The following is a 114251-nucleotide window of genomic DNA, read 5'->3' as shown; positions in this document are numbered from 1 at the left end:
GGACTTGTCGAGGCCGTTCTCCAGCAGCGCCGAGACCGCGCTGCGGCCCTTGGTGCCGTAGCCGCAGATGATGACGTGGTCCTTCACGCTCTTCCTCCACCGCGTCAGACGACGGCCGGTCCGGTACTGCTCGGTCAGGACTTCCAGGGTGGTGCCGACCAGGATGATCAGGAAGAGCACCCGGGCCGGGGTGACGAACAGGACGTTGACCAGCCGGGCGGACGGCGCCGCCGGCGTGATGTCGCCGTACCCGGTGGTGGAGAGGGAGACCACCGCGTAGTAGAAGCAGTCGAGGAGGGTGAGGCCGTCCTCGTTGACGTCGCGGTAGCCGTCGCGGTCGAGGTAGACCGCCGTGACGACGGCAAAGACCAGGCCGAGGGCGGCGGCCAGGCGCAGGCTCAGCGCGCTCAGCGGGCCCCGCCGCTGCGCGGGAAAGTGGATCACCGCGGGACCTGCTCCGCCTCCGTCGCCTGCACGTGCACAACATAGCCGGTGCGCGCCGGACCGGCCCGGCAGGCCGGGACGACGCCGGTGGTCGGGAGCCGGCCGCCGCGCCGGAAGTCGTCGGCACGGCCGCCGTCGGCACGGCCGGGGTCGGTGTGTCGCCCGCCGAACCGGCATGATGGGGGCAGGAGCACCCACCACGAGGAGGCCCGGATGTCGTTGCTGCGACGGGTGATCGGCGGCGTGCTGCGCCGGGTGCGGCAGCGCCAGGGCCGCACCCTGCGCGAGGTGGCCGAGGCGGCGGGGGTGTCCCTGCCCTACCTCTCCGAGGTCGAGCGCGGGCGCAAGGAGGCCAGCTCCGAGGTGCTGGCGGCGATCTGTCGCGCCCTCGGCATCGGCCTGTCCGACCTGCTGGAGGAGGCCCGCGACGACCTGCGCCGGGTCGAGCGGCGGGTGCCCGCCGCGCCCCGGGCGGCCCTGGCCCACCTGGACGCGGTGGTGCCGGCGGGCGGCCAGACCGGCCCACGGCTGCGCCTCGGCTTCCACGCCGACCCGGCCGGGCCGCCGCAGGGCGGGCCGAGGGTGGAGTGCCGGGTGCCGGTGGCCGCCGACCGGGTGTTCCGGCTCGGCGGGGTCACCCCGACCGCGGGCGGCCGGCTGCTGCACGTCGGCGGGGCGGGCCTCGGCACGTCCGTGGTGTCCGTCGGCGGGGCGGTGGCGCACCCCGGCCCGGCCGTGCACGTCCTGCCGATCCGGCTGTTCGCGTCCGCGCCGCTTGCGCGCCCCGCCGCGCGTACCGCGAGGGTGCTGGCCCGGCGGCGGGCCCGGGCGGGCCGGCGGCGGCTGACCGCCCGCTAGGCCCGGCCGGTTTCTGCCGTCGGCGGATCTGCCGGCGGCAGAAGCGCTGGGACCGCGCGCCCGGCGGGCGGACGCTGGGGGCACCGGTTCCCCTGGGCGGAGTCCGTCGCCCGCCGGCGGCGTGGAGGTCGATCGCGATGATCAGGTACGACGTGTGGATGCGGGACGGGGGTCAGCCGTCCTTCGGCGACCAGGTCTTCCAGCGGTTGCTGAAGGAGCGGATCATCTTCCTCGGCACGGAGGTCACCGACGAGTCGGCCAACCAGATCTGCGCGCAGCTCCTGCTGCTGGCGGCCGAGGACAGCGAGCGGGACATCTACCTCTACATCAACTCCCCGGGCGGCTCGGTCAGCGCCGGGATGGCCGTCTACGACACGATGCGGTACGTCCGCAACGACGTGGCCACCCTCGCGCTCGGCCTGGCCGGCTCGATGGGTCAGTTCCTGCTGTGCGCGGGCACCGCCGGCAAGCGGTACGCCCTGCCCCACTCGCGGATCATGATGCACCAGCCGTCGGGCGGGTTCGGCGGCACGGTCGCCGACATCACCATCCAGGCGGAGAACATGCTGCACGTCAAGCGGACGATTCAGGAGCTGATCGCCCGGCACAGCGGGCGCTCCGTGGAGCAGATCCAGCAGGACTCGGACCGGGACCGCTGGTTCACCGCCGAGCAGGCCCGGGAGTACGGCCTGATCGACCGGGTGCTCAGCCGGGTCGACCAGCTCGCGGCCTGACCCGGGCCGGGTGACCGCCGGCCCGGCGGCGGGTGCTGCGACGGCCCGGCGGCGGGTGCTGCGGCGGCCCGTTCGGGTGGGCGTCGGCGTGGTGCCGGCGGGACGGCGGCGGCCGGACACGCCCCCTCGAACCCGTGTCCGACCTCCGGCCCGGTGAAGCCTATGTCCGGAGTGCGCCCGGACGGGCGCTTCGGGGGCGCAGCGCTTTGCCGCCGATTCCCGTTACATCGGAATCCCACCGGGCGCGCCGCCCACCGCCGGGCGGCCACGGGCCGGGCGCTCAGCCGGCGGCGTCGTAGCGGGCGCGCGCGGCCTCGACCTCGCCGAGGTGCGTCGTCGCCCACGCCTCCAGCCCGCCCAGCAGGTCGAGCAGGCTGCGCCCGAGGTCGGTCAGCGCGTAGTCGACCCGGGGCGGGACGGTTGCGTACGCGGTGCGGGTGATCAGGCCGTCGCGTTCCAGGCCGCGCAGCGCCTGGGTGAGCATCTTCTGGCTCACCCCCTCGATGCGCCGGGCCAGCTCGCTGAAGCGCTTCCCGCCGTCGGCGAGGGTGAGGACGACGAGCACGCTCCACCGGTCGCCGATCCGGTCGAGGACCTGCCGGCTGCCGCAGTCGCGGGCGAAGGGAGTGGGTTCCACGCCTTCACTCTCCATGAGTTAGTGGCTTACTTCAAGGTGCCTACTCTCCAACGGGAAGTGGTGGCAGAAGCTTCCCGTTGCACCGGACGACGGATCGTCCGCCCCGGAGACCGCCCCCGGCCAGGGGACCGTCTCCGACACCGAGAGGGAGCACAGATGTCCATCGTCGTCACCGGAGCCACCGGCCACCTCGGCCAACTGATCGTCGCCGCCCTGCTGCGCCGGGGCGTGCCCGCCGGGGAGATCGTGGCGCTCGGCCGCGACGCCGGCAAGCTCGCCGACCTCGCCGGGCACGGCGTGAACACCCGGCAGGTCGACTACACCGACCCCGGCTCGCTGCGCACCGCGTTCGCCGGGGCCGACAGGCTGATGTTCGTCTCCGGCAGCGAGGTCGGGCAGCGGATCGCCCAGCACCACAACGTCGTCGCCGCCGCCCGCGAGGCCGGGGTCGGGCTGGTCGTCTACACCAGCATCGCCAACGCCGACCGCTCCGGCATGATCCTCGCCGGGGAGCACCTCGCCACCGAGCGGGAGATCACCGCGTCGGGCCTGCCGTACGTGATCCTGCGCAACAGCTGGTACCTGGAGAACTACACCGACCAGCTCGCGACGTACCTCCAGTTCGGGGTGACCGGCGCGGCGGGCGACGGGCGGGTCAGTGCCGCGACCCGCGCGGACTACGCCGAGGCCGCCGCCGCGGCGCTCACCGGGGCCGCGGAGACCAACCGGGTGTACGAGCTGGGCGGCGCGGCGTTCACCCTGACCGAGCTGGCCGAGGAGGTGTCCCGGCAGACCGGCCACGCCGTCGGCTACACCAACCTGCCGGCGGAGAAGCTGACCGAGGTGCTGGTTGCCGCCGGCCTGCCCGAGGGCTTCGCCGCCGTCCTCGCCGACAGCGACCTGGGCCTGGCCCGGGGCGAGCTGTACGTCGACGGCGACGACCTGGCGAAGCTGATCGGGCGCGAGCCGACCACCCTCGCCGAGGCTCTGCGCGCCGCACGCTGAGCCGCCGCACGCGGCGTCGCCGCCGCTGGCCGCCGCGTCTAGGCCCCGCCCGCCGTTCCTCGCGGGCGGGGCCGCGCGGCTCAGGCCGGGACCCGCTCCACCGGGATCCACAGCTCGGCGTCGGCCCGCGCGCCGTCGGAGGACACCCGGGCCCGGAGGATCTCCGGGCCCGGCCGGCTGCGGTACGGGTTCGACGGGAACCACTCCGTGAAGACGTCCCGCCAGATGCGCTGGAGGGCCTGCGGGAACTCGCCCGAGCTGGAGAAGACCGCCCAGGCGCCGGCGGGCACCGGCATGGCGTCCAGGTCCTGCGGCGGGGTGACGCCGGTGACCACGCCGTGCCAGTAGTCCAGCTCGGCGCCCTCCTCCCGGTTGTCCCCCAGCCTGTCGCTGACGTTGACGACGCCCCGGGGCTCCTGGTCGGAGAGGGCCGCGATCCGCTCGGTCGTCCCGGCGTCGATGCTCCTGACGAACGCCGCGATGGCCGGGTTCATCCCCTCGTGCACGAGCGGTACGCGGGCCTTCCGCCCGACCAGGTGGAAGGCGTCCTTCTCGGCGATGCGGTACACCATGCTGGAGCTCCCCTCGACGACGAGCCGGAAGGACATCCGGGGCTGCGACCGCAGGACGCCGCCGCCGCGCCGGGCCTCGCCGGGGCCGACCCCGTGCACGGCCTGGAACGCCCGGGCGAACGCCTCCCCCGACCCGTACCCGTACCGGACCGCGATGTCGAGCAGCGTCCGCTCCCCGGCGAGCACCTCGGCGGCGGCGACGGTGAGCCGCCGACGCCGCACGTACTCCGACAGCGGCATGCCGGCCAGCGCCGAGAACATCCGCCGGAAGTGGTACTCCGACGTGACCGCGATCCGCGCCAGCTCGCGCACCTCGATCCGCTGGTCGAGGTGCCGCTCGACGTACGCCATCGCCTCGTTCATCCGATCCAGCACCCGGATCTCCCCCTCCCTGCCGCCCACCAGGCCAGAAGCCACGGGACCGCCCGTACCCCGACATCCTGGGCCCGACCCGCCGAGCCGGCCGACCCGGCCCGGGCGATTCGTGCGAGATTCCCTCGCCGTCGCGGCTGCCGCCGCACCCGCGCCTGCTGGTACGGTCGCGAGGTGATCGTCGAGGAGCACTGGTGGAACGGGGACGCGACCAAACGAGGGCGTCGCGACGTCTACATCCGCACCGATGGTCAGCGCTGGGAGGTCCAGGCGCAGATCGGTGGTGAGCACGGCCGCTCGAAGGTGCTGGAATGCTCCAGCCACAGCTCCGCGAGCATCCTCGCGGGGGCGTGGCGCGGAGGCAGCTCGGGCTGGCGCGAACTGCGACGCTGAGCGTCGCCCCGGGCGGGGGTCGGGCGGCCGGGCCCGCGTGCCGGCCGCCGGCAGGCGTGCGCGGCGGCAGCGGCGAACGCCTATGCTCTGCTGGGGAGTCGGACGGCGTGACCGGGGAGCAGTGAGCGGACCGAGGGCGGACAAGCTGCCGCACGCGAGCAGCAAGGCCGCGGTGCTGGACGCCATCCGGGCAGCCGGCACGATCAGCCGGGTCGGCCTGATCAGCGTGACCGGCTTCACCGCGCCCACCATCTCCAACCTCGTCCGCAAGCTCATCGACGAGGGGCTGGTCGTCGAGACCGGCCACGCCGAGTCGACCGGCGGCAAGCGGCGGGTCCTGCTCCGGCTCAACCACACCTCCCGGTACGCCGTGGGCGTGTGCCTCGACCAGGGGGTCATGACGTACGTCCTGACCGACCTGACCGGCGTCGTGGTGGCCCGGATCTCCCGGCCGGGCGTCGGCACCGAGGCCCCGGCGGCGGTCGTCTCCCGGATCGCGGCCGAGATGTCGACCCTGGTCGACAGCGTCGGCGTGGACCGGGTGCGGCTCGTCGGGATGGGCCTGGTCTTCCCCGGCCCGCTCACCGGCCGGGGGGTCGCCGGCCTGAACCCCGAGCTGCGGCACTGGCGGGAGTTCCCCCTCGGCGCGGCCCTGGAGCAGGCGACCGACCTGCCGGTGGTGCTGGACAACGACGCCACCGCCGCCGCCCTGGGCGAGCACTGGGCGGGCGGGTTCGGCACGGCGAGCGCCGCCGCCGCCCTCTACATGGGCAGCGGCCTCGGCGCCGGGCTGGTCATCGACGGGATCACCTACCGTGGCCCGAGCGGCAACGCCGGCGAGCTGGGGCACGTCTGCGTGGACGCGGACGGCCCGCGCTGCTGGTGCGACGCCCGGGGGTGCGTGGAGGCGGTCGCCGGGCCCGCCGCCGTGGTCGCGGCGGGGCGGGCGGACCCGGGCCTGGCCGGGGCGCTCGGCCTCACGACCGGCACCGGCCCCGCGGCGGTGGCCCGCGACTTCGCCGCGATCGGCCGCGCGGCCCGGCGCGGGGAGCAGCGGGCGCTGGCGCTGTGCGAGAGGTCCGCGCGGTACGTGGCGGCAGCCGCCCGCACCCTGGCCAACGTGATGGACCTGGAGGTCATCGTGCTGACCGGGCCGGGCTTCGCCGTCGCCGGCTCGGTCTACCTGCCCGTGCTACGTCAGGAGCTGCACGCGGTGTTCTCCCGCTCCGCGCACCCCGTCGACGTACGGCTGTCCCGGTCCGCCGCCACCGCGTCCGCCGTCGGTGCCGCCGCCCTGGTCCTGGAGTCCGAGCTGGTGCCGTTCCACCGCGGGCTCCGGGTGTCGGAGAGCCTCGACGGGGAGTTCGCGCCGCTGACCGGGTCGGCCCGTTGACCCGCGACGGCGGCGCGACGAGCACGACGAGTGCGGTCGGCCTGGTGCTCGCCCGGCCGCCCCGCCTGCTCGGCGCCGAGCCGTTCTTCATGGAGTTCATCTCCGGCATCGAGGAACGCCTCGCCGAGCACAACCGGTCGGTGCTGCTGCACATCGTCGCCGACCACGCCGCCGAGATCGCCGCCTACCGGCGGTGGGCGCAGCTCCGGCTGGCCGAGGCCGTGGTGCTGGTGAACCCGACCGCCGAGGACCCCCGGCCGGCGGTGCTGCGCGAACTCGGCCTACCCGTCGTCGTGGCCGGCGAACCCGACGGCGACACCCCGGCCGTGAGGCGGGACGACGTCGGCTCGGTGCGGGCGGCGGTCGCGCACCTGGCCGGTCTCGGGCACCGCCGGATCGCGCGGATCAGCGGGCCGGACACGCTGCGGCACACCCGCACCCGTACCGCCGCGTTGCTGGCCGCCGCGGGCCCGGCCGGCATCGAGGCCGTGGTGCTGACCGGCGACTACTCGGAGGAGTCGGGCGCGGCGTCGACCGCCCGGCTGCTGAGCGACGGCGACCCGCCCAGCGCGATCATCTACGACAACGACCTGATGGCGGTCGGCGGCCTGGACGTGGCCCGGGGCCTGGGCCTGGCGGTCCCCCGCGACCTGAGCCTGCTCGCCTGGGACGACTCCAGCCTGTGCCGCCTGTCCACCCCGCAGCTCACCACGATGAGCCTCGACGTGCACGACTTCGGCGAGCTGGTGGCCGCCTCCGTGCTGGCGCTGCTCGACGGCGAGCCGGCCAGGGAACGGTGGTGCCCCACCGAGACGGTGATCGTCCGGCAGACCACCGGCCCCGCGCCGGCCGCCGGCTTGACTTAGTGAGGTAGATAAACAAAGCTCTTCGATGCGCTCCCATCGACGATCCCCTCTCGACCACGAGGAGATCAGATGAGACATCGCCATGCCCTGCTGGCCGTCGGCACCACCGCGACCCTGGTCGCCGCCGGCCTGACCGGGCTCACCTTACCCGCCTCGGCCGCGACCACCGGCTGCTCCGTGGCATACACCGTGCAGAGCCAGTGGACAGGCGGGTTCAGCGGGAACATCGCCATCATCAACCTCGGCTCCGCGGTCACCGGTTGGACGCTTACCTTCGACTTCCCGACCAGCGGCCAACAGGTCACCCAGGGATGGAGCGCCACCTGGTCGCAGTCCGGCACGCGCGTCTCGGCCGCCAGCCTGAGCTGGAACGGAGCGCTGGGCACGGGCGGATCGACCACGATCGGCTTCAACGGCTCCTGGAGCGGCAGCAACCCCGTGCCGACGTCGTTCGCGCTCAACGGCACGACCTGCACCGGCTCGGTGACCTCGCCGACCCCCGGGCCGACCACCACCCCGCCACCCACCACCCCACCGCCGACGACCCCGCCGCCCACCACTCCCCCACCCACGACGCCGCCGCCCACGACCCCGCCGCCGACCGGCGCCGCGCCCGCCCTGAAGGTCTCCGGCAACCGGCTGGTGACGGCGAGCGGGGCGACCTACCGGCTGCTCGGGGTCAACCGGGCCAGCGGCGAGTTCGCCTGCGTGCAGGGCAAGGGCATGTGGGACAGCGGCCCGGTGGACCAGGCATCGGTCAACGCGATGAAGGCGTGGAACATCCGCGCCGTGCGGATACCGCTCAACGAGGACTGCTGGCTCGGCCTCTCCGGCTCGCCGAGCGGCGCGACCTACCAGCAGGCCGTCAAGGACTACGTGAACCTGCTCGTGGCCAACGGGATCAACCCGATCCTCGACCTGCACTGGACGCACGGGCAGTACACCGGCAACATCTCCGCCTGCGCCGACGTCAACGCCACCTGCCAGAAGCCGATGCCCAGCATGCAGCACACGCCGCAGTTCTGGACCGGCGTGGCCAACGCCTTCAAGGGCAACAACGCCGTGGTGTTCGACCTGTTCAACGAGCCCTACCCGGACGCGGCCAACAACTGGTCGGACATGGCTGCCGCGTGGCGCTGCCTGCGCGACGGCGGCACCTGCACCGGCATCGCCTACGAGGTCGCCGGCATGCAGGACCTGGTCGACGCCGTACGGGCCACCGGCGCCGGCAACGTCCTGCTGGTCGCCGGCCTGACCTGGACCAACGACCTGAGCCAGTGGCTCAACTACAAGCCGAACGACCCGCTCGACAACATCGTGGCGTCGTGGCACTCGTACAACTTCAACGCCTGCGTCACCGTCACCTGCTGGGACAGCCAGATCGGCGCCGTCGCCGCCCAGGTGCCGGTGCACGTCGGCGAGATCGGCCAGGACACCTGCGCCCACGACTACATCGACCAGGTGATGACCTGGCTGGACTCCAAGCGCATCGGGTACACGGCGTGGACCTGGAACCCGTGGGGATGCAGCGGTGGCAACGTCCTCATCCAGGACTACAACGGCACCCCGACCAGCACCTACGGTGAGGGCTACAAGGCCCACCTGCTCTCCGTGACCCCGTAACGGCGACAGCACCCCCGCCGGCCGGCGCGCCCTGCGAGTGGGGGCGTACCGGCCGGCGGGGGTGCGTGGGCAGCGGGCCGTGCCGGCGGTTCACCACACCGCCCCGACCGAGACCCGCCACCCGGCCGTAGTCGTTGACTACGGCGACAAAGCGGCCACAGGCGCCCGCGGCTACCTGAGCCGTTTCTCTACCCGACCTCACTTCACCCCTCTTGACCGCCGGCGTTGGTCGCCCGGTCGAGCAGGGTGCGCAGGTGTGCTTCGCCGAGGCCGTCGGGGCGGAACAGGATGCGGTACATGATCGGCGCGACCAGTTGGTCCATGACCGCCTCCAGGGGAGGTGTCGGTTCCTGCCGTTCGGTGGCGCGGGCAAGGATGATGTTGATCTGCTCGGCGGCGTAGGCGGAGCACTGCCCGGCGTTGGTGCCGTCGGGATCGCCGAGCAGTGCGTCCCGGATGTAGGCCTTCCCCGGCGGTGAGGACATCTCGTCGAGGAAGGACTCGGCCCAGGCGGCGAGATCTTCCGTGAAGGAGCCGTGGTCCTCGGGCGCCGCCTCGGGCCGCAGCCGTTCGACGGCCACGTCCGACAGCAGTTCCTGCAGGTCACCCCAGCGCCGGTAGATGGTCGAGGGGGTGACACCGGCCCGAGCGGCGATCATCGGGACGGTCAGGTTGTCGCGGTCGGTCTCGGCCAGCAGGGCGCGCACCGCGTCGTGTACCGACCTCTGGACGCGGGTGCTGCGGCCACCGGGACGTGCCATGGGCTTGCGGCTCATGGTCACCAGCCTAAGGCAAACGTTTCGCTTTAATCGGTGGCCTCCTCGTGGGCCAGACCGACGCGCAGCAGGACGTCCTCGGTGAAGGGCGCTCCGATCAGCTGCAGGCCAATCGGCAGGGCGTCCTCGTCGAGGCCAACCGGAACGGTCAGAGCCGGAAAACCGGTCAGGTTCGCGGGAGCACAGAGCCGCACGTACGCGTCCGTCACGCTCTCCACCTCCCCGTTCGGCCAGACGATGCGCTCCTGCCCGATCGGAACCGCGGTGACCGGCACGGTCGGAGCGGCGAGGACGTCGACCTCGGTGAACAGCCCTGACCATGCCTCCCGGACCAGGGTGCGGGCACGCTGGCCGCGCAGGTATTCGCCGGCGCCCAGCAGCCCGCCGGCTTCGAGCAGGCCGCGGACGTCCTCGCCGTACAGGTCGGCGGCGGCGCGCAGGGTGTGCTCGTGGTAGGCGCTCGCCTCGGCGAGCATGATCACTGACTGCGCAGGGACGAGGTAGCGCGTCATCGGGACGTCCACGTCGACGAGGGTGGCGCCCAGCGCGGCGAGCTTGTCGACGGCGGCGAGCACCGCCCTCTCGACCTGCGGGTCGAGCCGGTCGAAGTAGTAGTTGCGCGGCACGCCCACGCGAACTCCGCGCAGATCGGTGTGCAGCGCGGCGCGGCGCCCGGTGAGGGCGGAGAGGGCGAGAGCGGCGTCGGCGACCGTACGCGTGATCGGTCCGACGTGGTCCAGGGACCACGACAGTGACGTGACGCCCTGGCGGGGCACGAGGTCGTACGTGGGCTTGAGGCCCACCACGCCGTTGAGGGCGGCCGGGACGCGGATCGAGCCGCCGGTGTCGGTGCCGAGGGCGAAGGTGGCGCTGCCCGCGGCCACGGCTGCCGCGGATCCTCCGCTGGATCCGCCGGCCACCCTGTCGCCGTTGACGGCGTTGCGCGTCTGCGGCGTGATCAGGCCGTAGGCGAACTCGTGGGTGTGGGTCTTGCCGAGCATGATCGCCCCAGCGTCGCGCAGGCTCGACACCACCGCGCTGTCCTTCTCGGCGCGGTGGCCGTCGCGCACCCCGGAGCCCGCACCGGTGGGTCTGCCCTCGATGTCGATGAGGTCCTTGATGCCCACCGGGATGCCGGCGAGCGGGCCAGCGTCCCGGCCGGCGGCCAGCGCGCGTTCGGCGGCCTGCGCCGCCTCGCGCGCTCCGTCGGCGTCGATCGCGGAGTACGCGTTGAGCTGGGGTTCCGTGCGCTCGGCGCGCTCCAGCACGGCGTCGACCACCTCGACGGGCGAAAGTTCGCGAGCCTGGATCGCCGCGGCGAGTTCGGTAAGCGACAGGTCAGGCAACTGCATGATCATCCTTCTGTCGACGCGTGCCGGCCTCGTACACGAAGGCCGGTGGCGTGTCTTCGAAGTCGAGCTCCCGCAGGACGTTGACGGCGTCGTGAATGTGGTTGATTGCCGCCGCGAGCCCGGCGTGCCGGGCTTCCTCGACCAACAGCCCGGCACGGGCGGCGAGAGCGGCCGTCTCCGGGGGCGTGAGGGGGGTGGTCACGCATCCTCCACTTAAAGCTAACGGTTTGCGTTAGTGAACCATACGGGCTACGGTCCACTAACGCAAACGGATAGCTTTAAGTGGAGGTGTCATGCCAGCGGGACTGTCTCCCCGGTACGCGGCGGTGCTCATCGCACTGCTGGCCGCCTCCAGCGCGCCGACCCCGCTCTACCCGCTCTACCAGCAGCAATGGAAACTCTCGGAACTCACGATCAGCGTCGTCTTCGCCGTCTACCCCGTGGGGTTGCTGCTGGCGCTGCTGCTCGCCGGCACCCTGTCCGATTGCTACGGCCGTAAACCGGTCACCGTGATCGCTCTGATCGTCCAGGCGGTCGCGATGCTGCTGCTGGCTGCTGCCGCCGGGCCTGGCCTGCTGATCGCCGCACGGGCCGTGCAGGGAATCGCCACCGGCGTGGCCATCGGGGCGGTCGGCGCCGCCCTGCTGGACCTCGAAGCCCCCGGTCGCCCGGGACGCGGTGCGCTGGCCAACAGCGTCGCACCCCCCGCAGGGATGGCGCTCGGCGTCGTAGCCGCGACCGTGCTCGTCCACCTCCGCCCTGAGAACACAGTGATGATCTACCTCGCGCTGGCGGTCCTGTTCGTCGCCGGGGCAGCGATGCTCCTCACCGGGCCGGAGCCGCGACTTCGACCGCCCGGCTCCATGCGGCCGGCCACCCCCGCCACGGCGACGGCGACAACCGGCGCGACGCACACCAGCTCGGCCCCACCGCGCCGTCGGCTCCGGGTGCCCGCGACGGCTCGCCGCGAACTGCGGATCCTGGCCGCGGCGATGGTGGCGGTCTGGGCGCTCGGCGGCTTCTACTCCTCGCTCGGCCCGTCCCTGCTGCTGCACATCGCCCCGGACCTGCCCCTCGCGGCAGGCGGCCTGATCTTCCTCGCTGTGACGGCCACCGCCGTACCGGCTGTGCTGCTCACCCGAGCGGCACCCCGCGCGGCAGTTCGGGTCGGCAGCCTGGCCGTACCCCTCGCCGCGGCACTGACCGTGGCCGCTCTGCACGGCGGCGGAACGCCCGCGCTGCTCGGCGGAGCGGTGCTGGCCGGCGCCACGTTCGGCATGGTCAACCAGGGCAGCGTACGCATCATCACCGCACCAGTCGGCGAGCGCCACCGAGCCGCGGTCGTCGCCGTGTGCTCCGTCGTCAACTACCTGGCGATGAGCCTGCCCGCCGTCGCGGTGGGCGCCGTCGCCCGCACGTCCGGTCTCGCCACCGCCACGCACGTCTACGCCGTGGGCACCGTCCTGCTCGGACTCGCCGCCTCGGTGGTGCTCGCCCTGGCTCCCCGTTCGATCCCCAACACCGAAGGACACTGAAGCGCCATGACCGCCACCTGGACCGTAGGCTCCATCACCATCCACCGTATCGACGAACTGCTGCTCGCCCCACAGACCGGGCAGTGGCTGCTGCCGGACGCGACCCCCGAGCTGGTCGCCCGGCAGGACTGGCTACGCCCCGACTTCGCCAGCCCCGACGCCGAACTGCGCCTGCACAGCCACAGCTTCGCCGTCGAGACCGAAGGACTGCGGGTGCTCGTCGACACCGGCATCGGCAACGGCAAGAGCCGCGCCAACCCGGCCTGGCACAACCTCGACACCACCTACCGGGACAACCTGCGTAGCGTCGGGTTCACGCCGGACTCCGTCGACCTGGTCGTGCTGACCCACCTGCACACCGACCACGTCGGCTGGAACACCCACGAGGTCAACGGAACCTGGGTTCCCACCTTCGGCAACGCCCGCCACATCACCTCCCGCGTGGAGCGCGACTTCTGGGCCGGGTACGCAATGGACGCGCCGCGCCGGCAGATGTTCGAGGACTCGGTGCTCCCGGTGGAACAGGCCGGCCTGCTCGATCCCGTCGAGGTCCCCGGCGACGGGATCGAGATCGCCCCGGGGCTGCGGCTGCTACCCACCCCCGGCCACACCCCCGGCCACATCTCCGTCCACCTCAGCAGTGCGGGAGAGACAGCACTGATCTCGGGCGACGCCGTCCACCACCCCGTCCAGTTGGCCCATCCCTCGCTGAGCTCCTGCGTCGACATCGACGCAACCCAGGCCGAGGCCACCCGCCGACGGCTGCTCGCCTCGCTCGCCGGCACCGGCACCCTCCTACTGGGCAGCCACTTCCCCGCTCCGACCGGCGGACACGTGCTGCCTGAGGGCGACGCCTACCGCCTCGGGCATCAGGCGACTGCGGCAGTCCCGGCATCGATTTGACCCACCGGCCGATCGGGCTCGGCTGTGCGTGCAGGACATTCGCGGCTACCGACTCGGCGACGCCGAGGGCGAGGGTGGCGCGCACCGTCGCCTCGGCGTCGTGGCACTCCATGAGAACGGCTCGGTGGCGTGCAGTCGAGCCGACTGCCCGGGAACTGACGCCGGCGGTAGAGCTTGTTGCCGACCCACCCATGCAACAGCTCGATAAGCATCCACGGCTGTCCACGCCGTGTCGTAATGACGCAGCCACCGATGCACCGGAGCGACACCTGCCGCAGGCTGCTCGTACACACGCGTTACCGAGGGGCTTTCGGAGGAAGGTTCGGAATTAGACCGATGAGCGTCGATTATGTGGCCGCGTTCTGGCTGCTCAGGGCATTACGTTGTGCCCCCGGCAGGATTCGAACCTGCGACACACGGTTTAGGAAACCGATACTCGCCAGAGCGCCTGCGGCCCGCCGGCCTGCACCGGCGGGCCAGCCTCAAGGCCACCTGGTCAAGATCAGTCCGTGCATGGTCCGTGGATCGATGTGTGCGCTGCGGCCCGCCCGAGGACGGCCGGAGGCCGCCCGCAGGGTGGGCCCGCAAGCGCAGAGACGGCGGCCGAAGGCTAGAGGCAACGCGGCGGGCCGGTAGGCTCGTCCCAGGTTCGGCGGCGCGCAGCTTGCGAAGCGGGCCGCCTTGAAGAGGTATAGGAAGTGCTCACCGAACCTGTGTATCGGAGGCATCCTGCCTCCTCCGGAAGAGCGGCACGATCACGCGCCATGTTATTGAGGCAAGTATCGGGGCAACAGTTGCCGCTAACCCAAGGTACGCGCCAACCAGGAAGATAGCATTCTGGCTTCGTTCCTCCTTCACCGTGTCAACAACCGACCCGGTTGGCGCAATATAGGAATTGTCGACACCCGTCCAGGCCAGGGCTCCAGAGATTTCGAGATCCGGATTTACACTTTCCATGCGGTCTCTTGGAGACAGATCCTTATAGATGACCGTGACGTCTAGTTCCTTCGGCACGAAGCGCTTCCGCTCACCAGGCTTGCCAAAAGTCATTTTTTCGCGATAATCTTTCGGCAAGTAGGAGGTCCCGACCTTTGGCAGGGTGAAGTAGGTTCGCTTTCCACCTTCCTCCACGTAATCCGTATCCGAGTGCAGCCAAATTTCCGCCGCCAATAACCCATCACTGCGTCGCATGACGCCCTCTACAACCTGCGACGGAGCCCATGCCTCAGGAAGAGAATAGCCGGGGCTCGTCGGCAAATCCGCCTTGTAGCAATTGGGCTTCAAACCGAGAAAGGGCACGATGCTGTCCCAGCACCCATTGGCTTGCTTTCGTGCGGAGCCGCTGGGATACCTCTCACTCGCTCTGGCGTCGCCCGTGGCTACTAGCATGAATCCTAGTTCGTCGCCCCGATAGTCCGGTGAGACCCTAATGAAGTACCTGGAATTGGTGTAGTCTTCCCCAATTGGCTCAACGCGCACCTCCAGACTGGCTTTGACGTTGACTTCGTCGAGGTATAGAAGCACACTGCCAGCTTCCCGTCGCGGCTCCGGAACTGCCGTTGCATTTCGATAACTCTTGTAAGCGAACGTCACGCTACCGGCGAACAGTAGCCAGCAGGCGAGGCAGGCCAACAGTTTAACTAGTAGGTAGATCTTATTTGAGTCGGCCCGATCTCTGTTCTGGCCTTGTGCTGATTGGGCCTCGGGTTCGTGCTGTCTAGGCGGTGGCAAACTTCCCGCCAATGGCACTCCTTGATGCGGTTTTGCGGGAGGCTTCGAAAAGGCGGGGATTCTCTCCCAAATCAGTCCGATGACCGCTCCCACCGCTAGACCCGCCAGAACCGAAATAATTTCCCCCGGAAGGCGCTGCCGCTCACCTGGCACTTACTCAGTATTCCAGGCTTCCTTCAGTACGCAGAGCTTCCGGTGAAGTAGGAGCGCTCTACCAGATAGGTCAGTTACCACCCTATTGTGATCAATAAGGGGCATAGTCGGCCATAGTCGACGCAGGCCGTAGTGCTGGGCCTCGTCGACGGACCAACCGGGATGTCGCGATTGAACCAGTGACCTCTTCGGTGTGAACGCCGACAGGGCACACCATCGGCTGCAAGTCGTTGCCGTCTGGTGCTGCTCAGGTGGCCATGGTGCATGGCCAGCCTCGGACACCGTCAACGGCTGGCAACCGTTTCGCTGCCTCTATGCTGCCCGGATCACCCCCGCACGCGCGGGGAACAGCTGGCCGCGAAGCAGTACGTCCAGAACGGCGAGGGATCACCCCCGCATGCGCGGGGAACAGGTCCACGACTGGTCACCCTTGGCGTACGCCGTGGGATCACCCCCGCATGCGCGGGGAACAGGCCTTGTCCGCCCCGGCCGCGGACACGTTGGCCGGATCACCCCCGCATGCGCGGGGAACAGCCGGCGAGAAACGTGCGTTCCCGGCCGCGCTTCGGATCACCCCCGCATGCGCGGGGAACAGTGGGTTTCCCACCCCGGCTTGGGGCCGAAGTCCGGATCACCCCCGCATGCGCGGGGAACAGGAGGTGCGGACGGAGCACACCCGGTCGTGGGTGGGATCACCCCCGCATGCGCGGGGAACAGTTCAGGCACCCGCGTCCCGGGATGCCGCCGCTGGGATCACCCCCGCATGCGCGGGGAACAGCATGGCCAGGGCCAGCACTACGGTTCCCCTCACGGATCACCCCCGCATGCGCGGGGAACAGCAACGATGACCACCGGCCCCACCGATTGGGGGAGGATCACCCCCGCATGCGCGGGGAACAGCAGCGTCGGGTCGATGCCCGGCCGGTCGACGCGGGATCACCCCCGCATGCGCGGGGAACAGTTGGCAACCCCGATCGTGTACTGCGTATTTGCCGGATCACCCCCGCATGCGCGGGGAACAGAGACGCAGCATCGACGGATCGAGCGGCAACGGCGGATCACCCCCGCATGCGCGGGGAACAGACTTCTTGACCTGGGCCGCTAGAGATCAACAGCGCCGGTTTCATTCACTTGCCCGACCAAGATCCTCCCCGCCCGTGCCGCCCTGGTTGCTGGTGACAAGGTACCGCTGACTCGCCGCGCTTGGCGCGCACCGCGCCCCCGCTGTTGCCATCCCGATGCTCCTATGGAGGTCAAGTGGTCAGGGCTGCGAAGTCTGCGCGAAGGGCGGTGTAGACGTCCCGGACGATGTAGCGCTTGAGGCAGCGCAGGATCTCTTGCTTGCTGAGGCCTTCGGTGATGCGTCGTTGCTGGTAGGCGCGGGTGCGTGGGTCGTAGCGGAGGCGGCAGAGGGCGATGGTGTGTAGGGCGTGGTTGGCGCTGCGGTCGCCTCCTCGGTGGAGGCGGTGGCGGCGCACCCGTCCGGAGCTGGCGGGGATGGGTGCTGCTCCGCAGAGGTGGGCAAGGGCGGCCTCGGAGTGGAGCCGGTCGGGGTTGTCGCCGGCAGTGGTCAGGAGTTGGGCGGCGACGTCGGTGCCGACGCCGAACAGGGCGCTGGTGCGTGGTGCGGTTCGGCGGACCAGCGGTGCCAATTGCCGGTCAAGGGCGTTGATCTCCTCGGTCAGGGCGAGGGCTCGTCGGGCGAGGCCGGCCAGTGCCGCAGCGGTGGCCTGCTGCGGGTCGTGGAGCCGGCTCAGGTCGGCGGTGAGGGTGGCGCAGCGGTTGACCAGGACGGCGGCGCTGAGCTTGGTCAGGTCGGCTCGGAGGGTTTCCGGGGCAGCGGCGACCAGGCCCCGCATCTGGTTGATCGCGGCGGTGCGGGCCTTGACCGCGCCTTGGCGGGCGACCCGTAGGGCACGGATGGCCTCGACCGGGCCGGTGCGGGTCTTCGGGATTCCTGTGGCGGTGCCGGCGAGGGTGGCCCTGGCTGCGGCGATGGCGTCGATGGGGTCGGACTTTCCCTTGGTCCGGCGGGTCCTGCGGTCCGGGCGGTCGACCTCGACAACGGGGATCTTGCGGCTGCCGAGGTGGCGGGTGAGGCCAGCGCCGTAGCTGCCGGTGCCCTCTACTCCGACGGCGACCAGACCGCCGAAGGAGGACAGCCAGGCCAGGAGATCGTCATAGCCGGCACGGGTAGCGGGGAACCCGGCGTCGCCGAGGAGGCCGCCGGTGCTGTCGATGACCGCTGCGTGGTGGGTGTCTCGGTGGGTGTCGACACCACCGATGACCGATCGCTTCTTCGCTGCCATGCTGGTGAGGTCCGCCCTTCTCGGTCGTGTCGAGAACACGTGGACACGTCACCGGTCAGCCGATCGGACAACACAGTGGTGGGCGCCTCTCGCACAGGCTCCTATCAAGTCACGACGCCTGACCGGTGACATGCAATAGCGGGGCCACCGAGCCGGCCGACGAATCGGGATCAGGACAGCAACCGTCGGTCTGCCGGTGAGTCAGACCAACCCGGCGACCCACCCCACCATCCTCACTGTCCGCCGCCGACCCACACCGTGGAGCGGGCCAGGGCCAGGGTGACAAGGTGGAGCGCCCTACCGGACGAACGACCTTGTCGCCCTGGCCCTGGTCTGCTCGGCTCTGCCTGGGTCGGCGGTGGACGGGATGGCATCCCCACCCCAACCACCCACGACCGCAGCCGTTCGGCAACTCCATCCCGGAGTCGTTGGCCCCCGCCGGAGGCAGCCCTAACCCCAACCCTGCTCCTCACCCGCCGCCCCCTTCACCCACCTTCACTCCTTCCCCACACCGGACCCGGGAGCGGCCAACGGTTCCGTTCGGCAACTCGACCGGCCGATCGTCGACCGGTCCGCAGTGAGGTGTTCCGAGGATGGGAGAGACCGGCGGGTGTGCTGTCGCATGGGTTCCCGGTCAGTCCGGGACTCGTCACCGGTTCCTCACGGAACCAGGGGTGACGCGCGGGGCGGGGCGTGGTTTGCGGGCCGGCTGACTTTCCGCCCCGGCGCCGTAGGCGGCCGGGGCGGCGGCTCCGTCAGGAGCCGGTTGCCGCGCCCCGGCCCGCGCCGCGCGGAGCGCCTTGATCCCTACTGAGATTGTTTCGGCAACGTGGTACTCAGCGGTGCCCCGGCCCCTACGTGTGGATGTCGATCGTCCGCCAGAGGCGTTCCACTGCTGCATAGATCGACTGCTCTGGGCCTGGCCGGCTGGGACGCCACTCCACGACGACCGGGCGGACGGCATCCGCCAGGCTGGCTACGGCTTCCACGGTTGCCGGCTCAGGTAGCTCGCTGAGGACACCGATCGCGCCAACGGTTGTCTCGTAGCGGTGGCTGTTGGTTGGGGTGTTGCGCCAGTTCGGGTTGTCGCGCCATGCCTGCACGCGGTCGCGCACCTCGGCGGCAGCGGCACGGATCAGGTCGGCGTGCTGCTGGGGTGTGAGTGTTGCGGGGGGCGGTCGGTCGTCGGTGGGTTCTTGCGGCGGCGTGTCGGCGTCGCGCATGGCGGCGATCGTACCGGCGCTTCGTCGGACAGCTCCGCGGCCCGGACGTCACGTCAGCCGGCGGCGGGGGTCCACTCCTGGGCGAGGATGGAGTAGAGCAGGGAGTCGCGCCATCCGCCGTTGGTGTGGACGTGATCGCGTAGCCGGCCTTCGTACTGCATGCCGAGTCTTTCGGCAACGGCGATGGAGGCGGCGTTGTCAGGGCCGATGGCGGCGGTGATGCGGTGAAGCTTCAGCGTCTGGAAGCCGTAGTCGACGATGGTGCTGGCGGCATCGGTGGCGTAGCCGTGGCCCCAGTGGTCGGCGCTGATGGCGTACCCGAGTTTGGCGGCCTGGTGGCCGGTGAGGCCGAGTCGCGCGAAGCCGATCATGCGGTCTGTGGCGTCGGTGACGGCTAGGTAGTACTCGGTGCGCGGGGTCTGCTGGGCGCGTTGGATGGTGCCTTCGACCATGGCGACGGCGGCGGCCTGGTCCCGGCTGTCGAAGGAGAGCCATTGGGTGACGCGGTCGTCTCCGACGATGGCCCAAGCGTCGGCCGCGTCATCGGAGCGCATGTCGCGCAGGGTGATGACGCGGCCGGGGATGGTGATCGGGTCCATGGTTCCGATCGTGCCCTATCGAGGCAGGGCGTTGGCCGGGGTGTGGGTGAAGTGCTCGATGCCGTCGATGAGGTCACGGGCGTCGCCTGCGTGGCCGGCGCGGGTGATGGCCTGATGGACGCGGCGCACGGAGTGGATGATGCCGTTGATGCGCTGGTCGGCGGGCAGGTCGAGCACGGGGGCCAGGGCGTCGGCGGCGGCGTCCAGGTCGCCGCTGGCCACGCGGGCAATGGCGAGGTTGGCGTGTGAGCCGGCCTGGTCGCCAAACGCCCATGCCGGGTCGTTGGGGTCGGCGTACGCCTGGGTGGCGCGCAGGGCGTATCGCTCGGTGGCGGTGGCTTCGCCGGGGAGCCAGGCGAGGGCGTCGCTGGCGTAGTAGAGGGTGCGGGGCTGGTTGAAGGTGCAGATGCCGCCCATCTCGTCCATCTCGTCGGGGCGTACGCGGGACCAGGCGTCCTCGGCCTCGGTGATGGCGGCCTTGGCCTGTTCGGCGTTGCCGAGGGCGGCGTAGGCACGGGCGGCGCTGGCGGGCAGCCACACGGCGGAGGTGCCGCCGGCCTGGGTGGCGTACTCGCGGCCGGCTTCGGCGTAGCGGACCGCCTCGGCGTAGCGGCCTGCCCAGTAGGCCACGAGGGATTGCAGGCCGCGCAGCCAAGCCTGTAGCCCGGGGTGTCCGGCCTGCTCGGCGCAGAGCACGGCGGTGCGGGCCTGGAGCATGGCGGAGTGGGGGTCGGCCATGTCGTGGGAGACCTTGGCGAGCAGGCCGCTGGTGATACCGGCGAGGAAGTGCAGGTCTCTGGACTGGTTCGGGGCCTGGCGGCGCTCCAGGAGGGTGAACAGGGTGTCCTGTGTCTCGACCAGGTCGGGCAGCACGTGGCTGACGGGGCGCTGCGGGTAGGCCAGGGCGAGGCGCTGCACGTCCTCGGCGAGCTGTTCGATGGCGGCGGGGCTGGTGGACTCGGCGGCGAGCATGGCGTACTGGCGGGCGCGTTGTGCGGCCATGGCGAGGAGGTTCCTTTCCGGGCCGGCGCCGGTGGGGTCGACAAGGTGTCGCTCCGGCGCAGGGGTCAACTGGTGGGGAGCCCAGGGGCGCTGTAGTTCGTCGATGGACTTGTTGAACATGGCCTGTAGTGCCCGCCGGGTGGCGGGGGTCGATGAGGCCAGGTCGCGTTCGCCGCGTGCCAGTCGCCCGAGGTGCCGGGCGCTGATCGCCGCCCGGGAGTCCATCCGGGAGAACTCGTCGGCCAGTTCCTCGTACGTGCGGTCGCTCTGCTGGATCAGGTACTCCAGCATCGTGCGAGGTTCGCGGCGTTCTCGTGCCATCCGTCTACGCCTTCCTGATGGGCTGTCTCCACGCTCGCCCGGGTGAGGTCCTTGCGGCAATGCAGGTCCTCGTGGTGTCCGCTCGATGTCCGCCAGAGGTGTACGTACGGGTCCTCGATCGGTCCCGTAGGTCCCGGGCAGTCTCTCCTACATGGACGGCTCACTTACCGCAATTGTGCATGTGCATCCCGGTGATGCACATGGGCAGCCGCCTCGGCGCGCACACCGGGAGGTGAGCTCAGCGAGGAGGGGCGCTGAGCAAACCGGGGTTCGCGTCGTGCGGTGCGTGGAGGGGCCGCGCCCACAGCGGGGGCCGCATCGGTCCTCGCCGTCCGCGCCGGCGGCGTGTCCCGCATGCGAGGGACGGGGCTGGAAGATGGCCAGCCCTCGGCGCTCGCTGCGGGCACCGGGTGACCCGAACCGGTTGCAGCGGCGCGACTGCCTCGACTGCGCAGGCACCGGCGCACAGGGGCAGTGGGCGGGGCTGGCGGTCGTCGCCTGACCGGTGACAACCGCCAGCCCTCCGAGATCACGCGGCGTTGCGCCGTGTCCTGAGTTGGCCCGGGGCGGGTGCTGGTGGAGGCGCGGTGTCGGCCGTAGCGGAAGCCCGCCCGCCTCGGTGCCCCAACCAATCCGAGACGGGAAGGCAGGCGGTCGTGGTTCCGAAGCCGGGAGACGTGCTGTACGTCAACCGGCACGCGTCGGTGCAGTTCGGCGGCGACCGGGCGTTGATCTTCCGGGTCATCAAGGTCCCCGACCAGCCCACCTACTACGGGTGGATCTGGCTGACCGGGTACGTCCTCGATCCCAAGGGCAACGCCCTGGACCGCCGGGAGATCTACGTCCAGAAGGCGGGCCTCCAGCGGGCCACCCCGCCGGCCGCTGCGGTCCGCCAACCCGACCGGAAACCAGCGGTACGTACGACGGCCAGGAACGCCGTGCGGAAGTGAGCACGGCCGGCGGCCCGATGGGAGGGTTCGATGGCGGTGGGAGTCTTCCGAGCAGCCTCACGGCTGGCTCCGATGGTCCCCGAGCAGGTGCGCCGGCTGCGATTCCGGCGCTCCGGGTTCGGACGGCGCGGCCTGGCCGAGGAACACGTCTACGCCTTCCTGCGCCGCGTCGTCGACGAGCTGATCGCCAGGGACGCCGCCGAGGCCAGCCTCCGGGAGGAGAACCTCCGGTTGAAAAACGCTCTCCGGGACTGGCAAAGCCAGTTCACGCCGAGGCCGGGTCGGGACGACGACAGCGCATGGACAGAAGATCAGCAGCGCAGATCGCGCTCTGCACGGACGGCTACAAACCGCAACTCAGGGTGACATCCGGCTGCAGGATGATCAATCGATGCGGGAACGTATCCGCTGTTCAGGTGGCTTTTCTGCTGATCTTCGAGGTGCCCCCGGCAGGATTCGAACCTGCGACACACGGTTTAGGAAACCGATGCTCTATCCCCTGAGCTACGGGGGCGCGAGGGCCTAGTCTAGCGACCTGCGGGTTCACCTGGGGTGGCAGGGAGCAGCCCACGGTCACCCACGTCGCCAGACCCCCTGTTCGCCCAGCCCAAGGCCACAGCGCGAGTCTCGATCAGCGGTCTACCGAATCTCACACACGATGAGGCGGCGGGTGGCATCTCCTACCGTCAGCCAAGCGATCTCGGCGAAACACGCTTCAGCCAACCCACTCCCGGCCCCGCAGGCACGGCAACCCCGAGCCTGCCGCCATGGTCGACCTGTGCCCCGGACACGATGTGTCGGGGCGGAGGAGCATCAGCGATCAGCAGGGACGAGCACAGTTGGCGCATCGGCGTCGCCACCGACGTGGGCTGGGTCGCCTGTCACACCGCTGGCGACGTCTCGATCACCGCCGGCGTCCCGCCGGCATTCGCGCCTACGCCCCTGCCGGGGTGTGGAGGTCCACCACGCGGGTGGCCCAGCGGGTGATCAGTGCCGGGTCGTGGGTGATGAGCAGGACTCCGGCGTTGTGGTGGCGTTGGTAGTCGGTGATGACTGCGGCGACGTGGGCCTGGGTGGAGGCGTCGAGCATGGCGGTGGCCTCGTCGCAGAGCAGGTAGTCGGGCCGGTGCACGAGGGCGCGGGCGAGGCAGGCGCGTTGCAGTTGCCCGTCGCTGACCGCGTGCGGGCGGCGGGCGAGCAGGTCGGGGGTGAGGCCGACCAGGTCGGCCAGTTCGGCGGTGCGGGCGGCTGTCTGGTCGCGGGGGGTGCCGGTGGCGCGCAGCGGTTCGGCGATGAGGTCGGCGAGGCTCAGCCGGGGGTCGGTGGCGGCGCGGGGGCTTTGGAACAGGATCGCGACGCGGGTCCGTAGGGCGGCGGGCAGCCGGTGCCGGACGCTGGCGACGGGCCGTCCGTCGAGTGTGACGCGACCGCTGTCGGGGGCGTGCAGGAGGGCGAGGACGCGGGCGAGGGTGGACTTGCCGCTGCCCGAGGGCCCGCGCAGTCCGACGGTCTCGCCGGGTGCGACGTGCAGGTCGACGTGGTCGAGGACGCGCTGCCGGCCGTAGGAGACGGTGATCTGGCGCGCGGCCAGGCCGGCGCACGAGTGACCGGCGGAGTCGACGGCGCCCGTCGTGTCGGCTGCAGCCGTCATGCCGGCGCTCCCCCGGTGAGCGGGTGGTGACAGGCGACCCGCCCCGCGCCGTCGGTGACCAGGCGCGGTGGGGTGCGGCAGGTGTCGGTGGCGCGGAGGCAGCGTGGGGTGAAGGCGCAGCCGTCGGGCAGGTCGGTGAGCATGGGCGGGTGGCCGGGTACGGGCGTGAAGGCCCGCTCGGGTAGGGCGTCGAGCAGTCCGGCGGTGTAGGGGTGGGCGGGGTTGTCGAACAGGGCCGTGGTGGGGCGGTGTTCGACGATGCGGCTGGCGTACATGACGGCGACGGTGTCGGCGACTCGGCGGGCGGCGGTGAGGTCGTGGGTGATGAGCAGGACGGCGGCGCCGGTGTCGCAGCGGCGGCGCAGCAGGTCGAGGGTGTGGTCGACCAAGGGCCGGTCGAGGCCGGTGGTGGGTTCGTCGGCGAGCAGCAGCGGCGGGTCGGGCGCGAGGGCGAGGGCGGTGGCCAGCCGTTGGGCCATGCCGCCGGACAGCTCGTGGGGGTAGCGGTCCAGGTCGCCGGGGTCGAGGCCGACGTCGGCGGCGATCCGGTCGGCGGCGGCGTGGGCGTCGCGGCGGGGGTGGCCGTGGGCGCGCAGGGTCTCCTCCAGCAGGTGCCGGCCGGTGCGGACCGGGGTGAGCGCGGTGGCGGGGCTCTGCGGGACGAGGCCGACCGCCCGGCCGCGTACGTGGCGGGCGAGGCGTCGCTCGCCGGTGGTGATCAGGTCGACCGGATGGCCGGCCGGCGGGTGCAGGTGGGCGTGTCCGGTGATGGTGGCGTTGCGTGGCAGCAGGCCGAGCAGGGCGTGGGCGAGGACGGACTTGCCGCAGCCGGATTCACCGACCACTGCGAGGAGTTCGCCGGGGTGCAGGGTGAGGCTCAGGTCGGTGACGGCGTGCACGACGGCGTCGCGGAGCTGGAAGCGTACGGTCAGCCCGTCGACCCGCAGCAGGGCTGGGGCGAGAGCGGTGTTGGCGGGGGCGGCGGTGGTGGTCACAGCTGGAGCTCCGCCCGGACGCGGGGGTCGAGGCGGTCGCGCCACCGGCCGGTGAGCACGGCGAGGGCGAGGGTGACCGCGACGAGGAGAAGGCCGGGGACGATGCTGGCCCACCAGGCGCCGGTGAGCAGGGAACCCCGCCCGTCGTTGATCATGTTGCCGATGGAGGCGAGGTGCGGGGGCAGGCCGAGGCCGAGGAAGGACAGGGCGGTCTCGTGCCAGACGGCGTGCGGCACCATCAGGGTGGTGGCCAGTGCCAGGCGCGGGAGCACGTGCGGCAGCAGGTGCCGGGTGAGCAGCCGGGTGCGGGAGGCGCCGCCGGAGATGGCGGCGTCGACGAACGGGCGGGTGCGCAGGCTGAGCAGTTCGGAGCGGACGATGCGGGCGGTGGACAGCCAGTGCGTCAGCCCGATCGAGGCGATGACCGCGCCGAGGCTGGGACGCAGCATCGCCACGACGAAGATGCCCAGCAGCAGGTGCGGCAGGGCGGCGATGGTGTCGACGACGCGCATGAGGGCCCGGTCGACCCGGCCGCCGATGGTGCCGGCGACCGCGCCGACGAGGCCGCCGATGACGGTGGCGACCAGGGCGGCGACCGCCCCGACGAGCAGCGAGACCCGCAGGCCGTAGAGGCTGCGCAGCGCCACGTCGCGGCCGAGGTCGTCGGTGCCGGCCAGGTGCGCCCAGGACGGCGCGAGGCGGGTACGGGTCAGGTCGACCGCGCTCTGGTCGAGTGGCCACAGCAGTGGCGCGAGCAGGCACGCGGCGACCGCGGCGGCGAGCAGGCCGGCGGCCACACCCGCGCCGAGGCGACCGCTGCGAAACCGGGTCGGCGGGCGGGTCCGGGCTGGTGTGGTGGTCGGTGGTGGGGCGAGGTCAGTCATCGAGGCGTACCCGGGGGTCGGCGGCGGCGTAGGCGAGGTCGGTGGCGAGGTTCGCGGCCAGGACCACGACGGTGGTGGCCAGGGTCGTGGCTGCCAGCAGCGGGAAGTCGCTGCCGAGCGCGGCCTGGACGGTGACCGCGCCGAGGCCGGGCAGGGAGAACACGGTCTCGACCAGGACCGCGCCGCCGACGAGTTCGGGCAGGTGCGTGCCGACCAGGGTGATGAACGGCAGCAGCGCGGTGCGCAGGGCGTGGCCGAACAGCACGGTGCGGCCGGACAGGCCGCGGGCGCGGGCGGCCAGGACGTGGTGGTCGCGCAGGCTCTCGGCGACCGCGTCGCGCACGAACAACACGAACCACGGGGCCTGGGAGATCGCGAGCACGGTCACCGGCAGCACCAGGTGCCGGGCCACGTCGGCGGGGTCGGTGCCGGTCGCGGTGATGTCGGTGAGCCCGCCGGCGGGCAGCCAGCCGAGGGTGAGGGCGAACAGGGCGATCGCGGCGAGGCCGATCCAGAACACCGGCATCGACTGCACCGCGTACGCGACGGCGCGCAGGGCCCGGTCGAACCAGCCGCCCCGCCGGTACGCGGCGAGGGTGCCCAGCAGCACGCTGGCCACCAGGACCAGGGCGAGGGCGGCGCCGACGAGCAGCAGGGTCCAGCCGGCGCGGGCGGCCAGCACCGAGGTGACCGGCTCGTGGCGGCTGGTCGACCAGCCCAGGTCACCGCGCAGCAGGTTGCCGACCCAGCGGGCGTACTGCACGGGCAGCGGGTCGTCGACGCCCCAGTTCGCGCGGATCTGCGCGAGGTTCTCCTCGCTGGTGGTGAACGCCGCCGCGCCCGCGTACTGCTGCGCGGGGTCGATCGGGGAGGCCGCGCCGAGGGCGAACATGCCCATGCTGGTCGCGGCCAGCACCGGGATGGCGACCAGCAGCCGCCGCCGGATCACGGCGCCGGCACCGGCCAGCCGCCGCCGGGTGGGAGCAGGCGGCGGGCCGGTCGGCGGCGGAGGGGCGGTCATGGCTTCTTCGACCAGGTGTCGATGTTCCACCAGAGGCTGTTGGCGACGTCGTGCTCGTGCGGCTCCACCCGCGGCGTCACCCCCGCCACCGCATCCTTCACGACGTAGGTGTGTTGGAGGTAGGTGAGGAACACCCACGGCACGTCGGCGGCGAGCTGCTTCTGGAACCTGCCGTAGGCGGCCTTGCGGACGGCCGGGTCGGCGCTGTCGCGGCCCTGCTGCAACGCGGCGTCGACGACGGCGGACCGGTAGGAGCCGGGGTTGAAGAAGCCCTGCTGCGCGAAGGCCGAACCGAACAGCTTGTAGGAGACGAAGTCCGGGTCGTACGGGGTGCCGTAGCCCATGACCACGGCGTCGGTCTTCATCCGTGGGGTGATCGCGTCCCAGGTCAACCCCTGCGGGGTGACCTTGATGCCGACCTTCTTCGCATCGGCGGTGACCGCGAGGGCCAGTTCCTTGCGCAGGCTGTCGGTGGCCGGGTACATCAGCGTAAACGCGGCCTGCCGGCCGGCCCTGACCCGGGTGCCGTCGGGGCCCGGCAGCCAGCCGGCGGCGTCCAGGGTCGCTGTCGCGGCGGCCGGGTCGGCGGCGGGCCTGCCAGCGATCGAGGGCTCGGCGAACGCCGAGGACGGCGGCACGGGCCCGAACGCGGGCTCCCCGGCCCCGCCGAGCACGCCGGTCACCATGGCCTGCCGGTCCACCGCCGCGTTGAGCGCCCTTCGGATCGCCAGGTCACCGGTGACCGGGTTACCCATCGGCAGCATGACGCCCCGGTAGTCCGCGGTCGGCACCCGCTGCACCCGGTAGCCGCGCTGCCCGTCGAAGCCGGCGGCCAGCTTCGGCGTCAGCTCGGCCGCGTCGAACTCCCCGGCCCGCATCCGCTGGGCGCGCACGTTGTCGTCTGCGACGAACGCCACCACGACACCGGAGTTCTTCGGCTTGCCGCCCCAGTAGGTCTCGTTGGCCGCGAGCACGAGCCGGTCCCCCGGCGTCCACGACGTCACCCGGTACGGGCCGGTGCCGACCGGTTTACGGTTGAACTCCGCCTTGTTGACGTCCTGCCCCGCGAACGCCTTCGCCGGAACGATGCCCAGCGCCAACCGCTGCGGGAACGGCGCGTACGCGTGCTTCAGCGCGAACACCACGGTGGCCGGGTCGGGAGCGGTCACGGAGGCGAGCATGTCCAGATCCGAGCGCAGCGTGGAGTCGACCTTCGGGTCCAGCACCGACTGGTAGGTGAACACGACGTCCTGGGCGGTCAACGGGCTGCCGTCGTGGAACCGCACCCCCTCGCGCAGCTTGGCCGTCACGGTCTTGCCGTCCACCGACACCGTGGGCAGCTCACGGGCCAGCGCCGGCACCAGCTCGTTGCGGGCGTCCCGGGCGACCAGCCCGTCGAAGATCAGCGACGCGCCGTCGGGGCCGTAGTTCAGCACCGGGTTGAGGGTGTCCGGCTCGCCCGCGGTGGCCACGACCACCGTCCCGGCGCCGCTCGCGTCACCGGTCGACGTCCCCGCCGACGAGCAACCGGCTACGGCGAGCAGGACGGCGGCGAGCACCGCCGTCACGCGTACGGGCAAGGGCTTGACCATGACCTACTCCTGGGGTTGTGCGCGTGCGGGCCCGGCGGCGTCGCCGGATCACCTCGCCCACGAGCGGGCGAGGGGCTCTCCGATCAGGACACGGGAGGCGCCGGAACCGGACCGGTCACGCCGGTCAGGGCTTCGGCGAGTGCGCGCGGGCGGCGTCGAAGCGGGCGGTCACGTCGGCCCAGTCGACCAGGTCCCACAGCCGGTCGACGTAGTCCGGGCGGACGTTGCGGTACTGCAGGTAGTAGGCGTGCTCCCAGGCGTCGAAGACCAGCAGCGGCGTCGAGCCCTGCCCGACGTTGCCGTGGTGGTCGTAGACCTGCTCGACGATCAGCCGCCGGCCCAGCGGCTCCCAGGCAAGGACGCCCCAGCCGGAGCCCTGCACGCTCTTCGTCGCCGCCGACAGTTGCCCGGCGAAGCCGTCGAAGGAGCCGAAGTGCTCGTCGATCGCCGCGGCCAGTTCCCCGTCGGGGCGGTCGCCGCCGTGCGGGGACAGGTTGTTCCAGAAGATCGAGTGCAGCACGTGCCCGGACAGGTTGAACGCGAACGTCTTCTCCAACCCGACCAGCGCCGCGAAGTCGCCCTTGTCGCGGGCCTCGGCGAGCTGCTCCAGGGCGTCGTTGCTGCCCTTCACGTACGCGGCGTGGTGCTTGCTGTGGTGCAGCTCCAGGATCTCACCGGACATCGCCGGCTCCAGCGCGCCGTAGTCGTACGGCATGTCGGGCAGAGAGTAGACGGCCACCAGCAACTCCTCACACATCCGTCGGCAACGTGAGCTGGGCGGGCACCCCGGCGAAGTTCAGATCATCGCGTTGCCGGCGCGCCCGCCCACTACTGCCAGCATTACGTAGTTGCCACATCTTAGCAATAAGCTCATGCCGCTTGCCCCGCCGACCGGCCAGCGCGCGCAGCGCCGCCTGACTCGCCCCGGGTGTGCGGCAGACGGCGGGCCAACTCGGACAGCAACAGCGTGCGCCCGCGCGACGCCCATCGGAGACCGTCGCCAGGTCTCGCCCAGTCCGGTCACGATCGGCGGGGGTCCGGCGGTGCAGCCTTCGGCACAGCACCGCCGGGTGGCCGTTCGGCGGCCACCCGGCGGGATCGATGCGCTGGCGGTCAGCGCCAGGCAGGACGGTAGGCGTCGTGGGTGGCGACCGGCGCGCCGCCGCCGAGGTTGCCTCCGCCGGGAGAGTAGATGGTGCCGCCGACGGCGACGGCTGCGGTGCCGTGGCGGGGAACGGGCATCGGGGCGAGGCGCTGCCAACGGTCTGTGCGGGTGTCGTATGCCTCGGTCTGACCGAAGACGGTGTTGACGCCGTCGACGACGTTGCCCTCGCCGCCGAAGGTGTAGATGCGGTCGCCGACCGCGGCGAAGGCGATGCCGCCCCGGGCGGTCGGCATGGGAGCCCGGTTGGTCCAGCCCCCCGCGAGGGCTTGCAGGTCCATGGCATAGACGGTGTCGCGGACGTTGGCCTGACCACGGTCACGGCCGCCGAGAACGTAGAAGGTGCCCTTGACGATGGCGCCGGCAACGTGGTCCCGTGCCTCGGGCAGGTCGGGCAGGGTGGTCCAGCGGCCGGTGGCGGCGTGGTACGCCGACACCGTGGCTACGGTGTCCTGAAGCCCGTCGGGGCCAGGGGTGAGAGTGCGCATGCCGCCGGCGAGGTAGATGGTGCCGCCGTGCACGCCCACGGCGGCGCTGCCGCGCTCGAGGCCGGCCGGCACCGGCGGCAGCGGCTGCCAGCGGTCAAGTCGTGGTTCGTAGACGAAGCTGTCGCGCAGCGCCTGCCAGGAGGCGCCCCCGGAGAGGCCGCCGAGCACGTAGATTCGGCCACCGGCGACTGCGACGTTCGGGTGGTTCATGGCGACCGGCAGTGGGGCGGCGTTGCGCCAGGTGCCGCGACGGGTGTCGTAGACCTCCACCCGGTCGGTGGTGACCACACCGCCGCTGGTGGCCGGGACGATGCCTCCGATGACGTAGACGTCACCGCCGATCGCGGCCACGCTGTGCTCCTGGCGAGGCCCGCCGGCGATGTCCAGCAGCGGCTTCCAGCCTGCACCGTAGACGGGGTCGGTGGTGGGAGCGGGCGTGACGGGCGGATGGTGGTGGCCGGGGTGGGCCTGGACGGGCGTCGCCAGCGAGAGGCCGAGTGCGCCGGAGAGCAGCAGGGTGATCGCAGCCCTGGCCGTTGTGGGTGGTTTCTTCATGACTCCTCGTTCAGAGCAGCTTGTCAAGGGTGATGGGGAGACTGCGGATCCGCTTGCCGGTGGCGTTGTAGATGGCGTTGCCGACGGCGGCTGCCGAGCCGACGGTGCCGAGTTCGCCGACACCGCGAGCGCCGAGGCTGTTGATGACGGGGTCGGGCCGGTCGAGGCAGTGGACGTCGAGGGCGGGAATGTCGGCGTTGACCGGGACCATGTAGTCGGCCATGTTGCCGGCGGCCAGTCGCCCGGTGTCGAGTTCGAGCGGGTCGTCCTCAAGCAGCGCGTGACCGATCCCGAAGATGACGCCTCCGGCGATCTGACTCCGGGCGGCCTGGGCGTTCACCACCCGGCCGATGTCCACGACAGTGGTGAAGCGGGTGACGCGGGGCTCCCCCGTGTAACGGTTGACCCTGACCTCGCAGAAGTGCGCGCCGAAGCTGTGGAACTTGTACTGGTTCGCTTCCGGGCCGGGCTGGGCCGTCGCGGTGGCCTCGACGTTTCGACGGCCGATCGTGGTGAGCAGGCGGCCGAAGGACATCGAGCGGCCCTTCCCCCGCAGTTGGCCCTTCTCGTACGTCAGTTCCTCGCTGTCCGCGCCGTGCCAGGGTGACCGCGGATCCGTGACAGCGAGCCGAGTCAGTTCGGCGACCACAGCGTGGACGGCGGCTTCGACCGCCGGCACGGTACTGGCGGTGGCCATGGAACCCACGGCCGGCGCGCCCTGGGGCAGGGCGGTGTCACCGAGTTCGGATCTGACCCGACGCAGCGGGACGCCCAGCTCGTGGGCTCCGGTGATCGCCAGCAGGGTCGTCGCGCCGGTGCCCAGGTCGGCGGTGGCGGAGGAGACCAGGGCGGTGTCGTCGTCGAGCAGCCGGACCCGGACCTGGACGGGGTCCGATATCCGGCGTCCCGGGTAGATGGCCGTGGCCATCCCCATCCCGACCAGCCACTGCCCGTCGACCCGGCTACGTGGCTCGGCGCGTCGGGCCGACCAGCCGAAGCGACGGGCGCCGATGCGGTAGCAGTCGTCGAGATGCTTGCTCGACCACCGCAGGTCCGTGCCGGGCGCGACGGTGGCGTAGTTGCGCAGCCGTAGCTCGACCGGGTCGATGCCGGTGGCGACGGCGAGTTCGTCCATCGCGGTCTCCAGCGCGAAGGCTCCCGGAGCCTCGTTGGGCCCCCGCATGGCGCAGGCGGGGGGCAGGTCGAGCATGACGTGCCGCTCGTCGAAGTGCAGGTTCGGGGTCTTGTACAGCACGGCTGAGGTGTCCACGGCCGGCCGCATGGGCCAGTAGCCGACGAACGGCATCGAGGCGTCGCTGACGTGGCTGACCGCGTGGAGGACGCCGGCCCGGGAGGCGCCCAGCCTGATGGTCTGGTCGACCATGCTGCGGTGGCCGACGACGGTGAAGACCTGTTCCCGCGCCAGCACCAACCGGACCGGACGGTGCAGCTGACGGGCCGCGGCGGCGGCCAGGGCGGCGTCGTACCACGGAATCACCCGGCTGCCGAAACCACCGCCGACGTACGGGGTGATCGCCCGCACCGCCGTCGGCGGGACGCCGAGCCGGATGGCTGCCCCCAAGGCGGTGATGTGGGGCAGCTGAGCGCCGCTGTACAGCGTCAGCTGGGTGTGGTCGCTGTTCCACTCGGCGAGGACGGCATGGGGCTCCATCGCGACGGCGTGCTGTATCGGCTGATGGAAGGTCGCCTCCACCACGACGTCGCTCGCGGCCAGCGCCGCCTCGATCGAGGCGACACCCGGGGCGAGGACGGTGGCGCTCGGCGGCGGATGGCCGGGCGGCCCGGCGGCCGGTACGCGAGGCTCGCCGGCGAACGACGTACGCGGCGGCAGCTCGTCGTAGGTCGTGGTGATCAGCTTTGCGGCCTCCCGCGCCTGCCTGGAGCTCTCGGCGACGACCATGGCGATGATCTGCCCCCGGAACCTGACCTGGGTGTCCTCCAGGGGCGCGTAGTTCTCCCCGGCGTCGGGCACCAGCCGCAGCCCGAGCTTGTTGAACGGGCTGTACACCCGGATGACGCCGGGCGCGTTCTGGGCCGCCATGGTGTCCATCGCGGAGATCGAACCCCGCGCGACGGTGCTGGTGACGAGGTGGGCGTACGCCACCTTCGAGGTCGGGTCCGAGGGCGGGTAGTCGGCCGAGTAGCGGGCGGTGCCGGTGACTTTCGCCCGGCCGTCGACGCGGTCGATGTCGCGGCCGAGTGGTGAGACGGTCATCGTGACTCCTAGCTGCGGGAAGAGGGCCGCGACCGGGTGATGCCGGCGCTGTGGTCGAGGTGCTTCGCCGTCCAGACCGATGGGAGGGCAGCCGACGACGGAGCGGCGCGGCGGTGGATGGGCACCCCCGTGCGCAGCGGCGCCCCGGTGCCGCCGAGCCGGTGCGCGACGACCTCCGCCGCGATCGACAGCGCCGTCTCCGCTGGGGTGCGGGCGCCGATGTCGAGCCCGATCGGCGAGTGCAGCCGGCCGAGTTCCCGATCGGTCAGGCCGGCCTCGCGCAGCCGCGTCAGGCGCTGCTCGTGGGTGCGCCGAGACCCCATCGCCCCCACGTAGCCGACCGGCAGTCGCAGGGCGGCGGTGAGCAGCGGTACGTCCACCTTGGGATCGTGGGTGAGCACACAGATCACGGTGTTGCCGTCGAGGCGCTGCGCCTCCAGATAGCGATGCGGCCAGTCGACGACGACCTCGTCGGCGTACGGGAATCTGTCCGGCGTGGCGAACGTGGCCCGCGCGTCGCAGACCGTCACCCGGTAGCCGAGGAAGGCGCCCATCCGGGCCAGTGCCGCGGCATGGTCGATCGCCCCGAAGATGAGCATCCGCGGCGCCGGGGTGTTGCACTCGACCAGCAGGGTCATCGGCTCCTGGCAGTAGCCGTCGGCCACGCCGATGTCCACCGTGCCACTCGTCCCGGCGTGCAGGAGGCCGGTCGCGCGTGCCGCAGCCACCTCGTCGAGCCGTCCGTCTCCGAGAGTTCCCTCGCGGCGTCGCCCGGGACGCACCACGATCATCCGTCCGACGTGGGCGTCCGGGCCGCACACGACGGTGGCGACGGCGACCGGCGCGTCCTGCGCGGCGTCGGTCAACGCCACTGCCAGGTCGGGTTCGACGCCCGGGTCGTGGTGGCGCAGAAGCAGCTCGATCGTCCCGCCACAGGTGAGGCCGACGCCGATGGCGTCGTCATCGGTGTATCCGAACCGCAGGACCTCCGGGCCGCGCTCTCCCAGCAGCATCTCCTGGCACGCCTGATAGACGGCGGAGTCGACGCAGCCTCCGGAGACGTTGCCCAGCACCGCACCGTCCGCGTCGACGACAAGCGACGCGCCGGGCTGGCGCGGGGCGCTCCCGTCCACCCGGGTGACGGTGGCGGTCACGAAGGGCGTCCGGCGGCGGACCCGTTCGAGGAGTTCGGTGGCGAGTTCAAGCATGGACGCCGCCGCTGCGGGCCGGCGAGGTCACAGTCGCGGGCTTGCCGCTCATCGGCTCTCCGCCAGCACGGTGAGGGCCCGGATGAGTGTCTGTCGCAGCAGCGCGGGCTTGAACGCGTTGTGCGACAGCGGCAGGGCGCCGTCTGCGGCGGTGCGGACCGCCTCCTCGAAGGTGTCGGCGGTGGCTGGCCGACCGGCCAGGGCCCGTTCGACCGCCGGCAGCCGCCAGGGTCTGGTGCCGACCCCACCGGCGGCGATTCGGGCCTGCCTGATCGTCCGGCCCCGCCACTCGACGGCGACAGCCGCCGAGGCGAGGGCGAACTCGTACGACTGCCGGTCGCGGATCTTGACGTAGATGGAATTCGCTGCCCACATCGAGCGGGGGACCGTGATGCCGGTGATGAGCTCGCCCGGACGCAGCACGTTCTCGACCTGGGGTGTGCTGCCGGGCAGGGCGTAGAACGTGTCGAGTGGCACCGTACGGGTGCCCTGGCCACCGACCAGATGCACGTCGGTGCCGAGCGCCACCAGGGCGACGGCCAGATCGCTGGGATGGGTCGCCACGCAGGCGTCGCTGGTGCCGAGGATCGCATGCGTACGGTTGATGCCGGTCAACGCCGAGCAACCGCTTCCGGGCTCCCGCTTGTTGCAGGCAGTGGTCACGTCCCGGAAGTAGCCGCACCGGGTGCGCTGCAACAGGTTCCCGCCGATGCTCGCCATGTTGCGGAGCTGAGCGGACGCGCTCAGCTCCAACGCCTGGGCGATCAGCGGATAGTCCCGCCGCACATTGTGGTCGGCGGCGACGTCGCTCATTCGTTCGAGCGCACCGACGTGCAGCCCGTCGCGGTCGAGCGTGATGCCGCGCAGCGGAAGCCGGTTGATGTCCACGACCCGAGCCGGCGTCATCACGTCGAGCTTCATCAGGTCCACGAGGGTCGTGCCGCCGGCGAGGAAGGCCGTGTCCGTGCCGGCGTGCGCGATGGCCTCGCGGACGACGCGCGGCTGGCTGAACGTGTAGGCCCGCATCAGCGCATCACCTTCTGCGCGTCGCGGATCGCTTCCACGATGAACGGGTAGCAACTGCAGCGACAGATGTTGCCCGACATTCGCTCGCGGATCTCGTCGTCGGTGCGCGCGTGGCCCTCCTGGACCATGCCGACCGCCGACATGATCTGCCCCGGCGTGCAGAAGCCGCACTGGAGACCGTCGCGCTCGATGAACGCCTGCTGCATCGGGTGCAGCCGATCGCCTCGGGCAAGGCCCTCGATCGTGGTGACCTCACGCTCGTCGACCGTGGCCGCAAGCGTCAGGCAGGACAGCACCCGCCGGCCGTCGACGTGCACGGTGCATGCTCCGCACTGGCCACGGTCACAGCCCTTCTTGGTGCCGGTGAGCTTCAACTCGTCCCGCAGCGTGTCGAGCAGCGTGACTCGCGGGTCCACCCGCACCGAGACCGGCTTGCCATTGACCTTGACCTTGACGGTCACCTGCTCGGCGCTCTCCGCCGCGGCCTCCGCCCTCCTCGGCAGGAGCGGTATCGCCAGCGCGGCTGCGGCACCGCCACCCAGAACACTGCGCCGGGACACACCCGGCCGGTCGTGGCCAGTATCGTGGCTTGGATTCATCGATTCTCCCCGGATGGACGTCGAACGGGGCTTGCTCGTCCACCCTGGCCCGGCGAGGTTGGCGGCTGCCAGGACCTGTCAATCCCAGGCTGAGACGACAGCCGCGCCCGCCGCGATCACCCTTCGTCGATGCCGTGACGATGGGGTCCACGTCCCCCGCTCACGGCAAGCGGGCTCGTGCCGCCTCACATCCGCGACCTCAGCACATCGAACTCACAGCCTGGCATGGACGGGTCGAAGCCGTGCTCGACCAGCCAGCGGACGGCGACCAAGCTGCGCCACGACCACCATCCGCGGATCACGTCGAGATCGACGTCGGCACCGTAGCCGGCGACCACGTCGTCAAGGTGCTCCTCGTGCCCGAGCGTCAGGACCGCGAGGTCGTACAGGGCATCGCCCGGGGCCGCCTCGGACCAGTCGAGCACGCCGGTGATCCTGTCGTCGTCGACGAACACGTGGGTGATCTGCAGGTCGCCGTGCGTGAACACCGGTTTCCACGGCCGCAGCGCGGCCTCGGCGACCTGCCGGTTGCGGGTGACCAGGTCGGCGGGAAGGACACCGTTGGTGACGAGCCATTCGCATTCGCCGTCGAGGCGGGATGCGATCTCGTCGAGGCGGCGACCTGGCCACGGCGGCAGGGGCGCGTCATGCAGCGTCCGCGCGGCGGCGCCCGCCGCGACCCACGCCAGCGACGACGCGGGCGAGGGCTCGCCGAGACAGCCGAGTGCCACGCCCGGCAGGGCGGCGAGCGCGAGCACGGGTGGCTTGCGCCACAGAACGGTCGGGGTCGGGATCGGCGCCAGAGCCATCGCTTCGACCTCGACATCGGTACGCCTCTGATCGGCGTCGATCTTCAGGAACACGTCGCCGACGCGCAGGGTCGCCCGCTCGCTATGGGCGACAACGACCTTGACCTCTCCCATGTCGGCCATTCTTGCGAAAGATCATCGATGCCACCGCAGTTTGTCGCGTACGAATCGAAACGCGTGCCGACACACCGGCAGGCGGCCCGGGCCGACTCGCAGAGATCGACATGACAGTGCATGTCGTGCCTCCGCGATGGCGTCGTACGGTTCGGTGGTGACCGTGATCCGGGCCGTTACGTCGCCTGTCCGAGGCCGTCGACGGCAGCGACCATGGGACGTCGACAGAAGTAGACCAGGGCAGGTGGCAGGTTGGCCCAGACGGTCCGGCTGACGACCACCTCCTCGAACCGCGAACGAAGGGATCGCAGCAGCCGCCGAGCCGGCGGGGCCCACCGGGCGTGGACGTAGGCGAACGTGGTGAAGACGCCGGTCGGCTGCATGACAGCGGCCACCTCGGAGAGGACGTCGAGCTGCAGTCTCTCGCCGAAGGCCGCCCACGGGAGGCCACTGACCACGACGTCGACCTGGCTCAGACCTCGCCGCGCGAGCACCTTCCGCAGCGATGCGGCGTCCCCGACCGCGACATCGACCGCCGGGTAACGCGTGGCCAGGCGCTCGGCGAACCGGGGGTTGAGTTCGACTGCGACGTGCCGGCCGGAGCCCGCCAGGCGCTGCTGGATGGGCGCGGTGAACGCGCCGGTTCCCGGCCCGAGCTCCAGGACGACCGGAGAGCCGGTGCTGGGCACCGCCGCCGTGGCGAGTTGCGCCAGCGCGGGGCCACTCGGCCGGATCGCGCCCACCTTCATGGGATCGCGCAGAAACTCGATGAGGAACGATACTGAACGAATCTCCTGGGGCGTGGCCATGGTCAGGTCGTGACGAATGCGGTCCCGACGAGCCGCTCGGAGAGTGCCCAGACCCGCACGGCGTCCTCCGGGCTGCGTAGCGGCGCGTACGTCTTGTGTTCGGCCGGCGCGCCGCTGAGGTTGCCCAGGCCGCTGGGCCCGTAGAGGACGCCGGCTTTGGCACCGGGGTCGGTGGCGGCCATCAGCGCCGGGAGCTTGGCCGTCTCCGCGGTACCGATCAGGATGCCGCGGGCCGAGAGCGCGCGGATCATCCGGATCTGGGGAGTGTCCTGGCTGCGGCCGAGTTCGGGCCGGGCGGCGAGCAGGCTGGTGGGAGCGATGCCGGGGTGGGCCAGGTTGCTGGTGATGCCCCACCCGTGGGCCCGGCTGCGCCGGTCAAGTTCCAGGCCGAACAACCCGAATGCGATCTTGGATTGCCGGTAGGCGCGCATGGCGTGGTAGGAGCGGTCCCAGTTCGGGTCGTCCCAGTTGATCGTGCCGCTGCGTGCGGCGACGCTGACCTGTGAGGTCACCCGGGCGTGGCCGGCTCGCAGGAGCGGGAGGAGGTGACCGACAAGCGCGAAGTGGCCCAGGTGGTTGGTGCCGAACTGCAGCTCGAACCCGTCGGCCGTGACCTGCCGGTTCGGCGGGCTCATCACCCCGGCGTTGTTGATCAGAAGGTGGATCGGACGGCCTTCCGCTCGGAGGGTGTCGCCCAGGGTCGCGACCGATTCCAGCGACGACAGGTCCAGGCTCCGCAGGGAGACCTTCGCCTCGGGGTGGCGCTGGCGGATCGTCGAGATGGCGGCCTGGCCCTTGCGGGGGTTCCGGACCGGCAGGATCACCTCGGCGCCGGCTGCGGCCAGTCGCGCGGCGATCCCCAGGCCCATCCCGTCGCTCGCGCCGGTCACGACGGCGAGCTTGCCGGACTGGTCGGGGACGGTGATGTCGATTGGTGTACGGGGCATTGACGTGCTCCCTGTCGTATAGGGGTGTTTTCCGGCGCTCGACCCGGTGCCCCGACAGGCCGTTTCGGACCTGCTCGGCGGGCAGCGCGTCGCGCAGGCGTCCGACCGTGAGCCGGGCCGGTGACGGACGACGCCTGGCACCGAGACTCCGGCACGGCGGAGGAGCCAACCAGGGCCTGTCGATCAGTGGCTCGCCCGTCCGCCCTCAGGAGGGCCGAGGGGCGACACCGACGCGGTGGGCTCCCGGTGCCCCGCCCCAAAGGGGGACCGCTGGTCCGTGGATGCCGTGGGGCGCCGGCGGTAGAAAGGAACGACATCGCGACGCTGGAGGAACCAGACATGATCGACCGAGCTGGGCTTGCCGAGTTCCTCCGCCGCCGGCGGGAGTCGCTGCAGCCGGAGGACGTCGGCATTCCGCGCGGCCAGCGACGCCGGACCGCCGGGCTCCGGCGGGAGGAGGTGGCCGCGCTGTGCCACATCTCCACCGACTACTACAGCCGGCTGGAGCAGGAGCGCGGGCCCTTCCCGTCCGAGCGCCTGATCGCCGCCATCGCGCAGGGCCTGCACCTCTCGCTCGACGAGCGCGACCACCTGTTCCGCCTCGCCGGGCACCAGCCCCCGCCGCGGGGCACGACCAGCGAGCACATCAGTCCCGGGCTGCTGCGCATCTTCGACCGGCTCACCGACAGCGCCGCCGAGATCGTCACGGAACTCAGCGAGACGCTGCGGCAGACCCCGTTGAGCGTCGCGCTCGTCGGCGACAACTCCCGATACTCCGGCCTCGACCGGAGCATGCCCTTCCGGTGGTTCACCGACCCGGCCACCCGAGCCCAGTACCACCCCGACGACCACGAGCGCATGTCCCGGGTCTTCGCCTCGGGGGCGCGCAACGTGGTCACCCTCCGAGGGCCCGGATCGAAGGCGGCACGCATGGCGGAGCTGCTGCTGGAGCGGAGCCCCGAGTTCGCCGACCTGTGGCACCGGCACGAGATCGGAGCGGGCTTCACCGACGTCAAACGCTTCGTGCACCCGGAGGTCGGCGTGGTGGAACTCGACTGTCAGGTGCTCCACGACCCGGCGCAGTCCCACCGGCTGCTGGTCTACACGGCCACCCCCGGCAGCGAGAGCTACCAGAAGCTGGAGCTGCTCTCGGTCATCGGTGCGCAACGCACGTTCGACGGCGTCGCGGCGGGAGACCGGTTCGCGAAGCCGGACGTGGCCTGACCCGGCCGACGGCCGATCGGCAGCCGCAGGTGAGCCGCCCCGGCGTGCCGGGTGGTCGGGTCGCGGGACTGATCCTCGCCGCCGGCGAAGGGCGCCGCTACGGCGGCCCGAAGGCGCCGGTCTTTCTCGGGCAGGCGATTCGCGTGCTTCGCGACGGCGGCTGCGACCCGATCATCGCAATCCTCGGGGCCGGATCGCGCCGGACCCGGGCGACCGTCGATCTGGCGGGCGTCGAGGTGGTGGACAACCCCGGCTGGGCCGAAGGGATGGCCTCGTCGTTACGGCTCGGGCTCACCACGGCCGCCCGCTCGCCTGAGGTGTCGGCCGTGTGCGTGCACCTGGTCGACATGCCCGGGGTTTCCGCGACGGCGGTGACGCGACTACTGGCCCGGGCACATGCCGGTGGCCTGATCCGCGCCTGCTACGACGGTGAGCCGGGCCATCCGGTGGTGCTGGGTCGTGACCACTGGGCCGAGATCGTCTCGACCGTACGGGGCGACCAGGGCGCCCGGGCGCACCTGCGCCGGCATGCCGCCCAGGTCGATCTCGTCGAGTGTGCCGACGTCGCCGCCGGGTACGACATCGACGAACGGTGACCCCTCGGCCGACGGCCACGGCCGGAGCGCGAAGACCGGGGCGGGCTTGGAGCAGTGGTTTCGACGCCTGGCACCGGCGCACAAGGCCGATGTGGAGTCCCGTCCGGCGGTCGGGTGTCGTGCGGCAACTGCCAGCGCAGCTCCCGCGTCGCGGGGCCTGGCCCGGGGCCCATCCGCCGGCATCGGCTGACTGGACAGCCAATCCATCGGCTGACCGGACAGTCAGCCGATTGATTGATTGAACAGTTGATGACGGGGCACCGCGACTTGATCTCCGAGTGGTAGAAAGCAGGCGAGTGCCCACCTCTCAGGTGATCATCATGAACTTCCCAGATGATCATCAGGACCTCTCTGGAGATCGCCATGTCGCGTAATCCCGTTTCCCGTCGATCGCTGCTCGCCACCGGTGGTGCCGCCGCCCTCGCCCTCGGCACGCTGGCGGCTGCCCGTCCCGCCCTGGCCGACACCACCGAGCCGCCCGCCGTCACCCCGACAGAGGCGTTGCGTCGGCTGCGCAACGGCAACCACCGTCTCGTCACCGGAAACAGCCGTCACCCCCACCAGAGCCTGGCGGTCCTGCACCGGCTGGCCGCCGGCCAGCACCCGTTCGCCATCATCGTGGGCTGCGCCGACTCCCGGGTGGCCCCGGAGGTGCTGTTCGACCAGGGTCTGGGCGACCTGTTCGACAACCGGGTCGCTGGCAACATCGTCGACGACCTGCTGCTGGGCAGCGTCGAGTTCGCCGTGGAGGAGTTCCACAGCCCGCTGATCGTCGTGCTCGGGCACGAGCGGTGCGGGGCGGTCAGCGCCACGATCAACGCCATCCGGAGCGGCGGTACCGCTCCCGGCCACATCGGCACGATCGTGGAGAGCCTCCGCCCGGTGGTGGAGCCGCTGCTCGACCAGCCGGGCGACGTGGTGGAGAACGGCGTCCAGGCCAACGTCCGGGCCCAGGTCGCGGGGCTGGTGCAGCGCAGCCACCTGATCGCCGAGCGGGTGGACGCCGGCACCCTCAAGGTGGTCGGGGCTCGGTACGACCTCGACACCGGCAAGGTCACGCTTCTCGACTGACGCCCGTCCGCTCGCCCGGTCACTCGCCCTGTGGAGCAGAAGGTCAGCGGTTCGAGTCCCTTCGGGCGTACAAGATCAAGAGGGGCCTGACTGCCCGGACCGGCAGTCAGGCCCCTCTGCCTTGCCGTCCCGTGTGGTCGGTCGGCACCGCGCCATCAGAACGGGGCGCTGCCGGCCACCCTGTGGAAGCGATTGCCGATAGTGTTCTCCACCACCCCGTCCGCGTGGCCTGAAGGGTTTTGCCATGAGCTTTGGTCGTCGGCGGCTGTCGCGAACTGTCGCTGCCGCGCTGCTCCTCCTCGCCGGGGTGGCTGTCCCCGCCGGTCCCGCCGAGGCGGCGAAGAGGGGCCCGGACCTCGCGGTCGACGCGTCCGGGACGAGGATCCCGCTGGGAGTGGAGAGGAAAGTCGTCTACCTGAAGATCAGCAACCTGGGGGACGAGACCCCGGGCGATGTCGTCGTCAGGGTCCGCCAGCCGCAGGAGGCCCCCGGCCCCCTGCCGGTCGCCCTGATCTGGCACTCAGGGGGTGGTGTGGGCGAGTGCGACGGTGATTTCGGCGGGTTCTACTGCCGACTGTTGCCGGAGCTGGTTCCGGGGCCGGGCGAGACCGTCGACGTTCCCATCGACGCGACCGTCTACGGGGCTGCGGGGCCCCACGAGGGCAGGTTCGAGGCTTCGGTCACCATCGGGCCGGACAAGGACGCGAATCCGGCCGACAACACCAGGTGGTTTCCGCTGGAGCTGGTCGACCAGCCCAGTGCCGACCTCTCGGTGGTCGCCCGGGACGTGAAGCAGTCGGTGCGGATCGGCGCCGACGGCACGCCCGAGCCCACCGGGACGCTGAAGCCGGGTGAGACGGGTGCGGTGTGGCACACCGTCGCCAACCAGGGCCGCAAGGCGGTCAGCGGAGTGCGGATCACGCTGCGCCTGCCCGCGGGTGTGACCTTCACCGGCCAGCCGGCCCAGTGTGTGCTCGCCGACGCCGGGCGCTCGGCCGTCTGCACCTACGACAGCCTCACACTCGTTCCGGCCGCCGAGGACACCGATCCGAACGACACGATCTACTCGGCGGTCGAGCTGTTCAACCTGGTGACGACTGCGGCATCCGCCACCGCGCCGGTGACGTTGCGGGGCGGAACCGTGCAGGTGGAGGGCCTCGCCGAGCGGCCGACGGACGACCGCTCCACGCCTGCGCGGACCAAGCTGCCCGCGAACGCTGTCGCCGTACGGGTGCCCGACGTGGACCACAGCGACAATCGGGACGGGTTCGCCGTGGTGCTGGCCGCGAAGCGCGGCGGCGACGATGGCGGCGTCGGCGGCGGTGACGGCGGGTTGCCGGTCACCGGACCGCAGGCCGGGCTGATCGGCGCGATCGGCGTCGCCGCGCTCGCGGCCGGAGGTGTGTTGTTCCTCGTCGCCCGGCGTCGCCGGATGATCCTGGTGATCCCCGGGGACGAGAGGCCAGCAGCCTGATCTGCCTCGTCGGCCGGTGCGGCTGGACCGGCCCCGCTCGGCACACGAGCGGGGCCGGTCGTCGATCGCTACCGCGTCACGCGGCGCGGCCGGGCCCGGTGGTGACGACCTCCCAGACCGGTCCGAGCGCGCCGGCCGCGATCGTCACGCAAGGGGCGTGAGGGTGAATCGCTGGTTGGTCTGCCCGTGGCAGTCGTAGAGCTGGATCTGCGCCCCGTTGGCCGTACTCCAGACGTCCAGGCAGCGACCGGACTGCACGCTGCTGATGGTGCCGTTGGAGTTGACGTTCCACTGCTGGTTGGTCTGGCTGTGGCAGCCGTAGATCTGGACCGCCGCGCCGTTGCCCGTGCCCGCCGCGTCGAGGCACATGTCGCCGTACACCCGTAGTTGCTTGGTCGAGGTGTACGTCCACGACTGGTTGGACTGCCGGTTGCAGTCGTAGAGCTGGACCCGGGTGCCGTTGGCGCGGGAGGCGTTGGGCACGTCGACGCACCGGCCCGACTGGGCGCCGACGATCTGGCTGGCGGCGCCGGGCGGGCTGGTGGGCGGAGGGGTGGTCGGGGTGGTGGTGGGGGTCGCCGTCGGGCTGGTCGGCGGGGTGGGCAGCAGCGGGCACGTGCTGCGGTAGGTGACCACGCCGCTGGTGTCCAGCAGCGGGCAGAGGAACTGGCTGTACCGGGCGTCGTTGTCGATGAAGATCTTGAGGAACGGCAGCATGGTCCGGATCAGCACCGGGTTCGACCGGCCGACCATGAACCCGTGGTCGGCGCCCGCGACCTCCAGGTAGGCGCTCTCCGTCGTGGTCGGGAGGCTGTTGTAGAGGCCGGTGGCGTAGGACGGGGTGACCACCGTGTCCGCCTGCCCGGAGAAGACCATCGTGGGCACCCGGTCGGTGGCCAGGTTCGACGACGGCGAGTACGGCGCGATGCCGACCGCCGCCTTCAGCGACGAGCGCCGCATGGCCGCGCTCAGCGCCCCACCGCCGCCCATGGAGTGCCCGGCGACGGCCAGCCGGCTGGCGTCGACCCGGTCGCGTACCGGGCTCTGCTGGGTCAGGTAGTCCAGCGCGGCGAGCAGCTGGGTGCCCCGGGCCGTGTCGAAGTCGTTGCGGCTGTTGGTCTCGATGCCGATCACGACGAAGCCGTGGGAGGCCAGCCACGGCCCCATCCAGGCCAGCTCGACGGAGAACAGCGCGGTGTAACCGGGCGAGATCGCGATGGCGCCGAAGGTGCCCTGGCTGGTGTCGGTCGGGTAGTAGATCCGGCCGCCGTTGAAGCCGTAGCCGGTCGGGACGGCGACCGACGTGTTGGCGAAGGGGCCGTTCTCGGACGCGACGCTGGCCCGGGTGGGGTCCGGGCCCCGCTGGTACGGGTTGTCGGCTGCCGACGCCGACCCGGTCGCCACCGCGATGGTGAACAGCCCGACGGCGGCTGCGATCCCGGCCGCGGCCAGCTTGGCCAGCCGTCCACCGAGGCCGGGGGACGGCCGGCCCGCGTTGGTGTTCCCCGGGGGCGGGGGGTGTGCGTGTCCTCGCACTGTCGGTACCTCCTGGTGGTGGGTGGGTGTGGTGGGTTCCGCCGGACCGGGCCTGCGTCAGGGTCCGCCCCGCAGGCGGGTCGGCCCGGGCCGCCTGGCCGCCGTCAGGGTCGGCAAGGCAGTGGTGACGTTCACACCGATCGATGGATCTCCAGGCTGACAGACAACCCCAGGCGTTTCAACCGGTACTTTCGAGCGTTCAACTCGAAAATTTCGAACGGCCGCCCGTCCTTGCGGTGCGGGAGACCGGCGAGTCAGGGTGCGGACCGTCCGGCGGGTCGGCGGGTCGGCCGACGGCTCGGGTTCGACGCACGGATCGCTCGCGTCGACGGTGAGAAGTTCCAGCGGAGCGCCGAGCGCCCGGCACGCGTCGGCGACCCGGGCGACGGTGTCGTACCGGGCCGGAGAGGCACCGGCGAGGGCCTGCCGCAGGACCCCGGCGCCGTCGGGTTGCCCGAACATCCGTACCGCCCGCGCGAGTTGCTCCTCGGGGCCGATCCGGGTGTCCGCCCGGCTGCGGGAGCGTGACCGGCTCTCGCTCGCTGCGCACCATGCTGATCCAACCGAAACTATCGCTTGATGAATCCGCAACTTTCTGAAAACATACGACCATCGATACGTGAGCGCTAACACACTTCCGGTACGCGGCACGGTCCGCGCCCCGAAACGGGGCGCCGGGCGTCACGGTCCGACGCCCCTCCGGCCGCACGGCCCTCCGGCCGGCGACACGACCCCACCACAGGACGACCGATGAAAGGAGCCAGGCAATGGTGAGGCAGTGGAAACACAGATACGTGCTCCCCTCCGTCGCAGCCGCAGCGGCGCTCGTCGTGGCCACCGCCGGCGGCGTGCTGACCGGCAGCCTCGGCCAGGCGGCGGAGGCCGCGACGAACGGCACGCTGGCGGCGACCGCCGGCTGCGGGAAGGCCCCCACGCTGACCAGCGGCACGCGCACAATCTCCAGCAGCGGGCAGAACCGCAGCTACATCCTGCGGATCCCCGACGGGTACGACAGGAACCGCCCCTACCGGCTGATCTTCGGCTTCCACTGGCTGAACGGCTCGGCCAACAACGTGGCCTCGGCCGGCTACTACGGGCTGCTGCCGCTGTCGAACAACAGCACGATCTTCGTCGCGCCGCAGGGCATCGACAACGGCTGGGCCAACACCAACGGCCGGGACCTGACCCTGTTCGACGACATCTCCCGCGTGGTCGAGAACGACCTCTGCGTCGACACGACGCAGCGGTTCGCGCTCGGCTGGAGCTACGGCGGGGCCATGAGCTACGCGGTGGCCTGCGCCCGGCCCACCGTCATCCGGGCGGTCGCCGTCCTGTCCGGGGCCAATCTCAGCGGCTGCAACCCGGGCACCCAACCGGTGCCGTACTTCGGCATCCACGGCATCTACGACAGCGTGCTGAACATCTCGATGGGCCGGTCGCTGCGCGACACGTTCGTCAGGAACAACGGCTGCACCGCGCAGAGCCCCCGCGAGCCGAGCCGGGGCAGCCTCACCCACATCACCACCGTCTACTCCGGCTGCCGCTCCGGCTACCCGGTGCAGTGGGCCGCCTTCGACGGTGACCACACCCCCAGCCCGGTGGACGGTTCCTCCAGCCCCAACGACTCCCGGACCTGGACCTCGGGCGAGATCTGGAGGTTCTTCAGCCAGTTCGCGTCGACCACGCCGCCGACCACCGCACCGCCGACGACCACGCCCCCGACCACCACGCCGCCGACCACCACGCCCCCGACCACGCCGCCGCCGACGACCCCGCCGCCGACCGGTGAGCCCGGCACCTGCACCGCCACGTACCGCGCGGTCAACAGCTGGCCCGGCGGTTTCCAGGGCGAGGTCACCGTGGCCAACAACACCACCGCCACGCTGAACGGCTGGACCGTACGCCTGACGCTGGGCAGCGGCCAGGCCATCAGCAGCGTCTGGAACGGCACCAACACGGGCACCACCGGCAACGTCACCGTCAAGAACGCCGCCTACAACGGCACGGTGGCCCCGAACGGCTCGACGACCTTCGGGTTCACCGCCACCGGCGACGGCCCCGCGCCCAGCAACGTCTCCTGCACCAGCCCCTGAGCACGGCACGATCAGGGCCCGGAGCCACCCGGCTCCGGGCCCGCCGGCTGTCAGCCCGCAGACTCGGGCCCGGACGGCACCGCCTCGTCCGGGCGCTGGGCGCCGCAGGGCTCGTAGTCGAACCAGTCGAAACGGACGCTGCCGGACCCGGCGTACATGCCGACGACCCGGCCGGTGAAGCCGCCGGCGACCTCGGTGGACAGGTAACGGCCGTCGAGCGTGCCCAGCACGTCGTACGTGCCGTCCGCCGCCTCGACGCCGAACCGGAGCACGTCGGGCTCCTTGGCCGGGTGCCAGTCGCCGGGCGACGGGGCGATCACGTCGACGCGCAGGCGCACCGGGCCGGCCTCGACGGGCCGGGTGGCCACCGTGGACAGCACCGATCCGATCCGTGCGAGCACCCGCACCTCGCCGTCGCCCGCCTCGATCTCGTAGTGGTGCCGCTCGTCGAGGCGTACGGCGAGCCCGCCGCGCCCACCGGTCGCGTCGACCAGCGTCCTCACCCGGCACGACAGGTGCTGCTGGCGGCGGCCGACGAACGTGACGTCGGGCTCGTCCAGCGACGCGCCGCGCGCCCGCAGCGTGAGCCAGCCCGGGCGCTCGGTCAGCGACCAGCTCCCCGCGGGCCGGGACCGCACCGACACCCAGCGCGGGTGCAGCCCGCCGGCGTCGAAGTCGTCCCGCACGGGCGACGCCGGCACCGGCCGCGCGGGCCACGGCGGCGCTTGCATGACCGGCTCGACGCCGCCCACCACCGGCCAGCCGTCGACCCAGGTCACCGGGGCCAGGAACGTCTCCCGCCCGAGCACGTGCCAGCCGGGGGTGCCGCCGCCGGGGCGTACGCCGAGCAGCACCATCCACCATGTCCCGTCGGCCGCCTGGACGAGGTCGGCGTGGCCGGTGTTCTGGATCGGCCGGTTGGTGCCCCGGTGGGTGAGGACGGGGTTGGCCGGGCAGGGCTCGTAGGGCCCGTCGGGCGCGAAGGCGCGGGCGATCGAGACGGCGTGCCCGCGTTCGGTGCCGCCCTCGGCGATCAGGAGATACCAGTAGCCGCCAATCCGGTACAGGTGCGGGGCCTCCGGCGCCTGCGCCCCGGGCGGGCCGGACCACAGGCGGCGGGGCGGGCCGAGCGTCCGCCCGGTGTGCGGGTCGATGCGCACCTGCTCGATGCCGGCGTAGGTGCACCAGCAGTTGCCGTCGTCGTCCCAGGCGAGGTCCGGGTCGATGCCGGCGACACCGGGCAGCCGGACGGGATCCGACCATGCGCCGGCGGGGTCGGTGGCGGTGCAGATCAGGTTGCCACCGCCGTCGGCGCAGTTGGTGACGATCAGCCAGAACCGCCCGTCGTGGTGGCGCAGCGTCGGCGCGTAGACGCCCGCGGACGACGGCATCGTCGCGGGCAGGACCAGTTGGCCCGGCCGGTCCAGCACGTTGCCGATCTGTTCCCAGTGCACGAGGTCGCGGCTGTGGAAGATGGGCACCCCGGGGAAGTATTCGAAGCTGGAGCAGGCCAGGTAGTAGTCGTCGCCGACCCGGCAGACGCTCGGGTCCGGGTGCAGGCCGGCGAGCACCGGGTTGGTGAACGTGCCGTCGCTCCAGCCGGCGGTGCCGGGAATCGTGTGGGCCTGGGTCGGAGTCATCTGCTGCCTCCCGGGGTCGAGGTGGCCCGCGCGGTGCGGGTCGTCCCGCAGTCTCCCCGGTGCCCGGATGCCGGGTCAGCCCCTCTCGCGCCGTCCCACGGCCGCACCTGAACGCCACGGAGAATGCGGCAACACATCGACACGGCTCATTCTGATTTCCATTGGCCGAGCGATTGCGAGCGGCTACCGCCGCCATTCCACGCGCCTTTCGACGAGGAGGCGTGTTAGCGCAAACATGCCTGTCCGCAATCCGGCACCTGAAGGGAAACGCCCCATAGGTCGCGCTCAGGCGCTTCGCCTGGGTACGGGGGTCTTGCACCTGATCGTAACGCGCCTGATCTGCCGCTACGGGAGCGCTTCCACGCCGCATCCCGACTGTTTCACGAAGATTTCCGGCAAGTCTCGGGAACGTCTTGACAGCGCATGTGAGCGATAACACTATGAACTTCCCGTTACGTTGGCGGCAGGAGTTCGCATGAAAGTAACCGTGGGTCGTGGTGCCTCCGGAGGGCTACGACGGGTCTCGCTGGCGGCCGTGGGGGCGCTCCTCCTGTGCGTCGGCGTCGTGACCACCGGCACGGCGGCGCAGGCGGCCGACCAGTGGTCCCCGGAGTCGTCGCACACGTCGACCGACCGGGGCGACGGCACGTACACCGTGCCGCTGCTGCGCTCCGACGTGCCGGACATCAGCGTCGAGCGGGTGCCGGCCGCCGAGAACGACGAGGGCCGCGACATCTACTACATGATCAGCACGACGATGCACCTGAGCCCGGGCGCGCCGATCATGAAGTCGTACGACCTCGTCAACTGGGAGACGGTCAACTACGTCTTCGACCGGGCGAGCATCGGCGACTCGTTCTCCCTGCGCAACGGCCAGAACTCGTACGGGCAGGGGCAGTGGGCGTCGTCGCTGCGCTACCACGACGGCATGTTCTACGTCGCGTTCAACACCAACAACCTCAACGGCGCGTACATCTACCGCACCGACGACATCGAGAACGGCGCGTGGCAGCGCACCGCCCTCGGCCGTGGCCTGCACGACCCGTCGCTCTTCTTCGACGTCGACGGCACGCCGTACATCTTCTACGGCTCCGGCGGCACCAGCGCCGTACGCCTCAACGCCGGCCTGACCGCGATCGAGCAGGACTACCCCAACATCTTCACCGCCGGCGACTACGCCGGCCAGCCGTTCATCGGCGGCCTCTTCGAGGGCGCGCAGTTCTACCACATCGACGGCTGGTACTACGCCGTCATCATCACCTGGCCCTCCGGCCAGGGGCGTCAGGTCGTCATGTTCCGCTCGAAGAACCTGCTCGGGCGGTACACCTCGGCCGGCGGCGGCAACACCTACGAGGCGCGCGGCGTGCTCAACTCCAACGGCTTCGCCCAGGGCAGCCTCGTGCCGGTCTCGCGCGCCGACGGCGGGACCGACTGGCACGGGATGTTCTTCCGCGACACGTTCCCAATCGGCCGCATCCCCGCCCTCATCCCCGCCACCTGGTCCGACGGGTGGCCGACGTTCGGCAACAACGGGGTCGTGCCGGTCGACGGCGCGTTCGCCAAGCCGATCCGGCTCAGCCCGGCCGAGGAGGCCCTCGAACGGCAGAAGAGCATCGTCGCCTCGGACGACTTCGCCAACGACGCGCCGCACAAGGCGTACCAGGACGAGGAGTGGACGATCCCGACGCCGCCCAACCTCGACGGGTCGCTCCTCGGCGTCGAGCTGCTCGGCAACGCCGGCTTCGAGTCCGGCAGCGTGTCGCCGTGGGCCGCGCAGTTCGGCGCCACGCTCGCCCTGGAGCCGGCCGACGCCGCCTCGGGCTCGGCGGCGCTGCGGGTCGGCAACCGCACGCTCAACGGCTCCAGCCCCCAGCAGTACCTCGCCGGCAAGCTCCAGCACGGCGTGACCTACACCGTGTCGGCGAAAATCAAGTACACCTCGGGCCCGGCCAGCGTCCGGTTCAACCTCGCCGCCGACTGGGGCTCCGGCGTCCAGGTGATGGCGTTCGGCACCGTGCCGGCCGGGCAGTGGACGACGGTCACCGGCCGCTACACGTTCCCGGCGACGGCGAACCTCGCCAACGTCAAGTTCGCGGTGGAGACGCCGTGGGGCAACCCGCAGCCGGCGTCGTCCAGCGTGGAATACCTGATCGACGACGTCTCGGTCGTCGGCCAGCCGGTGACCACCGAATACCCGACCGAGGCGGAGATCGCCCCGAACGGCTCCCAGCTGGACCTGGCCTGGGAGTGGAACCACGCCCCCGACAACCGGTACTGGTCGCTCACCGACCGGGCGGGCTGGCTGCGGCTGACCACCGGCAAGGTGGTCACCGGCCAGTACGTCTACACGAAGCTGTCGAACCGGGCGGAACTGGCCTGGTTCGAGGAGGCGCGCAACACCCTGTCGCAGCGCACCTTCGGCCCGCGCCAGTCGGCCGAGACCCGGATGGACATCTCCGGCATGCGCAACGGCGACGTCGCCGGCCTGGCCGCCTACAACCGGGGCTTCTCGTACGTGGCGGTCAAGCGCGTCGACGGCCAGAACACGCTGGGCGTGGTCAACCGGGGGCAGCCGTTCGCGGTCGACCTGGACCAGGCCGCGCTGGAGAGCTTCCTGCCGGGTACGACGGTGCCGCTGGGCGACGCGACCGTGGTGCACGTGAAGGCCGATCTCGACTTCGCCTCGCCGGTCGGGCAGCTCTGGACCACCTTCTACTACAGCCTCGACGGGCTCACCTGGACGCAGCTCGGCAACCGGGTCGGCCCGCAGACGCTCGACGGCAGCCTCGCGCACTTCATGGGCCACCGGATCGGCCTGTTCAACTACGCCACGCAGACGACGGGCGGGCGGGTCGACTTCGACCACTACCTGCTCAGCGACACGCTGACCGCGCAGGGCCGGCCGCTGGACACCGGCGCGCTCGACGCGGCCATCGCGCACGCCGAGACGCTCGACAGCCGCCACTACCCGGCGGACGCCTGGGCGGCCATGCGGGCCGCGCTCGCCACCGCCAAGGCGGCCCGGGCCGGCCGGTTCGGCACCCAGAACCAGATCGACGCGCCGCAGCGGTCGCTCAGCTTCCAGTTGGCGCGGCTCGGCGTGCTCCGGGCCGAGCCCAGCCTGCCGGTGACGGCGAGCGCGCAGGCGCGGTGCGTCGGCGGCCGGGCCTACGTCGCCGTGCAGGCCACCAACAACCACACCGCACCCGTCGACATCACCCTGGAAACGGCGTACGGCACCCGCACCGTCACCGGCGTCGCACCCGACGCCAACGCCTACCAGTCCTTCACCACCCGCGCCACCTCCGTGGCCGCCGGCACCGCCACCATCCGCGCCACCGGCACCGTCGACGGCACCACCGTCACCACCGTCGTCACCGCCACCCACCCAGCCCTCAGCTGCGGCGCATAGCCGACCGGCCCGAGACGGGGCCGGTGCACCACCACCAAGTGCACGTCCGAACGAAGGAGCACACCGAGTGAGACAACGCTTGCGAGGGGCCGCCCGGCGACGGGTGACCGCGATCGCGGCGGTCGGCGTCATGCTGGCCGCGGGGCTGGTCGCCGCGTCGACGCCGGCCCAGGCCGCCGAGGAGAACCTGATCGTCAACGGCGGGTTCGAGGCCGGCGTCGCCAACTGGTTCGTCAACAACGGGAACTCGACCGACGGCGCGACGCTGTCGTCGACGTCGGACGCCTACGCCGGGTCGGGCGCGGCGCTCGTCACCGGCCGGGCGACGACCGGCTCCGGGCCGATGCAGGATCTCAGCGGCAAGGTGCAGGCGGGGCAGACGTACGCCCTGACGGCCCGGATCAAGTACGAGAACGCCGCCGGGCCGGCGACGAAGCAGTTCTTCGCCACCATGCACTACGGCGGGTCCACCTACACCAACCTGGTGAGCGTGGTCGCGACGAAGGGGCAGTGGGCGCAGTTCAACGGGACGTTCACCATCCCGGCGACGCAGAACGTGTCGACGGCCCGGATCTTCTTCGAGACGCCGTGGACGAGCACCCCGTCCAGCGACCCGAACCTGCACCTCATGGACTTCAAGCTCGACGACGTGTCGGTGATCGGCGCGCCGCCGCCCCCGCCGCCGTCGAAGACCATCGAGGTCGTCGGCAAGCTGCCCGGCGAGCACAACCCGTTGATCGGGCACAAGTTCGGCGCCGACGGCTTCGGCTTCGTGCACAACGGCCGGGTCTACCTGTACATGACCAACGACACCCAGGGCTACGCGCCCGACCCGGTCACGGGCATCTCGCCGAGCATCAACTACGGCAACATCAACCAGATCACGCTGATCTCCTCCGAGGACCTCGTGAACTGGACGGACCACGGCGAGATCCAGGTCGCGGGCCCGAACGGCGTCGCGCCGTTCACCGGCAACTCGTGGGCGCCCGGCATGGCCAAGAAGACGGTGAACGGCAAGGAGAAGTTCTTCCTCTACTACGCCAACGGCGGCGGCTCCAGCAACGTGATCACGGGTGAGTCGCCGCTCGGCCCGTGGACCAGCGAGCGGACGAGCACGCTGATCAACGGCAGCACGCCCGGCGCCGAGGACGTCGCGTGGAAGTTCGACCCGGCCCCGCTGGTGGACGACGACGGCCAGGCCTACCTCTACTTCGGTGGCGGCCCCGCGTCGACGAGCATGCCGGCCGCCGAGCGCTTCAACAACCCGAAGAACATCCGGGCGATCAGGCTCGGCGACGACATGGTCTCGACCCAGGGGACGTCCGCGGTGGTCGACGCGCCGGTGGCCTTCGAGGCGGCCCAGGTCTTCAAGCGCCAGGGCAAGTACTACCTGTCGTACTCGTCGCACTTCGGCGGGGCGGACTTCGGCGGCAACCAGACCCCGCTGCCCGGCTACCCCGGCGGCGGCCAGATCGGCTACCTGATCTCGGACAACCCGATGTCCTGGCCGAAGGAGACCTACGCGGGCGTGCTGTTCCCGAACCAGTCGCAGTTCTTCGGCGCCGGCACGGGCGGCAACAACCACCAGTCGGTGTTCGAGTTCGGGGGCAAGTACTACTTCACCTACCACGCCCCGACGCTCAACAAGCGCATCAACGGCAACACCACGCAGGGCTACCGCAGCCCGCACATCCAGGAGCTGACGTTCAACCCGGACGGCACGATCAAGCAGGTCGTGGGCACCTACGCGGGCGTGGACCAGGTCCGGGACTTCAACCCGTACCGGCTGTTCGAGGCGGAGACCTTCGGCTGGAGCAAGGGCATCGCGACCGCGAAGGTCGACGGCGGCTCCGCCCAGTTCGGCACCTCCGCGCCGAACCTGGTGGTGCGTGACATCGACAACGGCGACTGGACGGCGCTGTCGTCCGTCGACTTCGGCACGGCCGGCGCGGCGAGCGTGACGGCGAAGGTGCGGGCGCTGGCCGCCGGCGGCCGGATCCAGGTGCGCCTGGACGACGTCGCGGGCCCCGTGGTCGGCACGGTCGAGGTCGGCACGCCCGTCGGCGAGTGGGCCGAGGTGACCGCCGCGCTCCAGGGCGTCAGCGGCGTGCACGACGTCTACTTCACCTACTCCGGCCCCGCCGGGGCGGACCTCTTCGAGCTCGACTCCTGGAAGTTCGCAGCCGCCACCGGTCAGCCCGAGCTGTCGGTGACGGCGAGCGCGCAGGCGCGGTGCGTCGGCGGCCGGGCCTACGTCGCCGTGCAGGCCACCAACAACCACACCGCACCCGTCGACATCACCCTCGAAACCGCCTACGGCACCCGCACCGTCACCGGCGTCGCACCCGACGCCAACGCCTACCAGTCCTTCACCACCCGCGCCACCTCCGTGGCCGCCGGCACCGCCACCATCCGCGCCACCGGCACCGTCGACGGCACCACCGTCACCACCGTCGTCACCGCCACCCACCCCGCCCTCAGCTGCGGCGGATGATCACCAAACCCACCAACCACGGACGTCAACGGAGATCGCATGAACACATGGAAGCGTAAGCGGCTGTACGCGGCGGGCGCCGCGGCCGCCATCCTGGCCGGAACGGCGGCGCTGCCGGCACCGGCGCTGGCCGAGGACGGCGCCGACGTCCGGGTGACGGTCGACATCGAGGAGATCCGCGAGCCGGGCGTGCTCGCCCTGTCGGTCGCGGGCGACTCGGTGGCGCTGTCCGAGGACGGCTCGACCCTGCTGGTGCGCCAGTTCGTCGGCACCCTGCCGACGGTGACGGTCACCGACACCCGCACCGCCGACGAGGTGCCGGCCGGCGCGGCCTGGGCCGTGGTCGGCAGCGCGAGCGACTTCGTCGGCAGCTCCGGGCAGGCCCCGATCAGCGCCGGTCACCTCGGCTGGAAGCCGCGGCTGATCGACGGCGGCGCCACCGGCTCGGTCACCGAGGGCGAGGAGGTCGTGACCGTCCTGGACGAGCCGACCCAGCCCGGCAACAATGTCGGCCTGGCCGACCAGGAGCTGCTGATGTCGACGTACGACTCGGGGGCGGTCGCCGGTGACTCGTACTCGGTCAACGCCGACCTGTACCTGCGCACCCCGGCGGACGTCGCCGCGGGCGCGTACACCTCGACGTTGACCCTGTCCCTGTTCGAATGATCACGCGCGGGGGTGGGGCCGGCAGCGGCCCCACCCCCGCACCCCGCCGGAGGACGCCCGATGAACCGTTCCGTGCCGCAGGCGCTGCCGAGGCTGCTCGCCGTGCTGGCGGCGGTGCTCGTCGCCGTGCCGGTCGCGCCCGCCGGCGCCGGCGCGGAACCCGCCGCGCCGAAGCTGACCTGGGCGGTGCAGCCGGCCGACCGGGACGGCCCGGACGGCCGGCGGTGGATCGAGCGCACCCTCGACCCCGGTCAGGTGGTGACGGAGCACCTGGCGGTGCGCAACTTCAGCGCCGCCGCCGCGGTCTTCCGCCTCCAGGCCGCCGACGGCTACCTCACCGACAAGGGCCGCTTCAACATGCTGCCCTCGACCGAGACGTCGAAGGACGGCGGCACCTGGATCTCGGTGCGCGACACGGTCACCGTCGGGGCGAATGAGACGAAGGTGGTGCCCTTCACGATCACCGTGCCCGCCGACGCCACGCCGGGCGACCACCCGGCGGGCATCGCGGCGTCGGTCACCAGCACCGGCGGCACGGTCGCCGTCGAGAGCCGGGTCGGCTTCCGGGTCATGCTGCGCGCCAGCGGCACGGCCACGGCGGCCCTGGGGGTCGATGACCTGACCGCGACGTACGCCCGGTCCTGGAACCCGTTCGCGCCGGGCACGCTCCGCCTGCGGTACGCGGTGACCAACGGCGGCAACGTCTGGGCCTCCGGCAGGGGCCGGGTGAGCGTCTCGGAGGCGTTCGGCCTCGCCGGGCGGGACACCACGGTCGAGGTGGAGGAGCTGCTGCCCGGCGGCAGCCGCGTGGCCGAGGCCAGCGTCGGCGGCGTCTGGGGGCTGGGCCCGTTGCGGACGACCGTGGCGGTGACCCCGGCGGCGCTCGGCGACGGGGCCGTCGCCGACGTCCGGCAGGCCACGGCCACCGTGACGGTCTGGGCGGTGCCGTGGCCGCAGCTCGGCCTGCTGGCCGTCCTCGCGGCGGTCGCCCTGGCGCTGCGGGTCGTCCGTCGGCGGCGGCAGCGGCGGCTCGCCCTGCTGCTCGACCGGGCCCGGCAGGAGGGCCGGGCGTCCGCGACCACGGCGGGGGCCTCGACGGACTGAGCGCCGCGACGCCCGGCGCGCGTGACCGGGCGGAGCGGCTGGCCGGCCCGCCACCTGTGGTATACATAGACATCGATTGATGTCCGCCCGGTGCCGCGCCCCGGCCCGCGCCCGCCACCGAGGAGGTCGGGATGACTCCGCGCCGCTCTCGCCCGCGCGCCTGGATCGCCGCGTTCCTCGCGCTGGTCGCCCTGCCGGCCACCCTGCTCGTGCCACCCGCGCCGGCATCGGCCGCGAACACGCTCACCATGCTGGGCGCGGACGTCTCCAGCGTGCAGCGCAGCCTGGACCTCGGCGCGCGATACTACGACGCCGCCGGCACGGCGCGGGACCCGCTCGACATCCTCAAGGGCCTCGGCGTCAACTACGTCCGGCTCCGGGTCTGGAACAACCCCGCCAGCGGCTGGAACAACAAGGCGCGGGTGCTGGCGTACGCGCGGACGGTCAAGGCCAAGGGCCTCAAGCTGATGATCGACTTCCACTACTCGGACACCTGGGCCGACCCGGGCAAGCAGTACAAGCCCGCCGCCTGGGCCAGCCACGGCATCGGCCAGTTGCAGACCGACGTCTACAACTACACCTACGACGTCTGCGCCAGCCTGAAGGCGCAGGGCACCACGCCGGACAGCGTGCAGATCGGCAACGAGATCAACGTCGGCATGCTGTGGAACGACGGCAAGGTCGTCAACAACGACTTCACCAACCTCAGCCTGCTGCTCAAGGCCGGCTACCAGGCGACGAAGCAGTGCAACGGCGGCACGCAGGTGATCATCCATACCGCCAACGCGGACAGCATGGCCAACGCGCGCTGGTTCTACGACGGCATCCGGGCCAAGGGCGTGCAGTGGGACCTGACCGCCCTGTCCTACTACTGCATGTGGCACGGCAGCCTGGCCAACCTCTACAACGTCATCACCGACGTGCGGTCCCGCTACGGCAGGCCCGTCGTGCTCACCGAGACGGCGTACCCGTTCACCGCCGCGAACGCCGACGGCGAGCCGAACTCGATCAACGGCGGCGAGCCCTGCGCCGGCCACCCCGCGAGTTGGAGCGGGCAGGCCACCGAGTTCGCCTGGGTGCAGAACACCGCCCGCGACGCCGGAGCCGTCGGCGTCTTCTACTGGGAGCCCACCTGGTACGCCGTCCCGGGCAACGGGTGGGACCCGGCGAACATCAACGGCACCGGCAACCAGTGGGACAACATGGCCATCTTCAACTGGACCGGCCAGGTGAACCCCAACATCCGCTGGACGCCGTAGCCGGTCCGGCCACCGCGCGGGCGGGGGCCGGGCCGGCTCAGGGCTCAGGGCTCAGGGCTCAGGCGAAGTCGAACACGAGCGGGAAGGCCAGGACGACGATCCAGGCCCAGCCGGCGTACACGGCGAGGTAGCGGGTCTGCCAGCGCTCCAGGCGGGCGAAGGGGGCGCGGCCCCGGACGAAGCCGAGGAACAGCCACGCCGACCAGGCCAGGTTGGTCAGCAGGACGATGTTCTCCCCCAGCGCCGCGGTCTTGTTGGGGCTGAAGCCCCACTCGCCGATCCGGCCGGTGATCGCCACCAGCACCAGGACGTCGATGACCAGGGCGCTGACGACGAGCGCCAGTTGGAGACGGTCGAACAGCCCGGGCCGGGCCGCCGGCTCGCGGGCGGAGATGGCGTACAGCAGCAGGCCCAGCACCACGACGAGCAGCAGGTCGAACAGGATGAGCACGTCCCGCTCGACGTCGATGCCGTGGGTGGTCCAGACGACGGCGACCAGGAACGCCAGCAGGGTCGCCGCGAACAGCGGCGTGAAGACCCGGGTCAGCACCGGGGCCATGTTCTCGATGACGCTCTGCTTCGCCTCGACCAGCCACGCCGACACGACGACCGCCGCCATCGCGCCGCACGGCAGCAGCCACGAGCTGATGAAGCCCTCGGCGTCGATGCCGATGGCCCGGAAGGTGCCGGCGGTGAAGGCCGTGAGCACGCCGCCGCCCAGGGCGAGGAGGCTGAAGTAGATCACCCACTCCCCGGTGAACCGGACGAAGTCCATCCGTCGCCGCTCCGAGCGCCAGTCGCCGCCCACGTAGGCGACGCCGACGACCAGCCACAGCGCGAGCGGCAAGTGGATCGCCGTGAGCCCGAATGACTGCGAGTCCCCGGCGAGCGGGTACCCGTTCGCGGCGACCGCGCCGAGGGCGAACAGCGCCACGAGCGCCCCGACGACGCGGACGCCGACCCGGCGCTGCCAGGCGAAGTACGCGGCCAGCGCCGGCAGCGCGAACAGGCTCAGGTTGCGCGCGTAGAAGGCGGCGTCGTCGTCGGCCAGGTCGAGCCCGAACCAGCTCGGCACCTTGATCGCGAGCGCCGCGAGGGCCGCGCAGAGCACCATGACGGGCAGTTCGCGCCGGGTGCGGGCGGCGGCGGGCGCGTCCGGCTCCCCGGGCAGCACCAGTTGCTTCCACAACCGCTCGGAGTGCTCGCGGGCGAACTCCCGCGACAGCTCGTCGAGGCTGCCCATGCGCTTGACGGCGATGAGGAACGCCTCGTCGCTGCGCAGGCCCGCCTCGGTCAGCTCGGTGATCCGGCTGCGCAGGTGGTCCTCCAGCTCCTCGGTGTCGGCGTGGTGCAGCTCCCGGCGGCGGCGCGTGTAGGACCGCCACTGCGCGATCTGGCCCTCCAGGTCGCTGTCGAGGGTCATCGTCCCGCCTCCCAGGCCGGCGCCGCGATCGGGTTGATGACCCGGGTCGTGTTCCAGACGCCGCGCAGGGCGTCGACGACCGCGGCCCACTGGCGGTGCTGCTCGACCAGCTCGGCCCGGCCCTGGTCGGTGATGCGGTAGTACTTGCGGCGGCGTCCCCCGGACGGGGTCTGCCAGTACGACTCGACGTGCCCGAGCCGCTCCAGGCGGTGCAGCAGCGGGTAGAGCAGACCCTCGGTCCACTCCAGCCGCCCGCCCGACAGCTCGTTGACCTGCTTGAGGATCGCGTAGCCGTAGCTCTCGCCCTCGGCGAGGATCCCCAGCACGAGCGGCGTCGCCGAGGCGGCGACGAGGTCCTTGGTGATGTGCATCCGACCCCTATCCCTAGAACTGCAATGCATAGTAGTTCTAGGTAAAGCGGCCCCGCAATCCCCCTCGACGGGGGCCACCCTGCCGGCCGACTTTGCCATTCCGGCAACTTCTCTTGTCGGATCGGCGGGCCGCGCGGCACGGTGGGCGCACGACGAGCGAAGGAGGCGCGCGGTGGACGAGGCGTACGACGTGGTGGTGGTCGGCGGGGGCGCCGCCGGGCTGAGCGGGGCCCTGGCCCTCGCCCGGGCGCGACGGTCGGTGCTGGTGGTGGACGCCGGGCAGCCGCGCAACGCCCCGGCCGGGCACGTGCACAACTACCTGGGCCGGGAGGGCACCCCGCCGGCCGAGCTGGTGGCGGCCGGGCGCGACGAGGTGGCCCGCTACGGCGGCGAGGTCGTCGCCGGCCGGGTCGAGGCGGCGGCCCGGGAGGGCACCGGCTTCGTGGTCACGCTGGACGGCGGACGGGAGGTGCGGGCGCGGCGGCTGCTGGTGGCGACCGGGCTCGTCGACGAGCTGCCCGACCTGCCGGGGCTGGCCGAGCGGTGGGGGCGCGACGTGCTGCACTGCCCGTACTGCCACGGCTGGGAGGTCCGGGACCGGCGCATCGGCATCCTGGCCACCGGGCCGACGGCCGTGCACCAGGCGGAGCTGTGGCGGCAGTGGAGCCCGCACGTGCTGCTCCTGCTGCACGACGCCACGCTCGCCGCCGAGGACGCCGAGCGGCTCGCCGCGCGGGAGATCACCGTCGTGGCGGGCCCGGTCGCGGCGGTGGAGGTCGCCGACGACGCCCTGACCGGCGTACGGCTGGCCTCCGGCGAGGTCGTCGCGCTCGACGCGGTGGTCGTCGCGCCCCGGTTCACCGCCCGCGCCGGGGTGCTGGAGTCGCTGGGGTGCAAGCCGGTCGACGTCGAGTTCGGCGGTCAGGTGATCGGCAGCCAGGTGCCCGCCGACCCGACCGGGGCCACCGCCGTACCCGGCGTGTGGGTCGCGGGCAACGTGGCCGACGTGCGCGCCCAGGTCGTCTCCTCCGCCGCGTCGGGCCTGGCCGCCGGCGCGGCGGTCAACGCCGACCTCGTCGCCCAGGAGGGCCGCGCCGCCGTCGACGCCTACCGGGAGCGGCTGCGGACGATGTTCGAGGAGGCCGCCTGGGAGGAGCGCTACCGCGCCCGGCCAACGGTCTGGAGCGGCCGGCCGAACCCCCAGCTCGTGGCGGAGGTGACCGGGCTGCCGGCGGGGCGGGCGCTCGACGTCGGCTGCGGCGAGGGCGCCGACGCCGGCTGGCTCGCCGGGCGGGGCTGGCGGGTCACGGCGGTCGACATCTCCGCCACCGCCCTGGAGCGGGCCGCCGCCCACGCCGCGGCGGCGGGTCCCGAGGTCGCCGACCGCATCGAGTGGCTGCACGCCGACCTGCGCGTCCGGCCGCCGGCCGAGGGCGCGTACGACCTGGTGTCGGCGCAGTTCATGCACCTGCCGGGCGCGGCGCGGCGGGACCTGTTCGCGCGGCTCGCCGCGGCGGTCGCGCCGGGCGGGACGCTGCTGATCGTCGGGCACCACCCGCGCGACCTGCGCACCACCGCCCACCGGATGCACTTCCCGGACGCGATGTACACCGCCGAGGAGGTCGCCTCCGCCCTCGACCCCGCCGCCTGGGAGGTGCTGACCGCCGAGACCCGGGCCCGGAGCACGGTCGACCCGGAGGGCTGCGAGGTCACCATCCACGACGCCGTGCTGGTCGCCCGCCGCCGGGCGTGACCGGCCCGGAAGCCGCCCGGCCCTGCCGGTCAGGACCGTTCGGGCCGGACCGGTGGAGCCGCGGCACGCGGATCATGTGACGTGGCTCACCGCGGTTGGGAAACCGGGGCGGGCCCGGGGATCGTCTTGCCTGTTGTGAGACAGAGCTTGGAGGCACTCGACGAGGGTGCGCTGCTGCGCCGCGTCGCCCGGGGCGACCGGCGGGCCTTCGACGAGCTGTACCGCCGCACGTCGCCCTGGTTGACCGCCCGGCTGCGGCGGCGCTGCGCCGACGACGACGTGGTCGCCGAGGTGCTCCAGGACACCTACCTGGCGGTGTGGCGGTCGGCCGGCAGCCAGGCCCGGCACTCGGGCAGCGGCAGCGCCGTCGGCTGGCTGTGGACGATCGCCGCCCACCGGCTGGTCGACGCGTTCCGCGCCCGCGCCCGCGCCGAGCGCGTCCCGGCGGTGCGCACCTTCGCCGCCGTCGCCCCCGCCGCCGAGGAGGAGGCGCTGGCCGGCGGGATGGACGCCGACCTGGAGCAGGCCCTGCTGGCGCTGCCGCCCAACCTGCGCCGGGTGCTGCGCGCGATGGTGCTCGACGGGCTGACCACGCGAGAGACCTCGGTGCTGCTCGGCCTGCCGGAGGGCACCGTGAAGACGTACGCGCGGCGGGCCCGCATCGCGCTACGGGAGGCGCTGTCATGACCGACCACCCCACCCCCGCCCTCATCTCCCGATACGCCACCGGCGACGACGGCGTCGACGACGTCACCGTCTGGGCCGTCGAGGCGCACCTGGAGTCCTGCGCCGGGTGCCGGGCGCTGCTGGCCGACGCGGTCGACCCGGCCGCCCGGCACCTGCTGGACCGGGTGGCCGTCGGGATCGCCGCCGGGGTCGCCGCCGGGCCCGCGCCGGTGCGTCGCCGCCGGCTGCGGCGCACCGGTGTCGCCGCGCGGCTCCTGCCCTGGCTGGCCACGGCCACCGCGCTGGTGGTCGTCGCGGTCCTGCTGGAGCTGGTGTCGGGCCGGATGCCGTCACCGGTGCTGCTGGTCGCGCCGTTGGCGCCGCTGCTGATGGTGGCCGCCGCGTGGAGCCGACGCACCGATCCGGCCTGGGAACTGATCGCCACCGTGCCCCGCGCCGGGCTGTCGCTGCTGCTGCGCCGGGCCCTGGCGATCCTGACGGCGGTCGTTCCGGTGCTGGCCGTGGCGGGCTGGTGGACCGGGCACTCGCCGGCGGTGTGGCTGCTGCCGTGCCTGGCCTTCACCGCCGGCGCCCTGGCGCTCGGCGGGCTGGTCGGGGTGGACCGGGCGGCGCTCGGGTTGGCGATCGCCTGGTCCGTCGGCGTGATCACCCCGAGCCTGGTCGGCCAGGAACTGCCGATCGTCCTGGAGACCCGTAGCTGGCCCGGCTGGGCGCTGGCCACCGTCGCGCTGAGCGCGGTGGTGCTCCTGCGGGCCACCGACCACAGCCGGCTGCGCGCCGACCGGAGCTGACCGGCCCGGGTGCCACCGGTCGCCCGGGCCGGCGCATCCCCTTCCCCGTCGGCGGGCGCCGCCGACGACACGACGAACGGAGTGATCATGATGCGTGCCGTCAGCGCGGCGGAGACCGCACCGACCACGTACGCGTGGACGGTGCACGCCGAGAACCTGGCTGTCCGCGCCGGCCGACGCCTCGCGGTCAACGGGCTCGACCTGGCGCTGGGCACCGGTGTGCACGGGCTGCTCGGCCCGAACGGCGCCGGCAAGACCACCCTGATGCGGGCGCTCGCCACCGTGGTGAAGCCCGCCGGCGGGCGGCTCGACCTGCTGGGCGAGGACGTCACCGGCCGCGCCGACCTGCGCCGGGTCCGCCGCAGGCTGGGCTACCTGCCGCAACACTTCGGCTTCTATCCGCGCTTCACCGTCCGCGAGTTCGTCGAGTACATGGCCTGGCTCAAGGAGATGCCGAAGGCCGACATCCCCGGCGCGGTCCAGCGGGCCGTCGACCGGGTGGGCCTGACCGACCGGGCCGACGCCCGGATGAAGACGCTCTCCGGCGGCATGGTGCGCCGCGCCGGGATCGCCCAGGCGATCGTCAACGACCCGGAGCTGCTGCTGCTCGACGAGCCGACCGTCGGCCTCGACCCCGAGCAGCGGCTCGACTTCCGCGAGCTGCTTCGCGACATCGGGTCGGACAGCTGCGTCCTGGTCTCCACCCACCTGGTCGAGGACGTCGCCGTGGCCTGCACCGACGTGGTGCTGGTGCACGAGGGCCGGCTGGTGTGGCAGGGCACCACGGCGCAGCTCGCCGCGCAGGGCGGCGCCGGAGACGCCGGGGACAGCGCCGCCGAGCGCGGCTACTCGGCGCTGCTGCGCTCCCACCGGGAGCGGGTGGCGGCATGACCGGGCGGATCATGCGGATCGAGGTACGCCGGTCGGCGGTCCCCGGCATCGCGCTGCTGCTGCTGATCGCCGGCGCCGCGCTCATGCTGACCATCACCGGGGGATACTCGGGGCGGTGGACGCAGTTGGCGGCGTACGCCCGGTCCACGCTGATGCTGCTGATGCCACTGGCGCTGGCGGGCGGCGCGTGGCTGGGGCGGCGCGACCGGCGGCACCGGGTCGACGAGCTGTTCGGCACCACCGTCCGGCCCCGGTGGCAGCGCAGCGTCCCGCTCGCCGCCGGGTACGCGGTCGTGCTGACCACCGTGTACCTGCTGACGTTCCTCCTCGGGGCCCCCTGGGTGGCGTCGACCGCCGGATACTTCCCCGCCTCGACGATCCCGATCACCGCGGTCGGCGCGCTGGCCCTGGTCGCCGCCGGCTGGCTGGGCATGGCCGCCGGCCGGGCCGTGCCCCGGGTGGGCACCGCCCCGGTCCTCGCGGTGGTCGCGTTCGCCGTGCTGACCTTCGTGCCCGACTACGTCTCGATGTCGGGCTACGACGAGAACTTCACGAAGGTCCGGCCCGACCCGGCGGCGCTGCTGCTGGCCCCCGCCGTCGACTCGTTGGACGACTTCCGGACCATTCCGTCGTCGGTCAGCCTGCTCCAGGCGCTGTGGCTGGCGGCCCTCGCCGCGACCGGGCTGCTGCTGCTCGGCGCGGTCGGCCGCCGCGCCGCCGCGCTGGCCGTGCTCCCGGCCGTGGTCGGCGCCGCCGTGACGGTGCCGTTGCTGCCCACCGGTGGATACTCCGGGTCGGCCGTGCTCGACCCGGCCGCCGTCGAGCTGGTCTGCGACGACGACGGCCCCCAGGTCTGTGTGACCCGGGCGCACGCCGCGCTGCTGCCCAAGGTCGTCGGCCCGGCCCGGGAGACGCTGGCCCTCATCGCCGCGAAGCTGCCCGACGCCGCGCCCACCCGCGTGGAGGAGAGCCGGCAGGTGGTCGCCGGCTCGACCGGGTCGGAACCGAACCAGGTCCGCGACGACGGGACCCTGGTCTTCGACGCCCTGTCGGTCGGCTGGACCGGCTTCGCCGACGTCTCGGCCGACGAGCTCACCTCGTCGCTGCTCGACGCCGCCTGGTCGCAGGAGTGCGGTGACCACTACGCGACCTTTCTGCCCCGGGCGGTGGTCATCGCCTGGCTCACCGACTCACCGCCGGACCTCGGGCGGGAGCCGACCCCCGAGGAGCGGCAGAAGGTGGACGCCGCCCTCCGGTCGCTGCGGAACCTGCCGGCCGGCGAGCAGCGGCAGCGGGTGGGTGCGGCCCGCGCCGCCGTGCTCGGCTGCGAGCTCGACCGGTTCAACTCGCTGCTGTTCCTGGTTCGCCCGTGAGGTGGCTCGGGTTGTACCTGCGCGCCCGCCGGGTTCCCCTGGCGCTGGTCGGCACGGTCTGCGCGACCGGGTCGCTCTGGGCGGGCTGGCCGCGCTTCTCGGACGGGCAGACCGTCAACGCCCGGGTGATCAGCGTCGCCGTGCTGATCGCGGCGGTCGCCGTCGGCACCACGCTCGGCGGCGCCGACGACGCCCTCGACCACACCGCGTCGGTCAACTGGCCCGCCCGCCGCGCCGGGCACGTGCTGCTGGCCGCCGCCGCGACCGTCGCGCTGCTGCTGGCCAGCACGCTCACCGACGTGCGGTTCGAGCCGCTTGGGGTGGTGGCGCGCAACACGGCCGGCCTGCTCGGGCTCACCGCGCTCGGCGCCGCGCTGCTGGGTGCCGCGCTGTCCTGGATCGCCCCGCTGACCTGGACCCTCGTCGCGCTGCTGCCGTGGCTGGGGCCGAGTGACCAACTGCGGATGCAGGTCGGCGCGTGGCTGGTCCAGCCGGCCGGCACCACCGCCGCGACGGTCTGCGCGACGTTCCTCGCGGTGGTGGGGCTCGTCGCGTACGCCCTGCGGGGCTGCCCCCGCCGCCCGGCCGCCGAGACGGCCCCCGACCGGTGACGTGGCCCGCACCGGGCCGCGCGGCCGGACACGGGCCGGGCCGCGTCGGGGCGGAAGTCGCCCCGACGCGGCCCGGTTGGGGCTGCCGTCAGCTCAGCTGACGGTCACCGAGATGGTGGTGGGCGGCTGCTGGAGCTGCCCGTAGTTGTCGACCGCCCGCACCGAGATGGTGTACGCGCCCGCCGGCACCACCGGCGACGTGTACGCGAAGTTCGACCCCGGCGAACCCGGGCTGGTGAGGAACGTGGCGATCCACGGGGCGGAGCCGCCGCCGAACGCGCCGGAGGAGTTCATCCCCTGGCCCACGCCGTTGACGATCTGCACCTCCACCTTGGACATGCCGACGTCGTCCACCGCGCGCCCGGTCACCACGATCCGCGAGTCGCCGAAGACCGCGCCGTTGGTCGGGCTGAGGCTCGGCTCCAGGCGCGGGTCGAGGTCGCCGGGGTAGACGAGGTACTTGGCGGTGGCCCCGGAGGTCGAGCTGTCCTGCTGGCCCGCCGTGTCGACGGCCCACGCCTCGACGCTGTACTCGCCCTTCGTGGGCAGGTCGATCGAGAGGGTGAAGGCGGTGCTCGTCGCGCCGGGCGAGGCGAGCGTGGCGTTCACCGTGGCGAAGCTCGCCGCCATCGTGCCGTTGGGCTGCACGTACCGGCCGGTGTCCAGGTCGCGCAGCGCCACCCGGACGGCCTGCACGCCCTTGTCGTCGGTCGCGGTGCCGGCCAGGTTCAGGTGCAGCTGCTCGACGTTCTGGTCGGTGCCGGTGAAGTTCAGCTTCCCGTTCGGGAAGGCGTCGCCGGGCACCTGGGCGGTGACGCTCAGCTTGCCCAGGTTGGCGTTCGTCGTGACCAGGCCGAGGTTGTCGGTGGCGCGTACCCGGAAGTCGTAGATGCCCGGGGTGAGCGCCGCGGTGGTGAACGACCAGTTGTACGACGCGGCGTTGAGGTTCGTCGGCGACACCCGGTGGTAGGCCGTGACCGCGTCCGCGCCCCACGTGCCGTCGGCGGCCAGCGACTCGCGGGTGCTGGTGTTGCGCAGGTAGACCTCGACCGACTTCAGGGTGCCGTCGTCGCTGGCGGTGCCGGAGAAGGTGATCGGGCTGCCGGGCGCGACCGTGATCGGCGCGGCGGCGGTGGGCGGGTTCATCGCGGCGGGAGCGGTGATGGCCACCGTCGGCGCCACCCCGTCCTCCGCGATGATCCAGTCCCGGTTCTCGCCGCGCAGGTCGCTCTGGCCGGCGGTGTCGATGGCGGTGGCGGTCATCCGCCACTCACCCTCGGTCGGCAGGGTCACCTCGACCTGCCAGGTGGTCGACAGCGCGCCGATCACGTCCGGCTCGGTGCGGAACGTGTTGTAGACCGGGGCGACCGTGCCGTCGTCCTGGAGGTAGCGGTTGTCCGGGGTGCGGAACGAGTAGGTCAGCGCGTTGACGCCCTTGTCGTCGGTGGCGGTGCCGGTGGCCACGAAGGTCTTCGTGGCGAGCAGGCCGGCGGCCGGCGAGCTGATCTTCGTCGTCGGGGGCAGGTCGTCGAAGCTGAACGTCTCGATCTTCTTGACGGCCTTCGTCGTGTCGGCCTCGCTGCTGTCGCGACCGAACGTCTTCGCCTGGATCTGGTATTCGCCGACGGGCAGCGAGACGGCCAGGGACCACATGGTCGAGGTGGCGTTCGGGCTGGCCAGGGTCGTCACGATGACGGCGGAGGAGCCCCACGTCACGAGGTCCGGCTGGAGGTACTTCTTGGAGCCACGGTTCTGGATCTCGACTTGCACCTTCTTGACGCCGGACGGCGCGGTCGCCTGGCCCTCGATCGTGAAGGAGCCGTTGGCGGGCTTCACCCGTCCCTCGATCGGCGTGTCGATCGTCGTCTCCACCGCCGAGGGCGCCGGCACCCGGCCCAGGTCGAAGAAGCCGACCCGCCCCACCGTCAGGCCGCCCTTGGTGTTGCCGTCGCCGCCGACGAAGAGGCCGCGCGGGGTGGCCAGCATCGCCTTCTCGCCCTCGTAGGAGCTGGAGCCCGGGTTCCACTCCAGGGCGGTGCCCGTCGCCGGGTCGAGCGCGCCGAGGTGGTCACGGCGGACCACCTGGTCGCCGAGGCCGTAGCCGCTGAGGCCCTGGCCCGTGCCGTACCCGACGTTGTCCAGGCCCGGCCACGGGACGTTGGCGGTCGGCGACTCCTGCCAGCTGAAGTGGCCGCCGACGTACACGGCGGCCTCGGTGATGGCGACCGAGTAGATGCTGTCGAAGTGCCGGGAGATCCAGATCGGCTCGACGTGGTCGCCGCCGGCCACCGGGAACGCCATCGCGGTGTCGTTGATCGGCGGGCGGTCGCCACCCGAGCCGCTGGTGACCACGAAGTACGAGTCGTCCGGCGCGATGTCGCCGCCGAAGGCCCGCTGGATGCCGCCGACGAAGGAGAGGTTGTCCTCCCACAGCCGGGTGCGCCACGGCAGCAGGGCCTTGGTGGCGGTGTCGATCAGGCCGACGCCGTAGCGGTCCTGGCCGGCGATCTGCCGGCCGGTGTGGACGACCATCAGCTTCGCGCCGTCGTGGGTCAGCTTGAGCTGCTGCACGGTGAGCATGCCGCCGACGCCGATGCCGCCGGACAGGGGCAGGTCGAAGCCGGTGTCCACCGCCCCCGTGGTCGGGTTGAGCGCCGCCAGGCCCGTGCGGTTCGCGCTGTTGATCTTGGTGAACTGGCCGCCAACGTACACCGCGTTGTTGGTCACGGCCAGTGCGGTGCCGCGGCCGTTGCCCTGCGCGGTGAAGCCGGCGACCGCGGCGCCGGTCACCGGGTCGAGCCGGGCGACCTTGCGCTTGGTGAGGCCGCCGACGGTGTTGAACGTGCCGGCCACGTAGAGCGCCGAGCCGTCCGGCGACGCCTCGACGGCCTCGACGGCCCCGTCGAACGTCGGCCGGAAGCCGGTGTCCACCTTGCCCGTGTCGATGTTGTACGACGCCAGCCACCGCTGCGCGAGCGCAGTCTCCCCGACGTTGGCGATCCCGGTGAACGAGCCGGCGACGAACACCCGGTTCCCGATCACCTCGATGTCGGTGACCTCCCCGTCGGTGATCCTCGGTACGTCGTTGCGCGGCGCGCTGGGCACCAGCCCGTTGTGCCCCGGCACCTCCACGACGAGCGCCTTGGCGGCAGGACCCGCCTGCCAGGCGGACACCGCCGCGACGACCGGTTGGCCGGTCAACACGACGGCCCCGGCCACCAGACCCGCGATGACGCGGCTCCGAACACGCATCGAGACAACCCCCTGTAAGCGCCCGCATCGCGCCACCGGGTCGGCCCCGGCAGCGTCCACCCGCCGGCATGCCGAGGACACCGTAGAAGGCGAGACCGCCTCGTCACCCCGTGCCTCGCCGGAATCCGGCCGATCGCCATCGAACATGATCCCGGCGGCGGAACGCACCACCATCGGAGCGAATCCCACTCCACCGAACGGATCGGCTCGACGGCCGCGGCGGGGCCGGCCTCAGTCCCCGCGCAGCCGGGCGTAGACGTCGCCGGAGCGGCCCGCCGGGCGGAACCGCTCCAGCAGCCGCACCAGCCCGGCCGCGTCGAGCCACTCCTCGCTGGCGTAGCGCATCGTCTCCACCGGGGAATAGTTGTAGCGGTACCCGCCGGCCGGGCCGCCGAGCCGGTCCACGATCTCGAGCGCGGCGAGGGCCGCGTCGTGGGCCGGGGGAAGGTGCTCGAAGGACAGCGCGGGCAGGGGCCGGCTGAGCCCCGACAGCACGTCCACCTCGAAGCCCTCGACGTCGATCTTGCAGAACGCGGGCACGCCGTGGGCGGCGACGAGGTCGTCGAGGGTGACCACGTCGACCTCGACGGACCGATCCCAGCGGACCCGGGAGAAGCTGCTGTCCGCCGTGACCGACTCGATCCAGTCGGTCGACATCGTCGAGACCGTCGGGGTCGCCGTGGACAGGGCGAGCCGCGCCCTTCCGGCGTGCGCGCCGACGGCCTCGGGCACGATCGTCACGTCCGGGTTCCGGCCGTAGAAGAGGCGCAGCGCCCGCAGGCAGTCTGGTTGCGGCTCCACCGCGACCACCCGCGCGCCCAGCCGCCGCCAGGTGCGTACCCGCCCGCCGACGTGGGCGCCGATGTCGAAGCCGACGTCCCCGGGCTTGAGGAACTCCCGGTAGAGCTCCAGCGCGCGGCGGTGCTTGTGGGGCTGGCCGTGGTAGATGGCCAGGGAACGGGTGAGCCCCCAGGCCCGGCGCAACGTCCGCCGCCCGGGCCGCTGGTCGCCGGTCATGGTGGTCCTCCCGTCGCCCCGCCACCGGGACACCTCGGATCGCTGGAGATGACTACGCGGGCAGCGGCGAAACGGTTCACCCGCGCCCGCGCGGGATGCCCGCTCGACGGAAGAGGTGACGGGTGAGAGGGGGACCCTGCTATGCCGAATGCGTTAACAGGGGGCCCTTCCTTACCGGCCCAGCAGACGCTCGGCCATCCGGCGCAGGCGGTTGCGTACGCGCCGGCGCAGGGAGGGCTTCTTCTTGTTCTTGGCGGCGGGGACGACCCGCACCGGCGCGGCGCCGTCCGCGGCGCACCGGAAGGTCAGCGGGAGCCGTGCGTCCTCGGTCCATCCGCTCTCGGTGAGCCGGGCCTTGAGCAGCCAGGTGCCCTCGGTCCGGCCCGAGTTCAGGGTGGCGAAGTCCACCGTCGCGGTGGCGTGGTGCACGAGGTGCACCCGCCCCGGCCCGGCACCGGGGACCGGTGCGTCCTCGATGCGGAACTCGACCGGCAGGAAGCACTCCTCGCCGCCCTCCTTGCGCCGGGCCACCACGTCGAGCCGGGCCATGGCCCGCCGGGCGGTGACGTCGAGGATCTCCGGGTCGAGGTCGACGGGCAGGACGATCTGGTAGCGCCCGTCGGAGACGGTGAGGGCGACCGGCTGGTCGCCGGACGCGAGGTGCGCGGTGACGTCGACGGTGAGGACCGTCCCGTCCACCCGGTGGTCGTCGACGCGGGCCCGGACCCGGACGTCCGCCTCCCACTCGGCCAGCTCGCGCAGCCCGGCGATGTCGTCGGCCGCGGTGAGGGCCGTGATCGCCCGCTGCAACGGCGGGAGGCCGGCCGCCACACCCGGCGCGAAGCGCTCACGGATGATCTTGCCGCACTCCTGGGCCACCTGCTCCACCCAGTCGGCCGGCTCCCGGAGGAACCGCTTGCCGCGCAGCCGGCTGACCATCTCGTTGCGCAGCCAGCGCCGGTGCAGCTTGTCGCGCAGCGGGCCCGGCTCCGTGTGCGCGTCGACGACATCCAGCACATCGCGCATGTTGGCGTAGTAGCCCGCCGGGTCCAGCCCCTGCGCCGTCACGTTGCCGGCGTCCTCGCGGCGGATGTGGTGGTAGCAGACATAGTTCGACAGCACGGAGGTGCGCTTGGACAGGAGGAAGGCGCGCACCACGAAGAGGTGGTCCTCCAGCCGGCGCTTCTCCTCCACGAAGCGGATCTCGTGCTCGTCGAGGAAGGAGCGACGGAACAGCTTGTGCGCCGTCAGGCTGTCGATCAGCGGCGCGTTGTCCAACGTGGCGTCCGGACGGTCCCGGCGGAACAGCTCACGCGGCACCGAGCGCCCATGGCCGGCCATCTTGCCGACCACGATGTCCGCGTCGTTCTCGACGGCGTACGCGTAAAGGCGCTCCAGTGCCTCGTCGCCGAACCAGTCGTCGTCGTCGGAGAAGAAGACGTACTCGCCGCGGGCGTTGGCGACGCCGACGTTGCGCGGCCGGGACGGCCAACCGGAGTTCTCGATGTGCACCACCCGGATGTGCGGGTGCGCGGCGGCCAGCTCGTCCAGCCGGGCCCCGGTCGAGTCGGTGGAGCCGTCGTCGACGAAGACCGCCTCGAACTCCCCCGGCGGCAGCGACTGGCGCAACAGAGAGGCGACCAGCCTCTCGATGTGCGGGCCCGAGTTGTAGGCCGGCACCACCACGCTGACTTTCGGAGCATTCGTACTGGCGGTCATCGTCTTCTTCCCCGTCAGGTCCGTGAACCGGTGTGCGAACAACCGACGAACATCATGGACCGGAAGGGGCACCCTACGGTGCCCCACATGTGTCCATGCCGTTACGCCGGCCGGCCCGTTCCGCTCCACCTGGACTGCCTCGCCCCGGTCCGGAACACAAAACACCGTAGCGGTCCGTGGTTGGGCCCGCTCGACCGGGGAAGTTCAGTGTCGTACCACCGGCCCCGGAGGAAAGGGATGCGGCCGTGACCCACGACCAGTACGACAGGCAGGACCCCCGGGAGCAGTTTCCCGCCCCCGACGAGCAGACCGGCGGCCGGCAGTCGGCCCCAGGGAGGACCGGGCGGATGCCCGACACCCCCGACCACGGCGAGGACAGCTACCGGGGCACCGGACGGCTCACCGGCAAGCGGGCCGTGATCACCGGCGGGGACTCCGGCATCGGCCGCGCCGTGGCGATCGCCTTCGCCCGGGAGGGCGCGGACGTGCTGATCACGCACCTGCCCGAGGAGAAGGACGACGCCGAGGAGACCGCCCGGCTCGTCCGCGCCGCCGGCCGCACGGTGGTGACCGTGCCCGGCGACATCCGCGACGAGGAGCACTGCGTGGAGATCGTCCGGCGGGCCGTCGACGAGCTGGGCGGGCTGGACATCCTGGTGAACAACGCCGCCCACCAGATGGCGCAGGAGGGCGGCATCACCGACATCACCACCGAGCAGTTCGACCGGGTCCTCAAGACCAACCTGTACGCGATGTTCTGGCTCTGCAGGGCCGCCGTGCCGCACCTGACGCCCGGCGCCACGATCATCAACACCGCGTCGATCCAGGCGTACCAGCCCTCGCCGCAGTTGCTCGACTACGCCACCACCAAGGCCGGCATCGTCAACTTCACGAAGGGGCTGGCGCAGGACCTGGCCGACCGGGGCATCCGGGTCAACTGCGTCGCGCCGGGGCCGGTCTGGACGCCGCTGATCCCGGCCACCATGCCGCAGGAGGCCGTCGAGTCGTTCGGCGGGGACGTCCCGCTGGGCCGGGCCGGCCAGCCGGCCGAGCTGGCGCCCGCGTACGTCTTCTTCGCCTCGCAGGAGTCCAGCTACATCACGGGCGAGGTGCTCGGGGTGACCGGCGGCAAGCCGCTGCCCTGACCGCGGCCCGCGGCCGGGCCGGCCGGGGTGGGTGGACCCGGCCGCGTGGGTCGTGTGAACGGCGAGCAGGCAGGGTACTGCCCGGTCATGGGATCGTTGCAGACGTCACCGCCACCGCCCCGGGCCGTCGAGATGCGGACCTGGGCCCTGGCCAGCGGGGCGGAGCTGCGCGGCCTGCGCGCCTCCCTGCACGAGGCGTTGACCGGGCACGCGCTCGCCGAGGGCGAGGAGCTCGACGACATCCCCGAACGGATCGTGCTCGTCGCCACCGAGCTGGCCACCAACGCCCTGCTGCACGGGCTGCCGCCGACCACCGTCCGGCTGCTCCGCGACGACGACCTGTTCATCCTCGACGTCGCCGACCACGACCTGACCACCGTGCCCGAGCTGGCCGACACCCGGCCGCTGGGCGCCGGCGGTCGTGGCCTCCAGCTCGCCCGGGCCTTCTCGCTGGACGTCGGCTGGTACGCCACCGAGGGCACGAAGCACATCTGGGCGTCCTTTCCCCGCCGGGAGGCCGGGGAGGCGGGCCACCGCCACTGACCGTCGGCGAGGGGCGGCCCGCCCAGGCCGGCGGGGATTGGCCGGACGGCCGCGCGGGTATCGGTCCACGGCCGTCGGCGAGAGGAGAAGGGGCCGGCGGCGGAAGGGGGCCGTCGTGGACGTCGAGAGCCGCCCGGACCCGGTCCGGCCACGCCGGATCAGGGCCACGTCGAGCCGCCGGCCGCGCGCCGCCGGGCCGGACGACGACCTCGCCGCCCGCCTCGCCGAGACCGCCCGCGCGCTCCAGGACGAACCCGGCCTCGACGCCACCCTCCAGGGGATCGTCCGGTGCGCCGTCGGCACCGTGCCGGGCGCCTGGCACGCCGCGATCACCGAGGTCGAGGGCCGGCACCGGGTGGTGACCAGCGCGGCGACGGGCACCCTGGCACGCCGGGTCGACCAGGCGCAGTACGACACGGGCCAGGGCCCCTGCCTGACGGCGCTCTTCGAGCACCACACCGTGCGGATGCCCGACGTCGCCACGGAGACCCGCTGGCCGGAGTTCGTCCGCCGGATCGACGGGCTGGGCGTACGCAGCATGCTGTCGTTCCAGCTCTACCTGGCCCGGGACAACCTCGGCGCGCTGAACCTCTACGCGCGCGAGCCGGGGACGTTCACCGACGAGTCGGAGCGGATCGGGCTGCTCTTCGCCGCGCACGCGGCGGTGGCGATGGGCGACGCGCGGAAGGTGGCGCAGCTCTCCCAGGCGCTGGACGTGCGGGACCTGATCGGGCAGGCGAAGGGGATCCTGATGGAGCGGCACCGGCTGACCGGGGAGCAGGCGTTCGGGCTGCTCGTCCGGGCCAGCCAACGGCTCAACGTGAAGCTGCTCGACGTCGCCCGCGACCTGGTCGAGACCGGCGAGTTGCTCGATCGGCCCTGACCGGCCGCCGGGTCAGCGGGTCGCCGTCGCGTCGTCAGCGGGTCGGCGTCGCTTCGTCAGCGGGTCGACGTCGCGTGGTCAGCGGCTGCGGGCCCGAGATGTCCAGGCCGAGCATCTCCAGCACCCCGGTGATCTCCAGGACTCGGTGGACCGCGGGCCGCACGCCGGCGACGGTGAGCCGGCAGCCCCGGTCGGCGGCCCGGCCCTGGGCGCGCAGCAGCACCAGGATGCCGGAGGAGTCGAGGAACCGGACGCCGCCGAAGTCGAGCTCCAGGGCAGCCGGCGGCGCGCCGTCGAGCAGGCCGGCGAGGACCGAGGCCAGCTCACCCGAGGTGGCGATGTCGATCTCCCCGGTCACGACGAGCCGCCCCCGGCCCTCGGCGACCGTGAGCGGGCCGATCGACAGGCCGCCGGGGGGTGGTGACGGAACGGACAGTGACGTGGCGGGGCCCAAAGGGAACTCCCCTGCTCGGCGCCGGCAGCGATCCCTCGTAGCAGAAGGCGGGTGCCGGTCGCCCCCAGGGTAGCCGTCATCTGCGTCAACCGCACTCATCCAGCGTGCCGGCGGCGCACCCACCCGCGTCCGGGCGGCCGACGGAGCCGGCCCTCACCAGCCGGCCGGCACCGGGTCGTCGTACTGGCCGGGCGGGCCGGTGAACACCGCGCCGTCCACCTCGGGCCAGGCGTTCGGGAGGCAGCCGTGCAGGCCCAGGGTCTGCTGCTGCATGACCGGGGCGGGCCCACCGGCACGCGGGCACAGCTCGTGCCCCCGGCCGAGCCGGTGGCCCACCTCGTGGTTGAGCAGATACCGACGGTAGGTGTCCAGGTCACCGGTGAACTGCGGCACACCACCCGCCCAGCGGGCCACGTTGATCACCACCCGGTCGCCGTTGCGGCAGGACGTGTAGCGGTCGGTGACGTCGCCGCAGAGGACGCCCCGGGTCACCGGGGTGGTGAGCGCGACGGTGAAGTCGGCCGGGTCGTCCGGGCCGACGCGCTGCAGCCGCCACCGGCCCGCCCCGGTCCAGCCCCGCGGGTCGGCGAGGATCGCACCCACCTCCCGGCCGAACCGTTCCACGTCGACGCCGTCGATCCCCTCCTCCACGGTCACCCGGTACCGCAGCAGCTCGCCGGAGCGCCCCGCGACGGCGCCCCGCAGGGTGGCGGCGCGGAAGTCGCCCGTACCCCGGGGTGGGAAGGTGATGTCGGCCGGCGCCTGCGGGGTCGCGGACCTGGTCGGGGCCCGGGTGGCCGGCGCGGCGGTGGTCGGCGCGGCGACCCCCGCGGCGGCGACCGGCCGGCTCGCCTGGTCCGGCCCGCCCCGGCGGACGGCCCCGGCACCGGCCGTGACCAGCGCGACCACGGCCAGGGCGACGCACGCGACCACCGGCCCGTTCCGGGTGGCGGCGCGCCGCCGGCGGTGGCCACCCCGGCCGGACCTGCCATGGGTACGACTCGACAACTCGCGCTCCGTCCCGTCGATCCGCAGTGGTTGCACGGGACGGATTCCGCACCCGTGCACGGATGGATACGGACGGCGACCCCGCGCGGATGAGGCGTCCGGCGGTCATTTCGGCGACGGTGGCGGCGCTCCCGCCCGGCCGGGGCGGGCCCGGCGGTACGGTTTCCCGGCGGAACCCGGTCGGCCGGCCCCGCCCCGGCCGGCGGACGTTCCGCCACCCGACCCTGAGGAGCAGCTCGTGCCGGACGCCGACGCGCTGGTCGCCGACGCCCTCGCGGCGGCGCGCGGCACCGACGTACGCGCCGCCGAGCGGCAGCTGGACCGCCTGGTGGTCGGCGTCGGCGTGCCGGACGGGCCGGCGGCGGTGGACGCCGCCCTGACCGCGCGCCTGGTGCGCGGCGTGGGCCGGCTCTGGCCCCGGGGCTGGCAGCCGGTGGACCTGGTCCGCATCGCGACCCGCCGGCTCGGCCCGGCGGCCGGGCGGCTCGTGGCCGACCTGGCCGCCGCCCAGCGCCGGGTCCAGCCCGACCCGGTGCCGGCCTGGTGGGACGAGCAGCTCGCCGGCCTCGACGCGGCCGTGTGGTGGGACGACGACCGGCGGCACCTGACGGCCTGGGCGGCCCGGGAGGGCACCGACCGGATCGCCGCCCTACGCGACGCCGTCGACGTGCTGGCGCTGGTGGAGGGGCTGCCGCCGATCGCGGTGCTGCGTCCGCCGCCCGGCGTGATCGCCCCGGCCACGGCCGTCGGGCGCGGCGGCGGGTCGCGGATGCTCGACCGGGTGCGGGCGCTGCTGGCCAAGGCCGAGTCGACGACCTTCCCGGCGGAGGCGGAGGCGCTGACCGGCAAGGCGCAGGAGCTGATGGCCCGGCACAGCATCGACGCGGCCCTGGTCGAGGCGACGGCCGAGCCGGGCGACGCGCCCGGCGGGGTGCGGCTGGGCACCGAGCCGCCGTACCCGGGGGCGAAGGCGCTGCTGGTGCAGGAGGTGGCGGCGGCGAACCGGTGCGAGTCGGTGTGGTCCGACGACCTGGGCTTCGCCACCGTGCTCGGCTTCCCGGCCGACCTGGCCGCCGTCGAGCTGCTCTACACGTCGCTGCTGGTGCAGGCCACCGCCGCGATGCTGCGGGGCCGCACCGAGCGCCGGGCGCGCGGCGGCAGCCGGCGCACGAAAGCGTACGACGAGTCGTTCCTCAACGCGTTCGCGCTGCGCATCGGCGAGCGGCTGCGGGCCGCCGCCGACGAGGCGGGCCGGGAGGCGGCCCGGGAGGAGGGCGGGGAACGGCTGCTGCCGGTGCTCGCGTCCCGCGCGACCGCCGTGCGGGAGCGGCTGGACGACCTGTTCCCCGGGGTGACCAGCAAGCGGCTCACCGTCGCCGACGAGGAGGGCTGGGCCTCCGGCACCTCCGCCGCCGACCGGGCGGCGCTCGGCCCGGCCGGATCCGCCCCGGCCCGGGTGTCGGGTACGGCGCATCGGCTCCGACCCCCTACCGGGACGCGCCGACGGGGCGCGGCCGACACGTGAGGAGCACGCCGTGAAGTACATGCTGCTGATCTGGAACCGCCCCGGCTTCGTCGACGGAATGTCGGAGCAGGACCGCGCCGCCCTCTTCGGCGAGGTCGACGAGATCATGCGGGAGCTGACCGCCTCCGGCGAGCTGGTCGGCGGGCAGGCGCTCGCCGACCCGTCGCAGACCCGCACGGCCCGGCTGGCCGGCGGCCGGGTCGAGGTGACCGACGGGCCGTTCATGGAGAGCAAGGAGCAGTTCGCCGGCTACCTGACGGTGGACTGCGAGTCGATCGAGCGGGCCGCCGAGATCGCCGCCGGCTGGCCGGACGTGGTGCGGGGGTTCGGCGTGCTGGAGGTACGCCCGATCATGGACGAGGCCGGGGCGGAGATGTGACCGGTACCGGTGCGGGCGTCGGCGTCGCGGGCAGCACCGCCGGTGCGGGTGCCGCCGGTCCGGGCGGTGCCGCCGTCGGTGCCGGTGCGGGTGCGGGTGCCGCCGGTCCGGGCGATGCTGCCGTCGGTGCCGGTGCCGGTGCCGCCGGTGCCGGTCCGGGCGGTGCCGCCGTCGGTGACCTGCTGCGCGGGCTCGCGCCGCAGGTCCTCGGCCTGCTCGTGCGCCGGCACGGCCAGTTCGACGCCTGCGAGGACGCCGTGCAGGAGGCGCTGCTCGCCGCCGCCACCCGGTGGCCCACCGACGGGGTGCCGGACAATCCCCGGGCGTGGCTGCTCACCGTGGCGACCCGGCGGCTCACCGACGCCTGGCGCAGCGAGCGCGCCCGCCGGGACCGCGAGGTCGCGGTGGCCCTCCGGGAGCCGGCGTACGCGGCGGTGGCCCCGCCGCCCGACGAGCAGTCGCCGGCCGGCGACGACACCCTGCTGCTGCTCCTGCTCTGCTGCCACCCGGCGCTGAACCGGTCGGCGCAGGTCGCGCTGACCCTGCGCGCGGTCGGCGGGCTGACCACCGCCCAGATCGCCCGCGCCCACCTGGTGCCCGAGGCGACGATGAGCCAGCGCATCCGCCGGGCCAAGCAACGGATCGAGGCGGCCGGGGCCCGGTTCGTGCTGCCCTCGCCCGCCGAACGCGACGAGCGGATGCGCGCCGTGCTCCAGGTGCTCTACCTGGTGTTCAACGAGGGTTACACCGCCTCCAGCGGGCCGGACCTCCAGCGCGCCGAGCTGACGGCCGAGGCGATCCGGCTGACCCGGGAGCTGCGCCGGCTGCTGCCCGACGACGGCGAGGTCGCCGGGCTGCTGGCGCTGATGCTGCTCACCGACGCGCACCGGGAGGCGCGCACCGGCCCGGACGGCGAGCTGGTGCCGCTGGCCGAGCAGGACCGCAGCCGGTGGAACCGGGCCGCGATCGCCGAGGGCACCGCCCTGGTGACGGAGGCGCTGACCTGGTCGCCGCCGGGGCCGTACCAGCTCCAGGCGGCGATCGCGGCGGTGCACGCTGAGGCCCCGAGCGCCGCCGGCACCGACTGGCGGCAGATCGTGGCGCTCTACCGGCTGCTGGGCCGGCTCGCCCCGAACCCGATGGTCACCCTGAACGAGGCGGCGGCGGTGGCCATGGTGGACGGTCCGCACGCCGGCCTGGCCCTGCTCGCCCCGCTCGACGGCGACGAGCGCGTCGCCGGGCACCACCGGCTCGCCGCCGTGCGGGGTCACCTGCTGGAGCTGGCCGGGGACGGCGCAGCCGCCCGGGAGGCGTACCGAGCGGCGGCCCGGTCCACCACCAGCCTCCCCGAGCGCCGCTACCTGGAGTCCCGCGCGTCCCGCCTGCCCGCGCCCGCCTCGGCTGCCCCCCGCCCCACGCCGCCGCGCCCCGCCTCGGCTCGGTGATCAAGAGAAAAGCGTCAAAATTGATCTTCGGAATGACGCAAACCTCTTGATCACCGAGCCGGAGGCGGGGGGCGTTAGCTGCAGGAGGCCCACATCGTCGAAGGCGATGGCACTGCCGGCGTCAGGCGTGGCAGTCTCGGGCCAGCTTTGGTGGGATGTCGACGAACGTCTCGCCCAGCCACTTCGCCGGGCTGGCCGCCTTCGCGCCCCCGTCGAGCTGCTTCGCCACGTCCCCGATCAGCTTCTCGATCTCCGGATCCTCGGCGCGCGCCGCCTGCTTGCGTACGTCGCTAGCCAGCCCCGCGATGGTCCGCTTGAGCCGGTCGTTGAGCTCGTCGGGGGTGGTCTCCTTGTCCCGGGTGGCGGCGGCCGAGTCGGCGGCGAGCTTCTTGCTCCCGGCGAGGATCAGCCGGTCGACCTCCCCGCACACCTCGACGGTGTTGGCGGCGGTCACGCCGGGTGTGGACGCGGACGGCGTCGAGGTGGCGGCAAACGGCTCGACGGAGTCGGTCGGCGCGGTGGAAGCGGTGGGCGCGGTGGGCGCGGCTGCCGGGTCGTCGGCGGTTTCGCCGGACTGGCAGCCGGCGGCGAGTGCGACCAGGGTCACCAGGGCGGCGGCGCGGAGCGCGGTCACGGCAGGACGAGACATGTTCTCCCCGTTCGGTGGTGGACCGTCCCAGCATGCCGGTCGCCGTCCACCTGCGCCGCGCCGGCCCGCCGAGGCACAGACGCCCGCCGAGGCACAGACGCACGCCGAGGCACAGACGCACGCCGGGGCACGAACAGCAGCGGCCGGCACAGGGCCACGAACGCGCGCGCCGGGCCGGCGACAGGGGCCGGTCCGGCGCGCGCGACGGGACGTACGACTCAGCTCTTGAAAGCGTCCTTGATCTTCTCGCCGGCCTGCTTGAGGCTGGCCTTCGCCTGGTCGTTGCGGCCCTCGGCCTCCAGCCGCTCGTCGTCGGTGGCCCGCCCGGCACCTTCCTTCAGCTTGCCGGCGGCGTCCTCGGACGCGTTGGCGATCTTGTCATCGATACCCATGGGAACCTCCAACGTTCACTGCGGTGGTGCGACACCCACCCAGTACCCCGACGTCGCCCGCCGAACCCTCAGGGCCGGCGGGCCGGCTGGAAGCGGCGCAGGCGGAGGCTGTTGGCGACGACGAAGACCGAGGAGAACGCCATCGCCGCGCCCGCGATCATCGGATTGAGCAGGCCGGCGGCGGCCAGCGGCAGCGCGGCCACGTTGTAGGCGAACGCCCAGAACAGGTTGCCCCTGATGATCCCCAGGGTGCGGCGGGACAGCCGGATCGCGTCCACGGCGGCCGTCAGGTCCCCCCGCACGAGGGTCAGGTCGCTGGCCTCGATCGCCACGTCGGTGCCGGTGCCCATGGCCAGGCCCAGGTCGGCCTGGGCGAGGGCGGCGGCGTCGTTGATCCCGTCGCCGATCACCGCCACGGCCCGGCCGTCGGCCTGGAGCTGCTTGACCACGTCGACCTTGTCGGCGGGCAGCACCTCGGCGGTCACCTCGTCGATGCCGACCTCGGCGGCCACCGCCCGCGCCACCGTGGCGTTGTCGCCGGTGAGCAGGATCGGGGTGAGGCCGAGGGCGCGCAGCCCGGCGACGGCCGCCGCGCTGGTCGGCTTCACCACGTCGGCCACGGTGAGCACCCCCCGGGCCCGGCCGTCCCAGCCGGCCAGCACCGCCGTCCGGCCGGCGGCCTCCGCGCCGGTCACCGCCCGTTCGAGCTTCTCCGGTACGTCGAGTCCGCGCTCCCGCAGCAGCCGGAGCCGCCCGACGACCATTTCGCGGCCGTCGACGGTGCCGGTGACGCCGAGCCCTTCGACGTTGGCGAAGCCGGTGACCGGGGCGAGCGGGCCCACCTCGGCGGCTGCGGCGGCCACGGCGCGGGCGATGGGGTGCTCGCTCGCCGCCTCCAGCGCCCCCGCGAGCCGCAGCAGCTCGGCGGCGTCCTCGCCGTCGGCGGGGAGCGCGTCGACCAGGGTCATCCGGCCGGTGGTGACGGTGCCGGTCTTGTCCAGCACCACCGTGTCGACCTGCCGGGTGGATTCCAGCGTCTCCGGGCCCTTGATCAGGATGCCGAGCTGCGCGCCGCGCCCGGTGCCGACCAGCAGGGCGATCGGGGTGGCCAGGCCGAGGGCGCACGGGCAGGCGATGATCAGCACCGCCACGGCGGCGGCGAACGCGGCCGTCGGGCCGGCCCCCGCGCCGAGCCACCAGCCGAGGGTGCCGGCGGCGAGCGCGATCACGATCGGCACGAACACCCCGGAGATCCGGTCGGCCAGGCGCTGCACGGCGGCCTTGCCGGTCTGGGCCTGCTCGACGAGCCGCGCCATCTGGGCGAGCTGGGTGTCGCCGCCGACCCGGGTGGCGGTGACCACCAGCCGGCCCCCGGCGTTGATGGTCGCGCCGACGACGGTGTCGCCGGGGCCGACCTCGACCGGCATGGACTCGCCGGTGAGCATGCTGGCGTCTACGGCCGAGGTGCCCTCGTCGACCACGCCGTCGGTGGCGATCTTCTCGCCGGGGCGGACCACGAACCGGTCCCCCACGGCGAGCCGGTCCACCGGGACCCGGGTCTCCACGCCGTCGCGCAGCACGGCGACGTCCCGCGCGCCCAGCTCCAGCAGGGCGCGCAGCGCGGCACCGGCGGTCCGCTTGGCGCGGGCCTCGAAGTAGCGGCCGGCGAGGATGAACACGATCACCCCGGCCGCCGCCTCCAGGTAGATGTTGCCGGCCCCGTCGGTGCGGGTGATGTCGAACCGGAACGGGTGGGTCATCCCCGGCTGGCCGGCGTCGCCGAGGAACAGCGCCCACAGCGACCAGCCGAACGCGGCCAGGGTGCCCAGCGAGATGAGGGTGTCCATGGTGGCCGCGCCGTGCCGCAGGTTGATCAGGGCGGCCCGGTGGAACGGCAGGCCGCCGTAGGCCACGACCGGCGCGGCCAGGGTCAGCGACAGCCACTGCCAGTAGTCGAACTGCCAGGCGGGGACCATGGCGAGGACGACCACCGGCACGGCCAGGGCCACGGAGACCCAGAGCCGGGTACGCAGCCCGCGCAGCTCGTCCACCGGCTGGGCGGCGGTGGCGGTGGCCGACTCGGGCGAGGGCGAGGGCGAGAGAGGGGGTGGCAGGGCGGCCGTGTAGCCGGTCTTGGTGACGGTGGCGATCAGGTCGTCGGGGGTGACGTCGTCGGCGTACGAGACGGTGGCCTTCTCGGTGGCGTAGTTGACCGTGGCGGTCACGCCGTCCATCCGGTTGAGCTTCTTCTCGATCCTCGCGGCGCAGGACGCGCAGGTCATGCCGCCGATCGCCAGTTCGATGCGGTTCGGTGCGACCGGTAGCGGTCGCGTGGGCGAGCTCATCGTTGCCTCCCGTCAGTCGTGCCCGTGCCCGGGGGCGCCGTGGCCGGCGTCGACGGTCGGGGTGCTGGTGGCGGCCGGTACGCCGGTCGCCGTCGGTGCGCCCGTCATCGCCGGTACGCCGGTCGTCGTCGGTGCGCCGGTCGTCGTCGGTGCGCCCGATGCGCCGGGGCCAGCTCCGGCGGGGGTGCTGGCGACGACGGTGAACTCGGCGGTGCGCACCACGTCGCCGTGCCGGAAGTCCAGGTAGAGCCGGTAGCTGCCGGCCGAGGGGAACTCGGCGGAGAACGTGACGCCCGGCCCGGCGGGGGTCGTCCCGTCGTTGGGCGCGCCCTCCGGGTGCACGTGCAGGTATGCCAGGTCGCCTTGGCGCAGGGCCACCAGGTGCCCGTACGCGCCGAGGTACGGCTGGAGGTCGGTGACCGGCGTGCCGTCCCGGCTGACGGTCAGGGTGAGCCGGCTGGCCCGGCCGGGCTGGACCCCGCCGGCCAGGGTGACGGTGTAGCCGTCGACGGTCGTGGCGGTGGCGGGCGGCGGCAGCGGTCGGGCGGCGAGCGCGCCGGGAACGGTGACGTCGACGCCGAGGGTCAGCGCCGGCCCGCCGGCCGGGGTGAAGTCGGCGAACGCCCGCCAGACGCCGGGGCCGGCCAGCGGGGACGCGACCCGCCAGGTGCCGTCCGGCCCCGCCTCCGGGTGGACGTGCCGGAAGCCGGAGAGGTCCCGCCGGGCGACGATCAGGTGCATCGGCTTGTCGTGCGCGACCTCGTAGCGGGTGACCGGCTGCCCGTCGGGGCCGGTGATCCGGAAGGCGAACTCGCCGGCCGGGGCGGCCAGCGGGGCGAGGGTGTAGCCCCGGTCGGAGACGAGCAGCCCGCCGGGCAGGTGGGCGGCCGGGGCGTCCCCGGCGTCGGCGTGGGCGTCGTGGCGGGTGTCGGCGGCGGGGGTGACGGGGCCGACCACCTGGCCGACCCCGTACGCCGCGCCGAACACCGCCGCCAGGCCGAGGGCGAAACCGCTCAGCTTCGTCGCCGTGTTCATCGTGTGCCTCGACTTCTCCGCAGGGGCGGCGTCACGCGCCGACGAGGGTGTATCCGGCCTCGTCGACGGCGGCGCGCACGGTCTCGGTGTCCAGCGGGCTGTCGCTGGTGACGGTGACCTGGCCGCCCTCCAGGTCCACCTTGACGTTGGTGACGCCGTCGATCGCACCAACCTCGGTGACGACCGAGCCGGCGCAGTGCCCGCAACTCATCCCCCGCACCTCGTACGTCGTGCTGACCATCGCTCTCTCCTTCCGCTGCACCTCACGTTACCCCCGGGGGGTAATGGTGAGGCGGACCACTGGCCTGGAAACGCCAGGGATACCGGGTGGGGGTATCCGCCAGGTCGAACCGTAACATACCCCTGAGGGGTATGTTAATCTCGGTCGCATGACCGGACCCATGCCCGCCCCGACCCGGGGGTACACCGCCAGCAAGGACCAGTTGCTCGCGCGGCTCCGCCGCGTGGAGGGTCAGGTCCGTGGCATCGAGAAGATGGTCGACGAGGACCGCTACTGCATCGACGTGCTCACCCAGATCTCCGCGATCCAGGCGGCCCTGGACAAGGTCGCCCTCGGCCTGCTCGACGGGCACGCCCGGCACTGCCTGCACGAGGGCGCCGTCGAGGGCCGGGCCGACGAGATGGCCACCGAGATGATGGCCGCCGTCGGCCGCCTCATGAAGCGCGGCTGACGCCGCCGGCGCGCCGAAGGCCGCGACCGCGACCGCGGCGCGACTCCCCGGCGCGACCGACACTCGCTTGATCAACTTCATGTCGGCGACATGGGGGCATCCCGAGCCGCGGATACCCCCACCTCGCCGGCATGGCGCACAGCACGACCCGGCCGTCCGATCCGGCCGTCAGAGCCGGGCGAGGATCTTCCTCATCTGGTCGATCTCGCCCTGCTGGCTAATGGCGATCTGCTGGGCCAGCGCCTTGGCCTCGGGGTTCGCCCCCTCGGCCAACTCTTCCCGCGCCATGGTGATCGCGCCCTCGTGATGGGCGATCATCGTGCGCAGGAACTTCCGGTCGAAGTCGACGCCGCTCGCGCCGGCCAGCTTCGTCATGTCCGCCTCGGACATCATCCCCGGCATCGCGTGGTCCATCTCCGGCATGCCGTGCCCGTGCCCCGGCGCGGGCGACAGGACCGGCCGGCCCCACCCCGCCAGCCAGCCGGTCATGGTGGCGACCTCCGGGGCCTGGGCGGCCTTGATCGCGGCGGCGAGCCGCTTGACCTCCGCGTCGGCGGCGCGGGTCTCGGCCAGCTCGGCCATCTCCACGGCCTGCCGGTGGTGCGGGATCATCATCTGGGCGAACATCACGTCGGCGTCGCCGAACGCGGCCGACCCGCGCGTGGGAGCCCCGGAAGCGATGGAGCTGGCAGTGGCGGCGCCGGCGGCCGGCTCGTCGTGATTGGGCGAGCCGTGGCCGGCGGAGCCGCAGGCGGCCAGGGTGAGGACGGCGGTCAGGGCAGCGCCGGCCAGGGCAGCGCGGCGCGCGACAGTACGAGTGGTCACGGTGAATCCTTCGGTCTCGTCACGTGCGTGGGCAGGACGGGGACGCGGGTCACCGGCGGAGCCGGGCACCGCGCCGGGCCGTCCTACGTACGCGACACCGAGACCTCGGCCAGCCGAAGTCCGAGCGGGCGGGGTGGCGGGGCACGCGGTCCGGCGGGCACGCCACCGGCCTGCCTGCCGGGCGGGCCGGGTGCCCGGGCACCGGTCAGCAGGAGCACGGCGACGAGCAGGGCCACCCCGAGGGCGCCGAGCATCGCCAGGCAAACGCTCCACCCGGACGGCCCGTCGGCCCGACCACCGCCCGCGCTGCCGGGGAACGCCACAGCGCCACCCGCGCCGCCGACAAGCGCCCCGGGGACACCCGCGGCCTCGGCGTGCACCGCCGGGGCGGGGTGGCCGTCGCGTGGTGTCGCCCCGTCGTGGCCGGCGTGGGTGCCGCCGGAGTGTGCGCCGTGGCCGAGGGTGTGCATGGCGGCGAGGCCGACCAGGGTGCAGAGCAGCAGCGCGAGGCGACCCCACCGCCCGCCCGCCGCCGCCGTCGTCGTCCGCACACCACCACGCTAGAGCCTCGCCCGAGGTCGACCTGCCTCGCCTCGCCCGTGGATGCAGGGGCGCGGAACGTGGCCCGACGCGCACGCCGGATTTGCGGCCCCGGCCGGGATCAGCCGGGGGTGAGGCGGACCCTGCGGAGCAGTTGGGCGTTCAACGCCACCACGATCGTGGACGCCGACATCAGGATCGCCCCGACCGCCGGGCTCAGCGCCACCCCCGCCCAGGCCAGCGCCCCGGCGGCCAGCGGCAGGGCCACCACGTTGTAGCCGGCCGCCCAGGCGAGGTTCTGCACCATCTTGCGGTACGACGCCCGGGAGAGCCGGGCGACCGCCGCCACCCCGCGCGGGTCGGACGAGGCGAGCACCACCCCGGCGGACTCGATCGCCACGTCCGTGCCGGCCCCGATGGCGATGCCCACGTCGGCGCGGGCCAGCGCCGGGGCGTCGTTGACCCCGTCGCCGACCATCGCCACGGTCAGCCCCCGTCGTTGCAGCTCGGTGACCTTCCCGTCCTTGTCGGCCGGCAGCACCTCCGCGAAGACCTCGTCCACCCCGGAACGGAAGCCGAGGTCGGCGGCGACCGCGTCGGCCACGGCCCGGGCGTCCCCGGTGATCATCGCGATGGTGCGGATGCCCTGGGCGCGCAGCTCGGCGATCGCCTCGCGGGCCTCGGAGCGCACCTCGTCGGCGAGGGCGAGCGCGCCGAGCACCGTGCCGGGAAGGCGGACCAGGTGCAGCACGGCCGCCCCCCGCCCAGCCCAGTCAGCGGTGGCCTGCTCCAGCTCGGCGGGGAGGCCCGCGCCCAGCTCGCGCAGCAGCGCCGGGCCGCCCACCGCGTACTCGGTGCCGTCGATCGTGGCCCGCACCCCACGGCCCGGCAGGGCGCGGAAGCCGGTGGCCGGCGCGGGACCGCCGCGTTGCTCGGCGGCGGCGACGATCGCGCGGGCCAGCGGGTGCTCGCTGTCCGCCTCGACGCCGGCGGCCAGCCGCAGCAGTTCGTCCTCGCTGGTGCCGGCGACGGCCGCGACGCCGGTCACGGCGTGCTCGCCCCGGGTCAGGGTGCCGGTCTTGTCGAACAGCACCGCGTCGACGGTGCGCATCCGCTCCAGCGCGAGCCGGTTCTTCACCAGGATGCCGGAGCGCGCCGCGACCGCCGTGGACAGCGCGATGACCAGCGGGATCGCGAGCCCCAGCGCGTGCGGGCAGGCGATGACCAGAACCGTGACGGTCCGCACGACGGCCTCGTCGGTGTCGCCGAGGGCGGACCAGACCACGACCGTGACCACGGCGGTGGCGGTGGCGACGTAGAACAGCCAGGCCGCGAAGCGGTCGGCGAGCACCTGGGCCCGGCCGCTGGAGCGCTGCGCCTCGGCGACCATGCGCTGGATGCCGGCGAGGGTGGTCTCCTCGCCGGTGGCCTCCACCTCGACCCGGATCGCCGAGTCCGTGGCCACCGTGCCCGCCACCACCCGGTCGCCGACCGACCGGGCTACCGGACGGGACTCGCCCGTGATCATGGATTCGTCCAGCTCGGCGGCCCCGTCGACGACCCGGCCGTCGGCCGGCACCCGACCGCCCGGCCGGACCAGCAGCACGTCACCGACGCGCAACTCGGCCACCGGGACGCGCTCGGCGCCGCCGTCGGGGCGGACCCGCTCCGCGTCGTCGGGCAGCAGCGCGGCCAGCGCCGCGAGGGCGCCCCGGGCCTGGCCGATCGCCCGCATCTCCTGCCAGTGCCCGAGCAGCATGATGGTGACCAGCGCCGCCAGCTCCCACCAGAAGTCCAGGTCGAACGCGCCGGCGCTGGTGGCCAGCGACGCGGCGTATGCCACGCTGATCGCCATCGCGATGAGCAGCATCATGCCGGGCGCCCGGTCGCGCAGCTCCCGGACCGCGCCGACCAGGAACGGCCAACCGCCCCACCAGAAGACCGCCGAGCCGAGCACCGGGCCGACCAGGGCCCGGCCGGGGAACTCCAGCGAGTAGCCGAACCAGTCCATCACCATGTGGCTGGTGACGACGATCGGCAGGGTCAGCGCGAGGCAGACCCAGAACCGGCGGCGGAACATCTCCGGGTCGTGCCCGGCGTGCTTGTCGTGCCCGGCGTGGTTGGCGTGCGCGTCGTGGGCCATGGTTCCAACATGCCCCGCCGCCCGTCGAAACGGCAGCGTGTCGGGCACATGGCGGTATCAGAGCGCCCGGAACACCGCCATGTCGCCGACATGGTGTCGGCCGACCTGCGTTCGCAGGTGAGGGTGGCTACGATTCCGGGCGATGGGACGCGGTCCGCTCCCGGCGGCTCGTGAGGAGGGGCGGGGCTTCGGGCGGTCCTCGGGGGCGGGCGGGTCCCCGAGGGGTCGACCGGGTGTGGTCGTCCGGGCAGTCGGCCCGGATCGATCGCCCGCGACGCTGAACCGTCCGGGCCGCCGAGCCGTATCCCGCGCTGACACCGTTTGGAGATCGTCGATGGGCGCCGACCACAACCGACCCGCTCCGCCCACCCCACCGGGGGTGCGGCGGGTCCTCGTCGCGACCGTGGTCCCCCTCTTCGTGATCACCGTGATCGCGGCGGCCGTCCTGTGGCCCCGCGACGGCGGCCCGGAGGTCGACGGCAGTTCGCCGGTGCCCCGCTATCACGGCACGGTGACCCGGGTGGTCACCGAGGAGTGCCCGCCGCAGCCGGAGACGCCGGAGGGCGGCGGGCCGGGCGTCGCGGACGGCCCGTGCGGCACGGTGACCGTCCGGGTGGAGCAGGGGCCCGACGCCGGGCAGCAGGTCGAGACGCCGATCCCGACCGGCCCCGGCGCGCCCACCGTCGCCGTCGACGACCGGATCGTGCTGGTGAAACTGACCGACCCGGCCGACCCGGCGGCGAGCGCCTACAACATCGCCGAGCACCAGCGCGGCACCCCGCTGATCTGGCTGGCGGTGGTGTTCGCGCTGGCGATCGTCGCGTTCGGCCGCTGGCGGGGGGTGGCCGCCCTGGCCGGGCTCGCCGCCACCTTCGCCATTCTGCTGACGTTCGTGCTGCCCGGCATCGGCGCGGGCGGGTCGCCGTTGCCGATCGCCGTCGTCGGCTCCGCACTGATCATGTTCGTGGTGCTGTACCTCACCCACGGGGTCACCGCGCAGACGTCGGTTGCCGTCCTCGGCACCCTGGGCAGCCTGGTGCTCACCGGACTGCTGGGCACCCTGGCCACGGCGGCCACCCACCTCACCGGGTACGGCAGCGAGGACGCCACCACCCTGTCGATGTTCCGGGGCGACGTGGACCTGCACGGCCTGCTGCTGGCCGGCATCATCATCGGTTCGCTCGGGGTGCTCGACGACGTCACCGTCACCCAGGCGGCCACGGTCACCGAGCTGGCGCACGCCAACCCGGGGTTGTCCCGGTTGCAGCTCTACCGGGCGGCCACCCGCGTCGGCCGGGCGCACATCGCCTCCACGGTCAACACGATCGTGCTGGCGTACGCGGGCGCGTCGCTGCCGCTGCTGCTCCTGCTCACCGCCGACTCCCGCCCCGTGACCGAGATCCTGACGAGCGAGTTCCTCGCCCAGGAGATCGTCCGCAGCGCGGTCGCCACGCTGGGCCTGATCGCCGCCGTGCCGCTCACCACCGGGCTGGCCGCCGTGGTCACGGCGGCAGGACGCACAGCGGCGGAGCGCACGGCGGCGGGACGCACGGCGGCGGGGCGCAACGCAGCGGGGCACTCCACGGCGGGGCACACCGGCACAGGGCACCCTACGGCGGGGCACGCCGCCGCGACCCGCCCCGGCCCGGCGGGCGGCGGGGACGTGCCGGCGGCGCGTACCCGCGGGGGCGGACGGCGGACCGCGGACCGCGATCTCGCGCTGGAGGCGCTCGGCGGCGGCCGGGCGGTCGGGGGGTTCCCCGACGACCAGGCCACCACCCACCCCCCGGCCGGACGGCCGCACCGAGAAGGAGGCACGGACACCGCATGGTGACACTTCGCAGCGTGACCGATGGCGGCATCCGCCCTGAGAAGCGCATCACTGATTACCGACGGCGATTACGAAATGACGCTTTTAGTCGGCATCCGGACGTAGCTCCCCGCATGGCCTCTCGGGTAACCTCGCTGCCGGTCACCGCCGAAGGCGCGAAGCGGCGCCTGCGGTGCCGCCGCCCAATCGCCGCGAGGCGAGCCGGGGAACCAGGTGCCCGGGGTGAATCCGCGCGAGCGGTAGGGGCCGCTTCCGCCCCGAACCCGTCAGCTAACCCGGTCGGCGGTCGATGGAAGGGAACATTGTGACGGCACCCCTGCACCGCTGGTTGACACCCGTGGTGGCCGTGCTCGCTGCCCTGGCGGTCGTCGCCGGGCCGGCCGCCCCGGCGCTCGCCCTGCCCGCCGCCGCCCCCCAACCCTCGGGGCACGAGGAGGACGACGAGCCCCAGCTCATCACCGACGTGATCGAGGCGACGAACCGGGACTACGTCCAGGCCAAGTCGAAGCTCGAAAAGTCCAAGAAGCGCCAGGCGCAGCTCGCCGACGAGGTGCGCAAGGCTCAGGAGGAGCTGGACGCGCTCGCGCCGCAGGTCGGCGAGATGGCCGCGCAGTCGTACCGGACCGGGCGGGTCGGCGCGATGGCGATGCTGCTGGAGAGCAACAGCCCGGACTCGTTCGTCAAGCGCGCCTCCGCCCTCGACGAGCTGAACATGGTCAACGCCAACAAGCTGGCCGAGGTCAGCGCGGCGAAGAACCGCGCCGAGCAGGCCAAGCTCGCGCTCGACGCCGAGGTGCGCGAGCAGCAGAAGCAGGCGTCGGTCATGGCGAAGAAGAAGCACGACGCCGAGAAGGCGCTCGCGCTGGTCGGCGGCAAGGGCTTCACGGGCGGCCTGGTCAACGCCACGTCCCCGGTCGCGAGGATCGCGCCGGGCCGGTCGTCGGACGGCAGCTGGCGGCCGGAGTCGTGCAGCGAGAACGACCCCACCACCTCCGGCTGTGTCACGCCTCGCACGCTGCACGCCTACAAGGAGGTCAAGCGGGCCGGCTTCAACCGGTTCGTGGGCTGCTACCGGCCGGGCGGGCCGTGGGAGCACCCCAAGGGCCGGGCCTGCGACTGGTCGCTCCAGAACAGCGGTTTCTCCCCCTGGCACAACAACGACACCCGGATGTACGGCAACAATCTCGCCGCGTTCCTCATCCGCAACGCCGACCGGCTCGGCATCTACTACGTCATCTGGAACCGGCAGATCTGGTTCCCGGCGAACGGCTGGAGCTCCTACAGCGGGCCGTCCAACCACACCGACCACGTGCACATGTCGCTGCTCTGACGCCGCGTGCCGCGCATGCCGAGAGGGGCCGTCCCGCTGCGGGGGCGGCCCCTCTCGTCGGTTCTCGGGCAGTGGTGTGCGGCAGGCGACGGTCGTAACGCCAAGGGCTGGCGAGCGCCAGGCGGTGGGCGCCGGGTGGCGGTGAGCGCCGGGCGGTGTTGTGCGTCAGGCGGCGGTGAGCGTCAGGCGGCGGCGCGGGTCGGGGTGGCGTCCGCGGCCATGGCGGCCGGCACGGCGGCCACCGTCCGCACCCCGCCGGCACTGAGCCGGTACGACATTCCGACGACCGCGCACCGGCCCGCGTCGACCTCGGCGGCGAGCACGGTCGACCTGTCGAGCATCGCGTCGACCGTGCACGCGATGTGGATGTCGACGATCTCGTCGATGTCCTCGATGCCCCGCTCGGCGGCCCGGCGCAGGCTGGGCAGCACGGCGTCCACCACGGCCCGCAGGTTGCCGGCGGGCTGGCTGCCGGTGCCGGCCGCCGCCCGGGCCGCCTGCACCGCCCCGCAGGAGTCGTGGCCGAGCACCACCACCAGGGGGGTGCCCAGCACGGTCACGGCGTACTCCACGCTGCCCAGCACCTCCGGGCCGACGGTGTGCCCGGCGGTGCGGACCACGAAGAGGTCCCCCAGGCCACGGTCGAAGATGATCTCGGCGGCGAGGCGGGAGTCGGAGCAGCCGACGATCACCGCGAACGGGTGCTGGCCGTCGGCGACAGCCGCCCGGTGGTCGGCGTCCTGGTTGGGGTGGCGCGGCGTGCCGGTGACGAAGCGGTGGTTGCCGGCGTGCAGCTCGGCAAGGGCCCGGCCCGGGGTGCAGGGAGCGCCCGGCTCGCCCGGTCGCCCGATGGACGGGAGGGGGTCGAGCTGCCCGGAGCCCGACTGAGCCACCGACATGCTGGACTGCTCCATGCCCCACCACCTCGCCATTCACGCGCACGACCAGTTCCCCCACGGTCACACGCAGCGAAAGGCAGGTCAAGCGTTACGTGATACACATTTCCTGCGTTGGGAAGGGCTTGCGCGGGCCCGCGCTCCGGCCCGCGCCGGCCCAGGGGCGTGGGCGTCGTCGCCGAGCCCTAACATGTCCGACATGGCGACGACAGCAGGCAGGAACGGGAGCACCCGGAACTGGACGTTCCTCACCAACCACGGCCACGTCCTGCTCGCCATCGCCCGCAACCCGACCGCCCGGCTGCGCGACGTCGCGGACGAGGTGGGCGTCACCGAGCGGGCGGCCCAGGCGATCGTGGCCGACCTGGAGGCCGGCGGTTACCTGCGGCGGACCCGGGTGGGCCGGCGCAACGAATACACGGTCAACCCCAGCGGCCACTTCCGCCACCCCGCCGAGGCGGACCGCCAGGTCGGCGACCTCCTCGCCCTCTTCACCACCGACCAGCCCGAACGGCACAGCCCTGAACAGCCCGAACGGCACAGCCCCGAACAGGTCGAACGGCGCATCCCGGACCGGTCCGCCCCCGACCAGCCCGAACGGCGCGCCCCGGACCAGCCCGAGCGGGACGCCGGGTGACCGGGCGGGTCGGGCTGCGGCGGGCCGGGCTGCCCGCGCTGGCGGCGGCTCTGCTCGCCACCGGCGTCGTGCCGCCCGCACCGGCGTCGGCCGCCCCGAGCTGTGGGCCGGGCGGGAACCCCGCCCCCACCGAGGCGCCCTGGGCGCTGACCCGGCTCGACCCGGCCTCGGCCTGGCGGATCACCCGGGGCGAGGGCGTCACCGTGGCGGTCGTCGACTCAGGCGTGTCGGCTACGCACCCGCTGCTGCGGGGCCAGGTGCGCCCCGGCCGGGACTTCAACGCGTTGCCCCCCAACGAGGGTCAGTGCGACGCGGCCGGGCACGGCACGATCGTCGCCGGCATCATCGCCGGCCGGGAGGGCACCGGCTCGCCGTTCACCGGCATCGCGCCGGCCGCCCGGATCCTGCCCGTACGCGTGCTGCCGGACACCCGGCGCACCAACGACGAGGGCCTGCCGGCGCAGATCGGCCTGGCCATCCGCTGGGCCGTCGACCAGGGCGCCGACGTGATCAACCTGTCCCTGGTCACCCTGCCCCGCCCGGAGCTGGCCGCCGCCGTCGAGTACGCCCTCGGCAAGGGCGTCGTCGTGGTGGCCGCCGCCGGCAACCGGCAGGAGCAGCAGCGGGACCTGCCGGCTTACCCGGCGGCGTACCCCGGGGTCATCGCCGTAGCCGGCGTCGACGCGCAGGGCGGTCACGTCGGCAGCTCGGTCAGCGGCGACTACGTGGACATCGCCGCCCCGGGGCTGGACATCGTCGGTCCCGCGCCCCGGGGGCAGGGCTACCTCGCCGAGCCGCAGGGCGGCACGAGCTTCGCCGCCGCGTACGTCTCGGGGGTGGCCGCGCTGGTCCGCGCCGCGCATCCGGATCTCACTCCGGACGGGGTGGCCTACCGGCTCACCCGCACGGCGGACAGCCCTCCGGACGGGCACAACGCCGAGGTCGGGTACGGGGTGGTGAACCCGTACCGGGCGGTGACCAGCGTGCTCGGCACGCGCAGCGATCCGCCGCCCGGGGCGTTGGCCGCGCCCGTCCCGCCGCGGGACCCGCTGGGCTGGCAGCGGGCCGTGGCGGTCTGGGTGGCGGCGGTCGGCGCGGTCCTGGCCGGCGTGCTGCTGGCCGTCAGGCCGATCCTGGCCCGGGGACGGCGTCGGGGCTGGCGACCGGGCCGCCGCCCCACCCCCGCGCAGGGATGACCGCGGCCCGGCCGCTCCAGGGCCAGGTGACGACGGCCGGCCGGCCGCACCGTCAGCGCAGGATGCCGGGGGTGGCGTCGCCGCCCGCGCCCCAGACGTCCTCGTCCTCCTCCAACCAGGTGTTGCGCACCTGTTCCTCCTCGGCGTAGCCGGCCCCGCCCGTGCCGGCCAGGCCGCCCCGGCCCGCCGTCGCGCCGCCCGGCCGGCCGGCGCCCGCAGCAGCCCGGCCGCCCGCGCCCCGGGCACCGGCGGCACCGCCGCCGGGGGCCATCATGCCGCCCATGCCCGGCTTGCCCGCGCCGAGCCGACCGCCCGCGCCCCGGCCGGCAGCCCGGCCCGCCCCGGCCGCGCCGCCGCCGAGCATCGGCGGCAGCCCCGGGCTGACCGTCTTGCCGAGCGCGCCGCCGCCGGGGATGCCGCCGCCCGCGCCGCCGGCCGACAGGCCCGCGCCGCTGCCGCCGCCAAGACCGCCCCCGCCCGCGCCGAGGCCGGTGGTGGTCGGCGTGCCGGCGCCGGCCAGGCCGGTCCCGTAGCCGTCGTCCAGCCCGCCCGGGTCCACGGACCCGGTGTCGGGGAGGTCGGCGACCGGGGTGAGGTCCGGGTGGGTCGTCGACCCGAGGTCGGGCCTGCCGTCGCCGACCTCCGGCAGCTTGCCGATGCCGGCCGGGGACGCGCCGCCGACGCCGCCGGTGGACGGCATGCCACCCACCGACGGGACTCCACCGCCACCCCCGCCGCCCGGGCCGCCGCCGAGGTTCGGCACTTCCGTGGGGCCCGTCCCGAGGCTGCTGGGGGTCACCGAGCCCGGCGCCTCCATCGTGCGGTCCCTGAAGTTGCCGTTGACCTCGTCGTAGACCTTGCGGGCGTCGCCCTCCTGATCGGAGAACCAGCCCGTCACCCAGTCGCCCACCTTGCCGAGCTGCTCGACGGGCCAGCTGCCCATGACCTCTGCCGTGACCCGGGTCTCGAACAGCCCCACCCCGAGAGTGATCTCGCCGTTGCGGGCCGCCAGGACGTCACCGACGCAGGCCGCCGGGATGGGCATCTTGTTCTGGGCGTCCTCCAGCTGGCTGGCGGCCGTCTCCAGGGTGGTCACGATGCTGACCTTGCCCCGCCCCGGGTTGTCGATGTCGTCGACGATCGCCTTGGCGTTCTTGGCGAGCCCCTCGATGTGCGTCTTGAACGCCTCGTACGCCGGGCCCTTCCAGGCCGCGCCGAGGTCCTTGACGTTCTTCTCCAGGCTCTCCCGGACCTGATCGAGGTTCTTGATCAGCTCCTTCCAGCCCAGCGCGGCGCTCTGCACGTCGGCCGGGCGGCCGTCGACGAGCACCTCCCGGGCCATGTCCTCCCAGCTCTTGTCGCCCACGTTCCGCTCCCGTCGATCTAGCTGCCGCCGCGGGCGGCGTCGGTGAAGGCCTGCTGCATCTCCTGCGCGGTCATCTTGTTGGCCCCCTCGGCGGTCTCGTAGTTGCGCTTGACCGTGCGCAGCGCCTCGGCCGCCGAGTAGAGGTTCTCCGAGAGGGTGCGCAGCCCGCTCTCGGTGCCGCTGTAGACCTGCTGGTGCCGCTGGGCGAGTTGCAGGGCGTACGGGAAGCCACCGAGCGGCCCCTTGCCGGCGACGGCCTGGCCGCCGCCGAGCTTGTCCGAGATGTCGGCCATGTCGTACGAGAGGCGGTTGAGGTAGCTGGCGTGCGTCTCCAGCCAGGTGATGGCGGAGTCGAGGTTGCCGGCGTCCCACTCCGTCTCGACGCCCTTCTCACCCTTGCCCGCGACCAGCCCGCTCGGCGTCTCGGCCTGGTCCACGCCGGTGCGGTCGAAGCTGATCCCCCGGATGTCGACCATCCCCGGGTAGGCCGGGTTGACCGGCAGCGGCACGGGCAGGTCGATCTCCACCCGGTCCGGATCGTTTTGTTCGTCGCTCATGATGCCCTTCCCTGGCCCCGTTTCTCAGGTGTCGGTGTCAGCGCGGCTGCGGTCCCGGCGGGCCGGACGGCGGCGCGCCTGGTGGCGGCCCCGGCGGGTACGGGCCGGGCGGCCCCGGCGGGTAGGCGCCCGGCGGGTACGCCCCCGACGGGGCAGGCGGGTACGCCCCCGACGGGCCGGGCGGGTACGGGCCCGGCGGCCCCGGCGGGACGCGGCGGCGCGCCGCCCTGCGGTTGACCACGACCAGCGCCACGACCACCGCGCCGGCGAGGAGCACCGCGAGCAGGCACAGCGCGAGCCGGATCGGGGCGTTGTCGGCGAGGCCGACGGAGACCGCCGGCCGCCCGTCGCCGGAGTCGTCACCGCCGGAGTCCGCCGCAGGGCCGCCCGGCTCCGCGGACGCGCCGGCCAGCAGCGGGTTGCCGTCCACCTCGGGCACGGCGGCGGTCAGCGCGGCCAGCACGTCGACGCCGCCGAAGCCGTACTCCGGGTCGCGGCCCGGGGCGCCCCGGTCCCGCGCGGTGCGGATCAGCCGGTTGACCACGTTGGCGGCGTCGAGCCGTGGATAGCGGGACCGCACCAGCGCGGCGACCCCGGAGACGATCGCCGCCGCGTTGCTGGTGCCGTCGCCCACGCCGTAGCCGTTCGGCGACACCGGCGGCGGCACCGTGCTGATGATCCGTTCGCCGGGCGCGGCGAGCCCCACCTCCGGGCCGGTGACCGACCCGCTCCACCGCGAGCCGTTCTTCCCGGTGCTCCCGACCGCGAGCACGCCGGGGACGTTGGCCGGCGTCGGCACGCTCTGGCTGCTGGCGCGGTTGCCGGCGGCGGCCACCAGCACCGCGCCCTTGCCGAGCGCGTACTGGACGGCCTCGGTGACCTGCGGATCGTCGCCGGGGGTGCCGACGGACAGGTTGATCACGTCCGCTCCGGCGTCGGCCGCCCACCGGATGCCGCCCGCGATGTCCCACTCGCGCGGCTCGCCGAGCGCGACAGGCAGGATCTTCGCCTCCGGGGCGATGCCGAGCAGGCGCATGGAGCCGCCGCCGCGGCCGGCGATGATGCCGGCCATCGCGGTGCCGTGCCCCTTCTCGCGGTCCGGGTCGGCCTGGCCGTCGGCCCGCACCCCGCTGGACCGCGAGGTGCCCCTCAGGACCTGCCCGCGCAGGTCGGGGTGGGCGGCGTACACCCCGCCGTCGATCACCGCGACCGTGACGCCCGCGCCCCTGGTCAGCTTGTGCGCCTCGGGAATGCGCAGCGTGTCGAGGTGCCACTGGAGGCCGCGCACCGTGTCGGCGGCGCGCGCCGGGGCGGGCGCGGTCAGCAGGCCACCGGCGACCGTGGCCAGCGCCAGCATGGCGGCGGCGGACCGCCGCAGCGGTCGCCCGTGTCCCCCCGTGTGCATCGTTCCCCCCGGCCCTCGTCGACCCGTCACGCAGAACGGCTCCGGCCCGGTCGAGCCGGACCGGAGCCGCGTCGGCGTCAGCTCAGCTGTTCCACACCCGGGAGTTGCTCATCTCCGTGGTGACGTAGTTCTCGCGGGCGATGCCGACCGCGCCGCCGATGTCGTTCAGGATCTTGTTGATGTCCCGGACGGCGGCGTCCCACTGCGCCTGGTGCTGCTCGTAGGCGGTGCGGTCCTCGCCCTCCCAGTGCAGCTTGCTCAGCATGGAGCGCAGCGTGTCGAGCTTTTCGTCGATGGTCCGCGAGATCGCGGTCATCTGCTGGTGGCTGCTTTCGAGGACCGCGTAGTCAACCTTGATGCTCATGTTTTCCTCCCCTACGCCTGGCTGCCGGTCACGGGTTCAGCGCAGCGTGGAACTTGTCCAGCATCTGCTGCTGTTCCTCGTCGTTGACCTGGTGGGTCGTGCCGGACTTGTCGAGCAGGTCGGCGATGTTGTCCATCGCGGTCAGCAGCTTGGCGGTGTCCTCGTTCCAGCGCAGCATGAGCTGCTGGAAGCCCGAGGACGCCTGCCCCTTCCAGGCCATCGCCAGGTCGTCGACCACGTTCCACAGCTTCTTCAGCTCACCGTCGACATCGCCGCGCGTGGACCGCACGTCATTCGCCGCGGTATGCAGAGTCGATGCGTCGACCTCGAACGCCATGCTTCACACCCTTCCGTCATCGTTGTGGCGGCGGAAATCTGCCGCGCCCTCCCCCGTGGCAAGGCGACCAACCCCACCGACGGACATTCAGGATGCACCGTAACCGACCTCGTCCAACCCGCGCAGCCCTGCTGCGGCGTCACGGGCGCCCGGACGGGTCGCCCCGGCGTGGACCGTCCCTGTCGGACCGGGCCGTGACCTCGTTAGGAGGGCCGGCGGTAGGACCGCACGTGCAGCACCACGCCGAACACCAGCAGCGCGGCCAGCAGCACCACGGCCGCCCAGAGCACCGGCTTGTCGAAGGCCCGGTCCAGCACCACCGGCAACAGCGCGGCGATGCCGACGAGGACCGTCGCCTCGCTGGCCCGCTTGGCCCAGGCCGCCCGCGTGAGCTGTGCGACCAACCCCAGCACGAGGAAGACCGGGATGGTGACCAGGGCCAACACGAAGAGCTCCACCATGTCGCCCGCCTCTCACTGGTAGAACTTGGAATCCTTGACCCAGTCGATCTTGATGTCCTTGATGTCGGGGTCGGCGCCGGTGGCCGCCCAGCCCGGGCGGGAGTCCGACACGAACGCGAACCGGTTGTTGTGCTGGAACCCCGCCATCACGGTGGTGAACAGCGCGCTGATGTCGCCGAAGACCAGGGCGAGGATCGCCACGCTCACGGTAAGCCCGGCCACCCCGATGGCCTCGGCGATGGGGGCGGTCGGCGGGAACGCCTGGAGGGCGACCGACGCGATCACCGCGATCAGGATCGGGATGAGCGCCTCGACCAGCGCGTCGACGGCGTCGTTGAAGGCGTCCCGGGCGGCGGTCAGGCTCTCCTTGTTGGCGTTGAACGCCTCGGCCAGCGAGTTGATCTCCGCGCCCAGCTTGCGGAGGAACAGCTCGAACGCGTCCCGATCGTCGAAGTCCCACTCCTCCGCGGACGGCGGCACCTCGCCCAGGGCCGCGCCGAACTGGTCCGCGCCGAGCAGGCGGGCGGCGTCGCCCCACTCCTTGATGGACTTGTTGACCTCGTCGTTGTCGAACGTCTCCAGATAGGCGATCATCACACCCAGGAAGCCCGCCCCGACCAGCCACATCCAGTTGGCCCGCGCCGCCGGGAGCAGGCCCCGCACCGGTGCCGTCGTCGCGGCGACCGTGTGCGTGCCGGTCACCGCGCCGGACGCGTTGGCGATCAGGATCTCCGTCATCGGTGCTGCCCCCCGTCGTGTGCCCGGCCGGTCACTTGACCACCCAGGGCTGATCCGACTTCTCCCAGTTCTTGGCGGTCTGTTCGAGCTGCTGGGCCGCTCGGTGCAGGTGCTCGATGCCGGTCTTCACGTTGTCCAGGTGGCCGTCGACCGAGGCGTTGTGCGCCTCGACGGTCGCGCCACCGAAGAGGGTCAGCGACCCGGACGGCAGCTTCACGCTCTCCAGCAGCGACTGCACGTTGCGCAGGTATTGGATCGGGCCGTCCGGGGCGTCGAGCTTCTGGCTCGCCTTGCGGATCGCGTCGACGTCGACCTTGTTCGCCATCGTGTCTCCCTGCCGGGCTCAGCGGCGCAGGCCGCGGAACGGGTCGCCCAGGTCCACCCCGAACCGGCGGAACCAGTCCTCCGGGGTCAGGGTGCCGGCCTGGGCCTGCCGGACCAGCTCGGAGCCGCCGAGCATCTCGGTGAGCAGCTCCTGCTGGTGCTCGCCGAAGGCCGCGTACGCCGCGTCGATCGCGGCCTGGAGCGACTCCGCGAGGGAGAAGCTGTCCAGCCGCATCGCCCGGGCGTTGATCTCGATGTCGCCGACCTTCATCTCGCCGTCGACCGTGACCCGGACCAGGCCGTCCGGGCTCTCCCCCGTCACCCGCAGCTCGGCGCGCTGCCGCTGGAACTCGGCCAGCCGACGCTGCTGCTCCTGCGCCTGGCGCAGCATGCTCTCGACGGCGCCGCCGACGCCGCCGTATCCCCCCGAGGTGCTCACCACGGTCCTCTCTGCACAACCGACGATCGGCCCGACGCTACCCGACCGGGTCATCCGGCGTCCGTCCCCAGCCCTGACGGAACGCGGCCTAGGCCGGTTCGGACCAGGCCGTCTGGATGAGCTGCTGGCCGTCGCGCCGGCGCACCAGCGTGCCCCGGCCCGGCGGCTGCGGGCTCGGGCGCAGCGTGCCGAAGACCGGCCCCTCCTCCCGGGCGCCGGACATCAGCAGGCCGGGCGAGTCCAGCTCGCGCAGGCGTTGCAGCACCGGCTCGTACAGCGCCCGCGCCACGCCGCCGACGCGGCGGGTGACGATCAGGTGCAGGCCGATGTCGCGGGCCTGCGGCAGCAGCTCGTGCAGCGCGCTGAGCGGGTTGTTGCCGCCGGAGGCGACCAGGTCGTAGTCGTCCACCAGGATGTAGAGGTCCGGCCCCTTCCACCAGCTCCGGTCGCGAAGCTGGGCGGTGGTGACGTCCGGGCCGGGCAGCCGGTTGGACAGGGCGCTGCGGATCGACGCGAGGCCCTGGGCGAAGACCTGGTTGGACGGGGCGTAGTCGAGCAGGTGCTCGCCCTCGACCGCGCCGAGCAGGCCGCGCCGGTAGTCGGCGATGACCAGGCGCGCCTGCGCCGGGGTGTAGCGCTCGACGATCCCCTTCGCGATCACCCGTAGCAGGTTGGTCTTGCCGCACTCGGCGTCGCCGAACACCGTCAGGTGCGGCTCGCTGGCCAGGTCCAGGTAGACCGGGGCGAGCGCCGACTCGTTGACCCCGATCGGCAGGCCCGGCGCGGAACGGTCGGCCACCCGGGCCAGCTCGGCCAGCGGCAGCCGGCGCGGCAGCAGCCGTACCTTCGGGGCGGGCGCGCCCGGCCACGCCCGCGCCACGTGCCCGGCCAGGGCGACCGACGCCTCCGTCAGGTCGTCGACGTCGCGGCGGCCGTCGATCCGCGACACCGCCGCCAGGAAGTGCAGCTTGTCGCGGGTCAGGCCGCGCCCGGGGTTCTTCTCCGGCACGTTCTGCGCGGCCCGCCGGTCGATCTCCGACTCGGCGGCGTCGCCGAGCCGCAGCTCCAGCTTCGTGCCGAGCAGGTCGCGCAGGTTGATCCGGATCTCCGCCCAGCGCACCGCCGTGATCACCACGTGGATGCCGAAGCCCAGCCCCCGGTTGGCCAGGTTGGTGATGGTCTGCTCCAGCTCCTCGTACTCCTGGCGCAGCGTGTTCCAGCCGTCGACCACGAGGAACACGTCGCCGAACGGGTCGTCAGCGAACTCGCCGGCCGCCCGGCGACGCCGGTACGCGGCCACCGAGTCGATGCCGTGCTGGGCGAACCGCTGCTCCCGCTCGTCGATGATCCCGACCACCTCGGCGACCGTGCGGCGGACCGCCTCGGTGTCCCGCCGGCCGGCCACCCCCGCCGTGTGCGGCAGCCCCTCCAGGCTGCGCAGCGCCCCGCCGCCGAAGTCGAGGCAGAAGAACTGCGCCTCGCGCGGGGTGTGGGTGAGCGCCAGCGAGGCGAGCAGCGACCGCAGCAGGGTGCTCTTGCCGGACAGCGACGCGCCGACGATCACCACGTTGCCGCCCGCGCCGGCCAGCTCCACCATCATCGGGTCGCGCCGCTGCTCGTACGGGCGGTCGACCACGCCGACCGGCACGGTGAGCCGGCCCCGGCCCGCCCAGCCGGCGGTGGTCAGGCCGTACGTCGGGTCGACGGCGAGCTGGCCGAGCAGGTCCAGCATGCTCGGCGGCTCCGACAGCGGCGGCAGCCACACCTGGTGGGCGGGGCGGCCCTGGCCGGCGAGCCGCCCGATCAGCACGTCGAGCATCGCCACGGCCTTGCCCTCGGCCGGCTGCTCCGGCTCGGCCACCGGCTCCGCCGCCAGGTCCGGGGCGGGCGCCGGCACGAACTCCGTGCCGTACGGGACGATGCGGCGGCGCACCAGCGCCTGCGCCGAGCGCGCCTGCTCGCCCGGGGCCCGGTACGGGCCGGACACGTACGCGGCGCGGAACCGCAGCATGGTGGCGGTGTCGGTCTTGAGGTAGCCGTGGCCGGGGGCGCTGGGCAGCTCGTACGCGTCGGGCACGCCGAGCACGATGCGGCTTTCCACCGCCGAGAAGGTGCGCAGGCCGATCCGGTACGACAGGTGCGTGTCGAGGCCGCGCAGCTTCCCCTCCTCCAGCCGCTGGCTGGCCAGCAGCAGGTGCACGCCCAGCGACCGGCCCAGCCGGCCGATCATCACGAACAGGTCGATGAAGTCGGGCTTCGCGGCGAGCAGCTCGCTGAACTCGTCGCAGACGATGAGCAGGCTCGGCATCGGATCCAGCGGCTCGCCGGCGGCCCGCGCCTTCTCGTACTCGTAGCGGGAGACGTAGTTGCCGGCGGCCCGCAGCACCTCCTGGCGGCGGTTCATTTCGCCGGCCAGGGCGTCGCGCATCCGGTCGACCAGCGGCAGCTCGTCGGAGAGGTTGGTGATCACCGCGCTGGTGTGCGGCAGCGCGTCCAGGGAGGCGAACGTCGCGCCGCCCTTGAAGTCGACCAGGACGAAGTTCAGCTCCTCCGAGGAGTGGGTGACCGCGAGGGCGGCGACCACCGTACGCAGCAGCTCGCTCTTGCCGGAGCCGGTCGCGCCGATGACCAGGCCGTGCGGGCCCATGCCCTCGTGCGCGGACTCCTTGAAGTCCAGCTCGACGACGCTGCCGTCGGGGCCGACGCCGAGGGGGATGCGCAGCCGGTCGCGGTGGCTGCGCGGTCGCCACGTGTGCCGCACGTCGACGGTGGCGGCGTCGCCGACGCCGAGCAGGTCGGGCAGCTCGGTGCTGCGGGCCAGCGGCTCCTCCGCGCCGGCCTGCTGCTGGGAGAGCCGGTAGGGGGCGAGCTGCCGGGCCAGCCCCTCGGCCGCGGCGACGGTGAGCCGGTCGGGGCGGCCGAGCCGGGTGGTGGTCGCGCCCCGGACCAGGTCCACGGCGGTGCCGTCGCCGACGTCGAGGCAGAGCAGCCAGCGGCCGGCGTCGCGGGGGACGGCCCCGGAGAGGTCCACGACTGTGGTGCCGAGCAGGCTCGGCCCGGTGAGCTGGCAGGTGGCGGCGACCTCGCCGCCGTCGACGACCACGACCAGGTGCGGCGCGGTGGTCAGCGGCTTGGCGTCCGGGCTGAACCGGGCCCGACCGGCCAGCTCGTCGGCGAGGGACTCCTCGGCCTCGGCGAGGGTGGCGAAGACCAGGCGGCGGGCCCCCGCCGCGTCGGTGCGGCCGGGGTGCTGGGCGTGCGGCAGCCACTTCACCCAGTCCCACGCCGGCTGCCGGTCCTCGGCGGCGACCACGACGACGACCAGGTCGTCCGGGGCGTGGAAGGTGGCGAGCTGACCGATCGTCGCCCGGGCCAGGTCGAGCACCGGCTCCCGCTCGCCGCGCAGCACCACCCGGGAGAACGCCCGCACCGACAGCGCGGTGGGCAGGTCCGGCACCGTGGAGTGGGCGCGGACGAACCGGCGCAGCGCGATCGCGCTCATCGGCTCCAGGTCCTCCACCGGCTTCGTCTCCGGCGGCACGATCTCCACCGCCAGCCGCTGCGGGCCGATCGCGATCCGCGCCTCGCCGAAGTCGTCCTCGGTGACGCGGCGTTCCCACAGCCGGCGGGACGCGGCGATCGACCAGAGCGCGTCGGGCTCCGGGTGCCGCCAGGTCATGGCCGCCCGCTGCTGCTCGGCCGCGCGCCGGGTGCGCTTGCGCATCTGGGCCAGGTAGCGCATGTAGTCGCGGCGCTCGGCGTTCAGCTCGGCCTTGTCGTTGCCGCCGTTGCTCAGCGAGCCGATCGCCATGCCGAGCATGGAAACCCCGAAGAGCCCACCCGCGACGTACGTCATCATGCCGCCGCCCCGGCCGGCGTAGAGGAACGCCATCGCGCCGACGCCGCAGACCATCGGCAGGATCATCAGCAGCTGGCCCATGCCCCGGGGGGTCGGCTCCGGCAGCTCCGGCGGGGATTCGAGCAGCACCTCGCCGCGCGGCAGGGCGGGCCCCGGTTGACGCGGAAGCCGACGGAACACGACGGTGCTCACGGCGTTCTCCTCCCCCAGAAGCGGCCCGGACGCCGGCCGGCGCGGCGTGACGTGCGGCCGGGGCGGCGCGACGACCGGGCGCGGGCCGTCGGGTGGGCATCGTACGTGGGGGCCATCGTAGGTAATCTCCGGTGGGCGTCGAGGACCCGCTTCGGCGGCGGCCCGGGCGGGTGGAACGCAGGCGAACGCGAGGAGGCCACAGTGGCGACGAGGACGGCGGCCGGCGGCCTGAGCCGGGTCACCATCGTGGCGCCCCGGACCAGGATGGACCTCGCCCTCCCCGCCGACGTGCCGCTGGCGGACCTGCTGCCGACCCTGCTGCGGTACGCCGGTGAGGACCTCGCCGACGAGGGGGTGCGGCACGGCGGCTGGAGCCTGGCCCGGCTCGGCGGGCAGCCCCTCGACGGTGGCCGTACGGCCGCGCAGCTCGGCGTCCGCGACGGCGAGGTGCTCTACTTCAACCCCCGCGCGGCGGCGGCCCCGGAGATCGTCTTCGACGACGTGGTGGACGCGGTGGCGACCGCCACGAACCAGCGCCCCGGCAGCTGGCAGGTGAGCACGAGCCGGTCGTTCGCGGTGCTGTTCGCGGCGGCGGCGCTGTCGGCCGGCGCGCTGGCGGCGCTGTTCGCGGGACCGCCGCAGTTGCCCGGCGCGATCGCCGCCCTGCTGGTGGCGGTCGCCCTGCTGGTCGGCGCGGCCGTGCTGTCCCGGGCGGCCGGCGACAGCCACACCGGCGCGGTGCTGGCCCTGGTCGGCCTCGGGCACGCCGCTGTCGGCGGCCTGCTGGTGCTGGCCGGCGACCGGGGCCTGGGCGAGCTGTCCAGCCCGCACGTGCTGCTCGCCGCGACCGCCGTGGTGGTGTTCGGCGCGGTCGCCGCGCTGGCGGTCGGCGACCGCCTGCCGCTGTTCTTCGGCGCGGTCGCCGTCGGCGGCGCGGTGGGCCTCGGGGCGGTGGTGAGCCTGGTGTTCTCGGTGGGCGCGCCGGCCGCCGCCGCGGTGGTCGCGACGGTCGCGTTCGCCACCCTGCCGGCCCTGCCGATGGCGGCGTACCGGCTGGCCCGGCTGCCCGTGCCGTCCATCCCGACCGGCCCGGACGACCTGAAGACCGACACGGAGACCGTCGACGGCCGCAGCGTGCTGCGGCGCAGCGAGCGGGCCGACGAGTTCCTCACCGGCCTGCTGTGGACGGTCGCCCTGCTGGTGCTGGGCGGGGAGGTCGTGCTCGCCCTCGACGGCCGGCTGCCGGCGGTGCTGCTCGGCCTGGTGCTGGCCCTGCTGTCGCTGCTGCGCGCCCGGCCGTTCCTCGGTCGCGCCCAGCGCGTGCCGGTGCTGCTGGCCGGCGGCCTCGGGCTGGGCCTCACCGCGGCGGCCACCTTCGCCGCGGGCGGCGCGGCCGTCCGGCTCGGCGTGGTCCTCGGCGGGCTGGTGGCGACGGCCGTGGTCAGCCTGATCTACGGGCTGACCGTGGCGGGCAAACGCATCTCGCCGGTCTGGGGACGCCTGCTGGACATCGTCGAGGTCCTGCTGATCATCTCCCTGGTCCCCCTGGCGGTCTGGGTCTGCGGCCTCTACGGCTGGATAGTCAACCTCCGCCCCTGACCCACCCCTGCCCCCGCCTCCCCCCTCCGCCCTCCCCCTCCCCCTCCCCCTGCCGGAGTTGATCAAGAAGTTTGCGTCAGCGGCGGCGAGGAATCTGACGCAAACCTCTTGATCACCGGGTTGGGCGGGGGGTGGGCGGGTGGGTGGGGTCAGGTGGGGCGGTGGTCGATTACGCGGCGGGCCGTCGGGGCGGCGGCCCAGGCGGCGGGGCCGTGCTCGCCGTCCAGCGGCCGGGCCGGGGTGCCGGCGCGGCGTGCCACGTCCCGGACCACCGTGACCAGCGCCTCGACGTGGTCGGCCGGGGCGGCGACGCGCAGCAGTGGCGGGCCGGGCCGATCGCCGGGGCGGACCACCGCCGCGAACGTGTGCGACGGCGCGGCGGTGGCGGTGACGGCGTCCACCAGCGGCCCCCAGGTGGCACCGGCGCGGGCGCGCAGGGCCAGGCAGCGCTGGGTCCAGCCGCCGCCGCGCAGCCCGGTCCAGGTCTCGGCCTGCGGCTCGGGCGTCAGGTCCAGCCCGGCCCCGGAGACCAGCGCGGCGCGCAGCTCGTCCCGGCCCAGGACCCGGTGGCCCAGGCCGGCGGCGTGCAGCGCCTTGCCGAGCCGGCCGACCGCCGCGGCGACGGTGCGGTGCACGCCGAGCGTCCCGCCGCCCCGGGTCACCGCCTCGGCGCGGGCGTCGCGTACGGACAGCCGCACGGCGACCCAGACGGTGCGGTGGGCGGCCGGTGACGCGCCGGGCGTCGGATACCAGACGAGGGTGTGCGAGACGACCTGGGCCAGCGACACCGGCGCGGTGAATTCGGTGAGCACGGCCAGCGCCCGGTCCACCGCCGCCGCGTCGATCGAGCCGGCGGGCGCGCCGGGCGGCGGATCCAGCGCCACGGCGGCGAACCAGCCCCGGACGTCCTGGCCGACGCCGAGGCGGGTGCCGCGCTCGGTCAGCTCGATCATGGTCAGCTCGGGGGCGAGGACGGCCAACCGGGCCTCGCCCGTGCCGCCGCCCGCCGCCGCCCGGGCCTCCTCCCGGCGCAACCGCAGCCGGCGGCGCAGCAGCAGGTCCTCGTACCACCAACGGCCGCCCCGACGGGCGAAGGCGGCGGCGACGGCGGCCACCGCGACGACCCCGACGACGGCGGCCAGCCACGTGGGGCCGCCGAGCGCGGCGTAGCAGGCCAGCGCGGCCAGCTCCGCCACGACGAGCTGGCCGACGACGACCGGGCCGAGCCGGCCCCGGCTGCGCCGGTCGGCGGGGACCACCGCGCGGTCGGGCGGCGCGGGCCGGGCGGGCGGATCGGTCGGGCCGGCGGCCGTACGACCGGGTGGCGCGGCCGTACGACCGGGCGGCGCCTGGACCTGCGGCATCGGTGGCGTCCCTTCTCGACAGCGGCTCTCCTGGCAGCCGGTGCGGCCGGCTGCCCCCGTCCCGGCGGTCGCCCGTCCCCGGACAGGGGTCGCCCCCTCCCCGGACAGGGGTCACCCGTCCCGGGTAGGGGTCACCCCGTCCCGGGCGGTGGCCCCCGGTGACCGGCCGGCGGCCCCTTATCGTAGGGAAGCCCGTGGCGAAGCTCCGACCTGATCGCCACGGCCCCACCCGCCGTCGGAACCGGTCGTGGCGGCCCGAGCCGCCGTCGAACCCGACCGTCGCGGCCCGACCCCGCCGCCGGAGGTAGCCCATGCGGACCCGCCGCGACCAGGTGCAGGCGTACCGCTTCGTCACCCGCCGGATCGTCTCCGCGCTGCTCTCCGGCGACCCCGAGACGACGAACCTGCCGATGCGGCGGCTCGGGCTGGCGGTGGTCGGCAGCGTGGTGGCCGCGGCGGTGGTGCTCGGCGGCGTCGGCGCGTACGGCCAGCTCACCGGCAACGCCGCGCCGCTGGAGGCGAACACGCTGGTGATCGAGCGGGAGACCGGGGCGACGTACGTCTACGTGGACGGCCTGCTGCACCCGACCCTGAACTACGCCTCGGCCCGGCTCGTCCTCGACGAGGCGGACCCGACGGTGCGGACGATGTCGCGGGCGTCCATCGCGGACCGGCCGCGCGGGCGTACCGTCGGGATCGTCGGCGCGCCGGACGCGCTGCCCGACCGGAAGGCGCTGGTCGGGCTGCCCTGGTCGGTCTGCGACGTGCCGGACCCGGCCGCTCCCGGCCGGTCGACCACGCACGTGGTGATCGACCGGCCGCTCTCCGGCGGCACGCCGCTGGGCGACCGGGCGGTGCTGGCCACCGTGGACGACCGGCGTTACCTGCTCACCGGCGACGCCCGGCTGCGGATCGCCGGCGGGGACCCGGCGACCGCCGCGCTGCGGATGGCCGGGGCCACCACGCTCACGGTCGGCGAGCAACTGCTCAACGCCGTGCCGGCGGGGCCGGTGCTCCGCGAGCCGCAGCTGCCCGGCGACGGCGAGACCAGCCGGCAGACCGTGGGCGACGGGCCGGCCCGGGTCGGCGACGTGTTCCGGGCCGCCGGCCAGCACTACGTGCTGACCCGGGACGGGCTGGCGTCGATCGGCGAGGTCAGCGCCCTCCTGCTGCTGCGCGACGGCGGCCGGATCACCGACATCACCCCGGACCAGGCCGGCCGGCTGCTGACCCGGCAGCGGGTGGAGCCGGAGGGCACGCCGCGCGAGCTGCCGGCGCTGCACCCGGTGCAGGCCGGCCGGACGGTGCTCTGCGCCACCTACCGCAGGCCGACGGCCGACGCGCCGCCCACCACCACGCTGGAGGTCTTCGACCGGGTGCCGACCGAGCTGACCGGCCCGGCCGCGGCCCCGGTCCGGCAGGGGGCGCGCGACGCGGTCCGCACCGCCGAACAGGTGCTGCTGCCGGGCGGCAGGGGCGTGCTGGTCCAGGCCGCCCCGGGCTCCGGGGACAGCGGCGCGGGCGCGCCGGGCTCGACGGTCTACCTGGTCACCGCCCAGGGGGTACGCCACCCGCTGGGCACCCGGTCGGGCGACGCGCTGACCGCCCTCGGCTACGGCGGGGTGCAGCCGCTGGCGGTGCCCGCGTCGCTGCTGGCCCTGATCCCGACGGGCCCCGCCCTGGAGCGCGAGGACGCGCTCGCCTACTTCGCCCCGGGCACGTAGGCGCCGCCGCGGGCCGTCGTCACGGGTCGCCCCGTCTGGTCGCCGTCCACTAACCTGATCCTCGCCAACGGTTATCGACGACGTACGGGGAATGCCATGACCGGGCGCACGACAGTCGACGTACTGTCCCTGGAGGACTTCCAGCGACGGTTGGCCGCGCGGCTCAGCGAGGCCGAGGCCGTGCTCAGGAAGCTGACCACCGAGTTGCAGTGCCGGCCGCCGGATCTGGGCACGTTCGCCGACGCGACCAGCAACGCCCGCCGCTACTCGGCGCTCCAGACGAGCTACGCGCAGCGGGTCGAGCGGCTTCGCGACGCGGTGAAGGCGGCGCAGAGCGCGACCGGCACGATCCTGACCAACTACCGGACCACGGAGGCGCGCAACGCGGCCAACGCCGCCGACATCGCCGCCGCGCTCACCGGGGTCGACGACGCGCTGAACGGGAGGGACGACCCTCGTGTCTGAGTACACCGCGCGCTACGAGAACGTCAGCCACCAGCGGCTGTACGACGCCGTGCGGGCCGGCGACCCCGAGCAGATCGACGGCCTCGCCACCAGCTGGAGCTCCATGAAGGGCACCCTCGACGACCTCGCCCGCGACCTGCGCGCCGACCTGGAGAAGCTGGCCAACGGCTGGACGGGCGACGCCGGCCGGGAGTTCCAGCGGCGGGTGTCGTTGATCGTCGACTACTCCACGACCCTCTCCGAGGGGATGGCCGACGTGCGCCAGGGGCTGACGCTGATGGCCACCGACCTGCGCGCCGCGCAGAAGCAGGCGGAGAGCCCGGCCGAGACCGACGACCACGACAAGACGGTCTCCGGGGCGATCACGGGCGGCCTCACCGGGGGCCTGCCGGGCGCGATCGTCGGCGGCTTCCTCGGGCACAAGCAGGACAAGGCCGAGCAGGAGAAGGCGCACCGGCGGATGGTCCAGGTGGTCGCCGAGCTGGCCGCCGGCTACGACCTGTCGGCGTACGGCCGGCTGGTCGACCCGCCGCCGCCGGACGGCGACCTGCCGGACGACCCGAGCACCAGGACGTCGACGCCGTCGGCCGGTCCCGGGGCCCACGCGCCGAGGAGCGCGCCGCGCGGCGGCTTCGGCACCCCGACCACGGGTCACGCGACGGTGGACGCCCCGGGTGGCCTGTCGGACGGGCCGGACACGCAGCCGGCGGGCGGGGGCCACGACGGCTCGGCGTCGCCGGGCGGCACGGACGGGGCCGGCGGCACGGGCCTCGACACGGGCACGTCCCTTGCCGGCGCTGCGGCGCCCGGCGGCGGCGTGCCGGCGGGCTCGGTGGGCACGGTGGGCACGGCGGGTGGCGTGACGGCCGCCGCGTCGGCCGGCGCCGGGGCGGGGCTGCTCTTCGGCGCGCCCGCCGGGGCGCCGGTCGGCGTGCTCGGCGGCGGCACCGGCTCGCTGGCCGGGTCGGCCCGCACCGGCGCGACGGTGGCGGCCCGGCCGGCGGGTGGCCTGGCGGGGGCCGAGCACCGGGCCGCCACGGGCGTGGGCCGGGTGGGCGCCAACGGCACGGGCGGGGGCCGGGCGGGCGTGCTCGGCGGGCGCGGGCGGGCCGACGACGACGAGTCCGACGAGCGGCTGACCTGGCTGACGGAGGACGACATGGTCTGGCGGGACGGCGACCCGGGCGCGCCGCCGGTGCTCGACGCCGGCTGACGCTTCCACCGCGCAGGCTGCGGGGCCCTCCCCATCGGGGAGGGCCCCTTTTCCGACCTGCCTATCCACCATGTGTATACGCGGTGTGTATAGTCGCGGCCATGTCGATCGGTCAGACCTTCCTAGGGCTCCTGGAGTCCACCCCCCGCCACGGCTACGACCTGAAACGCGCCTACGACGAGCGCTTCGGGCAGGCCCGCCCGCTGCACTTCGGCCAGGTCTACGCCACCCTGTCCCGGCTGCTGCGCAACGGCCTCGTCGAGGTGGACTCGGTCGAGGCCGGCGAGGGCCCCGACCGCAAGCGGTACGCGATCACCGAGGCCGGGGTGACCGACGTGCGGCGCTGGCTGTCCCAGCCGGAGAAGCCCGAGCCGTACCTGCAGAGCGTCCTCTACACCAAGGTGGTGCTGGCGCTGCTCACCGGCCGCTCCGCCGCCGACCTGCTCGACACGCAGCGCGCCGAGCACCTGCGGCTGATGCGCGAGCTGACCCGGCGTCGCGACTCCGGCGACCTGGCCGAGCGGCTCATCTGCGACCACGCCCTGTTCCACCTGGAGGCCGACCTGCGCTGGCTGGAGCTGACGGCGGCCCGGCTGGACGAGCTGGCCGAGGCGGTGCGGCGATGACGGGCGCTTACGCCGACAACGGTGCGGCGATGACGGGCCCGCGCGTCGACGGCGGAACGACGGCGGACGGCCACGACCGGCGGACCCCGGCGGAGAACCTGCTCGTCGCCGAGGAGCTGCACCGGGCCTTCGGCCCCACCCCGGCGCTCGCCGGGGCGTCGCTGACCGTCCGGGCCGGCGAGGTGCTGGCGGTGCTGGGCCCCTCCGGCTCCGGCAAGTCGACCCTGCTGCACTGCCTCGCCGGCATCGTCCGCCCCGACTCGGGGCGGGTGACCTACCGGGGCGCGGACCTGACCGCCATGTCCGACCGGGAGCGCAGCGCCCTGCGCCGGGGGCAGTTCGGCTTCGTGTTCCAGTTCGGGCAGCTCGTGCCCGAGCTGACCTGCCTGGAGAACGTGGCCCTGCCGCTGCGGCTGGAGCGGGTCGGCCGGCGGGAGGCGGAGCGGCGCGCCGCCGAGTGGCTCGGCCGGCTGGAGGTCGCCGACGTGGCCGGCAAGCGCCCCGGCGAGGTCTCCGGCGGGCAGGGCCAGCGGGTCGCCGTGGCCCGGGCGCTGGTCAGCGGCCCCCGGGTCGTCTTCGCCGACGAGCCGACCGGCGCGCTGGACTCGCTGCACGGCGAGCGGGTGATGCGGCTGCTGACCGGGGCGGCCCGGGACACCGGCGCCGCCGTGGTGCTGGTGACCCACGAGGCGCGGGTGGCCGCGTACTCGGATCGGGAGGTCGTGGTGCGCGACGGCCGCACCCGCAGCCTGGAGCCGGCCGCGTGACCGGGCCGCGTAAGCCGGGCCGGCGCGGCCGGGTGCTGGCCGACCTGTGGCTGGGCGCGCGGATGGCCGTCACCGGCGGCCGGGACGGGTGGACGCGGGCCGCGCTGACCGCGCTCGGCGTCGGCATCGGGGTGGCCATGCTGCTGCTGGCCGCCGCCGTGCCGGGCGCGCTCGACGCCCGGGCGGCCCGCAACGAGGCCCGCAACGACACCGGGTCGCGACCCGAGCAGGTCGCCGCGGCCGACACCCTGCTCGTCGCCCCCGCCTACACCGACTTCCGGGACCGCCCGGTGCGCGGCCGGATCGTGCGCGCCGAGGGGCCGGCCGCGCCGGTGCCGCCGGGGCTGACCCGGCTGCCCGGGGCCGGCGAGGTGGTCGTCTCCCCGGCGCTGCGGGACCTGCTCGACTCGCCCGACGGCCCGCTGTTCGCGCCCCGGCTCGGCGGCGCGCGGATCGCCGGCACGATCGGCGCGCAGGGCCTCGCCGGCCCCGGTGAGCTGGCCTTCTATCTCGGCAGCGCGGACCTGACCGACCAGCGGGCCGCACGGATCGACCACTTCGGCGGCGGGGAGCCCGGCGAGGAGTTCTCGCCCGTGCTGATGGTCCTCGTCGTGGTCGTCGTCGTGGTGCTGCTGCTGCCGATCGTCGTCTTCGTCGGCGCGGCGGTCCGCTTCGGCGGGGACCGCCGGGACCGCCGGCTCGCCGCCCTGCGCCTGCTCGGCGCGGACACGGCGATGGTCCGTCGGATCGCCGCGGGCGAGGCGGCGGCCGGCGCGGTGTTCGGCCTCGCCGTCGGCGGCGTCCTCTTCGCCGCCGGCCGCCAGCTCGCACCGCTGGTCACCCTCCGCAACATCAGCGTGTACGCGGCGGACCTGCGCCCCACCCCGACCCTGGTGGCGGCGGTCGCGGTCGCGGTGCCGGTGCTCGCCGTGCTGGTGGCGCTCGTCGCGCTGCGCCGGGTCGTCGTCGAGCCCCTCGGGGTGAGCCGCCAGGGCCCGGCCGTGCGTCGCCGCCTGTGGTGGCGGCTGCTGCTGCCGGCCGCCGGGCTGGCCCTGCTCTACCCGCTGACCGGCGTCGGCGAGGACCGCGCCGACGCCGCCGACTACCAGGTGGCGGCCGGGGCGGTGCTGCTGCTGGTCGGCACGGTCACCCTGCTGCCCTGGCTGGTCGACCTCGCCGTACGCCGGCTGCGCGGCGGCCCGGTCCCCTGGCAGCTCGCGGTGCGCCGGTTGCAACTGGACAGCGCCACCTCCGCGCGTCTGGTCAGCGGCGTGGCGGTGGCGGTGGCGGGCAGCATCGGCCTGCAGATGCTCGTCGCCGGGGTGGAGGCGCGATTCACCACCCCCACCGGCCAGGACACCACCCGGGCCCAGGCGATCGTCACCTTCGACGAGTTGCCCGACCCCGGCGCGGCGCTGGCCCGGCTGGCCGCCGCCCCCGGCGTGGTCCGCAGCGCGGGCACGTCGACCACCTTCGCGCTCGGCAGGAGCGTGTCCGACACCACCGACGTCCGCATCGGCGACTGCGCCGCGCTGGCTGAGTACGCCCGGCTCGGCCCCTGCGCCGACGGGGACGTCTTTCTCGCCCAACCGCCGGCCGGCGAGCGGCAGCTCACCGGCTTCGGCCCCGGCGACCGGGTGACCGTGAGCCCGAACGAGACGGCCTGGACCCTGCCGCGGCGGCTGCGCACCGTGCCGGCGACACCGGACCCCGCCGGCTGGATCGGCGCGGGCCTGCTGGTCACCCCCGGCGCGGCCGACGCCGCCTGGACGGGACTGCGAGCGCAGGCGCTGCTCAGCCTCGACCCGGCCGACCCCGACGCGCTGGAACGGGTCCGCAACGCCGCCGCCGAGGTGGACCTGCGCGCCCAGGTCACCACGCTGGAGGAGGAACGCCAGGCCACGCAGTTCGTCAACGTCAAGCGGGGCCTCGTCGTCGGCGTCGCGGTGACCCTGCTGCTGCTCGGCGCGAGCATGCTCGTCGGCGTGCTCGAACAGTTGCGGGAGCGCCGCCGCCTGCTGGCCATGCTCGCCGCCGTCGGCACCCCGCGCCGCACGCTGGGGCTGTCGGTGCTGTGGCAGGCGGCCGTGCCGGTGCTCGTCGGGCTCGGCCTCGCCGTCGCCTTCGGCCTTGGCCTCGGGGCGGTGCTGCTGCGCATGGTCGGCGCGCCGGTCTCGGTGAGCTGGCCGGTGGTGGGCCTCGGTGCCGCCCTGGGCGGCGGCGTGGTGCTGCTGGTCACCGGCGCGAGCCTGCCCGCCCTGTGGCGGCTGACCCGGCCGGAGGGCCTGCGGGCCGAGTGACACCGGGCCGGGCGGTGGGGGCGCGGCCGTCGTATCCCGGCGGGGGCTCCTCTGTCCACAGCGACGGGTCGTGGCCCGGGTCACCAGTCGGGCCGCCCGCCGAGGCTGCGGACGGCCCGCATCGGCGATAGGTTGGTGTCGTGCAGTCCGCAGCGTTCGCCCGGCCGTCCCTGCCGGCGACGCTGCGCGGGTCCCGCCTCTCGTGGCGGTCGACGCTGCGCGGGTCCCGTCTTTCGTGGCGGTCGACGCTGCGCCGCATCGGGGAGTTGGGTCGCCTCGCGCTGACCGCCCTGGTCCTCGCCGTCGGCCTCGGCGGGGTCGCCGCCCTGCCGGCCGGCGCCCCCGCCGTGGCGTCCGCGGCCACCGGCCCGGCCCACCCCGTCGTGGTGGCCAGTCGGGTCGACTCGCTGGGCCCCGGCGCGACGGCCGAGCCGCGCACCGATTCGCCCGCCCCGCAGTCCCGCCCGGTCGTCGGCGACGCGCGGCGGCCGGTCCCCGCCCCGGTGGGCGGGCCCGTGGCGGCCGTCCCGGCCGACCGGCCCGCAGTCGACCCGGCCGCCGGCGCCGTCGTCCGGCGCGGGCCGCCCCGGCACTGAACCGGGCCGCCGCCGGCCGCCGATCCGGTTTGCCCCGGCGTCGCACCGCCGCGCCGGCACCGCACCGGCCCGCCGCGAGCCCACCGCCGGCCGCGCCCCGCGCCGCCGACGACCCCGCCCGCCGCCACCCGCACCGGTGACGGCCCCGGCGGGTTCCGTCCGGCACCGGTCGACGCGCGGCCCCGCCCGCGCCCGCGGGCCCCGACCGACAGTCCACTTCGCCCCATCCGAGGTGCCCCTCATGCAGACCGCGCTCTCCTCCGTCCTGCTCGACGTGCCCCGGGCCGCCGCGATCTGGCTGGCCCTGCTCGTCCTCGCCGTCGTCGCCGTGGCCGGCCTGGTCGCCCGGCCCGACCTGTTCCGCTCCGTGATCGGCGGGCGGATCCGCGAGGCCGCCATGCCCAGCCTCCTGGAGGAGGCCGCCGAGGAGCGGGCCCAGCGCCGGTACGCCGACGAGGTGGCGACTGCGGCGGAACGGGCGGCGGCGACCGCCCGGCGGATGCGGGCCGAGTGGCTGTCCGCACAGGATGAGGTGGAGGCCGCCTGGCAGGCGTACGAGGCCGCGGAGGCAGACGTCCGCCGGCTGGCCGCCGCCACGGCCCTGCCCCGTCCGCACACCGGGCGCACCCCCGCCGAGTACGCCGACCGCGAGCGCTACCTGCACCGGGCCGCGCTGGACGCGTACTGGCGGCGGGAGCTGTCGGAGGAGCAGCTGAGCGACGTGTTCGCGCACCGCAACGGGTGGGACCCCCGGCTGCACCCGGTCGACCAGGAGCTGGTGCTGCGCCGGGCCGTACGCGACCACCTGCGCGCCCGGCAGGAGGCCGCCCGGGAGCGGGAGCAGGCCGCCTGGCGGGCCGCCGAGCAGGCCGCCGTCGCCGCGCGCAGCCTGCGCGACGAGGCGTTCGCCGCGACCGTGCCCGCCCCGCAGGAGCAGTCGTCGCTGCTGCCCGGGGTGGCCGACGAGCCGTCGCCGGCCGCCGAGCAGACCCGCGAGATGCCGGTGGTCGCCCGGCAGAAGCCGGCCGTGGCGAGGGGCCGGGCCGCCGTCCCGGTGTGACCCGCCTCGGCCGGCCCGCGCCGCTCGCGCACCCCGGCCGGCCCGCGCCGCTCGCGCACCGCGTGGGGTGAGAAGGGGACCCTTCTCTACCGCAGGCGTTAACAGGGGGCCCTTCCTTGCGCCCCGTCGGCTAGCGTGGGCGCATGACGGAGCGCACCTGGCTGCTGGTGGTCGCCGGCCTCGTCGCGGCGGCGACGCTCGTCGGCGCCGTCGTGCTGGCCGTGCGGGTGGTCCGCACCCGAAAGCTGCTCGGCACGCTGGGCGTCGGCGGCAAGGTCGCCTTCTGGGGCGCGCTGGC

Annotated in this window: 102 protein-coding genes, 1 tRNA gene, 1 pseudogene, 1 CRISPR repeat array and 1 riboswitch (2 of these 106 only partly in view); of the genes and pseudogenes, 49 read left to right on the top strand and 55 right to left on the bottom strand. The window is 73.5% G+C overall.

The genetic code is table 11. From position 1 onward, the window contains the following. Positions 1 to 444: the beginning of a potassium channel family protein gene (locus ACFYWL_RS12380; RefSeq protein WP_386971075.1), read on the bottom strand. Its footprint begins 573 nt before the window's first position; 444 of the gene's 1017 nt are visible here — the first part of the coding sequence; it begins with the start codon at positions 442 to 444; its stop codon lies off the left edge, out of view. A 213-nt stretch (positions 445 to 657) separates the two neighbouring features. Here ACFYWL_RS12380 and ACFYWL_RS12375 point away from each other — a divergent pair, with 213 nt between their 5' ends. Continuing rightward, positions 658 to 1302 (top strand): helix-turn-helix domain-containing protein, encoded by a 645-nt coding sequence (locus tag ACFYWL_RS12375; protein WP_386971072.1) that lies wholly within the window; start codon positions 658 to 660, stop codon positions 1300 to 1302. A 137-nt stretch (positions 1303 to 1439) separates the two neighbouring features. Next, on the top strand, positions 1440 to 2036 hold the full coding sequence (locus ACFYWL_RS12370; RefSeq protein WP_386971070.1) for a ClpP family protease: 597 nt from the start codon (positions 1440 to 1442) through the stop codon (positions 2034 to 2036). Positions 2037 to 2316: 280 nt separating this feature from the next. Here the strand turns inward: ACFYWL_RS12370 and ACFYWL_RS12365 are convergent, their stop codons facing one another. Continuing rightward, the gene (locus ACFYWL_RS12365; RefSeq protein WP_386971067.1) at positions 2317 to 2688 is read right to left on the bottom strand and encodes a winged helix-turn-helix transcriptional regulator; all 372 of its coding nucleotides are present in this window, start codon (positions 2686 to 2688) and stop codon (positions 2317 to 2319) included. A 141-nt stretch (positions 2689 to 2829) separates the two neighbouring features. On the opposite strand from ACFYWL_RS12365, the gene ACFYWL_RS12360 reads away from it, so the two are divergent. Then, positions 2830 to 3678: an SDR family oxidoreductase gene (locus tag ACFYWL_RS12360; RefSeq protein ID WP_386971064.1), complete on the top strand. Its 849-nt coding sequence runs from the start codon at positions 2830 to 2832 to the stop codon at positions 3676 to 3678. Positions 3679 to 3758: 80 nt separating this feature from the next. Here ACFYWL_RS12360 and ACFYWL_RS12355 read toward each other — a convergent pair whose 3' ends face one another. Beyond that, the gene (locus ACFYWL_RS12355; RefSeq protein WP_386971325.1) at positions 3759 to 4625 is read right to left on the bottom strand and encodes a helix-turn-helix domain-containing protein; all 867 of its coding nucleotides are present in this window, start codon (positions 4623 to 4625) and stop codon (positions 3759 to 3761) included. Positions 4626 to 4796: 171 nt separating this feature from the next. Here ACFYWL_RS12355 and ACFYWL_RS12350 point away from each other — a divergent pair, with 171 nt between their 5' ends. From ACFYWL_RS12350 to ACFYWL_RS12335, 4 genes are all read left to right on the top strand, one after another. Beyond that, positions 4797 to 5015, top strand: a complete 219-nt coding sequence (locus tag ACFYWL_RS12350) for a hypothetical protein (RefSeq protein WP_074477028.1) — start codon at positions 4797 to 4799, stop codon at positions 5013 to 5015. A 121-nt stretch (positions 5016 to 5136) separates the two neighbouring features. Continuing rightward, positions 5137 to 6408 (top strand): ROK family protein, encoded by a 1272-nt coding sequence (locus ACFYWL_RS12345; RefSeq protein ID WP_386971061.1) that lies wholly within the window; start codon positions 5137 to 5139, stop codon positions 6406 to 6408. Next, positions 6405 to 7274, top strand: a complete 870-nt coding sequence (locus tag ACFYWL_RS12340) for a LacI family DNA-binding transcriptional regulator (protein WP_386971058.1) — start codon at positions 6405 to 6407, stop codon at positions 7272 to 7274. The genes ACFYWL_RS12345 and ACFYWL_RS12340 overlap by 4 nt, the downstream gene beginning before the upstream one ends. Positions 7275 to 7343: 69 nt before the next feature. Next, complete coding sequence (locus tag ACFYWL_RS12335; RefSeq protein ID WP_386971055.1) at positions 7344 to 8897, top strand: cellulase family glycosylhydrolase; 1554 nt, start codon at positions 7344 to 7346, stop codon at positions 8895 to 8897. Positions 8898 to 9100: 203 nt separating this feature from the next. Here ACFYWL_RS12335 and ACFYWL_RS12330 read toward each other — a convergent pair whose 3' ends face one another. Genes ACFYWL_RS12330 through ACFYWL_RS12320 form a run of 3 tightly spaced genes read right to left on the bottom strand, consistent with a single transcriptional unit; the run spans position 9101 to position 11227 of the window. Further along, positions 9101 to 9673, bottom strand: coding sequence for a TetR/AcrR family transcriptional regulator (locus ACFYWL_RS12330; protein WP_386971053.1), 573 nt, complete (start codon positions 9671 to 9673; stop codon positions 9101 to 9103). Between the two features lie 29 nt (positions 9674 to 9702). Next, complete coding sequence (locus ACFYWL_RS12325) at positions 9703 to 11025, bottom strand: amidase (RefSeq protein WP_386971050.1); 1323 nt, start codon at positions 11023 to 11025, stop codon at positions 9703 to 9705. Beyond that, positions 11012 to 11227: a hypothetical protein gene (locus ACFYWL_RS12320; protein WP_386971047.1), complete on the bottom strand. Its 216-nt coding sequence runs from the start codon at positions 11225 to 11227 to the stop codon at positions 11012 to 11014. The genes ACFYWL_RS12325 and ACFYWL_RS12320 overlap by 14 nt, the downstream gene beginning before the upstream one ends. Positions 11228 to 11318: 91 nt before the next feature. Between ACFYWL_RS12320 and ACFYWL_RS12315 the strand changes: the two genes are divergently transcribed. Continuing rightward, positions 11319 to 12560, top strand: coding sequence for an MFS transporter (locus tag ACFYWL_RS12315; protein ID WP_386971044.1), 1242 nt, complete (start codon positions 11319 to 11321; stop codon positions 12558 to 12560). Positions 12561 to 12566: 6 nt separating this feature from the next. Next, the gene (locus ACFYWL_RS12310) at positions 12567 to 13463 is read left to right on the top strand and encodes an MBL fold metallo-hydrolase (protein ID WP_386971042.1); all 897 of its coding nucleotides are present in this window, start codon (positions 12567 to 12569) and stop codon (positions 13461 to 13463) included. Between the two features lie 702 nt (positions 13464 to 14165). On the opposite strand, the gene ACFYWL_RS12305 is transcribed toward ACFYWL_RS12310, so the two are convergent. The 5 genes from ACFYWL_RS12305 to ACFYWL_RS12285 all read right to left on the bottom strand — a co-directional run bounded on the left by ACFYWL_RS12305 (position 14166) and on the right by ACFYWL_RS12285 (position 20771). Next, positions 14166 to 14987, bottom strand: coding sequence for a hypothetical protein (locus ACFYWL_RS12305; RefSeq protein WP_386971040.1), 822 nt, complete (start codon positions 14985 to 14987; stop codon positions 14166 to 14168). A 683-nt stretch (positions 14988 to 15670) separates the two neighbouring features. Continuing rightward, positions 15671 to 16430: direct repeats of the CRISPR family, unit length 28 nt; unit sequence GGATCACCCCCGCATGCGCGGGGAACAG. Positions 16431 to 16600: 170 nt separating this feature from the next. Then, positions 16601 to 17656 (bottom strand): IS110 family transposase, encoded by a 1056-nt coding sequence (locus ACFYWL_RS12300; protein ID WP_386971038.1) that lies wholly within the window; start codon positions 17654 to 17656, stop codon positions 16601 to 16603. An 854-nt stretch (positions 17657 to 18510) separates the two neighbouring features. After that, entirely contained in the window at positions 18511 to 18879 is a 369-nt protein-coding gene (locus tag ACFYWL_RS12295; protein WP_386971035.1) for a hypothetical protein, read from the bottom strand. Positions 18880 to 18932: 53 nt separating this feature from the next. Further along, on the bottom strand, positions 18933 to 19478 hold the full coding sequence (locus ACFYWL_RS12290; protein WP_386971032.1) for a GNAT family N-acetyltransferase: 546 nt from the start codon (positions 19476 to 19478) through the stop codon (positions 18933 to 18935). A 15-nt stretch (positions 19479 to 19493) separates the two neighbouring features. Beyond that, positions 19494 to 20771, bottom strand: a complete 1278-nt coding sequence (locus ACFYWL_RS12285; protein ID WP_386971029.1) for a hypothetical protein — start codon at positions 20769 to 20771, stop codon at positions 19494 to 19496. A gap of 406 nt (positions 20772 to 21177) precedes the next feature. Between ACFYWL_RS12285 and ACFYWL_RS12280 the strand changes: the two genes are divergently transcribed. The 3 genes from ACFYWL_RS12280 to ACFYWL_RS12270 all read left to right on the top strand — a co-directional run bounded on the left by ACFYWL_RS12280 (position 21178) and on the right by ACFYWL_RS12270 (position 22117). Next, positions 21178 to 21303: a hypothetical protein gene (locus ACFYWL_RS12280; RefSeq protein WP_255700280.1), complete on the top strand. Its 126-nt coding sequence runs from the start codon at positions 21178 to 21180 to the stop codon at positions 21301 to 21303. Between the two features lie 154 nt (positions 21304 to 21457). Then, the gene (locus ACFYWL_RS12275; protein WP_386971026.1) at positions 21458 to 21751 is read left to right on the top strand and encodes a hypothetical protein; all 294 of its coding nucleotides are present in this window, start codon (positions 21458 to 21460) and stop codon (positions 21749 to 21751) included. A gap of 72 nt (positions 21752 to 21823) precedes the next feature. Next, positions 21824 to 22117, top strand: coding sequence for a DivIVA domain-containing protein (locus tag ACFYWL_RS12270; RefSeq protein ID WP_386971024.1), 294 nt, complete (start codon positions 21824 to 21826; stop codon positions 22115 to 22117). 75 nt (positions 22118 to 22192) lie between these two features. Here the strand turns inward: ACFYWL_RS12270 and ACFYWL_RS12265 are convergent. From ACFYWL_RS12265 to ACFYWL_RS12195, 15 genes are all read right to left on the bottom strand, one after another. Beyond that, positions 22193 to 22265 (bottom strand) — tRNA-Arg (locus ACFYWL_RS12265). Positions 22266 to 22685: 420 nt separating this feature from the next. Next, positions 22686 to 23402 carry an ABC transporter ATP-binding protein gene (locus ACFYWL_RS12260; protein ID WP_386971022.1) on the bottom strand — a complete coding sequence of 239 codons (717 nt, stop codon included), beginning with the start codon at positions 23400 to 23402 and terminating at the stop codon, positions 22686 to 22688. After that, a complete protein-coding gene (locus ACFYWL_RS12255; protein ID WP_386971019.1) occupies positions 23399 to 24397 on the bottom strand; it encodes an ABC transporter ATP-binding protein in 999 nt (332 codons plus the stop codon). Before ACFYWL_RS12255 ends, ACFYWL_RS12260 begins: the two co-directional genes overlap by 4 nt. Beyond that, positions 24394 to 25281, bottom strand: a complete 888-nt coding sequence (locus ACFYWL_RS12250; RefSeq protein WP_386971016.1) for an ABC transporter permease — start codon at positions 25279 to 25281, stop codon at positions 24394 to 24396. Before ACFYWL_RS12250 ends, ACFYWL_RS12255 begins: the two co-directional genes overlap by 4 nt. After that, positions 25274 to 26302, bottom strand: coding sequence for an ABC transporter permease (locus ACFYWL_RS12245; RefSeq protein ID WP_386971014.1), 1029 nt, complete (start codon positions 26300 to 26302; stop codon positions 25274 to 25276). The genes ACFYWL_RS12250 and ACFYWL_RS12245 overlap by 8 nt, the downstream gene beginning before the upstream one ends. Then, positions 26299 to 27894 carry an ABC transporter substrate-binding protein gene (locus ACFYWL_RS12240; RefSeq protein ID WP_386971011.1) on the bottom strand — a complete coding sequence of 532 codons (1596 nt, stop codon included), beginning with the start codon at positions 27892 to 27894 and terminating at the stop codon, positions 26299 to 26301. Before ACFYWL_RS12240 ends, ACFYWL_RS12245 begins: the two co-directional genes overlap by 4 nt. A gap of 124 nt (positions 27895 to 28018) precedes the next feature. Beyond that, positions 28019 to 28633, bottom strand: coding sequence for a superoxide dismutase (locus ACFYWL_RS12235; RefSeq protein WP_386971008.1), 615 nt, complete (start codon positions 28631 to 28633; stop codon positions 28019 to 28021). 374 nt (positions 28634 to 29007) lie between these two features. Continuing rightward, positions 29008 to 30099 (bottom strand): Kelch repeat-containing protein, encoded by a 1092-nt coding sequence (locus ACFYWL_RS12230; protein WP_386971007.1) that lies wholly within the window; start codon positions 30097 to 30099, stop codon positions 29008 to 29010. Between the two features lie 10 nt (positions 30100 to 30109). Beyond that, complete coding sequence (locus ACFYWL_RS12225) at positions 30110 to 32335, bottom strand: xanthine dehydrogenase family protein molybdopterin-binding subunit (protein WP_386971004.1); 2226 nt, start codon at positions 32333 to 32335, stop codon at positions 30110 to 30112. Positions 32336 to 32343: 8 nt separating this feature from the next. Further along, positions 32344 to 33543: an XdhC family protein gene (locus ACFYWL_RS12220; RefSeq protein WP_386971002.1), complete on the bottom strand. Its 1200-nt coding sequence runs from the start codon at positions 33541 to 33543 to the stop codon at positions 32344 to 32346. A 48-nt stretch (positions 33544 to 33591) separates the two neighbouring features. Continuing rightward, positions 33592 to 34569 carry an FAD binding domain-containing protein gene (locus ACFYWL_RS12215; RefSeq protein ID WP_386971000.1) on the bottom strand — a complete coding sequence of 326 codons (978 nt, stop codon included), beginning with the start codon at positions 34567 to 34569 and terminating at the stop codon, positions 33592 to 33594. After that, positions 34569 to 35030 carry a (2Fe-2S)-binding protein gene (locus ACFYWL_RS12210; protein ID WP_386971323.1) on the bottom strand — a complete coding sequence of 154 codons (462 nt, stop codon included), beginning with the start codon at positions 35028 to 35030 and terminating at the stop codon, positions 34569 to 34571. The genes ACFYWL_RS12215 and ACFYWL_RS12210 overlap by 1 nt, the downstream gene beginning before the upstream one ends. A 323-nt stretch (positions 35031 to 35353) precedes the next feature. Further along, the gene (locus tag ACFYWL_RS12205) at positions 35354 to 36091 is read right to left on the bottom strand and encodes a phosphotransferase (RefSeq protein WP_386970998.1); all 738 of its coding nucleotides are present in this window, start codon (positions 36089 to 36091) and stop codon (positions 35354 to 35356) included. A gap of 176 nt (positions 36092 to 36267) precedes the next feature. Next, positions 36268 to 36900 carry a class I SAM-dependent methyltransferase gene (locus ACFYWL_RS12200; RefSeq protein WP_386970997.1) on the bottom strand — a complete coding sequence of 211 codons (633 nt, stop codon included), beginning with the start codon at positions 36898 to 36900 and terminating at the stop codon, positions 36268 to 36270. Positions 36901 to 36902: 2 nt separating this feature from the next. Further along, entirely contained in the window at positions 36903 to 37847 is a 945-nt protein-coding gene (locus ACFYWL_RS12195; RefSeq protein ID WP_386970994.1) for an SDR family oxidoreductase, read from the bottom strand. A gap of 339 nt (positions 37848 to 38186) precedes the next feature. Here ACFYWL_RS12195 and ACFYWL_RS12190 point away from each other — a divergent pair, with 339 nt between their 5' ends. The 4 genes from ACFYWL_RS12190 (at position 38187) to ACFYWL_RS12175 (ending at position 42212) form a co-directional block, all read left to right on the top strand. Then, entirely contained in the window at positions 38187 to 39071 is an 885-nt protein-coding gene (locus ACFYWL_RS12190; RefSeq protein ID WP_386970991.1) for a helix-turn-helix transcriptional regulator, read from the top strand. A gap of 29 nt (positions 39072 to 39100) precedes the next feature. Further along, complete coding sequence (locus tag ACFYWL_RS12185) at positions 39101 to 39667, top strand: NTP transferase domain-containing protein (RefSeq protein WP_386970988.1); 567 nt, start codon at positions 39101 to 39103, stop codon at positions 39665 to 39667. A 333-nt stretch (positions 39668 to 40000) separates the two neighbouring features. Further along, a complete protein-coding gene (locus ACFYWL_RS12180) occupies positions 40001 to 40738 on the top strand; it encodes a carbonic anhydrase (RefSeq protein ID WP_386970985.1) in 738 nt (245 codons plus the stop codon). A gap of 244 nt (positions 40739 to 40982) precedes the next feature. Further along, positions 40983 to 42212, top strand: a complete 1230-nt coding sequence (locus ACFYWL_RS12175) for a hypothetical protein (protein ID WP_386970983.1) — start codon at positions 40983 to 40985, stop codon at positions 42210 to 42212. 144 nt (positions 42213 to 42356) lie between these two features. Here the strand turns inward: ACFYWL_RS12175 and ACFYWL_RS12170 are convergent, their stop codons facing one another. Continuing rightward, positions 42357 to 43748: a ricin-type beta-trefoil lectin domain protein gene (locus ACFYWL_RS12170; RefSeq protein WP_386970981.1), complete on the bottom strand. Its 1392-nt coding sequence runs from the start codon at positions 43746 to 43748 to the stop codon at positions 42357 to 42359. Positions 43749 to 44515: 767 nt separating this feature from the next. Between ACFYWL_RS12170 and ACFYWL_RS12165 the strand changes: the two genes are divergently transcribed. Continuing rightward, on the top strand, positions 44516 to 45841 hold the full coding sequence (locus ACFYWL_RS12165; RefSeq protein WP_386970978.1) for a cellulose binding domain-containing protein: 1326 nt from the start codon (positions 44516 to 44518) through the stop codon (positions 45839 to 45841). Between the two features lie 50 nt (positions 45842 to 45891). Here ACFYWL_RS12165 and ACFYWL_RS12160 read toward each other — a convergent pair whose 3' ends face one another. Then, a complete protein-coding gene (locus ACFYWL_RS12160) occupies positions 45892 to 47481 on the bottom strand; it encodes a glycoside hydrolase family 43 protein (RefSeq protein WP_386970975.1) in 1590 nt (529 codons plus the stop codon). 535 nt (positions 47482 to 48016) lie between these two features. On the opposite strand from ACFYWL_RS12160, the gene ACFYWL_RS12155 reads away from it, so the two are divergent. From ACFYWL_RS12155 to ACFYWL_RS12135, 5 genes are all read left to right on the top strand, one after another. Beyond that, positions 48017 to 50893: a family 43 glycosylhydrolase gene (locus ACFYWL_RS12155; protein WP_386970973.1), complete on the top strand. Its 2877-nt coding sequence runs from the start codon at positions 48017 to 48019 to the stop codon at positions 50891 to 50893. A gap of 67 nt (positions 50894 to 50960) precedes the next feature. Next, positions 50961 to 53387, top strand: coding sequence for a family 43 glycosylhydrolase (locus ACFYWL_RS12150; protein WP_386970970.1), 2427 nt, complete (start codon positions 50961 to 50963; stop codon positions 53385 to 53387). Positions 53388 to 53426: 39 nt separating this feature from the next. Next, entirely contained in the window at positions 53427 to 54053 is a 627-nt protein-coding gene (locus tag ACFYWL_RS12145) for a hypothetical protein (RefSeq protein WP_386970968.1), read from the top strand. Between the two features lie 60 nt (positions 54054 to 54113). Next, complete coding sequence (locus ACFYWL_RS12140) at positions 54114 to 55157, top strand: hypothetical protein (protein ID WP_386970965.1); 1044 nt, start codon at positions 54114 to 54116, stop codon at positions 55155 to 55157. A 131-nt stretch (positions 55158 to 55288) separates the two neighbouring features. Next, a complete protein-coding gene (locus ACFYWL_RS12135; RefSeq protein WP_386970962.1) occupies positions 55289 to 56416 on the top strand; it encodes an arabinogalactan endo-beta-1,4-galactanase in 1128 nt (375 codons plus the stop codon). A 58-nt stretch (positions 56417 to 56474) separates the two neighbouring features. Here the strand turns inward: ACFYWL_RS12135 and ACFYWL_RS12130 are convergent, their stop codons facing one another. Next, positions 56475 to 57839 carry a permease prefix domain 1-containing protein gene (locus tag ACFYWL_RS12130; RefSeq protein WP_386970960.1) on the bottom strand — a complete coding sequence of 455 codons (1365 nt, stop codon included), beginning with the start codon at positions 57837 to 57839 and terminating at the stop codon, positions 56475 to 56477. Beyond that, a complete protein-coding gene (locus tag ACFYWL_RS12125) occupies positions 57836 to 58210 on the bottom strand; it encodes a PadR family transcriptional regulator (RefSeq protein WP_386970958.1) in 375 nt (124 codons plus the stop codon). Before ACFYWL_RS12125 ends, ACFYWL_RS12130 begins: the two co-directional genes overlap by 4 nt. Positions 58211 to 58382: 172 nt before the next feature. On the opposite strand from ACFYWL_RS12125, the gene ACFYWL_RS12120 reads away from it, so the two are divergent. From ACFYWL_RS12120 to ACFYWL_RS12095, 6 genes are all read left to right on the top strand, one after another. Next, a complete protein-coding gene (locus ACFYWL_RS12120) occupies positions 58383 to 59963 on the top strand; it encodes an FAD-dependent oxidoreductase (RefSeq protein ID WP_386970955.1) in 1581 nt (526 codons plus the stop codon). A gap of 135 nt (positions 59964 to 60098) precedes the next feature. Next, positions 60099 to 60650 carry an RNA polymerase sigma factor gene (locus ACFYWL_RS12115; RefSeq protein WP_386970952.1) on the top strand — a complete coding sequence of 184 codons (552 nt, stop codon included), beginning with the start codon at positions 60099 to 60101 and terminating at the stop codon, positions 60648 to 60650. After that, positions 60647 to 61441, top strand: coding sequence for a zf-HC2 domain-containing protein (locus tag ACFYWL_RS12110; protein ID WP_386970949.1), 795 nt, complete (start codon positions 60647 to 60649; stop codon positions 61439 to 61441). The genes ACFYWL_RS12115 and ACFYWL_RS12110 overlap by 4 nt, the downstream gene beginning before the upstream one ends. 87 nt (positions 61442 to 61528) lie before the next feature. After that, positions 61529 to 62332: an ABC transporter ATP-binding protein gene (locus tag ACFYWL_RS12105; RefSeq protein ID WP_386970947.1), complete on the top strand. Its 804-nt coding sequence runs from the start codon at positions 61529 to 61531 to the stop codon at positions 62330 to 62332. After that, positions 62329 to 63705, top strand: a complete 1377-nt coding sequence (locus tag ACFYWL_RS12100; protein WP_386970944.1) for a hypothetical protein — start codon at positions 62329 to 62331, stop codon at positions 63703 to 63705. The genes ACFYWL_RS12105 and ACFYWL_RS12100 overlap by 4 nt, the downstream gene beginning before the upstream one ends. Then, on the top strand, positions 63702 to 64316 hold the full coding sequence (locus ACFYWL_RS12095) for a hypothetical protein (RefSeq protein WP_386970942.1): 615 nt from the start codon (positions 63702 to 63704) through the stop codon (positions 64314 to 64316). Before ACFYWL_RS12100 ends, ACFYWL_RS12095 begins: the two co-directional genes overlap by 4 nt. A gap of 93 nt (positions 64317 to 64409) precedes the next feature. On the opposite strand, the gene ACFYWL_RS12090 is transcribed toward ACFYWL_RS12095, so the two are convergent. The 3 genes from ACFYWL_RS12090 to ACFYWL_RS12080 all read right to left on the bottom strand — a co-directional run bounded on the left by ACFYWL_RS12090 (position 64410) and on the right by ACFYWL_RS12080 (position 70304). Beyond that, entirely contained in the window at positions 64410 to 67568 is a 3159-nt protein-coding gene (locus ACFYWL_RS12090) for an Ig-like domain-containing protein (protein ID WP_386970940.1), read from the bottom strand. A 231-nt stretch (positions 67569 to 67799) separates the two neighbouring features. Beyond that, positions 67800 to 68585, bottom strand: a complete 786-nt coding sequence (locus ACFYWL_RS12085) for an FkbM family methyltransferase (protein WP_386970937.1) — start codon at positions 68583 to 68585, stop codon at positions 67800 to 67802. Positions 68586 to 68756: 171 nt separating this feature from the next. Continuing rightward, positions 68757 to 70304 (bottom strand): glycosyltransferase family 2 protein, encoded by a 1548-nt coding sequence (locus ACFYWL_RS12080; protein WP_386970934.1) that lies wholly within the window; start codon positions 70302 to 70304, stop codon positions 68757 to 68759. Positions 70305 to 70549: 245 nt separating this feature from the next. Here ACFYWL_RS12080 and ACFYWL_RS12075 point away from each other — a divergent pair, with 245 nt between their 5' ends. The 3 genes from ACFYWL_RS12075 to ACFYWL_RS12065 all read left to right on the top strand — a co-directional run bounded on the left by ACFYWL_RS12075 (position 70550) and on the right by ACFYWL_RS12065 (position 72875). Further along, positions 70550 to 71449, top strand: coding sequence for a glucose 1-dehydrogenase (locus tag ACFYWL_RS12075; RefSeq protein ID WP_386970931.1), 900 nt, complete (start codon positions 70550 to 70552; stop codon positions 71447 to 71449). An 87-nt stretch (positions 71450 to 71536) separates the two neighbouring features. After that, a complete protein-coding gene (locus ACFYWL_RS12070; RefSeq protein WP_386970928.1) occupies positions 71537 to 71992 on the top strand; it encodes an ATP-binding protein in 456 nt (151 codons plus the stop codon). A 115-nt stretch (positions 71993 to 72107) separates the two neighbouring features. Beyond that, complete coding sequence (locus ACFYWL_RS12065; RefSeq protein ID WP_386970925.1) at positions 72108 to 72875, top strand: GAF and ANTAR domain-containing protein; 768 nt, start codon at positions 72108 to 72110, stop codon at positions 72873 to 72875. Between the two features lie 34 nt (positions 72876 to 72909). Here the strand turns inward: ACFYWL_RS12065 and ACFYWL_RS12060 are convergent, their stop codons facing one another. Further along, on the bottom strand, positions 72910 to 73233 hold the full coding sequence (locus tag ACFYWL_RS12060; protein ID WP_386970922.1) for an STAS domain-containing protein: 324 nt from the start codon (positions 73231 to 73233) through the stop codon (positions 72910 to 72912). A 249-nt stretch (positions 73234 to 73482) separates the two neighbouring features. Then, positions 73483 to 74244, bottom strand: a complete 762-nt coding sequence (locus ACFYWL_RS12055) for a DUF3152 domain-containing protein (protein ID WP_386971320.1) — start codon at positions 74242 to 74244, stop codon at positions 73483 to 73485. Between the two features lie 331 nt (positions 74245 to 74575). Here ACFYWL_RS12055 and ACFYWL_RS12050 point away from each other — a divergent pair, with 331 nt between their 5' ends. The 3 genes from ACFYWL_RS12050 (at position 74576) to ACFYWL_RS12040 (ending at position 77686) form a co-directional block, all read left to right on the top strand. Next, entirely contained in the window at positions 74576 to 75862 is a 1287-nt protein-coding gene (locus ACFYWL_RS12050; protein WP_386970920.1) for a DUF2786 domain-containing protein, read from the top strand. A 19-nt stretch (positions 75863 to 75881) separates the two neighbouring features. After that, entirely contained in the window at positions 75882 to 76241 is a 360-nt protein-coding gene (locus ACFYWL_RS12045) for a YciI family protein (protein ID WP_386971318.1), read from the top strand. 179 nt (positions 76242 to 76420) lie between these two features. After that, positions 76421 to 77686 (top strand): RNA polymerase sigma factor, encoded by a 1266-nt coding sequence (locus tag ACFYWL_RS12040; protein WP_386971316.1) that lies wholly within the window; start codon positions 76421 to 76423, stop codon positions 77684 to 77686. A gap of 121 nt (positions 77687 to 77807) precedes the next feature. On the opposite strand, the gene ACFYWL_RS12035 is transcribed toward ACFYWL_RS12040, so the two are convergent. From ACFYWL_RS12035 to ACFYWL_RS12015, 5 genes are all read right to left on the bottom strand, one after another. Then, positions 77808 to 78320: a hypothetical protein gene (locus ACFYWL_RS12035; protein WP_386970917.1), complete on the bottom strand. Its 513-nt coding sequence runs from the start codon at positions 78318 to 78320 to the stop codon at positions 77808 to 77810. Between the two features lie 233 nt (positions 78321 to 78553). Further along, positions 78554 to 78727, bottom strand: a complete 174-nt coding sequence (locus ACFYWL_RS12030) for a CsbD family protein (protein ID WP_386970915.1) — start codon at positions 78725 to 78727, stop codon at positions 78554 to 78556. A 68-nt stretch (positions 78728 to 78795) separates the two neighbouring features. Beyond that, positions 78796 to 81072 carry a heavy metal translocating P-type ATPase gene (locus ACFYWL_RS12025; RefSeq protein WP_386970912.1) on the bottom strand — a complete coding sequence of 759 codons (2277 nt, stop codon included), beginning with the start codon at positions 81070 to 81072 and terminating at the stop codon, positions 78796 to 78798. A gap of 12 nt (positions 81073 to 81084) precedes the next feature. Continuing rightward, a complete protein-coding gene (locus ACFYWL_RS12020; RefSeq protein WP_386970911.1) occupies positions 81085 to 82107 on the bottom strand; it encodes a hypothetical protein in 1023 nt (340 codons plus the stop codon). Between the two features lie 31 nt (positions 82108 to 82138). Beyond that, positions 82139 to 82348, bottom strand: coding sequence for a heavy-metal-associated domain-containing protein (locus ACFYWL_RS12015; protein ID WP_386970909.1), 210 nt, complete (start codon positions 82346 to 82348; stop codon positions 82139 to 82141). 148 nt (positions 82349 to 82496) lie between these two features. On the opposite strand from ACFYWL_RS12015, the gene ACFYWL_RS12010 reads away from it, so the two are divergent. Continuing rightward, on the top strand, positions 82497 to 82799 hold the full coding sequence (locus ACFYWL_RS12010) for a metal-sensitive transcriptional regulator (RefSeq protein ID WP_043961618.1): 303 nt from the start codon (positions 82497 to 82499) through the stop codon (positions 82797 to 82799). Between the two features lie 168 nt (positions 82800 to 82967). Here ACFYWL_RS12010 and ACFYWL_RS12005 read toward each other — a convergent pair whose 3' ends face one another. The 3 genes from ACFYWL_RS12005 to ACFYWL_RS11995 form a co-directional block, all read right to left on the bottom strand. Continuing rightward, positions 82968 to 83624 carry a DUF305 domain-containing protein gene (locus ACFYWL_RS12005; RefSeq protein ID WP_386970907.1) on the bottom strand — a complete coding sequence of 219 codons (657 nt, stop codon included), beginning with the start codon at positions 83622 to 83624 and terminating at the stop codon, positions 82968 to 82970. 83 nt (positions 83625 to 83707) lie between these two features. Next, a complete protein-coding gene (locus ACFYWL_RS12000) occupies positions 83708 to 84175 on the bottom strand; it encodes a hypothetical protein (RefSeq protein WP_386970905.1) in 468 nt (155 codons plus the stop codon). 110 nt (positions 84176 to 84285) lie between these two features. After that, entirely contained in the window at positions 84286 to 86307 is a 2022-nt protein-coding gene (locus ACFYWL_RS11995) for a heavy metal translocating P-type ATPase (protein ID WP_386970902.1), read from the bottom strand. Positions 86308 to 86641: 334 nt separating this feature from the next. On the opposite strand from ACFYWL_RS11995, the gene ACFYWL_RS11990 reads away from it, so the two are divergent. Both ACFYWL_RS11990 and ACFYWL_RS11985 read left to right on the top strand, forming a co-directional pair. Next, the gene (locus ACFYWL_RS11990; protein ID WP_386970901.1) at positions 86642 to 88141 is read left to right on the top strand and encodes a YibE/F family protein; all 1500 of its coding nucleotides are present in this window, start codon (positions 86642 to 86644) and stop codon (positions 88139 to 88141) included. Positions 88142 to 88307: 166 nt separating this feature from the next. Further along, a riboswitch (cyclic di-AMP (ydaO/yuaA leader) is annotated at positions 88308 to 88438 on the top strand. Positions 88439 to 88442: 4 nt separating this feature from the next. Continuing rightward, a complete protein-coding gene (locus ACFYWL_RS11985) occupies positions 88443 to 89468 on the top strand; it encodes a coiled-coil domain-containing protein (RefSeq protein ID WP_386970898.1) in 1026 nt (341 codons plus the stop codon). 182 nt (positions 89469 to 89650) lie between these two features. Here the strand turns inward: ACFYWL_RS11985 and ACFYWL_RS11980 are convergent, their stop codons facing one another. Further along, a complete protein-coding gene (locus tag ACFYWL_RS11980) occupies positions 89651 to 90382 on the bottom strand; it encodes a carbonic anhydrase (RefSeq protein ID WP_386970895.1) in 732 nt (243 codons plus the stop codon). 172 nt (positions 90383 to 90554) lie between these two features. On the opposite strand from ACFYWL_RS11980, the pseudogene ACFYWL_RS11975 reads away from it, so the two are divergent. Then, a pseudogene (locus ACFYWL_RS11975) lies at positions 90555 to 90863 on the top strand (helix-turn-helix transcriptional regulator); the annotation flags it as partial. Positions 90864 to 90997: 134 nt separating this feature from the next. Continuing rightward, positions 90998 to 92197 carry a type VII secretion-associated serine protease mycosin gene (gene mycP / locus ACFYWL_RS11970; protein ID WP_386970893.1) on the top strand — a complete coding sequence of 400 codons (1200 nt, stop codon included), beginning with the start codon at positions 90998 to 91000 and terminating at the stop codon, positions 92195 to 92197. Positions 92198 to 92249: 52 nt separating this feature from the next. Here the strand turns inward: mycP and ACFYWL_RS11965 are convergent, their stop codons facing one another. The 10 genes from ACFYWL_RS11965 to eccCa all read right to left on the bottom strand — a co-directional run bounded on the left by ACFYWL_RS11965 (position 92250) and on the right by eccCa (position 102239). Continuing rightward, entirely contained in the window at positions 92250 to 93563 is a 1314-nt protein-coding gene (locus tag ACFYWL_RS11965) for a WXG100 family type VII secretion target (protein ID WP_386970889.1), read from the bottom strand. 17 nt (positions 93564 to 93580) lie between these two features. Continuing rightward, a complete protein-coding gene (locus ACFYWL_RS11960; RefSeq protein ID WP_386970886.1) occupies positions 93581 to 94120 on the bottom strand; it encodes a hypothetical protein in 540 nt (179 codons plus the stop codon). Positions 94121 to 94157: 37 nt separating this feature from the next. Next, positions 94158 to 95525, bottom strand: a complete 1368-nt coding sequence (locus tag ACFYWL_RS11955) for a S8 family serine peptidase (protein WP_386970883.1) — start codon at positions 95523 to 95525, stop codon at positions 94158 to 94160. Positions 95526 to 95607: 82 nt separating this feature from the next. Further along, positions 95608 to 95889 (bottom strand): WXG100 family type VII secretion target, encoded by a 282-nt coding sequence (locus ACFYWL_RS11950; protein ID WP_074475200.1) that lies wholly within the window; start codon positions 95887 to 95889, stop codon positions 95608 to 95610. Positions 95890 to 95917: 28 nt separating this feature from the next. Further along, positions 95918 to 96226: a WXG100 family type VII secretion target gene (locus tag ACFYWL_RS11945; protein ID WP_043961610.1), complete on the bottom strand. Its 309-nt coding sequence runs from the start codon at positions 96224 to 96226 to the stop codon at positions 95918 to 95920. A 203-nt stretch (positions 96227 to 96429) separates the two neighbouring features. Further along, positions 96430 to 96687 carry a hypothetical protein gene (locus ACFYWL_RS11940; protein ID WP_386970879.1) on the bottom strand — a complete coding sequence of 86 codons (258 nt, stop codon included), beginning with the start codon at positions 96685 to 96687 and terminating at the stop codon, positions 96430 to 96432. Positions 96688 to 96699: 12 nt separating this feature from the next. Continuing rightward, positions 96700 to 97425, bottom strand: coding sequence for a hypothetical protein (locus ACFYWL_RS11935; RefSeq protein ID WP_386970877.1), 726 nt, complete (start codon positions 97423 to 97425; stop codon positions 96700 to 96702). Positions 97426 to 97456: 31 nt separating this feature from the next. After that, the gene (locus ACFYWL_RS11930) at positions 97457 to 97750 is read right to left on the bottom strand and encodes a hypothetical protein (RefSeq protein WP_386970875.1); all 294 of its coding nucleotides are present in this window, start codon (positions 97748 to 97750) and stop codon (positions 97457 to 97459) included. 18 nt (positions 97751 to 97768) lie between these two features. Further along, positions 97769 to 98188: a YbaB/EbfC family nucleoid-associated protein gene (locus ACFYWL_RS11925; protein ID WP_386970873.1), complete on the bottom strand. Its 420-nt coding sequence runs from the start codon at positions 98186 to 98188 to the stop codon at positions 97769 to 97771. Positions 98189 to 98276: 88 nt separating this feature from the next. Beyond that, the gene (gene eccCa, locus ACFYWL_RS11920) at positions 98277 to 102239 is read right to left on the bottom strand and encodes a type VII secretion protein EccCa (RefSeq protein ID WP_386970871.1); all 3963 of its coding nucleotides are present in this window, start codon (positions 102237 to 102239) and stop codon (positions 98277 to 98279) included. A gap of 201 nt (positions 102240 to 102440) precedes the next feature. Between eccCa and eccD the strand changes: the two genes are divergently transcribed. Beyond that, positions 102441 to 103838 carry a type VII secretion integral membrane protein EccD gene (gene eccD, locus ACFYWL_RS11915; RefSeq protein WP_386970869.1) on the top strand — a complete coding sequence of 466 codons (1398 nt, stop codon included), beginning with the start codon at positions 102441 to 102443 and terminating at the stop codon, positions 103836 to 103838. 149 nt (positions 103839 to 103987) lie between these two features. On the opposite strand, the gene ACFYWL_RS11910 is transcribed toward eccD, so the two are convergent. Continuing rightward, a complete protein-coding gene (locus ACFYWL_RS11910) occupies positions 103988 to 105202 on the bottom strand; it encodes a type VII secretion protein EccE (protein WP_386970866.1) in 1215 nt (404 codons plus the stop codon). Positions 105203 to 105513: 311 nt separating this feature from the next. On the opposite strand from ACFYWL_RS11910, the gene eccB reads away from it, so the two are divergent. The 9 genes from eccB to ACFYWL_RS11865 form a co-directional block, all read left to right on the top strand. Then, positions 105514 to 106926: a type VII secretion protein EccB gene (gene eccB / locus ACFYWL_RS11905; RefSeq protein ID WP_386970864.1), complete on the top strand. Its 1413-nt coding sequence runs from the start codon at positions 105514 to 105516 to the stop codon at positions 106924 to 106926. A 96-nt stretch (positions 106927 to 107022) separates the two neighbouring features. Further along, entirely contained in the window at positions 107023 to 107391 is a 369-nt protein-coding gene (locus tag ACFYWL_RS11900) for a hypothetical protein (RefSeq protein WP_178063090.1), read from the top strand. Further along, positions 107384 to 108604, top strand: coding sequence for a WXG100 family type VII secretion target (locus ACFYWL_RS11895; protein WP_386970861.1), 1221 nt, complete (start codon positions 107384 to 107386; stop codon positions 108602 to 108604). Before ACFYWL_RS11900 ends, ACFYWL_RS11895 begins: the two co-directional genes overlap by 8 nt. A 101-nt stretch (positions 108605 to 108705) precedes the next feature. Continuing rightward, positions 108706 to 109230 carry a PadR family transcriptional regulator gene (locus ACFYWL_RS11890; protein ID WP_386970858.1) on the top strand — a complete coding sequence of 175 codons (525 nt, stop codon included), beginning with the start codon at positions 108706 to 108708 and terminating at the stop codon, positions 109228 to 109230. Positions 109231 to 109259: 29 nt separating this feature from the next. Next, positions 109260 to 109997 (top strand): ABC transporter ATP-binding protein, encoded by a 738-nt coding sequence (locus ACFYWL_RS11885; protein ID WP_386970856.1) that lies wholly within the window; start codon positions 109260 to 109262, stop codon positions 109995 to 109997. Then, on the top strand, positions 109994 to 112297 hold the full coding sequence (locus tag ACFYWL_RS11880) for an FtsX-like permease family protein (RefSeq protein ID WP_386970853.1): 2304 nt from the start codon (positions 109994 to 109996) through the stop codon (positions 112295 to 112297). The genes ACFYWL_RS11885 and ACFYWL_RS11880 overlap by 4 nt, the downstream gene beginning before the upstream one ends. Positions 112298 to 112437: 140 nt before the next feature. Continuing rightward, complete coding sequence (locus tag ACFYWL_RS11875) at positions 112438 to 112893, top strand: hypothetical protein (protein WP_386970851.1); 456 nt, start codon at positions 112438 to 112440, stop codon at positions 112891 to 112893. Between the two features lie 241 nt (positions 112894 to 113134). Beyond that, positions 113135 to 113953 (top strand): hypothetical protein, encoded by an 819-nt coding sequence (locus tag ACFYWL_RS11870; protein WP_386970848.1) that lies wholly within the window; start codon positions 113135 to 113137, stop codon positions 113951 to 113953. Positions 113954 to 114096: 143 nt separating this feature from the next. Beyond that, positions 114097 to 114251 carry the start of a YkvA family protein gene (locus ACFYWL_RS11865; RefSeq protein ID WP_386970845.1) on the top strand. 178 nt of this gene lie beyond the right edge of the window, so 155 of the gene's 333 nt are visible here — the first part of the coding sequence; its start codon is at positions 114097 to 114099; the stop codon falls past the right edge of the window.

Source organism: Micromonospora sp. NPDC002575, from assembly GCF_042889525.1.
In the GTDB taxonomy this organism is placed as follows: Bacteria; Actinomycetota; Actinomycetes; order Mycobacteriales; family Micromonosporaceae; genus Micromonospora; species Micromonospora carbonacea.
Note: the sequence above shows the minus strand (reverse complement) of the source record. Positions and strands in the feature narration are given on the sequence as shown.

Excerpts from the sequence above, each read along its gene's own strand:
- ACFYWL_RS12195 (WP_386970994.1), bottom strand. The coding sequence starts at position 37,847 with ATGCCCCGTACACCAATCGACATCACCGTCCCCGACCAGTCCGGCAAG.
- ACFYWL_RS12220 (WP_386971002.1), bottom strand. The coding sequence starts at position 33,543 with ATGCTTGAACTCGCCACCGAACTCCTCGAACGGGTCCGCCGCCGGACG.
- ACFYWL_RS12145 (WP_386970968.1), top strand. The coding sequence starts at position 53,427 with ATGAACACATGGAAGCGTAAGCGGCTGTACGCGGCGGGCGCCGCGGCC.
- ACFYWL_RS12165 (WP_386970978.1), top strand. The coding sequence starts at position 44,516 with ATGGTGAGGCAGTGGAAACACAGATACGTGCTCCCCTCCGTCGCAGCC.
- ACFYWL_RS12045 (WP_386971318.1), top strand. The coding sequence starts at position 75,882 with ATGCTGCTGATCTGGAACCGCCCCGGCTTCGTCGACGGAATGTCGGAG.
- ACFYWL_RS11980 (WP_386970895.1), bottom strand. The coding sequence starts at position 90,382 with ATGGAGCAGTCCAGCATGTCGGTGGCTCAGTCGGGCTCCGGGCAGCTC.
- ACFYWL_RS12030 (WP_386970915.1), bottom strand. The coding sequence starts at position 78,727 with ATGGGTATCGATGACAAGATCGCCAACGCGTCCGAGGACGCCGCCGGC.
- ACFYWL_RS12085 (WP_386970937.1), bottom strand. The coding sequence starts at position 68,585 with ATGACCGGCGACCAGCGGCCCGGGCGGCGGACGTTGCGCCGGGCCTGG.
- ACFYWL_RS11940 (WP_386970879.1), bottom strand. The coding sequence starts at position 96,687 with ATGGTGGAGCTCTTCGTGTTGGCCCTGGTCACCATCCCGGTCTTCCTC.
- ACFYWL_RS12250 (WP_386971016.1), bottom strand. The coding sequence starts at position 25,281 with ATGACTGACCTCGCCCCACCACCGACCACCACACCAGCCCGGACCCGC.
- ACFYWL_RS12285 (WP_386971029.1), bottom strand. The coding sequence starts at position 20,771 with ATGCTGGAGTACCTGATCCAGCAGAGCGACCGCACGTACGAGGAACTG.
- ACFYWL_RS12325 (WP_386971050.1), bottom strand. The coding sequence starts at position 11,025 with ATGCAGTTGCCTGACCTGTCGCTTACCGAACTCGCCGCGGCGATCCAG.
- ACFYWL_RS12020 (WP_386970911.1), bottom strand. The coding sequence starts at position 82,107 with ATGAACACGGCGACGAAGCTGAGCGGTTTCGCCCTCGGCCTGGCGGCG.
- ACFYWL_RS12090 (WP_386970940.1), bottom strand. The coding sequence starts at position 67,568 with ATGCGTGTTCGGAGCCGCGTCATCGCGGGTCTGGTGGCCGGGGCCGTC.
- ACFYWL_RS11950 (WP_074475200.1), bottom strand. The coding sequence starts at position 95,889 with ATGAGCATCAAGGTTGACTACGCGGTCCTCGAAAGCAGCCACCAGCAG.
- ACFYWL_RS12360 (WP_386971064.1), top strand. The coding sequence starts at position 2,830 with ATGTCCATCGTCGTCACCGGAGCCACCGGCCACCTCGGCCAACTGATC.
- ACFYWL_RS12260 (WP_386971022.1), bottom strand. The coding sequence starts at position 23,402 with ATGACGGCTGCAGCCGACACGACGGGCGCCGTCGACTCCGCCGGTCAC.
- ACFYWL_RS12300 (WP_386971038.1), bottom strand. The coding sequence starts at position 17,656 with ATGGCAGCGAAGAAGCGATCGGTCATCGGTGGTGTCGACACCCACCGA.
- ACFYWL_RS12280 (WP_255700280.1), top strand. The coding sequence starts at position 21,178 with ATGGCCAGCCCTCGGCGCTCGCTGCGGGCACCGGGTGACCCGAACCGG.
- ACFYWL_RS12310 (WP_386971042.1), top strand. The coding sequence starts at position 12,567 with ATGACCGCCACCTGGACCGTAGGCTCCATCACCATCCACCGTATCGAC.
- ACFYWL_RS11885 (WP_386970856.1), top strand. The coding sequence starts at position 109,260 with ATGACGGGCCCGCGCGTCGACGGCGGAACGACGGCGGACGGCCACGAC.
- ACFYWL_RS12205 (WP_386970998.1), bottom strand. The coding sequence starts at position 36,091 with ATGGGAGAGGTCAAGGTCGTTGTCGCCCATAGCGAGCGGGCGACCCTG.
- ACFYWL_RS12290 (WP_386971032.1), bottom strand. The coding sequence starts at position 19,478 with ATGGACCCGATCACCATCCCCGGCCGCGTCATCACCCTGCGCGACATG.
- ACFYWL_RS12200 (WP_386970997.1), bottom strand. The coding sequence starts at position 36,900 with ATGGCCACGCCCCAGGAGATTCGTTCAGTATCGTTCCTCATCGAGTTT.
- ACFYWL_RS12295 (WP_386971035.1), bottom strand. The coding sequence starts at position 18,879 with ATGCGCGACGCCGACACGCCGCCGCAAGAACCCACCGACGACCGACCG.
- ACFYWL_RS12245 (WP_386971014.1), bottom strand. The coding sequence starts at position 26,302 with ATGACCGCCCCTCCGCCGCCGACCGGCCCGCCGCCTGCTCCCACCCGG.
- ACFYWL_RS12365 (WP_386971067.1), bottom strand. The coding sequence starts at position 2,688 with ATGGAGAGTGAAGGCGTGGAACCCACTCCCTTCGCCCGCGACTGCGGC.
- ACFYWL_RS12025 (WP_386970912.1), bottom strand. The coding sequence starts at position 81,072 with ATGAGCTCGCCCACGCGACCGCTACCGGTCGCACCGAACCGCATCGAA.
- ACFYWL_RS12270 (WP_386971024.1), top strand. The coding sequence starts at position 21,824 with ATGGTCCCCGAGCAGGTGCGCCGGCTGCGATTCCGGCGCTCCGGGTTC.
- ACFYWL_RS11990 (WP_386970901.1), top strand. The coding sequence starts at position 86,642 with ATGGGCGCCGACCACAACCGACCCGCTCCGCCCACCCCACCGGGGGTG.
- ACFYWL_RS11935 (WP_386970877.1), bottom strand. The coding sequence starts at position 97,425 with ATGACGGAGATCCTGATCGCCAACGCGTCCGGCGCGGTGACCGGCACG.
- ACFYWL_RS11870 (WP_386970848.1), top strand. The coding sequence starts at position 113,135 with ATGCAGACCGCGCTCTCCTCCGTCCTGCTCGACGTGCCCCGGGCCGCC.
- ACFYWL_RS11890 (WP_386970858.1), top strand. The coding sequence starts at position 108,706 with ATGTCGATCGGTCAGACCTTCCTAGGGCTCCTGGAGTCCACCCCCCGC.
- ACFYWL_RS12375 (WP_386971072.1), top strand. The coding sequence starts at position 658 with ATGTCGTTGCTGCGACGGGTGATCGGCGGCGTGCTGCGCCGGGTGCGG.
- ACFYWL_RS11910 (WP_386970866.1), bottom strand. The coding sequence starts at position 105,202 with ATGCCGCAGGTCCAGGCGCCGCCCGGTCGTACGGCCGCGCCACCCGGT.
- ACFYWL_RS12125 (WP_386970958.1), bottom strand. The coding sequence starts at position 58,210 with ATGCACATCACCAAGGACCTCGTCGCCGCCTCGGCGACGCCGCTCGTG.
- ACFYWL_RS12070 (WP_386970928.1), top strand. The coding sequence starts at position 71,537 with ATGGGATCGTTGCAGACGTCACCGCCACCGCCCCGGGCCGTCGAGATG.
- ACFYWL_RS12105 (WP_386970947.1), top strand. The coding sequence starts at position 61,529 with ATGATGCGTGCCGTCAGCGCGGCGGAGACCGCACCGACCACGTACGCG.
- ACFYWL_RS12140 (WP_386970965.1), top strand. The coding sequence starts at position 54,114 with ATGAACCGTTCCGTGCCGCAGGCGCTGCCGAGGCTGCTCGCCGTGCTG.
- ACFYWL_RS12215 (WP_386971000.1), bottom strand. The coding sequence starts at position 34,569 with ATGCGGGCCTACACGTTCAGCCAGCCGCGCGTCGTCCGCGAGGCCATC.
- ACFYWL_RS12180 (WP_386970985.1), top strand. The coding sequence starts at position 40,001 with ATGATCATCAGGACCTCTCTGGAGATCGCCATGTCGCGTAATCCCGTT.
- ACFYWL_RS12110 (WP_386970949.1), top strand. The coding sequence starts at position 60,647 with ATGACCGACCACCCCACCCCCGCCCTCATCTCCCGATACGCCACCGGC.
- ACFYWL_RS11945 (WP_043961610.1), bottom strand. The coding sequence starts at position 96,226 with ATGGCGTTCGAGGTCGACGCATCGACTCTGCATACCGCGGCGAATGAC.
- ACFYWL_RS11960 (WP_386970886.1), bottom strand. The coding sequence starts at position 94,120 with ATGAGCGACGAACAAAACGATCCGGACCGGGTGGAGATCGACCTGCCC.
- ACFYWL_RS11900 (WP_178063090.1), top strand. The coding sequence starts at position 107,023 with ATGACCGGGCGCACGACAGTCGACGTACTGTCCCTGGAGGACTTCCAG.
- ACFYWL_RS12100 (WP_386970944.1), top strand. The coding sequence starts at position 62,329 with ATGACCGGGCGGATCATGCGGATCGAGGTACGCCGGTCGGCGGTCCCC.
- ACFYWL_RS11995 (WP_386970902.1), bottom strand. The coding sequence starts at position 86,307 with ATGGCCCACGACGCGCACGCCAACCACGCCGGGCACGACAAGCACGCC.
- ACFYWL_RS12190 (WP_386970991.1), top strand. The coding sequence starts at position 38,187 with ATGATCGACCGAGCTGGGCTTGCCGAGTTCCTCCGCCGCCGGCGGGAG.
- ACFYWL_RS12015 (WP_386970909.1), bottom strand. The coding sequence starts at position 82,348 with ATGGTCAGCACGACGTACGAGGTGCGGGGGATGAGTTGCGGGCACTGC.
- eccB (WP_386970864.1), top strand. The coding sequence starts at position 105,514 with ATGCGGACCCGCCGCGACCAGGTGCAGGCGTACCGCTTCGTCACCCGC.
- ACFYWL_RS12230 (WP_386971007.1), bottom strand. The coding sequence starts at position 30,099 with ATGAAGAAACCACCCACAACGGCCAGGGCTGCGATCACCCTGCTGCTC.
- ACFYWL_RS12315 (WP_386971044.1), top strand. The coding sequence starts at position 11,319 with ATGCCAGCGGGACTGTCTCCCCGGTACGCGGCGGTGCTCATCGCACTG.
- ACFYWL_RS12130 (WP_386970960.1), bottom strand. The coding sequence starts at position 57,839 with ATGACCCTCGACAGCGACCTGGAGGGCCAGATCGCGCAGTGGCGGTCC.
- ACFYWL_RS12010 (WP_043961618.1), top strand. The coding sequence starts at position 82,497 with ATGACCGGACCCATGCCCGCCCCGACCCGGGGGTACACCGCCAGCAAG.
- ACFYWL_RS12335 (WP_386971055.1), top strand. The coding sequence starts at position 7,344 with ATGAGACATCGCCATGCCCTGCTGGCCGTCGGCACCACCGCGACCCTG.
- ACFYWL_RS12330 (WP_386971053.1), bottom strand. The coding sequence starts at position 9,673 with ATGAGCCGCAAGCCCATGGCACGTCCCGGTGGCCGCAGCACCCGCGTC.
- ACFYWL_RS12175 (WP_386970983.1), top strand. The coding sequence starts at position 40,983 with ATGAGCTTTGGTCGTCGGCGGCTGTCGCGAACTGTCGCTGCCGCGCTG.
- ACFYWL_RS12135 (WP_386970962.1), top strand. The coding sequence starts at position 55,289 with ATGACTCCGCGCCGCTCTCGCCCGCGCGCCTGGATCGCCGCGTTCCTC.
- ACFYWL_RS12240 (WP_386971011.1), bottom strand. The coding sequence starts at position 27,894 with ATGGTCAAGCCCTTGCCCGTACGCGTGACGGCGGTGCTCGCCGCCGTC.
- ACFYWL_RS12080 (WP_386970934.1), bottom strand. The coding sequence starts at position 70,304 with ATGACCGCCAGTACGAATGCTCCGAAAGTCAGCGTGGTGGTGCCGGCC.
- ACFYWL_RS11930 (WP_386970875.1), bottom strand. The coding sequence starts at position 97,750 with ATGGCGAACAAGGTCGACGTCGACGCGATCCGCAAGGCGAGCCAGAAG.
- ACFYWL_RS12370 (WP_386971070.1), top strand. The coding sequence starts at position 1,440 with ATGATCAGGTACGACGTGTGGATGCGGGACGGGGGTCAGCCGTCCTTC.
- ACFYWL_RS11955 (WP_386970883.1), bottom strand. The coding sequence starts at position 95,525 with ATGCACACGGGGGGACACGGGCGACCGCTGCGGCGGTCCGCCGCCGCC.
- ACFYWL_RS12160 (WP_386970975.1), bottom strand. The coding sequence starts at position 47,481 with ATGACTCCGACCCAGGCCCACACGATTCCCGGCACCGCCGGCTGGAGC.
- ACFYWL_RS12225 (WP_386971004.1), bottom strand. The coding sequence starts at position 32,335 with ATGACCGTCTCACCACTCGGCCGCGACATCGACCGCGTCGACGGCCGG.